The sequence below is a fragment of the Bradyrhizobium sp. BLXBL-03 genome, assembly GCF_051853015.1.
In the GTDB taxonomy this organism is placed as follows: Bacteria; Pseudomonadota; Alphaproteobacteria; order Rhizobiales; family Xanthobacteraceae; genus Bradyrhizobium; species Bradyrhizobium manausense.
In genome coordinates this window covers 4897013-5008383 of sequence record NZ_CP182470.1, presented here as the reverse complement: position 1 = coordinate 5008383, position 111371 = coordinate 4897013, and the positions used below count along the sequence as shown (strand labels likewise).

Sequence of the window (111371 nt, the reverse complement as noted above, 5' to 3'; positions counted from 1 at the left end):
GATGTGCTCGCTGACCGCCTGGAAATTCGCGATCAGGCCGGGAAAGCGGCGGCCGAGATGCGTGTCGGAAATCTGCGTGATGCGAAATTCGGACATGGGAGAACTATCGCGCGGCCAAACGTCGGAACGATGACATCAGCGCAAAATCCGTGATGAAACAAAGTTTAAAGCACGCGATAACGGATCGAGTAGGCATCCTGCTGCGCGATGCCGCTTGCGAGCGTCGAGGCGATGCGGTCGGCGAGATGCCAGGGCCCGAACTGCTCGGTGCGATGCGGCTCGGCGGACAGGCGCAGGCGGAACTCGAACGTGCCCTTGCCCGGCAGGTTCACCACCAGCATGCGGTCGGCGGTGCGATGGGTGAGGACGACCGCGCCGCGCAGCACCGCGCGTCCATCGGTGAGGTCGTTGACGCCGTCGACCAGCGCGAGAGTCTGGTTGCGGTCGGTGTGCAGCTCGATCTGGGTGTCGCCGGATACGGCCGTCAGGATTTCGCGCGGCATCCGGATCTCGAACTCCACCGCCGGCTTGGACGGGTTGAGGCCGAGAAAAGCGAGCGCGGCGTGACGCATGTCGAAGGCAACGAACGCGAGCAGGGCTGCTGCCGCGAGCATCGCCAGTCCGTGCCTGACGACATCGCGCCAGGTGCGGTAGGCGAGGCGGAAATAGACCGTCATCGCCAGCGCGACGGCGAGCGCCGCCGCGACGCCTGAGAGCGCCGACATCCAGATGCCGAGCTGGGCGTCGGCGGAGTCGGTCCAAAGGCTGGACAGGATGTTCATGGCGGCTCGCCTCGAGGGCCCGCAATGGGCAAAATCGCTTTAACAATCGGCGGTTGGTCGCGGAATCGGGAACGCCGGTTCAACTCCCTCATTGTCAGCGCGAGAAGTCGCGGCTAATGACGGTCCGCGGCATGCCGCGATCGACGGGAAAGTTCCGATGTCAGTTCAAATGGTCCTGCTGCCTGTTTTCGTGCAGATCGGGCTCACTTTCGCGCTGCTGATCGGCATGGTGTTAGGGCGCCGGAAGGCGCTGGTCTCGGGCGAGACCAAGATCCGCGACATCGCGCTGGGCGAGCCGAACTGGCCGAAGGGCGCCACCCAGATCGCCAATTGCTACCGCAACCAGTTCGAGCTGCCGGTGCTGTTCTACGCCCTGATCGCACTGGCGCTGCCGCTGCGCCATGCCGATCTCTTCATCGTGCTGATGTCCTGGGTGTTCGTGGTGAGCCGCTTTGCCCATGCCGGCGTGTTCGTCACCTCGAACGATCTCGGCCGCCGCTCCACGGTCTGGCTCGCCGGCGTGCTCGTGCTGCTGGCGATGTGGATCTACTTCGCACTGAAAATCCTGTTGCTGATCTGACCCTTGCTGGTCCGATCTCACCTGAAAGATGCAAATGACTCCCGCTGCCCGGCTGTCCGCAGCCATCGAAGTGATCGACATCATCGAGAAGGACCGCGTGCCCGCGGCCAAGGCTTTGAAAGAGTGGGGCACCGCGCACCGCTTCGCCGGCTCCGGCGACCGCGCCGCCATTGCCGGCCTGGTCTGGGACGTGCTGCGCCGCTACGCGTCGAGCGCGTTCCTGATGGATTCCGACACCGCCCGTGCCCGCCTGATCGGCATGCTTCGCCTGGAGCGCAACATGGACACCGCCACCATGGCCGCGATGTTCGACGGCAGCCGGTTTGCGCCGGCGCCGCTGACGGACGCCGAGCAGGCGGCGCTCAGCCATCGCTCCCTCAAGGATGCGCCCGCGGCGATCGTCGGCGACTATCCCGAATGGCTCGATTCCCATCTGGCAAAAGTGTTCGGCGAGGACCGCGCGGCGGAAGCGGTGGCGTTGGCGAGCCGGGCGCCGCTGGACCTGCGCGTCAACACGCTAAAATCCAATCGCGACAAGGTGCTGAAGGCGCTTGCTCATCTTCATGCGAAACCGACGCCCTGGTCGCCAAACGGCCTGCGCATCGAGCTTTCGGCCGATGCGCGCAACCCCGGCATCCAGGCGGAAGAGGACTTCATCAAGGGCGGCATTGAAGTGCAGGATGAAGGATCGCAGCTTGCGGCGCTGTTCGCCGCGGCAAAGCCGGGCGAGCAGGTGATCGATCTCTGCGCCGGCGCCGGCGGCAAGACGCTGGCGCTCGCCGCGCTGATGCAGGGCAAGGGCCGGCTCATCGCCACGGACCGCGACAAGCGCCAGCTCGCGCCGATCCACGAGCGCCTGTCGCGCGCCGGCGTTCACAATGCCGACGTCCGCACGCCCAAGGGCGAGGCCGATCCGCTTCAAGACATCAGCGCCACCGCCGACCTCGTCGTCATCGACGCGCCCTGCACGGGAACCGGAACCTGGCGCCGCAACCCCGATGCCAAATGGCGCATGCGGCCGGGTGCGCTCGAGATCCGCCTGAAAGATCAGGCCGAGGTGCTCGCGCGGGCAGTTCCGCTCGTGAAGCAGGGTGGCCGCATCGCCTACATCACCTGCTCGGTGCTGACGGAAGAGAACGGCGAGCAGGTGAGGGCCTTCATCGCCGGCCATCCGGAGTTTGCAGTCGTGCCGCCGGAGCAGACCGCAAGCGTGCTCTGGGACAAGGCCGAGGCGTTTGCAGAGGCCGCGCTGCAATCGCCTGAGGGCTGGCTGATGACGCCAAGGCGCACCGGGACGGATGGGTTCTTCGTGTCGGTTCTTAAAAAGGTCTCGTAGGGTGGGCAAAGGCGCTCTTGCGCCGTGCCCACGTTTCTTTCTCCGATGACGAAAAATGCGTGGGCAGCGCTTCGCTTTGCCCACCCTACGGCACCGTGGGTGAGGCCGCGCTCCACCCCCGAACAAAAACCCCGCGAACCGGATCCCGGTCGCGGGGTTTCTTGTCTCAACACTCTGCCGGTACGTCCGTGGTCAGAGCGTCAGCGCGGCCACTAGCCGGCGCGGAGGTTGTCGGCCGAGGACTTGCCGCTGCGGCGGTCCGCGACGATGTCGAACGAAACCTTCTGGCCCTCGTTGAGGGTCGACAGGCCAGCGCGCTCGACGGCGCTGATGTGAACGAAGACGTCCTTTGCGCCGTCATCCGGCTGGATGAAGCCAAAGCCCTTTTGGTTGTTGAACCACTTCACGGTGCCCATTGCCATAGTCATTTCCTTTCAATTGACGATGCACTCAGGGGGACTGATGCGCGAATCTTCGCGCCCTTCGTCCCGATTGGTCGATTTTTGGAGAAATACCTGAAACGTGCTCGCCCATTGGAAATGAGGCGTCGCGGCCCAGTCGTTCGGCCAAGGATCGATGGTTCACAATCTAGCGAAATAATGGGGCCAGAGCAAGGCAGTGCCCGTGGACAGCGAGCCGCCAACGCTTTGCTATTTTGCGCTGCACACGGCGAGGTTCCGTCAATCCACGATGAAGAGCGTCGCGCCCACCGATGTCGACGAGTGGTGCGCGGCATCGCCGAAATCCGAGACCTGGTAGCCCATGTTGCCACGGTCTCCGTCATTGCGAGGAGTTCTTGCGACGAAGCAATCCTGACTGCTGCGGCGGAGGGATTCTGGATTGCTTCGCTGCGCTCGCAATGACGGGCTAATGCGGCAAATGGTTCGCCGATCCCTGCACGATCAGCCCCGCATCATTCACCCGTAAATACTCGCAGATCTTCTTGCCCCGCTCGTTCTGGTAAAACAGCACCACGCTGTCCGGGCTGACGAACAAGTCGATCAGCGAGAAGTGCAGCTCCGGCAGCAGCCCCAGCGCCTTGCTCCAATAGGCGCGCAACGCGTCCTTGCCGCGCACGGTGCCGCTGGCATCGAACCCCATCATGGGGATGCGATCCGAGGTCATCACGGTGGCATCGTCATAGAGCGCGAGCACGCGCTCGAGATCGCGCGCGTTCCAGGCCTCGACCCAGGTGCGGCCGAGCGCGGCGAGCGTTGCTGGTTGATGAAATCTAGACATGGCGTTCTCCCCGATTGGCCCCGCTTCGTGGTGGGGCAAATTAGGTCAATAATACTTACCTATATCCGTTTGTCCATGCCCAAAGAAGCATGTGGGCGCGCGCAGACGCGCGGTTGCGGGCCGGGGGCTCATCGCGTATTGGCTTGCCATGACAGCAGCACAGAACGACCGCTCCGCGTCGACGCCTTCGGTGGCCTCGGCGCACGACAAGATTCTCATCGTCGACTTCGGCAGCCAGGTGACGCAGCTGATCGCGCGTCGCGTGCGCGAGGACGGCGTCTATTGCGAGATCGTCCCGTTCAACAAGGCGGACGCCGCCTTCAAGGAGATGAAGCCGAAAGCGGTGATCCTCTCCGGCGGGCCGGAGTCGGTGCATGAGGCCGGCTCGCCCCGCGCCCCGCAAGCGATCTTCGCCTCCGGCGTGCCCGTGATGGGCATCTGCTATGGCCAGATGACCATGGCGGCCCAGCTCGGCGGCGAGGTGGAGGGCGGCCATCACCGCGAATTCGGCCGCGCCGATGTCGAGGTCAAGGCCGACAGCAAGCTGTTCGAGGACGTCTGGACTTCAGGCAGCAAGAACCAGGTCTGGATGAGCCATGGCGACCGCATCACCAAGATGCCGCCGGGCTTCTCCGTCGCCGGCACCTCGCCGAACGCGCCCTTCGCGATCATCCAGGACGAGACGCGTAAATATTACGGCCTGATGTTCCACCCCGAAGTGGTGCACACGCCCGACGGCGCCAAGCTGATCCGCAATTTCGTCCGCAAGATCGCCGGCCTCACCGGCGACTGGACCATGCGCGCCTTCCGCGAGGAGGAGATCGCAAAAATCCGCCAGCAGGTCGGCAAGGGCAAGGTGATCTGCGGCCTCTCCGGCGGCGTCGATTCCGCCGTTGCGGCCGTGCTGATCCACGAAGCCATCGGCGACCAGCTCACCTGCGTGTTCGTCGATCACGGCCTGCTGCGTCTTGACGAGGCCAAGACGGTGGTCGACCTGTTCCGCCACCACTACAACATTCCGCTCGTGCACGTGGACGCGTCCAAGCAGTTCTTGGGCGAGCTCGAAGGCGTCACCGATCCCGAAACCAAGCGCAAGACCATCGGCCGCCTCTTCATCGAGGTGTTCGAGCAGGAGGCCAAGAAAATCGGCGGCGCCGACTTCCTCGCGCAAGGTACGCTCTATCCCGACGTGATCGAGAGCGTCTCCTTCACCGGCGGACCTTCAGTCACCATCAAGTCGCACCACAATGTCGGCGGTCTGCCCGAGCGCATGAACATGAAGCTCGTCGAGCCGCTGCGCGAGCTGTTCAAGGATGAGGTCCGCAAGTTAGGGCGCGAGCTCGGCCTGCCCGAGATCTTCGTCGGCCGCCACCCGTTCCCCGGGCCAGGCCTTGCCATCCGCTGCCCCGGCGAGATCACGAAGGACAAGCTCGACATCCTGCGCAAGGCCGATGCGGTCTACATCGACCAGATCCGCAAGCACGGCCTCTACGACGAGATCTGGCAGGCCTTCGCCGTGCTGCTCCCCGTCAAGACCGTCGGCGTCATGGGCGACGGCCGCACTTACGATTATGTCGTGGGCCTGCGCGCCGTCACCTCAACCGACGGCATGACCGCGGACTTCTACCCCTTCGACATGAAATTCCTGGGCGAGACCGCCACGCGCATCATCAACGAGGTGAAGGGCGTGAACCGCGTGGTGTACGACGTGACCAGCAAGCCGCCGGGCACGATTGAGTGGGAGTGAAGGGCTTAGCCTTCGTTGCGCTTCGCTGACCCGCCATGACGGCTGCTCGCTTGAGTTGTCGGCCATCCCGGTATATGACTACTGTGGTCATATAGGTACTCCATGCGCGAAATCCAGCTTCGTGATGCCAAGGCCAACCTCTCCGCTGTCGTCGACGAGGCAATCGACGGCAAGCCGGCCGTGATTACGCGCCACGGCAAGAAGCAGGCGGTGGTCTTGAGCTACGAGGAATGGCGCCGGCTGTCGCAGGTCCCGAGCTTCGGACGTCTGTTGATGGCAGCCCCGGTGAGGGCAGGAGATCTGCCGGCGCGCAATCGTTCCAAGATGCGCAAGAACGATTTTTGAGACGTGTATCTCGTCGATACCAACGTCATATCCGCGATCTCGCCGAACCGGCTAGCGCCTGCGGCACTGATTGAATGGATGGACGCGCAATCCGCCTCGTTGTTCTTGTCTGCCGTGACGATTGCGGAAGTCGAGGACGGAATTGCCAAGCTGCGGCGCGAGAAGGCCACGCGCAGGAGCAAGGACTTGGCGCAATGGCTTGATGCCGTGTTGCATCTCTATGGCGACCAAATTTTGCCGTTCGACACGGCGGCCGCGCGACTCGCGGGAGAGTTATCTGACCGGGCTCGCGGGCAGGGGCATGCGCCCGGATTTGCCGATATCATGATTGCCGCCACGGCGCGCCAGCACGCGCTGACGATCCTGTCGCGCAATGTCAGGCACTACGAGCCGCTGGGCGTTCCTGTGCTCGATCCATTCAGTAAAATTCCATTACCCTGATCTGTGCGCAAGTGGGCACTTGCGTCGGATGTGCGCCGCGCGGGCCTCTACGAACCAATCTCCTGCGCGATCTCCCACATATGGCCGGATGGGTCGGCAAAGGCGGCGGTGCGACGACCCCACGGGCGATCGATGGGGCCGTTGACCAGTTCCACGCCGCTTTGCCGGAGTCTCGCGCAGGCCGCATCGACATCGGCGACGCGAATGGTCATGAGCATGCGAGGCCCAGTGCTTGAAGGGGCCGGCACCACCGGCTGCACGAGTTGGGGGGCCTCCGTCGCCTGCAGCAGATTGACCATGACACCGCCGAGCCCGATCACGCTGCAGACGGCATCGGAATAGATCGGCCTCGCGTCGAACACGGCCTCGTAGAATGCCCTCGTGCGGGCGAGGTCGGCGACGAACAGGGTCACGCACTCCAGATTGTCCAAGCTGTTCATTTGAGGGGCCTTGGTTGACTGGTCGGTCTGTTGACGAGAGATGATAACGCATTTGGAGGAAAAGACTGTAGCCCGGATGGAGCGCAGCGTAATCCGGGGCGCAATAACCGCATCGTGCTACTGTCTATCGGGTACGAATCCCGGATTGCGCTGCGCTCCATCCGGGCTACGGAACAACGCCAAACCGCAAGATCGGTCGAGCACATCACTGGCATTCCGGCCTAACTCATGCCGCCACGAAAGGAACGACGATGACGGCGGCGCTGCGAAACTATCGGGACCGGATGCGGCGGGTGCTGGACTATATCGACCGGCATCTCGACGCTGATCTGGACCTGGAAATACTGAGCGGCGTTGCCGCGTTCTCGCGGTTTCATTTCCATCGGCAGTTCACGGCGATCTTCGGATTGTCCGTGCATCGCTATGTCCAGCTGGCCCGCATGAAGCGCGCGTCCTACCTGCTGGCCTATAGTGACGCTGACAGCATCACCGACATCGCGATGGATGCCGGTTACGACGCACCTGACGCCTTCGCCCGCGCCTTTCGGCAACGGTTCGGGCAATCGCCGTCGTCGTTCCGCAACTCTCCCCAATGGGAGCCGTGGCTTGCTTCCCTAGGTCAGCGCGGTTTCATTCCGCGCGTTCGCCTGTCATCCGCGCGGGCGCGTGTTTTCGCGGCCGCGACCGGGCGGCTCTTCACGTGATCGATGAACGCCCTTAGCTTCGGCATCATCTGATGGCGGCTGGGATAATAGAGAAACACGCCCGGCGTCGTTGGCGCGAACGATTTCAGGACCTGCACCAGCTTTCCCGTCTTCACCAGGTTGGCGGCGATCGGCGCGGGGACTTGCGCAAGGCCCATGCCTTCCACGGCTGCGCCAAGCATGGTGGGAAAATCGTGCGCGATCAGTGGTCCCGAGACGATCGCCTCAATGGTCTTGTTGCCATCGACAAAGGACCAGGGCGCGATCGATCCGTTGCTGCGGCGTATGCGCAGGCAGGCGTGCTGGCGCAAATCGTCGATCCGTTCGGGCCGCTTGTGCCGGCGCAGATAGTCCGGACTGCCGACGACCACGAACGGGAAAGGCCGCGTCAGCCGGACCGCGATCATGTCGGCGGCGACGAACTGGCCCATCCGGACGCCGGCATCAAAGCCTTTGGCCGCGAGGTCGACCAATTCCTCGCCTGCGGAGATCTCCACCTCGACCTCGGGATACGCCTCGCAGAAGGATGCGATCAGCGGCTCCAGCAGGATCGGCACCACCGCGCGCGGCACGGTGAGCCGCAACAATCCTGACGGCCGCTGTCCAAGATCGCGCGCAACGTTGCTCGCAGCAAGGAGCTCCTCGAAGGCGGGCTTTGCGCGCGAAAGGAACTGCGCGCCTGCTTCGGTCAGGCCGACGCTGCGGGTCGTGCGTATGAACAAGGCTGCGCCGACACGCGCCTCGAGCGTACGGACCGCCTGGCTGATGGCGGAGGGCGTCACGCCGAGTTCTGCGGCTGCCCGGCGGAAATTGCGGTGCTGGGCGACGCTCAGGAATGCTTCCACGCCGTCGAGCGCGCCTTGCCTGACTGTGAAGTTCTGCTTCATAGCCCGTCAAGATTATCCCGAATAGTCCCTGGCGACAATTGATCGTATCTCTGGCTCGCAGATCAGGAGCATCGCTAATGGCGGTCATTTGCGACGTCAGCGTCATCTCGGAGAAGCCGAGGTGACCATCGTGCTCCGGGAGACGAGACCGATGACGTTGATGCGTAAACTTGTCGTCATGCTCACCCTAACCCTGATGGGAGCGACTTCCATGACCGAACCATCCGTTGCCCAGGCGCAATCCGCCCCGCAAGCCTTCGCGCCCACAATCACCGGAGTGATGGTCATCCTGACCGCGAAAGCGGGCGTCACGCGCGAGCAGGTCATGGCTGTCATGCCGGCTGAAATCCAGGAGACCGTGCAGCTCTATCTCGGCGGGAAAATTCGCGAGTGGTATTCGCGCGGCGACGGACGCGGCGTTGTTTTCGTCGTCGATGTCAGGGATGTCGCCGCGGCGAAGGCGATCATGGAAGACCTCCCATTGGCCAAGCAGGATCTGATGGACCACGAATACATCGCCATCGGTCCGCTCATGCCGCTTCGACTGCTGATGACCAATCCCGAGCGTCGGCAATAAGGGGAAGACCCGGATGGAGGACGGCCGATGACATCAGAAGCTGCTCCAGCTGCGATCGTCGCGCCGCTTCGCCCCTTGAACAGCCTGCTTTGGACCGTCCCGCTCACGGCCCTGTGGACCTCGTTGCTCTACGCGCAACCCGTGCTTCTGCAGAGCGGCCTTCCAGCCCTGGCGGCCCGGCTGGCGGCCTATGGACTCATCGGGCTCGGCGCGTGGCTCGGCCTTGAACGCACCGACCTCGCGCCCGGCCAGCGCCGCACGACCTGGCTCGCGATCATGGTGCCCTTCACGCTATGGGCTGCCGTCGCCTGGTCTGCGGCGATCAACGGGGTCTTCCGCACGGGCTACTCTCAATTGCCGCTGCTGCCGGCGGCGATCTTCCTGCCGGTCATGACAGGCGCTCCGCTGTTGCTGTTGTCGAAGCGGGTGGGGCAGTTGCTCGATGCGATGCCGACGAATTGGCTGGTCGCCCTGCAGCTTTATCGAATCGTCGGCAGCCAATGGCTGGCATACTGGCTGCTTGGGCTGGTCCCCGGCCTGTGGGCGCTGCCGGCAGGAACCGGCGACGTGCTGACCGGCCTGTTCGCCGTGACGGCGGCGACGGCATTGGCAGCAGGGACGGCTGAGGGGCGAAAAGCGGCGATTCTCTGGAACATCTTCGGCCTCGCCGACTTCGCCGTCGCGATCATCTTGGGGATGATCATCACGCCCGGCCCGTTCCAGTTGATCATTCCCCAAGGTCCGAACGTTGGACTGGACATTTATCCAAATGTGCTGACCCCGGCTTTCGTGGTGCCGAGCTCGATCCTGCTGCACGCCCTGTCGTTGCGCCAGCTGCGTCGCCGCAGCCGGGCCCGCGATGTCGCGATCTGATCGGAGACGAAAAATGACGCCAGAAACTCTGTTCCGGACTCATCTCATCCTTGGTTATGTCGCCTGGCTGCTTTGCTTCGGCGCGTATGTCTGGCCCCGGCTCAAGGTGATGGACAGGCTCGAGGCGCACCGTGCCATCGCCACTCTGCACAGCTTCCGCTTCTTCGGGCTCGTCTTCATCCTTCCCGGCGTCGTGAGCCCGGATCTGCCGGCCAGCTTCGCCAATTTCGCCGCCTGGGGCGACTTCGCGACCGGGGTGCTCGCCATGCTGGCGCTTCTCACGGTGAGGATACGCGCGCTGTTCTGGCTGTTCGTCGTCGCCTTCAATCTCGCAGGAGCGGTCGATATCATCGTCGATTACTACGACGCCATCCAGTCCGGCCTTGCCGCACACGCGGAATGGTTTGCCTCGACCTATGCGATCCCGATCATCTACGTTCCGCTGTTGATGATCACGCATATCACCGCATTCTATCTTCTGGCACGCCCTCGGGTCGGCGCCGACGCGGTGGCGCTGGCCGGGGCGACTTGAGCCGAAGCCGGCCGCTCGTGCTTCAACCGTGACAGAGATGCACTAGTCGCTAAGCCGTGCGTGGATCGGTGGATTACGCCGAGCAGATGCGCTTAGCGCATCTGCAGGGCTTCCACCCTACGAACCCCGCGACATCTTCTCATATTTCTTCACCAGCCGTTCCCGCTTCAGCCGCGACAGCCGCTGGATCCAGAAAACGCCGTCGAGCTGATCGATCTCATGCTGGTGGCAGACGGCGCGCAAAGCCTCCGATTCCTCGGTCTGCGGGATGCCGTCGAGATCCCGATAATTGATCCGCACGCGCGCGTGGCGCTGCACCTCGTCATTGATGCCGGGCATCGAGACGCTGCCTTCGAGATGCATGATCATCTCGGGCGAGGCCCAGACGATCTCGGGATTGACGTAGGTCTGCGGCCCCGCCTTGGCGTCGAGCTCAAGCACCACGAGCCGCAGGGGCACGCCGATATGCGGCGCCGTGATGCCGATCCCGGGCGCGGCGCGCATGGTGTCGAGCAAATCCGCTGCAAGCTCGCGCAAGCCGTCGTCGAAAGCGGTGACGGGGCGGGCGGGCATGGCGAGCCGGCGGTCGGGGTAGCGGACGATGGGACGAATGGTCATTCAAGGCTCCTACCACTCACGGATGGTTGAAGCATCCCGTTCTTGACGGTCTACCAACTAGAAGGTAGCTAACTCCCATGACCAACCCTTCCTCTACCGCCGACGAGATTCTGGCCTGCGCCCGCACCCTGATCATCGCGGGCGGTTATAACGGCTTCAGCTATGCCGATGTCGCCGAAGTCGTCGGCATCCGCAAGCCGAGCATCCACCATCACTTTGCCAGCAAGGTCGATCTGGTCCGCACCCTGGTGTCACGCTATCGCGCGGAGGCCGAGGCGGGACTGGCGGCGCTCGAGCGCAATGTTACGGACCCTCGCGACCAGCTCGAAAGCTATGTCGGGTACTGGGCGGCGTGCATCAGCGATGCGACGGCACCCTTCTGCGTCTGTGCGTTGTTGGCCAGTGAGCTCCCGATCCTGCCGGAGGAGGTTGCGCTGGAGGTCCGCGCGCATTTCCGCGCGCTGGCGTCGTGGCTGGCCTCGGTGATGGAGCGCGGCAGGCGGAAGGGGCAGCTGCATCTCGCCAGCGCAGCGAAGATCGAGGCTGAAGGATTCATGGCGACCATCCACGGCGCGATGCTGTCGGCGCGCGCCTATGGCGATCCCAAAATGTTCGGTGTGATCACCGCGCCGCTGCTGGAGCGGCTGTCCACAAAGCGCTGAGAGAGATCGGCGAGGCGACAACGGCGCCCCGCACGCATGCCGGGCGAACGCTCTTTGATGCGCGCTTAGACTACCAACTAGTAGGTAAAGGAGAAGGCAATGGCCCTGGCTAATCAGCTCGCTCTCGACGATCGCGCGCAATGGCTCAAACAATACTATTTCCTCCGCGCGGCGTTCTCCGTCGCCTGGGTCGTTGCGGCCTTCGCCGTTGCATCGTCATCTCCGGTAATCGCCGGCGTCTTGCTCGTGCTTTATCCTGCCGGGGACGCCGCAGCGAATTTGGTGGACGCCTTGCGCAGCGGCGGCCTCTCGCAAAACCGCACGCAGGCGCTGAACGTCCTGGTCAGCCTCGCGACCACTGTTGCGGTCACCGTCGCCTTGCAGATGAGCATGAATGGGGTGCTCGGCGTCTTCGGTGTCTGGGCGATCTTCGCCGGCCTGCTCCAGCTGGGAACAGCGATCCGGCGCTGGACAAGTTTTGGCGCGCAATGGGCCATGGTGCTGAGTGGCGGCCAGTCAGCGCTGGCGGGTGGCTTCTTCATCTTTCAAGCCGCCACGCCGGCAGTTCCGTCGATCGCTGACGTCGCTGGGTATGCCGCGGTCGGCGCGCTCTACTTCCTCGTCTCGGCGGTTTGGCTCACGGTCAGCGACTGGCGGGCCAGGCGGATGCAGCAGGGGTGATGCGATCGAAGTGTCGAGCGCTAGCCTCTCTGGATCAGCTCGCGCCCGATACGCTTCGGCGGTTCGCTCCGCAGCACGATGGCGGTGGTGACAGAACCGTATCGGGCGATCGCATCGACAATGCCCTCGAGCTCCGCGGGCGAAGGCACGATCACCTTGAGGATGTTGAGGCCGACCGAGGCGGGATCGACAACCGCGCGATACGCCCTGATGATCCCGCGCTCCTCGAGCCGCTTCAGCCGCTCCGAGGTGGTCGGCTGCGACAGGCCGATCTTGCGTCCCAATTCCGTCCCACGTGCAGGCGAGGGCCGCGCAATGGGGCAGCGAGCTCGTCAACATCGGTGCCAACGGATGACCGGGTCGTAAGTCACTGATCCCGCTGCGGCCGTCTACTGTGCATGGGGTTGTTTTCGGCATGCGGGACCTTCCTGACAGCTGCCGCCAGCCCAGTATGCCGTGCGGCAGGGCGGGCCAAAGGTGCTTGTTGCGGAACTATACGCGGTCACAGGTCGCGAGAACCCGGGAAATAAATTAGGCTCGCCCTGTCTGCTTTCGCCGTTCCCAATCGTCTTCCACCCAGACAGACCTGACGGGAGACAAAAATGTCTGCTTCCAACTATCGCTGGGTGATCGTCGCCGCCGGCGGCGTGCTCGGATGCGTCGCCATCGGCGGCATGTTTTCGCTGCCGGTGTTCCTGCAGCCGATCGCCAAGGACACCGGCTGGTCGGTGACCGGCATCTCCAGCGCGATGACCATCGGCTTCCTGGCGATGGCATTCAGCAGCATGATCTGGGGCACGCTGACGGACAAATTCGGGCCGCTGCCGGTGGTGCTGACCGGATCGACGGTACTGGCGCTGAGCCTGTTCGCCGCGAGCCACGCCACCTCGCTGATCGCGTTCCAGTTCGTGTTCGGCCTCTTGGTGGGCGCCTCCTGCGCCGCGATCTTCGCGCCGATGATGGCGACCGTCACCGGCTGGTTCGACACCCATCGCGGCCTTGCGGTGTCGCTGGTGTCGGCCGGCATGGGCGTGGCGCCGATGACGATGGCGCCGCTCGCGGCCTGGCTGGTGTCTCATCATGACTGGCGCACCGCGATGCAGATCGTGTCGCTGGTGGTCGGCGCCATCATGATTCCGGTCGCGCTGCTGGTACGCCGTCCGCCCGCGCTTGCAAATCCGCCGATGGCGGCAGCAGGCGGGGGCGGCGCGCAGGCCGAAATGACCAGGAGCGAAGCGCTGCGCTCGCCGCAATTCCTGATCCTGCTCGCCACCAATTTCTTCTGCTGTGCCACCCATTCCGGCCCGATCATCCACACCGTCAGCTATGCCGTGAGCTGCGGCATTCCGCTGATCTCGGCCGTGACGATCTACAGCGTCGAGGGTCTCGCCGGCCTCGGTGGCCGCGTCGCCTTCGGCCTGATGGGCGATCGTTTGGGTGCCAAGCGCGTGCTGGTCTCGGGCCTGCTCGCGCAAGCCTTCGGCGCGCTCGCCTATGTCTTCGCCCATCAGCTCACGACCTTCTACGCGGTCGCGATGGTGTTCGGCTTCATCTATGCCGGCACCATGCCGCTCTATGCGGTGATCGTCCGCGAAAACTTTCCGCTGCGCATGATGGGCACCGTGATCGGCGGCACCGCGATGGCCGGCAGCCTCGGCATGGCAACCGGACCGCTCGCCGGCGGCATGATCTACGACGCGTTCTCCAGCTACGCCTGGCTCTATATCGGCTCCTGGGCGATGGGCCTCGGCGCATTCCTGATGGCGATGACGTTCCGCCCGTTCCCGAAGCCGCAAGCCGCGCCTGAGCCGGCACCGGTCGCGGCGTGACGAACTCTACGACCGGATCTGTTTTTCGAAGAACAGATCCGGATACGGGTCGTCGTTGAAGCGCGGAATCTCGCGCCAGCCGGTGGTGCGGTAGAGTCGGCCGGCTTCCGGCAGTGCGCTGTTGGTGTCGAGCCGCAACAGACTGATGCCGAGCGTGCGCGCGGCATCTTCAGTTGCATCCATCAGGCGTTTGCCGAGCCCCAAGCCGCGCGCGGAAGGGGCGACCCAGAGCCGCTTGATCTCGGCGTAGCCGTGATCGGTGCCCTTCAGGCCGACGCAGCCGATCGGCAGCGTGTCCGACACCGCGACGATGAAGCTGCCGCGCGGCCGGCGCATGTCCTTGGCGTCAGGATCGCGCGAGAGCGAAACGTCAAAACCCTGTTTGAAGCGGCGGCCGAGCTCGGCGTAGTACTCGGCCAGGCAGTAGCGCGCCTCGTCGCTGCGCGGGTCCATTTCGGTGAGCGCGATGCGGTCGCGTGTCAGCGCGGAGGCGATCAGATCCATCGCCGCCAGCAGTGCCTCGCGTTGCGAATTGCGGGCGAGAAACCCTTCGGCCTGACTGTTCGACAAGTCTTCATAGGCTGCGAACTCGCGCTTGCCCGCGCGCGTCAGGCTCGCAACGCGGCGCCGCGCATCATCCTCATGCGCGTGCGTCTCGATCAGGCCTTCGTCTTCCAGGCTGCGCAACAGCCGGCTCATCAACCCGGAATCGAGACCGAGATAATCGCGGATCTCGCCGATTTCGGAGCGCCCATGTCCTATCGCGTTGAGCACACGCGCCGCTCCGAGCGGCCGCCCGCGCCCGAGGAAGGACGTATCGAGCGCGCCAACGGCGGAGGTCACGGCGCGGTTGAAGCGGCGGACGCGGGAAACCGGATCGAGCATTATCTGACTTTAGTCAGATATCGTGTCGCCGTCAACCTGGCTTCGCTTGCAGCCATCGGCACGCTGGTCGAGGTGCTCGCCGATCACCCGCCGTCGCCGACGCCGCTCTCCGCGCCTTATCCGCAAAACCGCCACCTTGCGCTGCGCCTGCGCGTCTTCCTCGACTGGATCTCGGGCATTTTTGCCGAGGCGAAGCTCTGAACTCATTTACTCGGATTCAGACATCCAGCCTTCGGGCCGGATCAGCTTGATATCGGCGCGCGACGAAGGTCCAGCTCCAAGTCAGAGGATAAACACGGACCCGTGATTTGCCTCATTCTTATCGCAAGCTATATCGTAAGATATGTTTTGAGAAGGAGACGTACGATATGTTCAGCAAGCATCGGGACCACAGGGATTTCCACTTCGGGCATTTCGCCCATTTCGCCATGGGCCGCCACGGCGGACGGCATCGCTTCGGCCGCGGCGGGCATGGTTTCTTCGGCCGCGGCGGCGACGAATTTCCGGGGGCGCGGCGGCTGTCCTCGCAGGACCTCCAACTCGTGATCCTGGCGCTGCTCGCCGACAAGCCTGCGCATGGCTACGAGCTGATCAAGATCATCGAGGAGCGGTCGGAGGGATTTTATACGCCGAGCCCCGGCGTCATCTATCCGGCCCTGACCTATCTCGAAGAGGTCGGTCATGCGAGCGTGGCGCAGGATGGCGGCCGCAAGCTCTACAGCATCACGCCGCAAGGCGAGACGTTTCTCGCCGAGCAGCGCGGCACCGCCGATGCAATTCTGCAAGCGCTGTGGCGGATCGGACGCCGCATGGAGGAGGTGCGCGAGGCCTTTGCCGGGATCAGCGATCTCGATGCGGATGCCTCGGAGGAATTGCACCGCGCCCGCCACAACCTCAAGCGCGCGCTACGCAGCAAGCACGGCAGCGATTCCAACGAGGCGCGTCGCATCGCCGGAATTCTGGAACGGGCCGCGGCGGAAATCCTCGGCAAGTGAGGGACGCAAAAGTGGCACGGAGCCGCAGTTGCAGGTGAAGTGATGGCCACTGGTTCGGATCCGTAGCCCGGATGGAGCGAAGCGCAATCCGGGGCTGCTGCGTCCGCGTGGAGAGGTTCCCGGATTGCGCTTCGCTCCATCCGGGCTACCGGGAACGACGCCTTGCGTTGGAAACGAAGGTGCGTCTGCGATGACGATGCGCGCTGGAGAAGCGGCGCCGCTGCATGCTCCGTCATTGCGAGCGTAGCGAAGCAATCCAGACTGTTTACTGCGGAAAGACTCTGGATTGCTTCGCTGCGCTCGCAATGACGCTGTTGATGCAGCTGCGCCACTCATTGTGAGTTGTGCGTTCGCCCCAGACCGCTACCATGCCCTCACTCCCGAAGCACCGGGAGACAGCAGCAAGCGGGAGGGGACATGAGCGCGCCGCAGCGGAAAGTAAAGGGATCGGACCTGTTCGTCGCGGCGCTGGAGAACGAAGGCGTCGACCGCATCTTCGGCGTGCCCGGCGAGGAGAATCTCGACCTCGTCGAATCGCTGCGAACTTCGAAGGTCGAGCTGGTCCTGACCCGGCACGAACAGGCCGCCGCGTTCATGGCCGCGACCCATGGACGGTTGACCGGCAAGCCTGGCGTCTGCCTCTCCACACTGGGCCCCGGCGCGCTGAATCTCTCCACCGGTGCGGCCTATGCCAATCTCGGCGCGATGCCGATGATCCTCATCACCGGGCAGAAGCCGATCATGAGCAGCCGGCAGGCGCGCTTCCAGATCGTGGATGTGGTCGCGACCATGAAGCCGCTGACAAAACTATCGCGGCAGATCGTCAGCGCCTCCAGCATCCCCACCGTGGTGCGCGATGCCTTCCGTGTGGCGATGGAGGAGCGCCCGGGACCGGTGCATCTCGAACTGCCCGAGGACATCGCCGGCGACGAGGTCGAGGCTGTTGCGGTGATCCCGGTCCATCCGATCGAAATCCCCGTGGCGCATCGCGCCGCGCTCGATCGCGCCGCCGAGATGATCTTGGCCGCAAAGCGTCCGCTGGTGATGATGGGCGCCGCGACCAGCCGGCCGCGTTCGACGCACGGCATCGCGAGCTTCGTGCGGAGGACCGGCATTCCGTTCTTCACCACCCAGATGGGCAAGGGCACCGTGCCCGGCGGCACCAATCTCTACATGGGCACCGCGGCGCTGTCCGAGCGCGACTATGTCCACGATGCCATCGATGCCGCCGACCTGATCATCGCGATCGGCCACGACCCGATCGAGAAGCCGCCATTCATCATGGGTCCGTCAGGGCCAAAGGTCATTCACGTCAGCTACACCTCGGCCAGCGTCGAGCTGGTCTATTTTCCCGATGCCGAAGTGGTCGGCGACGTCGGCCCGAGCCTGGAGCTTCTGGCCGACCGGCTCGAAGGCAAGCTGCCGCAGGCGGCCGCGCTGTTGCCGCTGCGCGAAGGGATCCTCAATCACATCGCCGACCGCGCCACCGAGACGCGCTGGCCGCCGACGCCGCAGCGGATCGTGCACGACATCCGTCAGGTCATGCCGGAAAACGGCATCGTCGCGCTCGACAACGGCATGTACAAGATCTGGTTCGCGCGCAACTATCGCACCCGTGTCGCCAACACGCTGCTGCTCGACAATGCACTGGCGACGATGGGCGCCGGTCTGCCGTCGGCGATGATGGCCGCGATGCTTTATCCCGACCGCCGCGTGCTGGCGGTGGCCGGCGACGGCGGCTTCATGATGAACAGCCAGGAGATGGAGACCGCCGTCCGACTCAAGCTCAATCTTGTCGTGCTGGTGCTGGAGGACAACGCCTACGGCATGATCCGCTGGAAGCAGGCGGTCGATCATTTTGCTGATTACGGCATGACCTTCGGCAATCCCGACTTCGCCCTCTACGCCAAGGCCTATGGCGCCAAGGGGCATCGGATCGAAAGCATCGACAGCTTCGGTCCGACGCTCGACGCCGCCTTCAGGGAAGGCGGTGTGCACCTCGTCTCGATCCCGATCGACTATTCGGAGAACGTACGGGTGCTGGTCGACGAGCTGCGCGCGCACGAGAAGGCGAAGGCGTGAATTGATAAGGCGAAGCTATCTCCACATCGTTGCGAGCGGAGCGAAGCAATCCAGAATCTTTTCGGAGAGGCAGACTGGATTGCTTCGCTGCGCTCGCAATGACGGAGGTCACGGCGTGGACGTCCAGGCAACATACGCGCCGCACTTGTATTGCGGACACCGATCGCCGACTTTCGTAACAAATCGCTTCTCCAACCACAGGACTATGAAATGACTCGCGTTCGTTGTGTGACCGAGATGGGCATGGGCGTCGACGTCCACGGCCGGGACGCCACCAAGGCGGCGAAGCGCGCGGTGTCGGATGCCATCAGGCATTCGAGCCTCGGCTTCTTCCGGATGATCGGCAAGACCGCTAACGACATGTTCGTCGACGTCACCATCGGCGTGCCCAACCCCGAGGCCGTCGACAAGGAGGCGGTCGCCAAGGAGCTGCCTTACGGCACAGTGACTGTCACCGCGGTGAAGGGCGGGCTGGAGATTCCCTCGGCCACGGAAGTGGCCAACGATCCCATCCTCATCGCCAATGCTGCCGTCATCGTTAGCTTCGACAAGGACTAGACCCGTGACCGACAACGATGAAGCGCTTTTGGATCGCCCGATCTGGAGCGCGCTGACGACGAGCCAGAAGCATCTGGCCGAAGGTGGCTCGCGGGCGCGGCGCTATCCCGTGGACATGACCCCGTTCGCCGACATGATCGACATGTCGGCGGAGAGTTTTGCAGCGCTTGGCGATCTCATGTCGCCTTCGCAGGTTGTCGCGCTGTTCACGCCTGATGCGGTCGACGTTCCCGCCGGCTTCAAGGTGGTGCTGGCCGAGAACGGTGACCAGATGATCGGCTCGCCCGCCGACAGTCCGCTCCGCGACGCCGAAATCGTCACGCTCGGCAAGGCCGACGTTCCCGCGATGATGGCGCTGACGGCGCTGACCAAGCCAGGGCCGTTCGCCGCGCGCACGCACGAGCTCGGCACCTTCCTCGGCATTCGCTCAGGCGGCGAGCTGGTCGCGATGACAGGCGAGCGGATGAAGCCGGGCAAGTTCGTAGAGATGACCGCGGTCTGCGTTCACCCCGATTATCGCGGGCGCGGCTATGCGCAGGCGCTGCTCGCAGCCGTCGCGCGCCGGATCGAGGAGCGCGGCGAAATTCCGTTCCTGCACGTGTTCTCGAACAACACATCCGCCATTGCGTTGTACGAGCGACAGGGCATGCGCCTCCGTCGCCGCCTGCATGTGACGGCGTTCATGAAGGAGTAGACATCCCGAGGGATGGCCCTTCATTTGCGGCGAAAGCGCGCTATATCCATCTCCACCAAAATAGGGGAGACGCACGGACGCCAGGACACCAGAATTTTCCGCCGTGCGGACGGCGATGCAACGCTACGTCGATCAGGAGATCATCCCTGGCGTGTCCTGGGCCGTGCTGCGCGGGCGCGAAGTGGTCGATCAGCAATGCGTCGGCTTTGCCGATCGCGAGGCCAAGACGGTGCTCCGGCCTGACCATATTTTTCGCGCGTTCTCCAACACCAAGATCTTCGTCACCTCAGCGATCATGCTGCTGGTCGAGGAAGGCCGCATCGGGCTCGACGATCCCATCGAGAAGTACCTGCCGCAGCTCGGCAATCGCAAAGTGCTCAAGCAGGGCGCGTCAAGCCTTGCCGATGTCGAGCCGGCGAAAAGCTCGATCACCATCCGCCACCTGCTGACCCACACCTCCGGTCTCAGCTACGGAATCTTCGATCCCGGCACGGTGCTGTTCAAAGGCTACAACGACGCGCGTGTGCTTAATCCGCTGACGCCGCTGACCGACATGATCGACAAGCTCGCCGATCTGCCGCTGTCTTATCATCCCGGCACCAACTGGGAATATTCGGTGGCGACCGACGTGCTCGGCCGCGTGGTCGAGGTCGTCTCGGGTAGGCCGCTCGATGCCTTCTTCAAGGCGCGTATCTTCGATCCGCTTGGCATGACCGATACCGGTTTCTACGTGCCTGAAGCGCAGCAGGGCAGGCTGGTCGCGCATTACACCGGTGCCGACGTGCTCGATCCGATGAAGCCCGGCCTCACGCGTGCCGACGATCTGCCCTATCCGCAGGCCTATCGACATCCGTTTCCGCGGCTGTCGGGCGGCGGCGGGCTGGTCTCGACTCTGCCTGATATGCTGGCCCTGGTGAAGGCGCTGCTTCCCGGTCCCAATGCGCTGCTGAAGCCGGAGACGCTGCGGCAGATGATGACCAACCAATTGCCTGATGGACAGGTCATCCGCTTCGCCAATCTCGGGCCGATTCCCGGCAAGGGCTTTGGCCTTGGCGGCGCCGTCACCTTCGCCCCGATGCCGTTCGATCCGCCGAATTCCACCGGTGAATTCCAATGGGGCGGGCTCGCCGGTACCCATTGGTGGATCTGCCCGCAGGCCAACACCGCTGGCGTCCTGATGGCCCAGCGTCATCTCGGCTTCTGGAATCCGTTCTTCTTCGAGTTCAAGCGCCTGGCCTACCAGGCCGTCGGAGGCTGACCGTTCCTGTTATTTCAGTGGCCCCGGGCGCGATGATTGCGTCCGGGGCCGTTGTCGTTGGGCATCAGTTCAATGCCGTCTCCGAGGCTGCGATCCACGCGACCACGGCCTCGGAGAAGCCGTTGACGCGGGTCCAGGCGCCGTGACCGACACCGTGCTGATACGAGGCCACGTTCACCATCGTGCCGCGCGCCTTGGGCTCCGGCACAGAATCGTGGCTCTGCTCGTCGGTGAAGACGATGAGGCGATCGCCCTTGCGGTCGATCTCCGCCACTGCCTTGCCGAGATAGGTCGCCCCGTGCGGCTGCGAGTTGATGATCGCGTCCCGAAGCGCGAAGTCGCGGCGGGGCGGGACCTTCACGACCTCATTGCTGAAGGTGAAGATCTCGACATCGTCGCAGATCTCGCGCGCGAGGATGGCAAGACCGCACGCCGCCTCCGCCCGCGTCATTTCCGACTGCGCGGAGAGAGGCGTGAACATCGAGCCCGACACGTCGATCAGGAGCCGCGTCCGGCCGGGAAGCCGCACATGGTCCTTGACCGACTTGAGCATCGCAGTCTCGAGCTCGGGCTCGAAATCGGGCGCATAGCGCGCCGCCGTGATGAAGCGATAGGGAAGGATACGATCCGTCCGCATCGCCTCGATCGCGCCTGCGATGGTCTCGCGCGGAACCTCTGCGTTCTGCATCAGCCGCAGGTTACGCAGCAGCGCCAGGCCACCGAGCTTGCGCTCGGCGATCAGCCGCTCGAAGGTCTCGCGCTTGCTCTTGCCGGCCGAGAGCGAGACCTCCCAGGTATCGGGGGAGGCGAGCTCTCCGTCGACGAGCTGCTTCCACACCTTTTCCTGCGCGGTGTCCTTCGGCTTGGCGTGAACCAGGAACAGCACGTCCCGGATCCGCACCGCGCCGTCGCGGTCGTACTTGGCGAGCTGGTAGGCGTCGAACTTGGTCAACGCGCGGGCAAGGCCCTTCTTGACCTGCGCGGAGACCGGCTGACGCTTGCGCTGCTGCATCGGCCCAAGCGCATCCGCCCAGTAGATCGCAAGCAGCTCCGTCATCTCGTCGGGGCGCTGGATCACCTGGGCAAGCGTGTCCGCAACGAGGGCGCGGTGCTTTTCGCTGCGCGCCATCTCGCGGATGACGAGCAGCGGGGCGTGCCGCAGCTTCATCACCTCGCGCGCCTCGATCGCGAGCTGCGCCACGCGGGCTGCGGCGACCTTCGGCACCAGCGCCTTGATGCGGTCGGCGATGGCGACGCCGTCCTCGTAGAACTGGTCCTCCCACAGGAGGCAGTTCATCAGCGCCCGCTTCAGCTCCATCTCGGGCGTGAAACGGGCGGCGCGCGCGCCCTCACGCGTGAAGGCGCGAACGATCTTGTTGAGCCTGACCATGACGGCCTCCTCTGAGGTTGATGATGGAATGGAAACGGGTGCCGGGGAACAAGCGAGTGCTGAACCGCCCTTGCGGGCTGAACGTGCTCTACCAACTGAGCTACGGACTGACGTCCGGGAGGGCTCGAACCTCCGACAGCGAAGTAACAGCGCTCTTCACCACCGGCGGTGGGGACGAGACAGACACGATCCGGGAACAGGCGATTGCTGTGACCCGACGAGCCGAAGCTCGCCGGAAAGCGCTCTATCCTCTGAGCTACCGGTGCACAATACACCGGGCGGGATTCGAACCCGCGACCTCTCGCGTTGCAGGCGAAGTAACAGGAATCTTCACCACGGACCGTGATGGGGTGGCGGGGAACGGGCGATGCTGTTGCTGCCCCGAAGGGCGGTCGTTTCACAGACGAAGTAACAGTCATCTTCACCACCGCCAGGCCGATGCTCTCGTGGCGGCCGTTGATGGGTACGCTGGGGAACGGGCGACATCGGCTTCAGTGACGACAACGCAGAGCTCTCCTTGCGGAGGGACCCTGCGCCGGGCCGCGTGCTGCCTTTCTCCAGGCCGCATCCCGGTGCGTGTGTCAAAGGCGGGATTCGAACCCGCGTTACCAGTGAGAAGTATCCGACATCTTCACCACCAGCGTCGGTTGAGCCGCAGGCGTTGCGGCAAACCGAGTTCAAGAAATTTCTATCGCGGCGCTGTCGACGCGCCGCCAATTGCGAACCCTCGGGGTCCGCTCTGCCATCGGTATCCGGCTCATCGCCTCGTTCCCTCCGGCAGGCCCCGCGCGCTTGGGCACGCGCATCCTTTGCGCGAGCCCCGAGATCCGGGTCTCTCGTTCCGGCCAAGGCCGGGATGTTCGAACGGGCCGCGCTGTGGGCAACAAAAAACCCTCCGGAGCGGCAGGCTCGGGAGGGTCCGTGAGAAGCGGACTGTCGATCTTGCGGTCAGGCAAGATCGCTCCCATGAGCCGGGCATGCGCAATCGATTGGCCGGAGGCCATTCGACAGTCGCGCCAAACTTTCGTAGCTGTGCTTCATCACTGGGTTCATGCTTTCACGAACGGAAGTGTTCGCGAGGGCGCGGGACATACGCCCGCAACTTGCAGATGTCAAGCGAAGCGAATGTGAAAATTTGCAAGACGTGGACGCGTGACGTGCCAAATTATCTCGGTCTCGATGGATTTCGGTTCGGCTGGGTTGCTGCGTGGATCGATGACCGCGGCCAGCATGGATTTGATTATGCACCTGGCCTGGCGCGTCTGCTCGCGATGCCGCATGCGCGGGCGATGATCGACATGCCGATTGGGCTGATGCCGAGCGGCTATCGGACATGCGATCTGCATGCGCGCGAACTGATCGGCCCCGCCGTGTTTCTAGGAGCCCGCCGCGATCTCTGGACATTTCCCGACATGGCGGCGGCGAACAGGCATTACTGGGAGCGCGAAGGCAAGGGCAGGGGCGTCTCTGCGCAGCTCTGGAATATCAGGGACAAGATCAGGGACGTCGACGAGATCATGACGCCGGCACGGCAGGCGACGATCGGCGAGGCGCATCCGGAATTGATCTTCCGGAATCTTGCCGGGGGAGTCCGGCTTGCGACGAAGACGTCGGCGGAAGGCCGCGAGCAGCGCATTGCACTGCTGGTGCAGCGCGGCTTCACGCGCCTGCCGAAATGGCTGACGCAACGCCATGGCACCGGCATAGGCCGCGACGATCTGATCGATGCCTGCGCTTGCGCGGTCGCGGCGCGCGACAGCACGGAGCGTCTGGGCGGCGATGAGATCGATCCGCGTGGTCTGCGGATGGAGATCAACTACTGAAGCGGCTGGCGGCTCAAGAATCCGGGAAAAACAGGCAAATTATTTGAACCACAAAGGAACTGGCGACAGCCGGTCTGCGTTCCCCGTGCGAACCGAATTGAGAGAAGCTCGTGCGATGAATGATGCCAGTCAGTTCGCGACCGCCATGCTCGCGCTCGTTTTTGTCGGAGCATTGCTCGTCACCGGGCAGCTCTTCATCGAGCAGCGCGCCCAGCGCGACGCGGTCTACGCCACCAGCCATTTGCTGCGGCCATTGTGATCGGGATTCCTCGACAGAGATCGGTGTAACGACGATCCGGCCTTGCGCCATGTCCCGGCCCGCCTAGATTAATCAGAATCTCTCGCAAGCGCCCGGGGCCACGATGTCTGACTTATCCGCCTTTCCGATCACCAGGCGTTGGCCCGCCAAGCATCCCGAATTGCTTCAGCTCTATTCGCTGCCGACGCCCAACGGCGTGAAGGTTTCGATCATGCTGGAGGAGATCGGGTTGCCGTACGAGGTCCATCTCGTCGATTTCGGCAAGGACGACCAGAAGACTCCGGAATTCCTCTCTCTCAATCCGAACGGCAAGATCCCGGCGATCCTCGATCCCAACGGTCCCGGCGGCAAGCCGCTGCCGCTGTTCGAGTCCGGTGCGATCCTGCAATATCTCGCGGAGAAGACCGGCAAGCTGCTGCCGCAAGATGCCACCCGGCGCTACGAGACCATCCAATGGGTGCATTTCCAGATGGGCGGGATCGGGCCGATGTTCGGCCAGGTCGGCTTCTTCCACAAATTCGCCGGCAAGGATTTTGAGGACAAGCGGCCGCTGGAGCGATACGTCAGCGAGTCCAAGCGCCTGCTCAGCGTGATGGAGGCGCATCTTTCCGGCCGGCAATGGTTCATGGATGACGACTACACCATCGCCGACATTTCGATGCTCGGCTGGGTACGTAACCTCATCGGTTTCTACGGCGCCAGCGACCTCGTTGAATTCAGCCGGTTCAAGTCGGTCGGTGCCTGGCTCGAGCGCGGGCTGGCGCGTCCGGCCGTGCAGCGTGGCTTGAACATTCCAAAGCGCCCTTGAAGCTAGCTCAGCGCCTTGTAGGTCATGTAGAGCGCCATCAGGGCGACGAGGGCGATCATGCTCCGGCGCAGCACTGTCTTGCTGACGCCGTTGGCCGCGTGGGCGCCGAGATCGGTGCCGACCCAGAGGCCGGCAACGATGCCGATGATGGCGGGCCAGCCGACCATCAGGCCCTTGCTCCAGTAGATCCAGGCGGCCGGGATATTGGTCGGGATCACCGAGAAGATCAGGCTGACGAGTTGCGCCTGATGCTGCGGCACGCGCAAGCCCGCGGCAAGGCCGACCGTGATCGCGAGGCCGCCGCCGATGCCCATGAAGCCGGAGGAAAAGCCCGCAAGTCCGCCGATGAGGAGCAGGGGAGGCCAGGGCAAACGCTCGCGATCACCGGCGCCAGCGTCCTTGCGGTCGCGACGCAGGATCAGAAGCGCGATCAGCGCGACAAGATAGACGACATAGGTCGATTGCAACACCGCATCGCAGACGGCGGCTGCGGCATGGCCGCCGCCCACAGCGCCGATCAGAAATCCGATGCCGATCCAGACGATCCATGGCAGCGGGCTGCGGTTACCGTTCTGCCAATAGCGGCGCACGCCGGCGAGGCCCGTCGGCGGAATCTGGGTGAGGAGCGACGTGCCCTGCGCGACGTGCTGCTCGGCGCCGAGCAGCAGCACGCTGAAGATGACGAGGCCCCCGCCCGGACTCGTGCCGCTGAAGCCCGAAGCCAGCCCCGCGGCAAGGCCGACACCGCCGCCGGCGAGAAGCTCGTGAACCCAGGACATCGCTCACGCCCTCGTCCGTCGCTTGATGTCGGGCTTGGCCGTGCGAAAGCCGTCGATCACGGTGGCGACGGCCGCCATGCAGGCCGCGATGTCAAAATCCTCGCCCCAGCATTTTTGCAGGACAAAACCCTGGAAGATCGCGATCAGCACGCGCGCGATCGCATCCGCGCCGATATCGCGCTTGATCAGGCCGTCGTGCTGGCCGCGCTCGACCAGCGTCACGATCAGCGCGCGCGGCAGGTCGATGCCTTCGACGACGCTGGCGCGAACGCGGCGGTTGCGCAGCGCCTCGGCCCAGCCGTGGATGCCGACACGGCGCCGTGCTTCGCCCGCGGGATCGGTGAGCCATTGCGCATAGACGCGCACCAGCGCGTGCAGTCCCTCGATCGGATCGCCAGACCCTTGCGCGACCGAGTTGAGGACGGCCTCGCGGCGATGCCGGTCATCGGCGAGCGCCTCGATCAGATCGTCCTTGCTCTGGAAGTAGAGATAGACCGCGCCATGGCTCAGTCCCGATCGCTGCACGATGTCGGCCATGCCGGTCTGGTGAAATCCGTCTTCGGAGAAGCAGGAAAGGGCCGCTTCGAGGATCTGCTGTCGCCGGTCTTCACGCTTCTTGTCGCTGATCTTGGGCATCCGTCCGGTCCATAAATAACTGACAGATTGATCGTTTTAAGAAGGTGGCAGGAGCTAGCAAAATCAAGCCGATCAAAATAAAAAACGATCAGTCAGTCATTTATCTTTGCGAAGAGGGTTTAGGTCAAGCCCCGGCCGCTGGGCCGTGGATGAGGAGGATGAAGCGATAGGCGGCTTGCGAAGGCGTCTCGGCTAGAACAGCCGTCCGCCGTTCGGCACCGGCTTGCTCGGCTGCATCAGCACGACCTTGCCGTCGGCATCGGGGAAGCCGAGCGTCAGCACCTCGGACACCACAGGTCCGATCTGGCGCGGTGGGAAATTGATGACGGCAGCGACCTGCTGCCCGACCAGCGTTTCGAGCGGATGGTTTTCGGTGATCTGCGCTGAGCTCTTGCGCACGCCGATGGCCGCGCCGAAGTCGATCCCCAGCCGCCAGGCCGGCTTGCGCGCCTCAGGAAACGGCTTGGCGTCGACGATGGTGCCGACGCGGATATCGACTGCGAGGAACGTATTGAAGTCGATGGTCGGCGCGGCGGCAGCAGTGGGATCGTGCGTGACGTGCATGGTGTATCCATTGGGAAGAGGTCGAAAGCGTCGTTCGCAACATTGTCGCGCGATCAGGAGTTGCGTACAACGCCACAGCACGTCACGACACATGCGCGAGGACCGTCTTGCCCAACATCATCTACGGCATCAAGAACTGCGACACCATGAAGAAAGCGCGAAGCTGGCTCGACAGCCATGGCGTCGCCTACGAGTTCCACGACTACAAGGCCGCAGGCGTCGAGAAGGACAAGCTCAAGCAATGGAGCGACAAGCTCGGCTGGCAGACGCTGCTCAATCGCGCCGGCACGACCTTCAAGAAGTTGCCGGACGCCGATAAGGAGGGCCTGACGGAAAAGAAGGCGTTGGCGCTGATGCTAGCGCAACCATCGATGATCAAGCGGCCGGTGCTCGAAATCGGCGGCAAGCTCCTGGTCGGGTTCAAGCCTGATATTTACGACAAGGAAGTCGGCGCAAAGGTGCGCAAGAGCTAGTTCACCTCGATGATCTCGCCGGTAACTCCGGGCGCACCGGGCTGATCGGCAAATTCCACGACGTCGGCGGCCGCGATGCGGCCAGGGGCGCGGTGAAACAGGTCGTGGTCGATCACCGTGCGCAGCTTCGGCCGCGGTGGCGCGTCATTTCCGCGCATCAGATTCTTGATCTCGAAGCCGCCGTCCTCGCAGAAGGTCTTGAGCGAGGCGATGACGTGGCTGACCTTGTCCTCGGCCAGGAAAGGCAGCAGCAGCCGCTCATAGGCCACGACGCGGCCGTAGATATCCTCGACATCGGCGATGCTGTAGACCGGAAGTCCGCGCGCGACGCATTCGTGATAGATCGGCATCACGAATGGCGCGAGACGGGGCCCGACATAGTCGTCGAGCAGAACTCCCTTGCCGGTATGGCCATAGGCGCAGGAGATCCGGGTGCCTTCGCTCTGGATGGTCAGGCGCGGCGTCGACGTCGAATGGTCCACCGTGTAGTAGATGAGATCGGACAGTTCTTGCTCGAGCCGCGCGGGCTGATACTCCCAGATCGCAGGGGCAGTCTGATGGCGCGCATAAAGTCGCAGCCACGTGTTGAGCAGGTCACGTTGCTTGATTGACTTGACGACGGAGGGAGCGGAGCTGGCGAAATCCAAAACAATCGTCCGGCGAGTGAACCGGCGCATGATCTCGCTCGCGGGAAAATTTTTGATGAAGGCTGGCGCGCGGAAGCAAAGACCGTTAACGACGACTTGATGACCGGTGTCTTGCGAGCCGGGAAGCCGGCAGGGCGATAACACCAAGCCTCCAACTAAGGGAGCATAAGGCTCCCCGCCAAAGGCCTGATCTGCTCAGCTTTCCGCCTTGCCTAACCCCCGTCAACTCCGGCATATTCCGCGCCCGGAGGCGGCGTTCCGGGACAGGCTCCAAGGCCTCCGGAAAGCCGAAGCAACAAGGATAGCCACGCACATTGTGCGGGCAGGGGGAAATCTGTTTGGCCGATGAGTTCATTCTCGAAACGGAAGGCTTGACCAAGGAGTTCGCGGGCTTCTTCGCCGTCCGCGACGTTGCGCTCAAGGTTCGCCGTGGCAGTATCCACGCGTTGATCGGCCCGAACGGTGCGGGCAAGACGACGTGCTTCAATCTTCTGACCAAGTTCCTCAAACCGTCTGCCGGAAAAATCCTGTACAACGGACAGGACATCACGGCGATGGCGCCCGCTGACGTGGCACGCCTGGGGCTGGTGCGTTCGTTCCAGATCTCGGCGGTGTTTCCGCATCTCACCGCGCTGGAGAATGTTCGTGTCGCGCTCCAGCGCCAGCATGGCTCCTCCTTCGATTTCTGGCGCTCCAAGTCCGTGCTCAACCGCTTCAATGAGCGGGCGCGCGAGCTGTTGAACGACGTCGGCCTCAGCGAGTTTGCCAATACGCCTGCAGTCGAGATGGCCTATGGGCGCAAGCGCGCGCTCGAGATCGCAACCACGCTCGCGCTCGATCCGGAAATGATGCTTCTGGACGAGCCGATGGCCGGCATGGGCCACGAGGACATCGACAAGATCGCGGCGCTGATCAAGCGGATCTCGGCGAAATATACCATCCTGATGGTCGAGCATAATCTGAGCGTCGTCGCCAATCTCTCCGACATCATCACCGTGCTGACGCGCGGGCAGGTGCTCGCGCAGGGGCATTATTCCGAGCTCACCAAGGACGAGCGCGTCAAGGAAGCCTATCTGGGGGCCGGTCATGCCTGAGACTGCAATGGCTGAGGCCCCGATGAAGGGTGCAACCGGCGGCAATATCCTCCAGGTTCGCAACTTGGAGGCCTGGTACGGCGAGTCCCACATCCTGCACGGGATCAATTTCGACGTGAATGCGGGCGAGGTCGTCACGCTGCTCGGGCGCAACGGCGCCGGCAAGACCACCACGCTGAAGTCGATCATGGGTATCATCGGCAAGCGGACCGGCTCGGTCAAATTCAACAATCAGGAGATCATCCGCGCGACCTCCGACAAGATCGCGCGCATGGGAATCGCCTTCTGCCCGGAGGAGCGGGGAATTTTCTCCAGCCTCGACGTGAAGGAGAACCTGCTGCTGCCGCCGGTGGTTCGAGCAGGCGGATTGCCGCTCGAGCAGATCTTTGACCTGTTTCCGAACCTGAAGGAGCGGCTGAGCAGCCAGGGCACCAAGCTGTCCGGCGGTGAGCAGCAGATGCTTGCGATCGCGCGCATCCTGCGCACGGGCGCAAGCTTTCTGATGCTGGATGAGCCGACCGAAGGCCTGGCACCCGTCATTATCCAGCAGATCGGTCACACCATCGCGCGGCTCAAGAAGGAAGGCTTCACGATCCTTCTGGTCGAGCAGAACTTCCGCTTCGCGTCCACCGTCGCCGACCGTTATTATGTGGTCGAGCACGGCAAGATCATTGACGGATTTTCCAATTCGGAGCTTGCCGCCAACATGGACAAGCTCCACGCCTATCTCGGTGTTTAGGGCATGATCAGGAAGTGCGTAGCGTTCTCCGAAGAGACCATGCTGAAGCCGAAGAACTGCCAACGAGAAAATTCAAAAGGAAAGTTGCATGAAGACCAGGTCGATTGCGTCATTGCTGCTGACCACCGCGCTCACCTTCGCCGCAGCAGGCGAAGCGTCCGCGCAGGACAAGGCCGTCAAGATCGGCGCGCTGTCCGATCAGTCCGGCCTGTACGCCGACCTCGGCGGCCCCGGCTCGACGCTCGCCGCGCAGATGGCAGTTGAAGATTCCGGCCTCGCCGCAAAAGGCTGGAAGATCGACGTGATCTCGGGCGATCACCAGAACAAGCCGGACATCGGCACCGCGATCGCGCGGCAGTGGTTCGACGTCGACAAGGTCGACGTCATCGTCGACGTGCCGAATTCGGGCGTGGCGCTCGCCGTCAACAACGTCGTCAAGGAAAAGAACGGCGTCTACATCAATTCCGGTGCGGCGACCTCGGACCTTACCAACGCGCAGTGCTCGCCGAACACCGTGCACTGGACCTACGACACCTACATGCTCGCCCACACCACGGGCCAGGCGCTGGTGAAGGCCGGTGGCGACACCTGGTTCTTCCTGACCGCGGACTACGCCTTCGGTGCGGCGCTGGAGCGCGATACCACTGCGGTCGTCACCGCCAATGGCGGCAAGGTGGTCGGCGGGGTCAAGCATCCGCTCAACACCCCGGACTTCTCCTCGTTCCTGCTCCAGGCGCAGGCCTCCAAGGCCAAGATCATCGGCCTTGCCAATGCCGGCGGTGATACGACCAACACGATCAAGCAGGCTGCCGAGTTCGGTATCGGCAAGGGCGGCCAGAAGCTCGCAGCGCTGCTGCTGTTCCTCACCGACGTCAAGGCGCTTGGTCTGGAGACCGCGCAGGGCCTGAACTTCACCGAGACGTTCTACTGGGACATGGACGACAAGGCCCGCGCCTTCTCCAAGCGCTTTGCCGCAAAGATGAAGAACAGCGCTCCACCGACCATGGTGCAGGCAGGCGTCTATGCCGGCGTACGCCACTATCTCAAGGCGCTGGAAGCGCTTGGCGGCAATCCACATGACGGCGTCAAGGTCGTCGAGAAGATGAAGTCGATGCCGACCGAGGACGATCTGTTTGGCAAGGGCGAGATCCAGCCCAACGGCCGCACCATCCACAACGCCTATCTGTTCGAGGTGAAGAAGCCCTCCGAGTCCAAAGGACCGTGGGACTTCTACAAGCTCGTCGGCACGGTGCCGGGCGATCAGGCTTTCACGCCGCTCTCCGAGAGCAAATGCGCGCTGCTCAAGAAGTAAGACCAACAGCCCGCCGGCCGTAAGCCGGCGGGCGCTACTTTGGGAACGCCGAAGGGACCGGGTGCGAGATCGATGCAGGCTCTTTACGCACAGCTACTGGTGGGACTGATCAACGGCTCGTTCTACGCGCTGCTCAGTCTCGGGCTCGCCGTGATCTTCGGCATGCTCAACATCATCAATTTCGCCCATGGCGCGCTCTACATGATGGGCGCCTTCGTCGCCTATTTCCTGCTGAACATCGGCGGCATCAGTTACTGGTGGGCGCTGCTGCTGGCGCCGGTCATCGTCGGCATCTTCGGCATGATCCTGGAACGGACCATGCTGCAGTGGTTGACCGGGCTCGATCACCTCTACGGCCTGCTGCTGACCTTCGGCATCGCGCTGATCGTGCAGGGCGTGTTCCAGAACTATTTCGGCTCCTCCGGCCTGCCTTACGCCATTCCGGACCAGCTCAAGGGCGGCATGAATCTCGGCTTCATGTTCCTGCCCGTTTATCGCGGCTGGGTCGTCATCTTCTCGCTGGTGGTGTGTCTGGCCACCTGGTTCCTGATCGAGAAGACGCGGCTTGGCGCTTACCTGCGCGCCGCAACCGAAAATCCGACGCTGGTCCGCGCCTTCGGCATCAACGTGCCGCGCATGATCACGCTCACCTACGGGCTCGGCGTCGGCCTTGCCGCGCTCGCCGGCGTGCTGTCGGCGCCGATCAACCAGGTTCGGCCGCTGATGGGCGCCGACCTCATCATCGTGGTGTTTGCGGTGGTGGTGATCGGCGGCATGGGATCGATCATGGGATCGATCATCACCGGTTTTGCCCTCGGTGTGATCGAGGGCCTGACCAAATATTTCTACCCCGAGGCCTCCAACACCGTCGTGTTCGTGCTGATGGTGCTTGTGCTCCTGGTGAAGCCAACGGGATTGACGGGAAGGGCAGCCTGACATGACAGCCTTGACGGACGATACGCTGCGGGTCACGCCGCGCGCCATGCGTGACGAGATGGTCTTGTTCGCGGTGATGGCGCTGCTGCTGGCTGCGGTGCCGTTTACGGGCGTGTATCCGTTCTTCGTGATGCAGGCGCTGTGCTTTGCGCTGCTCGCCTGCGCTTTCAACCTGTTGATCGGCTACGGCGGCTTGCTGTCCTTCGGACACGCGATGTTCCTCGGCACCGCCGGATATTGCAGCGCGCACGCCCTGAAGGTGTGGGCACTGCCGCCGGAACTCGGCATCCTCGTCGGCATTGTCGCGGCCTTCGCGCTCTCGCTCGTCACGGGCTATATCTCGATCCGCCGCCAGGGCATCTACTTCTCGATGATCACGCTGGCGCTGTCGCAACTGCTGTATTTCATCTACCTCCAGGCGCCGTTCACCCATGGCGAGGACGGCATCCAGGGCATCCCGCAGGGGCACATGTTCGGCGTGCTCGATTTGTCCAAGCCGACCGTGCTCTACTATGTCGTGCTGGTCGGCTTCCTCGCCGGCTTCCTGCTGATCTACCGCATCATCAACTCGCCCTTCGGCGAGGTCCTGAAGTCGATCCGCGAGAACGAGCCGCGTGCGATCTCACTGGGCTATCGGACCGACCAGTACAAGTTCCTGGCGTTCGTCCTGTCGGGGACGCTGGCGGGTTTCGCCGGTGCACTGAAAGTGTTCGTGGCGCAGAACGCCTCGCTCACCGACGTGCACTGGTCGATGTCCGGCGAGGTCGTGCTGATGACGCTTGTCGGCGGTCTCGGGACCATTTTCGGTCCCGTGGTCGGCGCCTTCGTCATCATTGCCATGCAGCAATATCTGGCCGGCTTCGGCCAGTGGGTGACGGTGATCCAAGGCTCGATCTTCGTGATCTGCGTGCTCACCTTCCGCCGTGGCGTCATCGGCGAAATCGCGCATTACTTTCGGAGATCTTTCTAAGATACTGATATAACATAAGTTTTTATGGGGAAGTGAATCCGGTGGATGATCCCGCCTGGCGGGCGTGAGATGACACGCGCACGAGGCGAAAATGGTCTATGACGGTTGCGTGACGGTCCGCCCGGACCGGGTCATTTGCACCAGGTAGACTATCCCCATGATGCGTTGGTTTCGCGCTTTCCTGCCCAAGGAAGAACGGTTCTTCGACCTGTTCGACCGCCATGCCCAGACTGTTATCCAGGGCGCCATCGCGCTCCAGGGCGTGCTGAACGGCGGCGAGGAGACGCCGGTCTATTGCCAGCGCGTCAGCCAGTTCGAGAACGACGCCGACAACATCACCCGCGAGGTGCTGACGGCGGTGCGCCGCACCTTCATTACGCCGTTCGACCGGGGCGACATCAAGAACCTCATAACCTCGCTGGACGATGCCATCGACCAGATGCAGCAGACGGCCAAGGCCGTGATGCTGTTCGAGGTCCGCACCTTCGAGCCGCCGATGCGCGAGATCGGCGCGCTGCTGATCGAATGCGCCAATCTGGTCGGCCGCGCGCTGCCACTAATGCAGCAGATCGGCAAGAACGTGGCGATGCTGACCGCGATCACGGAGGAGCTGACCAAGCTCGAGGGCCGCGTCGACGATCTTCATGACATCGGCCTGAAGGAGCTGTTCCTCAAGCATCGCACCGGCAACGCCATGGATTTCATCGTCGGCGTCGAGATTTATGATCACCTTGAAAAAGTGGCCGATCGCTTCGACGATGTCGCGAACGAGATCAACAGCATCGTCATTGAGCAAGTGTAGCGCATGATCCGGAAAAGTGTGCAGCGGTTTTCCTTCGCGACAAACGCGGAATGCGTTTGCGCGGAGATCATCCGCAAAGCTTAGAGCAGGGGCCGCGCCGTGGATGCTGCCGTCTTGGGCCCCCTGGGTCTTCCCGTCCTGGTCGGACTGATCGCCGTCGCGCTGCTGTTCGACTTCCTGAACGGCCTGCACGACGCCGCCAATTCGATCGCGACCATCGTCTCGACCCGGGTGCTGCGGCCGCAATTCGCGGTGTTTTGGGCTGCGTTTTTCAATTTCGTCGCCTTCATGGTGTTCGGCCTGCACGTTGCCCAAACCATCGGTACCGGCATCATCGATCCCGCCATCGTCGATGCCCAGGTGATCTTTGCGGCGCTGGTCGGCGCCATCGTCTGGAATCTCGTGACCTGGGGGCTCGGCATTCCCTCCTCGTCCTCGCATGCGCTGATCGGCGGCCTTGTCGGCGGCGGCATGGCCAAGGCGGGAATCTCGGCGGCGGTGTGGAGCGGTCTGTCCAAGGCCGTGCTTGCGATCGTGCTATCGCCGCTGGTGGGCTTTCTGCTCGCAATGATGCTGGTCGCGGTCGTGTCATGGCTCTCGGTACGCTCGACGCCGTTCGCGGTCGACCGCGCCTTCCGCATTCTGCAATTCGCCTCGGCCTCGCTCTATTCGCTCGGCCACGGCGGCAATGACGCGCAGAAGACGATGGGCATCATCGCCGTGCTGCTGTATTCGCAGGGTCAACTCGGCAGCGAATTCTCGGTGCCGTTCTGGGTGGTGCTGTCCTGCCAGGCCGCGATGGCTCTCGGCACGCTGATGGGCGGCTGGCGTATCGTCCGCACCATGGGCTTGCGCATCACCAAGCTGACGCCGATGCAGGGCTTTTGCGCCGAGACTGGCGGCGCGGCGACGCTGTTCATGGCGACGTTCCTCGGCGTGCCGGTCTCGACCACCCACACCATCACCGGCGCCATCGTCGGCGTGGGTGCAGCGCGCCGCGTCTCGGCGGTGCGCTGGAACGTGGCGAGCTCGATCGTCTATGCCTGGGTCATCACGATCCCGGCGTCAGCCGTCGTCGCGGCACTGAGCTGGTGGGCGGTCCAGCTCTTCAAGTAACGAGCTTCAGCCCGGCGATGCCCGCCACGATCAGCCCGATGCTGCCGAGGCGAAGCGCCGTGGCCGGCTCGCCGAACAGGAAGATGCCAAGCGTCGCCGTGCCGACCGCGCCGATGCCGGTCCAGACCGCATAGGCAGTTCCAACGGGCAGCGACTTCAGGGCGATGCCGAGCAGGATCACGCTGCCGGCCATGGCCGCGAGCGTGATGCCGGAGGGAACCAATCTGGTAAAACCCTCGGTGTATTTCAGGCCGATCGCCCAGGTGATCTCGAGAAGACCGGCGACGAACAGGATGCTCCAGGCCATGACGACCCTCCATTCACGGCAGGGCCGTCCCCGCTAGGCTGATAAGCAGGAAGGCCGTCCTCCCCCAAACCAATTTGGCCAGGGCCGATATGGGGCTGGCCGAAGGGCTGCGCAATCACCACATCAGGCTTGATCCGGCCCATTTTCCCTGCCAAACGCTCCCGCCATGTCCGACATTGCCGCCACCACAGCCGAATCGCCGGCCCGTTCCCCGCTTGCCGCTGAAGTGTCGCGGCGACGCACCTTTGCGATCATCTCGCATCCGGACGCCGGTAAGACCACGCTGACCGAAAAGCTGCTGCTGTTTGGCGGCGCCATTAATCTCGCCGGCCAGGTCAAGGCCAAGGGCGAGCGCCGCAACACCCGCTCGGACTGGATGAAGATCGAGCGCGAGCGCGGCATCTCGGTCGTGACCTCGGTCATGACCTTCGAGTTCGAGGGCTTGGTGTTCAACCTGCTGGACACGCCAGGCCACGAAGACTTTTCGGAAGACACCTACCGTACGCTCACCGCGGTGGATTCCGCCGTCATGGTGATCGACGCCGCCAAGGGCATCGAGGCGCGGACGCGAAAGCTGTTCGAGGTCTGCCGTCTTCGCGATATCCCGATCATCACCTTCATCAACAAGATGGATCGCGAGAGCCGCGACGTGTTCGAGCTGCTCGACGAGATCGAGAAGACGCTGGCGCTCGACACCACGCCGATGACCTGGCCGGTCGGCCGGGGACGCGACTTCCTCGGTACCTATGACGTCATCGACGGCGGTGTGCGCCTGCTCGAAGGCGGGGGCGCCAAGACTGGCGCTGCGCAGCAGATCGAGATTGCCGAGCTCGCCAAGCTCAACGCCAATCTCGATGCGTCTGCCGTGAAGGAGGAGCTTGAGCTCGTCACCGAGGCCTCGAAGCCGTTCGAGCTCGAGGCATTCCGCGAGGGCCATCTGACGCCGGTCTATTTCGGCAGCGCGCTGCGCAATTTCGGCGTCGGCGACCTGCTCGAAGGTCTTGGCAAGTTCGCTCCCGAGCCGCGCGCGCAGGACAGCGACCAGCGCAAGGTCGAGGCGACCGATCCGCGCATGAGCGCCTTCGTGTTCAAGATCCAGGCGAACATGGATCCGAACCACCGCGACCGCATCGCGTTCGCGCGCCTCTGCTCCGGCAAGCTCAGTCGCGGTATGAAGGCAAAGCTGGTACGCACCGGCAAGAGCATGCCGCTGTCGAGCCCGCAATTCTTCTTTGCCCAGGACCGTTCGGTGGCGGACGAGGCCTTTGCCGGCGACGTCGTCGGCATTCCCAATCACGGCACGCTGCGCATCGGCGATACGCTGACCGAAGGCGAGGACTTCAATTTCGTCGGCGTGCCGAGCTTCGCACCCGAAATCGTTCGCCGCGTCCGTCTCACCGATGCGATGAAGGCGAAGAAGCTGAAGGAAGCGCTTCAGCAGATGTCGGAAGAGGGCGTCGTGCAGGTGTTCCGTCCGCGCGACGGCGCACCGGCGCTGGTCGGGGTGGTCGGCGCGCTGCAGCTCGACGTGCTCAAGGCGCGGTTGGAGGCGGAATATTCATTGCCGGTCGAGTTCGAGGTCAGCGAGTTCCAGCTCGCGCGCTGGGTCTCCTCGGAGGATCGCAAGAAACTCGACGCCTTCATCGCCGCCAATACCTCCAGCATCGCCGATGACGTCGACGGCGATCCCGTGTACCTCGCCCGGAACGAGTTCTATCTCGGCTACACCAAGGAGCGCGCCGAGGGCATCGAGTTCACCAACGTCAAGGACGTCAAGAAGAAGGGGTAGGGTGCTCCTGCGCCCACCGCCGCGTGGGGGCACACACTGCGCAGCCACACCCTCCGTTGTCATGCCCCGGCTTGACCGGGGCATCCAGTACGCCGCAGCCCATCGATTCAATCACTGCCGTCTCGGAGCACTGGGTCGCCCGGTCCCGGCTCCGCCAAGGCTACGCCGAGGCCCACACGAGTGCTCGGCACGCCGAAGCTTCAGCGAAGGCGGCGAGCCGGGTGACGACACCGATGTTTGAGCGCGAGCATGTGAACGCCCGCGGGCTTGACGGTCCCACAGACGGTGCCACGTTTCGCTCACATGACCTCGCGGGCCTAAAGCATGTGGCGCGGCATCCTCCTTCTCCTGCTGTTGGCGATATCAACCGTCGCCGCTGACGCGCAGCGTCGCCGGATCAATCCAATCCCGTTTGCGCATGAGCCGTGCAGTGTGCTCGATTTCAGGCCCTGCACGCCGTCCTATTGCAGTCCGCTCGAGCCTGGTCCCTGCATTCCCGAGATCGACTATCCCTACGGCGAGAACCTTCAGCTCACGATCGAGAGCGTGCCGGCGGAGGCTGAGCGGGCCAAGTATCAAAAGCCGGATCACGATCTCGATACGATCGGCGACCTCTTTGCCGAGCTGCGCACGTGCTGGTCGCCGCCGTCCGACAATGTGCGCGCAGGCATGCAGATGGCCGTCCGCTTCAGTTTCAACAAAGCCGGCGGCCTGATCGGCCCGCCGCGGCTGACCTTTGCGACCGCTGGAGTCCCCGCCGATATCAGAACCACCTACCTCAACGCGATCAATTCGTCTCTGAACGCCTGTCTGCCGCTGAAGTTCACCAGCGGCCTCGGTGGTGCTTTGGCCGGACGGCCAATTGCAATCCGCTATGTCGACAATCGAGAGCCCGGAAAGTAGCGCGTCAGTTGCGATCGGCGGCCAATGGATGATACCTCAGAGGCGGGGCGCTGGTTAAGGGGAGGATGTCGTGGGTCTGCTGGTCATGATCCTGGGGCTGGTGCTGTTTTTCGCCGCCCATGTTTTCACAACGAAGCGAGACGCACGCGCGCAGGCGATCGCGCAGCTGGGTGAGGGGACCTACAAGATCCTCTATTCGGTCGTCTCGCTTGCAGGGCTGGCGCTGATCGTCTGGGGCTTTGGCCATTATCGTTCGACCGGCTGGATCGACGTCTGGTATCCGCCCAGGGCGCTAAAGCACATTACGGTCGCGCTGATGCTGCCTGCCGTCATCCTGGTGGTCGCCTCCTATTTGCGCGGGCGCATCTATGCGACGCTGAAGCATCCGATGCTCGCCGGCGTGAAGCTTTGGGCGTTTGCGCATCTGCTCGCCAACGGCGATCTCGGCTCCATCATCCTGTTCGGCTCGTTCCTGGGCTGGGGCGTGTATGACCGTATCTCGCTGAAGCATCGCACCGATAGCGGCGGGCCGCCGATTCCGGTGGGCGGTGTCACCAATGATCTGATTGCAGTGGCCGTCGGCATTGTCGCCTATCTGGCGCTGTCCTTTGCATTCCATCCTGTCGTGATCGGTGTTCCCGTGATGGGATAGCCGGTCAACGCAAGACATCGCCTCCGTGCTCATGCGCGGAAGGAGACAAAAGCAAGAAGATGAGGGTCTGCCGATGGACTGGTCGCAATCTCAGATTCCGCCGATGCACCTCGAGGCGCGCTTTGGCGATCGGGTGGTGCCGGCCTTCGTCGATCGGCCTTCGAGCTTGTGGGCAATGATTGCGGAGACCGCCGCGCGCAACGGCGACAGCGAAGCGCTCGTCTGCGGCAATGTCCGGCTGAGCTGGCGGCAAACGGCGGAGCAGGCGGCGCGGATTGCATCAGGTTTTCGCAAGCTCGGCCTGCAACGCGGTGAGCGCGTTGCGATCCTGCTCGGCAACCGCATCGAATTTCCGTTGTTGCTGTTCGCCGCCGCGCATGAGGGGCTGGTTACGGTGCTGCTCAGCACGCGCCAGCAGAAACCCGAGATCGCTTATGTGCTCGCTGATTGCGGCGCCAGAATCCTCATCCACGAGGCGGCGCTCACCGAACGGCTGCCGGATGCGCGCGATGTCCCTGAAGTGATCCACCGCATCGCGATCGATGATGACACCAAGCTTTCGCGCTTCTCCTTGCTCTCCGACAACGCGCCGGCCCCAACGCCGATCGAGACGAACGAGGAGGACACCGCGATGATCCTCTATACCTCGGGTACGACGGGCAAGCCGAAAGGCGCCATGCTCGCCCATTGCAACATCGTGCATTCCTCGATGGTGTTCGTCTCCTGCCTGGAATTGACGGCGGCCGACCGCTCGATCGCAGCCGTTCCGCTCGGTCACGTCACCGGCGTCGTCGCCAACATCACGACGATGATCTGCTGCGGCGGCGCTCTGATCATCATGCCGGAATTCAAGGCGGCCGATTACCTCAAGCTCGCGGCGCGCGAGCGCGTCACCTACACCGTGATGGTGCCGGCGATGTACAATCTCTGTCTGCTGCAGCCGGATTTCGACAGCTATGATCTCTCGAGCTGGCGCATTGGCGGCTTCGGCGGCGCGCCGATGCCGGTCGCGACCATCGAGAGGCTCAAGGCAACAATTCCTGGCCTGAAGCTCGCAAATTGCTACGGCGCGACCGAGACGACGTCGCCGTCGACCATCATGCCGGGCGAGCTGACGGCGAGCCATATCGACAGCGTCGGCCTGCCGTGTCCGGGTGCGCGGATCATCGCGATGGGGACGGATGGCCGCGAACTTCCAGCCGGCCAGATCGGCGAGCTCTGGATTCAGAGTGCCTCTGTCATCAAGGGCTACTGGAACAATCCGAAGGCCACGGCAGAAAGCTTTACCGCCGGCTTCTGGCATTCGGGCGATCTGGGTTCAGTCGATGCCGATGGGTTCGTCCGCGTGTTCGACCGGCAGAAGGACATGATCAATCGCGGCGGCCTCAAGATCTATTCGGCCGAGGTGGAATCCGTGCTGGCGGGCCATCCCGCCGTGGTCGAGAGCGCGATCATCGCAAAGCCGTGCCCGGTGCTGGGCGAGCGCGTCCACGCGGTCGTGGTCACGCGCGCACAGGTCGGCAGCGACGACTTGCGGGCCTGGTGCGCCGAGCGGCTGTCTGATTACAAGGTGCCGGAGACAATGGTGATCACCGCCGAGCCCCTGCCGCGCAACGCCAACGGCAAGGTCCTGAAGCGACATCTGCGGGAGCTCTGGTAGGGTCTCCCGCAGCTCCGGACCATCCCGGATTGGCCGTTAACGCCTTGATCGGCCTTGCTTTGCCTTGCCACCGCCATATCGATAGGGTATCGCCGCCGCCAAATGGGGACGGGCTTTCGACGCGCGCGATCTGGCGCGTGCTCCCGGCCGGGCATGGGATTATCTTAAGTGTCTGAATTATTTGACGAAGTGGACGAGGAAGTACGTCGCGAACAGCTCAAAAAGCTGTGGGACAAATATTCGCTCTACTTCATCGCCCTGATGGTGCTGATCGTGGCGGCCGTGGGCGGCTGGCGCGGCTACCAGTACCTGGAGGCCAAGAAGGCCGCCGAGGCCGGCGCCACGTTCGAAAAGGCCGTCGAACTGTCGGAGCAGGGCAAGCACGCCGAGGCCGAGACGGCCTTTGCCGATCTCGCTGCCAAGGCCCCGTTTGGCTACCGCACCCTGGCCCGCCTCCGCGCCGCGGCGGAGACATCGGCCCGCGATCCCAAGGCTGCGGCAAAGATGTATGACGACATCGTCGCCGACCGCAGCGTCGGCAGCGAGTGGCAGGATCTGGCGAAGATCCGCGCGGCGAGCCTGCTGGTGGACAGCGCAAGCTACGCTGATATCCAGCAGCGGCTGGAAACGTCCGCCGAGCCCAAGTCGACCTTCCGCCACAGCGCCCGCGAATTGCTGGCGCTGTCGGCCTGGCGCAACAACGACATGACCGCAGCCCGCAAATGGGTCGACGCGATCGCGGAGGACGGCGAAACGCCGCCTAGCCTGCGCTCGCGCGCCGAGGCGCTCCAGGCCCTGCTGCCGCCCGTCGCCAAAAGCTGAACTGAGAGCAGCTGAGCTGACGGTCCTGAGAGCTTAGACGAGATATCGATATGCGCCGCACGCCACGTTTGATTGCAGTCGCCGTCCTGATCGCCTTCACGGGCCTCCTGGGCGGCTGCTCCAGCGGCGGATTCGATCCGAGCGACCTGATGGACTTCCTCGATACGAAGAAGAAGCTGCCGGGCGAGCGCAAGCCTGTTTTCCCCGAGGGCGTGCCTGGCCTCGAGCAGGGCGTGCCGAAGGAGATGTACAAGGGAGCGCAGCAGCAGGACCCGAATGCGCCGGCCGTCGCGGCGCTGCCGGCTGAGCCGGCGCCCGCCGAGCCACCGAAATCCGCGAAGTCCGCCAAGGGCAAGAAGACCAGGCAGTCCGCCCCCAGCGCTGCTGCGCCGGCCGGCGAGGTCGACGGCGAGGTCCAGCCCGATGCTGCGCCGGCGCCCGCTGCTCCGGCACCCAAGCACAAGATCGTCCGCAAGCGCACCACCGCGCCGCCGCCGGACCAGCAATCCGCTCAGCAGCCGGCGCCACCGGCGCAGCAGACCACCCAGCAACAGCAGACGCAGGGAGCGTTCCCGGCTCCGCTGCCCAGCGGCGCTTTCTCGCGCTGATATTTTTTTCCCTGAATTGACAGGCGCAGCCTCCGCGGCGCACGAATGATCGATGTCCTTTACAATCGCCATCATCGGCCGGCCCAACGTCGGCAAATCGACGCTGTTCAACCGCCTGGTCGGACAGAAGCTCGCGCTCGTCGATGATCTGCCCGGCGTCACCCGCGACCGCCGCGAGGGTGAGGCCAGGCTCGGCGATCTCGAATTCACCATCATCGACACCGCCGGTCTCGACGAGGGCGCCAAGGGCTCGCTGACGGCGCGCATGCAGGAGCAGACCGAGACCGCAATCGCGCAGGCCGATGCGCTGTTCTTCGTGATCGATGCCCGCATCGGTCTCACGCCCACTGACCGCGCCTTCGCCGATTTCGCCCGCAAGGCCAACAAGCCGGTGCTGCTAGTCGCCAACAAAAGCGAAGGCAGGCATGGCGATGCCGGTGCGATGGAAGCCTTCGCGCTTGGCCTCGGCGATCCCATCCAGATTTCCGCCGAGCATGGTGAAGGCATGGGCGAGCTCTACGACGCGCTCGCCAAGCTGATGCCGGAGCCTGCCAGCGAGGATGAGGCCGAGGAGGACGAGCCGATCTCGGAGGAAGAGGCTGCGACGCGCCCGATCCGGGTGGCCATCGTCGGCCGCCCCAATGCCGGCAAGTCGACGCTGATCAATCACCTGCTCGGCGAGGAGCGTCTGTTGACGAGCCCGGAGGCCGGCACCACCCGCGATTCCATCGCAGTCGAGATCAACTGGAAGGGCCGCGAGTTCAGGGTGTTCGACACCGCAGGCCTTCGCCGGCGCTCGCGCATCGAGGAGAAGCTGGAGAAGCTCTCGGTCGCCGATGCACTGCGTGCGGTGCGCTTTGCCGAAGTCGTCGTGATGATGATGGATTCGCAGAATCGCTTCGAGGAGCAGGATCTGCGCATCGCCGACCTGATCGAGCGCGAGGGCCGCGCGGTCGTGCTTGCCGTCAACAAATGGGACCTGATGGAGACCAAGGGCGGCGGCGCCATCTCCGGTCTGCGCCGCGATGCCGATCATTGGCTGCCGCAGCTCAAGGGCGTGCCGATCGTGGCCGTCTCCGGCCTGATGGGCGAGGGCATCGACCGCCTGATGCAGGCGATCCAGGATGCATATGCGCTCTGGAACAAACGCGTGCCGACCTCCGCGCTTAATCGCTGGTTCGAGCAGGCGATCCAGGCCAATCCGCCGCCCGCCGTGTCGGGCCGCCGGCTGAAGCTGAACTACATCACCCAGACCAAGGCGCGTCCGCCGAGCTTCGTCCTGTTCTGCTCGCGCGCGGATGTGGTGCCGCAATCTTATCTGCGCTATCTCATCAACTCGATGCGCGAGGCCTTCGACCTGCCGGGCACGCCGGTGCGCATCACCCTGCGCGAGAAGGCCAATCCGTTCGCCCACAAGCGCAAGCGTCCGTCGTGAGTGGCTGGGCAGTTTCCGAAATGAAGTGCCGTAGGGTAGGTTAGCCGCGCGGATGGCGCGAAGCGCAAACCGCGCGGCGTAACCCACCTCTTTCATTTCCGCGGAGACAGAAGAGGTGGGTTAAGCCAGCGGACTGCGCTTTGCGCAGCCGCCTGCTAACCCACCGTGCGAACTTATTTCTTTACCAGCGGGCAGTCGCTGGCTTCGAGCGGTTTGGCCGCATCCTCAGGCGCAATGGTGGCGATCAGCTTGTAATAATCCCACGGTCCTTTCGATTCCTCCGGCTTCTTCACCTCGAACAGATAGGCCGGGATCAGGCGACGGCCGTCGGCGCGCAGCGGGCCCTTGCCGAACAGCGGATCGTCCGTGGGCAGCTCCTTCATCTTGGCGACGACCTTGGCGCCGTCATGCGGATTGCCGCCGAGTGCCTCCATCGCCTTCAGGTAATGCAGGATCTCGGCATAGAGACCTGCGACCGTCATCGAGGGCATCGAGCCTTTCGGCGAAACCTTCTGGAAGCGCTTGGACCATTCGCGGGTCTGGTCGTTGAGATCCCAGTAGAAGGATTCGGTGAAGGTCAGGCCCTGGGCGGTCTTCAGGCCGAGCGAATGCACGTCGTTGATGAACAGCAGCAGCGCAGCGAGCTTCTGGCCGCCGGAGACGATGCCGAACTCGGCGGCTTGCTTGATCGCATTGGTGGTATCGCCGCCTGCATTGGCAAGGCCGATGATCTTTGCCTTCGACGACTGGGCCTGGAGCAGGAAGGAGGAGAAGTCCGCCGTGTTCAGCGGGTGCTTGACGCCACCCAGCACCTTGCCGCCCGTGGCCGTCACGACGGAGCCGGTGTCGCGCTCCAGCGCATGGCCGAACGCGTAGTCCGCGGTCAGGAAGAACCAGCTGTCACCGCCCGCCTTGGTCAGCGCCTTGCCGGTGCCGTTGGCGAGCATGTAGGTGTCGTAGGTGAAGGAGATGGTATTGGGCGTGCAGGCCTTGCCGGTGAGGTCTGCGGTCGCCGCACCCGAATTGAGCAGCACCGAGTTCCTTTCCTTGACGAGGTTGTTCACCGCGAGCGCAACGCCCGAGCTCGGCGTGTCGGCGATGGCGTCGACCTTCTCGGCGTCGATCCATTGCCGCGCGATGTTGACGCCGATATCGGGCTTGTTCTGGTGGTCGCCGGAGAGGACCTCGATGGTCCAGCCCTTGGCCTTCAGGCCGGAATCCTCGACTGCCATTTTCACGGCTGCGACCGAGTTCGGGCCGCCGATGTCGGCGTAGAGGCTCGACATGTCGTTGAGCACGCCGATCTTGATGGTCTTGTCCTGGGCGGACGCCGACGTCGCAAAGCCGAGGCCGGCACAGGTCAACAGCGCGGCGTAGCGCCACGCGCGCAAATTCCTCATTGTATTCCCTCCAAATGGTATGCCGGGACAGCCCTCTTTGATGGGGCTTTTGACCGTCGGCGCGATCGGTAATGATCGTGTTGTTCCCGATAGCGTGTCTCGGTGCTTGCGGCAATGCGCGAATCGTAGCGGTCGGGGCGCTCGGTTAACTCGGGCACCCTGGCACTGGCCTAAATTTCATCAATCCGTCGCGCGGCCGCGGGGTGGACCGACCATGCGTCGGTCAGGCCGGCGCGCGGAAGCTCATCAGGCTGCGCGTCTTGTAGTCATAGAACTTGCCGGTCTCGGTCCAATCAGGCGCGCACATCGGAACGATGAATTCGGCGACCTGCTCGGGCGTGTCGAGCGTTGCGGGATCCTCGCCCGGCATCAGGGTGGCGCGCATGCGGGTGCGGATCGGGCCGGGGTTGAACAGATTGACCCGGATTGCGGTGTTCGCGGTCTCCTGCGCCCAGGCGCGCGCCAGCGTCTCCAGGGCGGCCTTGGAGGCGGCGTAGGGGCTGACATAGGCGGTCGCCTTGTTGGCGGCGCCCGAGGTGATGAACACGGCGCGCCCCGCATTGGACTGCTTCAGCAGCGGCTCCATGCAGCGGATCAGCTGGAAGTTCGCGGAGACGTTGACGGCCATGACGTCGTTGAAGGTCTTCAGCTCGATATGCCCGATCGGCGAGGAGGGGCCGAGCACGCCGGCATTGCCGACCAGGACGTCGAGCTTGCCGTAGCGCTCGTGCAGTCCCGCGCCGAGCCGCGCGATGCCGTCGGAATCGGTCAGGTTGAGCGGCACCAGCGTGGCGCTGCCGCCGATTTTGCGGATCTCGTCATCGAGCTCCTCGAGCCCGCCTTGCGTGCGCGCAGTGGCCACGATATGCGCGCCGGCCTTGGCCAGCGCGAGCGCCGTGGCAAAACCGATGCCGCGCGAGGCGCCGGTGACGAGAGCGATGCGGTCGGCGAGGGGTTTGGTCATGGCGGCGGTATTGCAGAGGTGGGCGGTCGGCACAAGCCCGCGGCGCTGTCATTCCGGGGCGATGCGAAGCATCGAACCCGGATCCAGAGGTTGCCAAACAATGTCGAGATCCTCAGGTGCGCAATTGCGCACCATAGTTCGCGCTATCGCGCGCCCCGGGATGACGGCTTCGCCGTCAGCTCGCCTCCGCCAGCAGCGACAGCTGCCGCGGTTGCGGCTCGGTCTGGGTCTGGTCGGTGAGGTGGGTCGGATAGACGCCGGTGAAGCAGTGATCGGCGAACTTCGGATTGGCGGGGTCGCGGCCCGGCTCGCCCATGGCGCGGTACATGCCGTCGATCGACAGGAAGGCGAGCGAGTCCGCGCCGATCAGCTCGCGCATCTCCTCCAGCGAATGCGTCGCGGCCAGGAGGCCGCCGCGGTCGGGCAGGTCGATGCCGTAATAATCAGGGTAGAGGATCGGGGGCGAGGCGAGGCGGAAGTGCACTTCCTTGGCGCCGGCATCGCGCATCATGCGCACGATCTTCTTCGACGTGGTGCCGCGCACCAGGGAGTCGTCGATCAGGATGATGCGCTTGCCTTCGATCGCGGCGCGGTTGGCCGAGTGCTTCATGCGCACGCCGGATTCGCGGATCGCCTGCGTCGGCTGGATGAAGGTGCGGCCGACATAGTGGTTGCGGATGATGCCGAGCTCGAACGGCACGCCCGAATGCTGGCTGTAGCCGACCGCCGCGGGCACGCCGGAATCCGGCACCGGGACCACGACGTCGACAGGCACATGGCTCTCGCGCGCGAGCTGGGCGCCAAAGGCCTTGCGCACCTCGTAGACCGAGCGGCCGTGGACGACGGAGTCGGGACGCGAGAAGTAGATGTATTCGAAGATGCAGGGACGCGGCGCCATCGGCGGGAACGGCTTGTGGATGTCCTGGCCGTTCTCGTCGAACACGATGACTTCGCCGGGCTCGATGTCGCGCACGAAGCGCGCGCCGATGATGTCGAGCGCGCAGGTCTCGGACGTCAGGATCGGGCAGCCGTCGAGCTCGCCCAGCACCAGCGGGCGGATGCCACGCGGATCGCGCGCGCCGACCAGCTTCTTGTTGGTGAGCGAGACCAGCGCATAGGCGCCTTCGATCTCGCGCAGCGCATCGATATAGCGCTCGATGAAGCGGGCGCGCCTGGAGCGCGCCACCAGATGCAGGATCACCTCGGTGTCGGAGGTCGACTGCATCATGGCGCCGCTTCTGACGAGTTCGCGGCGCAGCGTCAGGCCGTTGGAGAGATTGCCGTTGTGAGCGACCGCGAGCCCGCCCGCATTGAGTTCGGCGAACAGCGGCTGCACGTTGCGCAGGATGGTGGCGCCGGTAGTGGCGTAGCGGACGTGGCCGACCGCCACGGTGCCGGGGAGGCGGTCGATCACCTCGCGGCGGGAGAAGGTGTCGCCGACGAGACCGAGGCGCCGTTCACTGTGGAAACGGCTGCCGTCGTAGGAGACGATGCCGGCTGCTTCCTGGCCGCGGTGCTGGAGGGCGTGGAGGCCGAGCGCCGTGATGGCGGCGGCTTCAGGATGTCCGTAGATGCCGAAGACGCCGCATTCCTCGCGAACCGTGTCTCCGTCCAGGTCGTCCTGAAGCTCTAGCGCGGCCGAGCCGGGATCGCGTTCAGTGTGGGCGTCCTGGTCAGGGTGTCGCATCTCGTCCGCGCCTCTCTGTTAAGGGCAATCAACGCGCCGCAGGTTTCTCGATCAGCTTTTTCAGGCTGTCACGAGCCGGTTTGCTGTAGCCGTCGCCACTGCCCGAAGGCTGCTGCTCGGTATCAGCTTGATCATCATCTGGTTTGTTTTTCTTGAATCTCTTCAAGATGGTGTTCTCGGGGTCGTCAGGCAAGAGGGCCATCAGCCAATCCCCGGTTCCCTGGAGCACCACGCGGGACTTGGCCCCTGAGACCCAGTCCGGGCGCTGCTTGTCCGGCACCAGCCAGGTGAAGAACAGGAAGGCGACCACGACGATCAAAAGCCCGCGAGCCAGGCCAAACAGGAACCCCAGGGTGCGATCCAGCGCGCCGATGCGCGAATCCAGGATCATGTCGGAGATCCGGACCGTGATGACGGAGACCACGACCAAGGTACCGACAAACACGCCGGCGACCACCACCACGCTCGCGACGGTGTCGTTGTTGAAATAGGTCTTGGCGGTCGGCAGCAGCTTGGAAAACGAGTACAGCGTCACGATCGCCGCGGTGCCCCAGGCCGCGATCGAGAGGATTTCGCGCATGAAGCCGCGGACCATGGCGAGCAGGCCCGAGATCAGCATCACGCCGAGCAGGATCAGGTCGAGGAGTGTAACTGGCATCGGCTGGTCTGGTCCGCTCGTACGCTCTAAAGGGTGCTCAGCGAATCGGTGTTTGGCCGCCGCCCCAAACTGAAGGCCAGACGACGTTCCCGGCAAGGCCGCAACCACGCAATCCCATGCTGCTTTTGTGACGGCTGTATAGCGGCGGGGGCGCTTGGCGTCACCTCCAGCTAGCCGTCTCCGCGGCGGAATCTTGCCGGTGTGGCATTTTTCTCCGCAGGCGGGGCCGAGTCGCCGCGGCGGGAGCCCTTGGCGGCGATCTCTGCAACCAGGGTTGTGAGGCTGTTGACCGCGTTCAGGGTCAATCCGGCGTCACCGCTCGCTTCGCCCCCGCGGGCCGATTCGGGCAGCACCGCGCGCTTGAAGCCGAGCTTGGCCGCTTCCTTGAGCCTGGCAGGGGTCTGCGCCACCGGGCGGATCACGCCGGAGAGCGAAATCTCGCCGAAATAAACGGCATCGGTGGGTAGCTGCGCATTAACCAGCGACGACACCAGCGCCGCCGCGGCGGCCATATCGGCTGCCGGCTCGTGAATGCGCAGGCCGCCCGCGACGTTCAGATAGACGTCGTGGCCGGACAGCTTGACCCCGCAATGGGCCTCCAGCACCGCCAGCACCATCGAGAGCCGGCTCTGGTCCCAGCCGACCACGGCACGGCGTGGGGTACCGAGCGAGGTCGGCGCGACCAGTGCCTGCAATTCGACCAGGACGGGCCGCGTGCCCTCGATGCCCGCAAAGACTGCGGTGCCGGGCGTGCCGAGATCGCGCTCGGACAGGAACAGCTCGGAGGGGTTGGTGACCTCGCGCAGGCCAAGGCCCGTCATCTCGAACACGCCGATCTCGTCGGTCGGGCCGAAGCGGTTCTTGACGGCGCGCAGGATGCGGAATTGCTGCGAACCTTCGCCCTCGAACGACATCACGGCATCGACCATGTGCTCGACCACGCGGGGGCCGGCGATCTGGCCGTCCTTGGTGACATGGCCGACCAGGATGATGGCAGCGCCCGTTTTCTTGGCAAAGCGAATGAGCGCCTGCGCCGACGCGCGCACCTGCGTGACCGTGCCGGGGGCGGATTCCACCGTGTCGGTCCACATGGTCTGGATCGAGTCGATCACGATCAGCCGCGGCACCGTGCCTTCGGACAATGTCGAGACGATATCTTCCACCGAGGTCTCGGCCGCAAGCTGCACCGGCGCATCCGACAGACCGAGCCGCTCGGCGCGCAGCCGCACCTGGGCGATGGCTTCCTCGCCGGAGATGTAGACGATGCGGTGGCCGGCGCGCGCCATCATGCTGGTCGCCTGCGTCAGCAGCGTCGATTTGCCGATGCCGGGATCGCCGCCGACCAGCAGCACCGAGCCGCGGACGAAGCCGCCGCCGGTGACGCGGTCGAGTTCTGTCATGCCCGACGACATGCGCGGCGCGTCCGGGCTTTTGCCGGCCAGGCTCTCCAGCGCAAAGGTCCGGCCCTTGCGCTTGGAACGGATCGAGACCGGCACGCTGCCGCTGGTATCTTCCTCGGCCAGCGTATTCCACTCGCCGCAGGACTCGCACTTGCCCTGCCAGCGGTTATAGGCCGCGCCGCAGTTCTGGCAGACGAAGGAAAGCGTGTTCTTGGCCATGGGTATGGTGAGTCGGAGGTTACCAATGCGCTGATAGCACGGAACGGTGGGTAGCGCGGGCGTCCGTGAGCGCTTCCAATAGAGCATGATCCGGAAAAGTGTGAAGCGGTTTTCCCTCGCGACATCAGCGGAAACGCGTTTGCGCGGAGCTCATGCTCAAACAAAGAGCTAAAGCGTGATGACGATTCAACCCAATCCCATCGCGCTTGAGCCGAATTCCGCGCAGCCGATACACCCTTTGTTAGCTCTACACCGACGCGTCACGCCGGACTTTGCCAAATGTTAGCGGACGCGGGTCCAGCGTCGGAACCAAGACGGGGTGGCGGAACGAATGACGATAATCTTGCGTATATGGCTCGCTATGAGCATCGCCTGCGGTGTTCTTGCGCCCGGCGGCTACGCTGTTGCGGCCGATGCCACACCGCTCAACATCGTCTTCGTAAGCCCCGGCAAGATCGGCGAGATCTATTGGGACATGGTCGCGCAGACCATGCAGGCCGCCGGCCGCAAGCTTAACGCCAAGGTCGAGGTGCTGACCAGCGAGCGCAATTACCGCACCATGCAGGAGCTCGGCCTCGGCGTGGTCGCGCGCGCCGATAAGCCCGACTTCCTCATTCTCTCGAACGAAGAGTCTGCCGCCGTTCCGATCCTGGAGGCCGCCGAAGCCGCGGGCATCAAGACGCTGTTGCTGTCGAACTCGTTGATCGGCGAGGATGCGAAACGTCTTGGACCGCCGCGCCAGATTCTCAAGAATTGGCTCGGCGATATCACGACCGATCTGACGACCGCGGGCGCGCGGATGGCCAACGCACTGATCGGCGCGGCCCGCAACGAAAAATGGCAGAGCCCCGACGGCAAGATCCATCTGCTCGCGATCGGCGGCGACGAAATCACGCCGGCGTCGATCGCCCGCAATGCTGGCCTGCAGCTCGCGGTCGCGGCCGCGCCCGACGTGGTGCTGGATCGGATGCTGTTCGCCAACTGGACGCAGTCGGAGGCGGAGCAGGCCGCTGCGAATTATCTCGGCTGGGCGCAGCGCAAGGGCATTCGTCCAGCAGGGATCTGGGCAGGCAACGACCCGATGGCGCTGGGCGCGCTTAAGGCGGTCGCGGCCGCCGGCATTACGCCGGGCGAACAAATTCAGGTGGTCGGCCTCAACTGGTCGGAGGACGCGCTGCGCCAAATCAAGGCTGGCCGCCTGCTGCTGACCGATGGCGGCCACTTCCTGCTTGGCGGCTGGTCGATCGTGCTGCTGCGCGACTTTGCCGACGGTTGCGATTTCGCGGCCAATTCGCCGCATGTCGAGGTCAAGACGTCGGCGATCACGCGCGACAATCTCACCTCCGTCGCGACGCTGATCGCCACGCGCGCCTTCGACCAGATTGACTTTGCGCAGTTCAGGGCCAAGGCAGGACGTTGCGGCCAATACGATTTCTCCGTGGAGGCTCTGATCTCCTCGATATCGCCGCCAGCGGCGCCGGTGAATGATGCGGGACGCTGACCGGATGAACGGTTCGAACAAGCCCGCACCATCGCGCTCGGTCGTTCGCGCGATGATCTGGGCGACCGTGCCCGTGCTGCTGCTGGTGCAGCTGCTCGCTTCGGCCGGCGTCGAGGTCTCGAGCTTCTGGGTGCAGATCAGGCAACTCGATGCCCGCATTGCCCGCGTCGCCGAGAGCCGCGCCGAGCTGATCGCCGAGCCGCTGTGGAAGATGCGCTACGACCAGGTCACGGGCGTGCTCAACGAGATCATGCACGACGAGACCATCGCCGCTGCCGCGGTCTACGATGACACCGGCGTCGTGGTCGCCCGTGTGGTGGCGCGGCCCGTGGTACAGGCGCTCACGGAAGTCTCGCGGCCGATCAACTACAGCAACGGCAACATGGCCGTTCAGGCCGGTCGCATCGCGATCGCCTATTCCTACGCGAGCCTCTATATGGGCGCCGGCAGCAGGCTGGGGCTGCTTCTCGTCGTCGGACTGCTCGGAACGCTTGCGACCGTGATCGCGATGCGGATCTCCGCCAACATCTTCATCGGCAAGCCTCTGGCTGCGATGATGTCGGCGATCCAGCGCAGCAAGCAGGACGGCCGCGCTTATCCGGCCGACGTCAAATCATCCAACGAATTCGGCCAGCTCGCGATTGCCTTCAACGCGATGCAGCACACGACATCCAGCGCGCTCGACCGGCTCGGCCATATGGCCGATCACGATCCGCTCACGGGGCTGCCCAACCGTCGCTCGCTATCCGAGCGTCTGGCGACCTTGAGCAGGGATGCCGGCTCGCCGGACGCGCTGATCGCTTTCAGCTTCATCGATCTCGACGACTTCAAGGGCATCAACGACACCTTTGGTCACGATGCCGGCGACAAGTTCCTGATCCATATCTCCGAGCGGCTTCGTGGCACGGTCGAGCTGGAGGATTGGGTGGCGCGGCTCGGCGGCGACGAGTTCGTGGTCATTCGCCCTGAAGTCAGCAACGAGGCGGCCGCACAGGCTTTCGCGCGGCAATTGCTGGAGGCGATCTCCGCGCCGATCATGCTGCATGACAAGCAGGTCGTGCCGCGCGCCAGCATCGGCTTGGCCGTGCGCCATGCCGGCGATCCCGAATTGTCGCACTTGCCGGCGCTCGCCGACATCGCGCTCTACCACGCCAAGAGCAAGGCGCCCGGCACTGTCGCGGTGCTGGATGAAGCGCTTCAACACGATTATCGCCGCCGCAGGGAGCTGGAGCTTGCCATTCCCTCCGGCTTCTCCGAGGGACAGTTCGAGGTCTGGTATCAGAGCCAGGTCGACCTCGAGACCCAGGACGTCATCGGCCTGGAGGCGCTCATTCGCTGGCGTCACCGGGAGCACGGCGTGATCAACCCCGGTGAATTCCTGCCGCTGATCGAGCGCAGCGGCAACAATGCCCGTCTGACGCGCTACGTGCTGACCGACGCCTGCCGTGCGCTGCAACGCCTTGCGGCTGCCGGCACGCCGCAGATACGGATCGCGATCAATTTGCCGCCGTCCGAGCTTGCCGACCATTCGCTCGCCGCCTGCTTGCGCGAGACTTGCGAGCGGTTCGGTGTCACGCCCTCGTCGCTCGAGCTCGAGATCACCGAGGGGTCGCTGATCAACAACATTGCCAGCGCATCCGACACGTTGCGCCGGCTGCGGCGCCTCGGCGCCACCATCGCACTCGACGATTTCGGCACGGGCTACAGCTCGCTTGCGCATCTCAGGCGCTTTCCGCTCGACAAGGTCAAGATCGACAAGGCGTTCATCCACGGAATCCCTGCAAGCGCCGAGGACAAGGCCATCGTCGGCGTCATCGCCTCGCTCGCGGGCACGCTGGGGCTCACCTTGGTTGCGGAAGGCATCGAGCGGGCCGAGCAGGTGCAGGCCATGCGCGAGATGGGCGTGAGGCTCGGCCAGGGCTTCCTGTTCCACAAGCCGCAGCCGCTCGATGCGGTGCTGCGCCAGCTTGCAGAACGCGGCGTCGAAGGTCGCGTGCTGGTCGACAGCCCGCCGATCGCGCCCGAGTTCGCGGTTTGAGCGCTACGGCCGCGTCGCATTCCAGAGCATCGAAAGCCCGGCTGCGATCATGATCGCATCCATCACCAGGCGAAACATTTCCGGCTTGAGGTGCAGCACGAAGCGCTTGGCGACGAAGGCGCCTGCCATCAGCGAGGAACCTGCGATCAGGCCCTTGATGAAGACCTCCTGCGTCAACGCGCCGAAGCGCTCGAACGTGACCGATTTGGCGAAATAGAGCCCGAGCGAGGCGGCGGCTTCGGTCGCGAGAAATGCGCCTTTGGAGAGACCGTAGAACAGGAACAGGGGCACGCTGAGCGGACCGGTCGAGACCACGATGCCTGTGAGATAGCCGATGATCGCGCCGCCGACGCAGAGGTGCCAGAGATTGGCCTTGAGGTCGTGCCGTGCCAGCCAGTGCCGCACCGGAACCATCGCGATCAGGAAGATGCCGATGGCGAGGTCGACGGCGTGCGAGGGCAGGGCGAGCAGCGTCCGCGCGCCCAGCATCGCGGCCGGAATGCCCGTGACCGAATAGGCCATGCAGGCCCGCCAATCGACCTCGCGCCACCACGCCAGAATCCGCGAAAAGTTCGCCATCACGGAAGCAACCGCCATGATCGGCACGGCCTCCTTCGGCCCGTAGGCATAGACCAGCACCGGCATCAGCATGATCGACGAGCCCGTGCCGACGATGCCGGAAATGGTGCCTGCGATCAGGCCGACACAGAGGACAAAGAGGAAGGCCACGGGGCGGGCTCCGGGAACCGGGACATCGACGGATTCCCGATCGGGGCACGCTGCTCGCAGCGCACGGGAGTTCGTCCATGATGGCATTCTGCCAGTGTTTTGCCCGACAAGTCAAACGTAATTTCGGAATAACAGTAGGGCTTGGATTCAGCCGAGCCGCCTACTGTGCATGGGGTTGTTTTCATGACTTTGTTGGGTGGCGCGCAGCACGCATATCTGCCTGCATGCGCATCCCCTTGAGGCCGGCTGGGAAAGCTGATTTGATTCCGGGCCGATAGTAAAGGGAGGAGTCGATGATGCGCCTTTTTGCGCAAGTGATGGTCGCAATGTGTCTGGCCGTTGCGGCCGGCTTCAATGCGCAAGCGCAGACCAAGCCGAAGGTCACGACGATCGGGCCGAACTTTCCCAAGGCCACGCTGTTCGTCGGCAACAGCTTTTTCTATTACAACAACGGTATGCCGGGGCGCCTCTCCCTCATGGAGCGGGCCATCGATACCGACAAGATGGCCTATCGCAACACCATGGTCACGATCGGCGGCTCCGGCCTCGATTGGCACGACATGGACAATCTGCTGCGGCCGGGAGGCCTCGGCGCCTATTCCTTCGACGACGACAACAATGTCGTCTTCAACAAGCCTGGCAAGCAGTACGACACGGTCGTGATGATGGATTGCAGCCAGTGCCCGATCCATCCGCAGCTGAAGGACGCCTTCACCACCTTCGTCAAGAAGGACAGCGAGATCGTCCGCGCCCATGGCATGCGGCCCGTGCTGTTCATGTCCTGGGCCTATCTCGACAAGCCCGAGATGACGGACGGGCTGGCCGAGGCCTATACCATCGCCGGCAATGCCAATGATGCGCTGGTCATTCCTGCGGGCCTCGCTTTCGCGCGCGTGCGCAAGCTGCAGCCGGAGCTCAACCTCTATGCGCCGGACCGGCGGCATCCGAGCCCGGCCGGCACCTATCTCGCCGCCTGCGTCACGCTCGCCGCGCTGACGGGACGTTCGCCGGTTGGGAATTCCTACACGATGGGGATCGATCCGGAGACTGTGCAGCTGCTGCAGACGGCGGCGTGGGACACGGTGCAGGAGTATTACGGGCGGTGACTTAGTAGGGTGGGTTAGCGTAGCGTAATCCACCGCTGTTCGCGTCACCTCGCTTATTTCAGCACCACCCACGCCGGCGCGTGATCGCTCGCACCTTCTTCGCCGCGAACCTTCTTGTCGACGCCGGCCTTGGCCAGGCGTGGGACGAGGGCAGGGCTCAGCAGCAGATGATCGAGCCGCAGGCCCGCATCGCGCGGCCAGCGGTTCCGCTTGTAGTCCCAGAAGCTGTAGATGCGCTCCTCCCCATACAGCTCGCGGATTGCATCGCACCAGCCCTGTTCGACCAGCGAGGCGAAGGCCGCGCGGCTCTCCGGCTGGACCAGCGCATCCTTGTCCCATGAGCGCGTCGGATAGATGTCGATCTCGGTGGGCGCGACATTGTAGTCGCCGGCGAGCACCACGGGCAGATCCTGCTTGAGGAAGGTCTTGGCGTGGCGCCTCAGCCGCGCGAACCAGTCGAGCTTGTAGTCGAATTTCGGGCCGGGCTGCGGATTGCCGTTCGGCAGGTAGATGCTGGTGACGATGATGCCGCGCACGGCAGCCTCGATGTAGCGCGCCTCGTGATCATCAGGCCGTCCCGGCAGGCGGTCGCGCGTCAGCACGGGCTCGGTGTTGCGGGCGAGGATCGCGACGCCGTTCCAGGTCTTTTGTCCACGCCAAACTGCGCCGTAGCCGGCTTTTTCGATCGCTTCCGCCGGAAATTCGCCATCACTTGCCTTCAATTCCTGAAGCGCGACGACATCGGGCTTTGCCGCGCGCATCCATGCGAGCAGATTGGGCAGGCGGCGATTGATGTTGTTGATGTTGAATGTCGCAATCTTCATGTAGAGCTACCGGCTCCTGAATTCCGTCACCGGAGATACAATGTCCAAGTTGAGCTTTGCCGCCATCGCATTCGTCGTCGCACTCTCCGGCGCCACTTCGGCACAATCGGCCGATACGCGCGGCGCATGCAAGGCGGACTACGACAAATTCTGCGCCGGCATCGCGCCCGGCGGCGGCATCGTGGCCTGCCTCAATGGCAAGCGCGATCAGCTCAGCACGACTTGCAAGGCCGCACTGGACAGCAGGAAGAAGAAGTAAGCGGCTGACGCCTCAGCTCGGCAGTGGCGGCGGGCTTGCCGGCTGCTCAAGCGGCGGTGGGGAGGGCGGCTGCTCGGCCGCCTTCGCGGGCTCCGGCTTCACCAGCGGCTCGACCACATTGCCGCCCTTGTAGACGCGGGCGTAGCGGCGTCCGAGGCTGGTCAGCACCTCATAGCCGATCGTGCCGAAATGATGGGCGAGCTCGTCGACGGTGATGCCCTCTCCGATCAGCGTCACCATATGGCCGCGGCGCGCTGCGTTCGGCGGCAGATCGGTGATGTCGATCGCGATCAGGTCCATCGAGATGCGCCCCGCGACCGGGCAGCGCTTGCCGGCGACGATCACCTCCGCGCCGCGCGTGCCGTCATTGGAGCTGGCGGCGCGGAAATAGCCGTCGGCATAGCCCACCGCGATGATCGCGAGTTTCGTCGGCCGCCGTGCCGACCAGGTGCCGCCATAGCCGACGGTCTCACCGCGCTCGATCGAGCGGGTCTGCACGATGCGCGCCTTGAGGTCGACGACCGGCTGCATCGGATTGTCGGCCTCCGGTGTCGGATTGACGCCGTAGAGCGCGGCGCCCGGCCGCACCAGGTCGAACTGGAACGGCGCGCCGAGGAAGATGCCGGAGGAATTGGCGAGCGCCGCCGGCACGCCGGAGAATTCGCTGGCGATGGCGCGGAAGGCCGCGAGCTGTTTTGCGTTGATCGTATTGTTGAGCTGCTCGGCCGACACCAGATGGCTCATCACCAGCGTGATGCCGTGATCGCCGGCATTGATGCGGGGGATGATGGCCTGCGCCTCCGACAGCGTCAGCCCGAGCCGGTTCATGCCGGTGTCGATATGGATGGCGGCGCCGCCGGACCAGCCGGTGCGGCGGCAGAACACGTCCCATTCGGCGAGCTCGTTGAGGTCGCCGATGACGGGACGGCAGTTGATCTTGGCGTAGTGCTCGCCGGTGTTCTGGAAATAGCCGCCGAGCACGTAGATGGTGGCGTCGGGCACCGCTGCGCGCGCCGTGCGGGCCTCCTCGATGGTGGCGACGAAGAAGGTCTTGCAGCCGGCCTTGTTGAGCGCCTGCGCCACCTGCGCGGTGCCGCAGCCATAGGCGTCGGCCTTGATCACCGCGGAGCACTCGGCCGGTACCGCCGTCTTCTCGAGCTTGCGCCAGTTGGCGATGATGGCGTCGAGGTCGATGGTGAGCACGCCGCCATAGGCAGCGAGCGCGGCAGCCTGATTGGCCTCCGCGGAGAGAAGGCCGGATTGCGGGATCATGTTCGGGTCGGACACCATTGTCATGGCGTCGTTTTACGCGAAGAGGCAGATACTGTTCAAGGAACTCTGCCGGTTCAAGGAACTCAGTAGTCGTCGCCGCCGCGAGCCGGCACCTGACTGTCCGGTGCAAGATCGCCGAACCTCGTGACCGAAGCTTCGAACGCCAAATCGACGGTGCCGGTCGGGCCGTGGCGCTGCTTGCCGATGATGACCTCGGCTTTTCCGTGCGCAAGGCTCATGTCGAGCTGCCACTTCTCGTGTTCCGGCGTGCCCGGGCGGGGCTCCTTCATCGCGAGGTAATATTCCTCGCGGTACACGAACAGGACGACGTCGGCGTCCTGCTCGATCGATCCGGATTCACGCAAGTCCGAGAGCTGCGGCCGTTTGTCGTCGCGGGATTCGACCTGGCGTGAGAGCTGGGACAGCGCGATGACGGGAACATTGAGTTCCTTGGCGAGCGCCTTCAGGCTGGTCGTGATCTCCGTGATTTCCTGCACGCGGCTGTCGCTGGCGCGCTTGCTCGAGCCTGACAGCAGCTGGATGTAGTCGATCACGAGCAGGTCGAGGCCCTTCTGCCGCTTCAGCCGGCGCGCGCGCGCCATCAGCTGCGCGATCGACAGGCCACCGGTCGCGTCGACATAGAACGGCAGCGATTGCAGCTCGATCGAGACCTCCCGGATCTTCTCGAAATCGGCTTCCGAGATGCCGCCGCGGCGGATATGGGAGGAGGGAACGCCGGTGCGCTCGGCCACGATACGCGTGGCGAGCTGGTCGGCCGACATTTCGCAGGAGAAGAATCCGATGACGCCGCCATTGGCGGCCTTGGTGGTGCCGTCGGCCTGGAGCTCCGGAACGTAGGCCTTGGCGACGTTGTAGGCGATGTTGGTCGCCAGCGAGGTCTTGCCCATGCCGGGACGGCCCGCGACGATGATGAGGTCGGACTGCTGCAATCCGCCCATCTTGGTGTCGAGGTCGCGCATGCCCGTCGAGATGCCGGACAGCTTTCCGTCGCGCTGGAACGCCTTGGCCGCGAGGTCGACCGCGACCGCGAGCGCCTGCGAGAATTTCTGGAAGCCGCCGTCGTAGCGGCCGGACTCGGCAAGCTCGTAGAGCTTTCGCTCGGCGTCCTCGATCTGGGCTCGCGGCTGGAAGTCGACCGGGGCGTCATAGGCGACATTGACCATGTCCTCGCCGATGCCGATCAGGTCGCGGCGCAAGGAAAGGTCGTAGACCGTGCGCCCATAATCCTGGGCGTTGATGATCGTGGTCGCTTCGGCCGCAAGCCGCGCCAGATATTGGCCGATGGTCATGCCGCCGACGTCGGTGTCCGCGGGCAGGAACGTCTTCAGCGTGACGGGCGTGGCGATCTTACCCATCCGAATCAGGCTGCCGGCGGTCTCGAAAATGGTCTGGTGCAACGGCTCGAAGAAATGCTTCGCCTCCAGGAAGTCGGAGACCCGGTAGAAGGCGTCGTTGTTGACCAGGATCGCGCCCAGAAGGCTCTGTTCCGCCTCGATATTGTGCGGCGCGCTCCGATAGGCTGGCGTTCCGGGCTCGGGCGCAAGTTTGAGGACGTTCGAATCAGTCAGGGCCATGGTCGAGCGATAGCAAGTTTCTGCGGCGGATGCGGGGCCGGGATAAAGCGCCGCTCCAGGCCAAAGCGGAAGCTAAAACTTCGTCACTATCAACTGATCTTAAAAGCGGTGGATGATTGGCGGCCTCTTCATTCGCCGCGCTTGACGGATTTTCACGGAACTCAAGGCCGGACCGGAAGCGGCCGCCACCACGCCACGGAAAAATCCGGATAGGGTGAACCTAATGAATTGAGGTGCAGACCTATTTGAAAGCGCGCGAAGCGGTGCGCGGGCGCTTTCCGGCGCGGGATCAGACCAGCAGGAGATAAACCAGCGCCACCAGGGCCGCGCCGACGCCGGTCGCGATCAGGGCGTAGTCGGTGCGGAGATCGTGCTGGACGTCGAATGAGGTTTGGGTCTGCTTTCTCATGGTGACGGTCTAGGCCAGCTCCGACCTCGGGAATGTGAAGCAGATCACATCTCTCCGGATTCTTTCGGGGGTAGGCAGGGAACAGGCGGGTGGGCCGGGGATTATCCCGAACCCCTCACGGGAAACGAGGCAAGCGATGCCGCCAGAACGGCAGCACCAGGATTGGCGAAGCGAGACAGGCAGCCGGCTGTGGCTGACCGGGCTGATCGCCGCCATGCAGCACGCCGAGCGGCCGGAGATCCGGCGCCAGCCGGTCGCACCCGAGATCATCGTCGAGCTGAGGGCGCAATTGGCGTTGGCAGCCTCTTACCGCGCCTCCCAGATCTCGACCCTGCGTCACTAGAACCTATTCACCAGCGAGCCTCAACTTCGGCTTGGCGCCGCCCTCGAGGGCGCGCAGCCGGGCTTCCTCGTGGGCGATATAGTCGCGGGTCATCGGCACCACGCCCTGGTGCTTGGTCAGCTGGATCTGGAAGTTCATCATGCCCTGCTTGCGAAAGGTCATCTCGCTGGCTGCGAGATAAAATTCCCACATCAGCGCGAAGCGCTCGTCGTATAGCTGCACGGCTTCCTCGCGCCGCGCCATGAAGCGCTCCCGCCAGGCCTTCAGCGTCTCGGCGTAGTGCAGCCGCAGGATCTCGATGTCGCAGACCAATAGCCCGGCGTTCTCGATCGCGGGCAGCACCTCCGAGAGTGAGGGGATGTAGCCGCCGGGGAAGATGTATTTGGCAATCCAGGGATTGGTCGAATCCGGTCCCTGCGAGCGGCCGATCGAATGCAGCAACATGACGCCGTCATCGCTGAGCAGCTCGGCGCAGCGCTGGAAATAAGTGTCGTAGAACCTCGCCCCGACATGCTCGAACATGCCGACCGACACGATGCGGTCGAATGGTCCCGGGACGTCGCGATAGTCCTGAAGCAGGAAGCGCGCCTGATGCGTCAGACCCTTCTCGGCGGCGCGCGTATTGGCAATCTGCAACTGCTCCGTCGACAGCGTCACGCCCGTCACCTCGGCGCCTGCGATCTCGGCCAGATAGAGGCCGAGCCCGCCCCAGCCCGATCCGATGTCGAGCACGCGCTGGCCGGGCTTGACCAGCAGCTTTGCGCTGACATGCCGCTTCTTGGCGAGCTGCGCGTCGTCGAGCGTGGCGTCCGGTGTCTCGAAATAGGCGCAGCTATATTGCTTGTCGGCGTCGAGGAAGAGCGAATAAAGCCGCGCGTCGAGATCGTAATGATGCGCGACATTGCGGCGCGAGCGCGCCCGCGCATTGAACTGTCTGATATGTCGGACGAGATAGCGCAGGTGCCACCAGGGTTTTGCCCAGTGAGGCAACAGTTCGGGTTGATCGAGCAGGATGGCGAGGACATCGGCGATGTTGCCGCGCTCGACGAGGAATTCCCCGTTCATATAGGCCTCGCCAAGCCCGAGTTCGGGATTGATGAGGATCTTTCGCTCTGCGTCTGATGTCACGAAGCGCACGGCAATCGGATCGCCCGTGCCGTCGCCGACCGTGAATTTCGATCCATTTGCCGTGGTCACCGTCAGCGACCCCCGGCGAATGAATTGCGACAGGAAGCTACGCAACAAGCGGTCCATCCACACCTTCCTCTCGAGCGGACAAGAGATGCGACTAACCCGGCCTTTCAATTCTGACGCTCAGGTCCCGCTCGGGTTCCTATGCGTTTGCATCTAAATCTGGGGAGGGCGTTTGGGTCCCGCCATTGCGTCATGTTCACGGCAGATATTCCTAAGGCGCTTAACCCCAACCTTGCGCCGCAGCCTGCTTCCATTCGCAGCGCAATCGGCTAAAAGGTGACCGCCGCCGCGCCGGGGGCCGGCCGTATCTGTCGGATTTCAATGGAGATGATGGGAATGTCGAGCCGAGCGCTCAGCCTCGCCACGGTGCTGTTTCTGATTGGCTTCGGCGCCTCCGATGCCGTTCTGGCGCAGGCGACGAACCTCGAGGCCGGCAAGGCCCCATCCCAGATCTTCGCGCAGACTTGCAATGCCTGCCACAAGAGCCCGCGGGGGCTGTTGAAGACGGTGGCGCCGGGCTCGCTGCCGGGCTTCCTGCGTCAACACTACACCACCAGCCCCGACATGGCCGGCGTGCTGGCCTCCTACCTCGTCTCCAACGGTGCCACCGACGCCCGCTATCAATCCAAGGACGGCGGCAAGGACAGGAAGGACGCCTCGAAGGAGAAGGACGCCAACACGCCCCCTGGACAGTCGCCTGAGCATCAGGGCCGACGGCAGCGTCAGGAAGCCGCCAAGCCGGAAGGCGAGGGCGCTTCTACCCCGGCGCCTGAGGGCCGCCAGAAGCGCGCGGCGCGGCCGAGCGAGGAAGGTGCCAAGGAAGGCACCAAGGAAGGCGCGAAGCCCGAGGCCGCCGCCGAACAACCGCGGGAGGGCCGCAAGGGCAAGCGCATGAGCAAGCGCGCCAAGCCGGAGACGGAAGACGCCGCCGCGCCGAAGGTCGATGCCAAGACCGAACCCAAAACTGAACCGAAGACCGAGCCAAAGAGCGAGAGCGCCAAGGTCGATACCGAGTCCAAGCCCGACAGCGGCAAGCCCGCCGAGAAGCCGGCAGAGACCAGGCCTGAGAGCGCCAAGGTCGAGCCGAGCGCCAGCGAGACGCCGGCGTTGCGTCCCGATCCGGTGCCGCAGGTGACGCCGGCTCCGCCGGCGGCCGCCAAGCCGGCCGAACCGGCTGCGCCCAAGCCCGCGGAAGCGGCCGCCTCCAAACCGGCCGAACCCGCCCCCAGCGCCGAGCCGGCGGCCAAGCCGGTCGAGCCGGCGCCGGTGGCGCCTGCCGCGGCTCCATCGCCAGCACCGGCCGAGTCGTCCGGCCCGCCGACGCCGCCGATCTCGCGCTAAGCAGGACCGCAACGGCACCCATCTCGATTGCGATGCGCGGCGACAACCTCACTGTAAGAACAAAAAGCCCGGCCGCCTGAGGCGACCGGGCTTTTCATGGTGTTCGTCATTCCGGGGCTCGCGAAGCGAGAACCCGGAATCTCGAGATTCCGGGTCTGGTCCTGCGGACCGCCCCGGAATGACGAGCAGGCTTACTTCTCTTCCGCGGCCGGAGCCGGCGCGACGTCGTCGTGCTGGGCTTCCGGATCGAAGAACTCGCCGGCAGCGGCGATCGCCTCGGCGGCGGCGTCGCGGTCCTCGTTGCGGGTGGAGATGTCCTCGCCGCGGTTGATGCGCTCGGCCTCGTCCTGGCTGCGCGCGACGGTGACCGTGATCTCGACCTCGACCTCGGGGTGGACGGCGACGGTGATCGAGCGCTTGCCGATGGTCTTGATCGGCGCGTCGAGCTGGATCTGCGGGCGGGCCAGCGAGATGCCGTCGGCTTCGAAGGCGACGACGATGTCACGCACGTTGACCGAGCCGAACAGCTGGCCGGCTTCCGAGGCCTGGCGGATCACGATGATGTTCTTGCCCTCGATCTTCTCGGCGACCTTGGCCGCCTCGCCCTTCGAGGCAAGGTTGCGAGCCTCGAGCTCGGCCTTCATGCCGTCGTACTTGGCGCGGTTGTCGGCGGTGGCGCGCAGCGCCTTGCCGCGCTTGAGCAGGAAGTTGCGGGCATAGCCGTCGCGAACCTTCACGACTTCGCCCATCTGGCCGAGCTTGCTCACGCGTTCCAGCAAAATGACTTCCATATTCGTTCTCCTTTGAAGTGCTCTGGTTTTCAGTTTCGGGTTGAACTCAAGATATCGGCAATGGCGGCGGCTGCCGGTTACGCAGAAAGCGCTCGCGGAAGCCGAACACGGCATCCGCAAGCCCAAGGATCACCATCGCGATGACAGGCCAGCCGAACACGACGACAACGGCATAGGTTGAACCGAGCCAGAAGGTGCGGCTCTTCAGCGCGAGTGTCAGCGTATGCAGCACGGCGAAGCCGGTCAGCGCGTAAGCCATCATCAATGCCGCCGTGGTGATCTGCGCGACGATCGCGAGCAGGCCGCCAGTGAAGCAGAAGGCAAGCGCGATGCAGAGCACCGCGAGCGTCATCGCCGGCAATTCGGCCGTCTTCAGATCGGGCCAGGGACGGCGCAGCCGGCCCGATGTCGCCGTCACTTTGGCGCTGAGCCAAAGGTTGAGCGTGAGCGTCATCATCGAGACGATGGCGGCGGCAGCCGGCGCGATCCGGACCAGCGCATCGATGAACTGGTCGGCCTCACCAGTGGCCTGCGGATCGGTGGCGCGGAGGATGCGCATCAAGCCGCGGTGCAGCGTAGCGGTGATGGTATCGGCGTCGGTGCCGAGCGTGAGCAGGGCCGCGAGCGTGGTCAGGACTGCGAAGCCCGCGATCCACAACAGGATGCGGCCGACCGGGTACCATTCGATTTCAGGTTCGGCGGGCGCAGCGACGTCCACGGCAGGTGTCACGCCCGCAACGTGCCGGCCGAGCAGGACAAGATGGCCAAGCCACCAGGCCGGCAGGGCGATGGTGACGGCAAAGGCAATGCAATAGGGCAGGCCGAAGATCGCGCCGAGGCCGACCGCCGCGGCGATACCCCCGAAGCTCGCATAGAGCGGCCCCCAGCCGATCGCGGCGACCATCAGCGGCAACGGTGCGAGATAGAACAGGACAAGCGAAATCAGCGCGCCCGACACGATCGAGGCGAACATCAGGGCCGACGCAGCGCCGGCGATCAGGGCTATCAGTCCAAATACCATCATCAGCTGTCCCGCTCCCTTCGAGCGGTTAGAGGCGCTTTGCCCCAACCATCGGCGACCAGACGACCCGGAAGCCTTATGAAATTCAAGGAGTACGGCCGGCGGTACAATCGCCGCCGGCCGAATTCGTCTTAGCGAATGACGTAGGGCAACAGGCCCAGGAAGCGCGCACGCTTGATGGCGCGGGCGAGCTCACGCTGCTTCTTCGCGGACACTGCGGTGATGCGGCTCGGCACGATCTTGCCGCGCTCGGAGACGTAACGCATCAACAGCTTGGAGTCCTTGTAGTCGATCTTCGGCGCATTGGCTCCCGTGAAAGGGCAGCTCTTGCGGCGACGGAAAAACGGGCGGCGTGCACCAGCTTCAGCCATTGTTCTTACTCCCCATCCGTCGTTTCAGCTTCGTCGCGCGGGCGGCGCGGGCCGCGATCGCCGCGGAAGCCACCGTCGCGATCACCACCGCGGAAACCGCCTTCGCGGTCGCCACGGAAGCCGCCTTCACGCTCGCCGCGGAAGCCGCCGCCACGATCGTCGCGCTCGCGATCCCGGTCGGCCTTGCGCATCATCGCGGACGGGCCTTCCTCGAGCTCCTCGACGCGGACGCTGAGATAGCGGATCACGTCCTCGCTGATGCGCTCCTGGCGCTCGATCTCGGCGATCGCCGCGGAGGGCGCGTCGATGTTGAGCAGCACGAAGTGCGCCTTGCGGTTCTTGTTCATGCGGTAGGTGAGGGAGCGAACGCCCCAATTCTCGGTCTTGGTGACCTTGCCGCCGAGACCTTCGACGATGCCGGTCATCTGCGCAGTCAGCTCTTCGACCTGCTGCGTGCTCGCGTCCTGGCGCGCGAGAAAAACATGCTCATAGAGAGCCATATCAGTCCTTTCCTCGTGTTGGCGCATTGCCCGGCGTCAAGCCCTTAAGAGACCTTCGGAAAGGACTCTGGGATTAAGCTCAGAAGGCGGAAACACGGGACGACGGGCCGACTGGCCCTGCCACACCAAAATCACTGAGGATTTGCTGAGACCGTCCGTTCAGCTCCCGGCCGGGGTCTGCGGATGCGCGCGTTATACGGATTTTGGCCGGCTTTGCAAGGTTTGACGCCATGTTTTTGGGCCCCGGTTGGTCCCGTTGCGGCCCGAACGTGCTCGCCTCACACTCGGTGTCATCGCCCAGCCATTGCGCAGTTGTGCACTTAGGACCGGGCGATCCAGTACTCCGAGGCGGCTGTTGTTGAACCGATGAGGCGCGGCGTACTGGATGCCCCGCCGGCGCGGGGCAAGACAGTGGTGGGCTTGACCTATTTGTTTGTATGTCATACAAATAAATCAGGGAGAGGACCCCAATGGCGGAAAAGCCGGCCCAGGAGCCGCTCGAGGCGGCAGGCGACCCCAAGCATGCGGCGCGGGCGACGCGCTCGGCGGGGCGCAAGATGCGGTCCCTGCTGCTGGATGCGGCGAGCCCGATGTTTCGCGAGCGGGGGCTGTCGGGCACTGCGATCACCGACATCGCGGCCGCCGCGGACGCGTTCCCGAGCCAAATCACTTATTACTTTCGCACCAAGGAGGCGCTGTTCGTCGAATGCGCCTGCCGCGATCTGCTGTATCTGGCCCGCGCGACCGAACAGGCGGCGCTGAAGGCGCGCACGCCGCGGGAGTACACCCACGCATTGGCCGAGACCGTGACGGCGAGCGATTCGATCGCCTTCTTCGCCGAGGCGCTGACGCTGACGCGGCGACGCCAGGATCTGGCGCCGCTGGTCGAGCGCACCATCGAGCGCCTGCATGCTGAAGGCGCGCGCGCCTATGCGGGCCAGGTGGCGCGCCACGGCTGGCGTTCGCTGCGTGCGCCCGATGAAAGCTCGCGGCGGTTCTGGGCCGTCGCCATCGGCGTCATCCTGGAGGGTTACGCGATGGGCCGCTCGCCCGATGCGCTCTGCGCCGAGATGCTGCGTGTGCTCGGCGAGCAGGCGAAATCGACCGGTGATACTGCGCGCCTGCGTCTCGTCGACGAGCGTGACACACCGCGCAATTCGAATGAGGAGGGGTAGGCGATGACCGCGCTTCGCATGCGTGCCCGCGATTTCCTGACCGATGATCAACTCGCCGACGTGCGTCAGCGCGTGACGTGGAAAGGCGTCGCGATGATCGCCCACGCCTGGGCGCTCATCATTGGTGCGATCGCTCTGGTCGCGTGGTGGCCCAATCCGCTCACCTACGTTCTCGCCGTCGCCGTCATCGGCTCGCGACAGCTAGGTCTGGCGATCCTGATGCATGACGGCGCGCATGGTTGTCTGTCTGCGGACGAGACGACCAATCTGGCGCTGAGCCAGTGGCTCTGCGCCTATCCGCTGTTTGCCGAGACGCGCAGCTATCGCCGCTATCATTTACAGCATCACGCGCGCACCCAGCAGAAGGATGATCCTGATCTGGTGCTGTCGGCGCCGTTTCCGATCACGAAACTAAGCTACCGCCGCAAGTTCATCCGCGACATCACCGGACAGACCGGCTATCAGCAGCGCAAGGCGCAATTGCTCAACGCGCTCGGGCCGAAGGATTGGCCGTGGCGCCGGCGCGCCGCGCATTTCCGGGAGAAGCTCGGCCCGCAATGCCTCGTCAACGCCGCCATGTTCGCTGGCCTCGCCGCAGCCGGCGTGTGGTGGGCCTATCCGCTGCTATGGCTGGTGCCGTTGCTCACCTGGATGATGGTCATCACCCGCATCCGCAACATCGCAGAACACGCCGTCGTGCCCGACAGCAGCGATCCCCTGCGCAACACCCGCACCACGCACGCCAATTTTCTCGAGCGTCTGTTCATCGCGCCGTATTACGTGAACTATCACCTCGAGCATCATCTCTTGTTCTACGTCCCTTGTTACAACCTGCCGAAGGTCCATCGCCTTCTCAGCAAGAGCCGGCACGCCGCTCGGATGGAAGTGCAGCCGAACTACGCCGCGGTGCTGCGGCTTGCGACCGCCAAGCCCGATCGTGATGACCGTCCCGGCCAGCTGGTGAACAGCGCACGCCGCGCACGGGCGGGGGCGGCGGTAGATGCCAACCAGACCGACGGTGGGTTCTAGCGGCCGCATCCCCCGTTGAATGCCGGCGGAAGTTCCTATCTTGGCTTGACATTCCGGCCCCGGACAGTGTCTACGGCCCCTTTCGGAGCATGGTCCGGAACCAAGGCTCGGGCCGGACGTCATCGGCTGCCGGGTTCTCGTGGCACACGGGTTGAGCGATCCAGGGAGCGCGCCGATGACGGCAGCATTCACATTTCCGGGGCAGGGTTCCCAGGCGGTTGGCATGGGCAAGGCCCTGGCCGACGCCTATCCGGCGGCGCGCGCCGTGTTCGACGAGGTGGATGCCGCGCTTGGAGAGAAACTGACAGCGACCATCTGGGACGGCCCGGCCGAGACCCTTCAGCTCACCGAGAACGCACAGCCGGCCCTGATGGCGGTGTCGGTGGCGACCCTGCGCGTGCTGGAGACTGAGGCGGGATTTTCCGTGGGACGGGATGCCGCCTTCGTCGCCGGTCACTCGCTCGGCGAATATTCGGCGCTGGCGGCGGCGGGCAGCCTGACAATCTCTGATACCGCGCGGTTGCTTCGCACCCGCGGTCTCGCAATGCAAAAGGCCGTGCCTGTTGGCGCCGGCGCCATGGCGGCGCTGCTCGGCCTCGACTATGACGCCGCCATGGAGGTCGCCAGGGAGGCGGCGCAGGGCCAGGTCTGCCAGGCTGCCAATGACAATGGCGGCGGCCAGGTGGTCGTCTCCGGCGACAAAGCCGCGGTCGACCGCGCCGTCGAGATCGCCAAGACCAAAGGCGCCAAGCGAGCGATGCTGCTGCCGGTGTCCGCACCGTTCCATTGTCAGCTGATGCAGCCCGCCGCCGATGCGATGGCCGAGGCGCTGTCCAAGGTCACGATCAAGGCGCCGGCCGCGCCGCTGGTGTCGAACGTGCTGGCGAGCGCCATCACCGATCCCGACGAGATTCGCCGCCGGCTGGTCGAGCAGGTGACCGGCACGGTGCGCTGGCGCGAGTCGGTCGCCTATATGGCCGGGCAGGGCGTCACCCGCTTCTTCGAGATCGGCGCGGGCAAGGTGCTGACGGGCCTCGTCAAGCGCATTGCGGACGGTGCCGTCGGCGTTGCAGTCGGCGGTCCCAACGATATTGCCGCCGCCAAGGACGCATTGGCCGCTGCGAAGCAGGGCTAGAGGAGTTTCTCAATGTTCGACCTCACTGGCAAAAAAGCGCTCGTCACTGGCGCGACCGGAGGCATCGGCGGCGCGATCGCGCAGGCGCTGCATGCGCAGGGCGCGACCGTCGCGATTTCGGGAACGCGAAAAGAGGTGCTGGATGAGCTTGCGGGCAAGCTCGGCGAGCGCACCCATGTGCTGCCTTGCAATCTCTCCAAGGCCGACGAGGTCGAGGCGCTGGTGCCGGCCGCGGAAGCTGCGATGGGCCAGGTGGACATTCTCATCGCCAACGCCGGCATCACGCGTGACAATCTGTTCGTTCAGCTGCGTGACGAGGATTGGGATGAGGTCATCAACGTCAACCTGACCGCGACCTTCCGCCTGGCGCGTGCCGCGACCAAATTGATGATGCGCAAGCGCTTCGGCCGCATCATTGCGATCACGTCGATCGTCGGCGTCACCGGTAACCCGGGGCAGGGCAACTACACTGCGTCGAAGGCCGGCCTGATCGGCATGATCAAGACGCTGGGCGCCGAATACGCCAAGCGCGGTGTCACCGCCAATTGCATCGCGCCCGGCTTCATCAAGACGCCGATGACCGATGCGCTCAACGACAAGCAGCGCGAGACCATTCTGGCCAAGGTTCCGGCTGCCCGCCTGGGTACGCCCGAGGACATTGCAGCCGCCGCCGTTTACCTGAGTTCGAACGAAGCAGCCTACGTCACCGGCCAGACCATCCACGTCAACGGCGGCATGGCCATGATCTGACTCGTCGTTCCGCACTGCCCACATGGCTGGTGCAGATGCGGCAAACGGCCGTTTCCGGAGCGAATTGAGGCGTGTAGTCAAGGCAGTTGAAGTATGATAACCGGACCTTCAACGGATGGGCAAAGAACGCCATTGCAGGTTTTTGAAACCCTGTATATTGGCGATGCGGAGCCTTGGCCGTCGTTCGCCGGGCCTCCATCGGTTAAGATGGGGCCAAATCAAAGTTCGTAAGCGAAGGCAGTCAACGACCACGACGGCTCGTATCGTCCCGGGGGGTCGGGTCTACAGGGAACAACACGAGGTTATGCAATGAGTGACATTGGCGAGCGGGTTAAGAAGATCGTGGTCGAACACCTTGGTGTTGAACCCGAGAAGGTTGTCGACGCAGCGAGCTTCATCGATGACCTCGGCGCCGACAGTCTGGACACCGTCGAACTGGTGATGGCGTTCGAAGAAGAATTCGGTTGCGAGATTCCGGACGACGCCGCTGAGACGATTCTCACCGTCGGCGACGCCACGAAGTTTCTCGAGAAGAACGCGAAGAGCTAAGGCTCTTCATTTTCGCGGGGACAACATTGAAACCGGACGGGCCGCTTCGCAGCGGCCAGCCGGTTTCTTGTTATTGGCCGTGAATCTTTCGATGCGGAGTTTTCGGATATGAGGCGGGTTGTCGTCACTGGTCTCGGCATGGTGTCGCCACTCGGCTGCGGCGTCGAGCCGACCTGGAAACGCATCCTCAACGGCGAAAGCGGTGCGCGCAGGATCGAGAGCTTCGATGTCTCCGATCTGCAGACCAAGATCGCCTGTACCGTCGTGCGCGGCGACGGCAGCAACGACAGCTTCAATCCCGACAAATGGATGGAGCCGAAGGACCAGCGCAAGGTCGACGACTTCATCATCTTCGGCATGGCTGCGGCCGGCCAGGCGCTCGACGATGCCAACTGGCATCCCGAGAGCGAAGAGGATAAGTGCGCCACCGGCACCATGATCGGTTCGGGCATCGGCGGCCTCAACGGCATTGCCGACACCGCGATCCTCCTGAAGGAGCGCGGCCCGCGCCGGGTGTCGCCGTTCTTCATTCCTGGCCGCCTGATCAATCTCGCTTCCGGCTACGTCTCGATCGCCCATGGGCTGAAGGGCCCGAACCATTCGGTGGTCACGGCCTGCTCGACCGGTGCCCATGCGGTTGGCGATGCCGCCCGCCTGATCGCGCTCGGCGATGCCGACGTGATGGTTGCGGGCGGCGCGGAGTCGCCGATCAGCCGCATCGGCATTGCCGGCTTCAATGCCGCGCGTGCGCTCTCGACCGGCTTCAACGAGACGCCCGAGAAGGCTTCGCGCCCCTACGACAAGGACCGCGACGGTTTCGTGATGGGCGAGGGCGCCGGCGTCCTCGTCCTGGAGGAGCTCGAGCATGCCCGTCGCCGCGGCGCGAGGATCTATGCCGAGGTGATCGGCTACGGCCTGTCGGGCGACGCCTATCACATCACGTCGCCGTCGCCCGATGGCGATGGCGGTTTCCGCAGCATGTCGGCGGCGCTGAAGCGCGCCGGCCTGACCGCGTCCGATCTCGACTACATCAACGCGCATGGCACCTCGACGCCGCTCGGCGACGAGATCGAGCTCGGTGCGGTGGAGCGGCTGCTCGGCAATGCCGCCTCCAAGGTGGCGATGTCCTCGACCAAATCGTCGACCGGCCACCTGCTCGGCGCGGCCGGCGCGATCGAGGCGATCTTCGCGATCCTCGCGATTCGCGATAATGTCGTGCCGCCGACCATTAACCTGGACAACCCGTCGGTTGAGACCGCGATCGATCTCGTGCCGCACAAGGCGAAGCAGCGCGAGGTGAACGTCGCGTTGTCGAACTCTTTCGGTTTCGGCGGTACCAATGCGTCGGTGATCGTCCGGCGTCTGGTCCAATAGTTTGCGTTCGAGACGAATCCACCGTTTTGCCGTATTCGGCGATAGTCATATCAGTGGGCGCGTGCATTGGGCTCGGCAAGCGATTGTCTGGCTGCGATTGAACCGGCAGGATTCAGGTTGCTTCGATGAGTGAAAGGCCGCCCATTTCGCCCCGGAGTCCGCGGGCAGCGCTCGAGCCCGAGCAAGTCCCGCCGCCGCCGAAGCGTTCGGAGCGGGCGCGCAATCCGTTCGTCGTGGTCGGTAACGCCATCATCACCTTGCTCCTGATCGGTATGATCGGCGCCGGCGCGGCGTATTATTACGGCCGTCAGGTGCTGGAATCGCCGGGGCGCTGAAGGAAGACAAGGTCGTCAACATCCCGCAGCGTGCGGGCAAGCGCGACATCGCCGAGACCCTGAACAAGGAAGGCGTCACCGACGTCAACCCATGGGTGTTCATCGGCGCCGTGGCTGCGCTGAAGGCGAGCTCGGACCTGAAGCCCGGTGAATATTCGTTCCAGAAGAACGCGAGCTTGCGCGACGTCATTGCCACCATCGTTGAGGGCAAGGTGGTCCAGCACGCGGTCACGATTCCCGAAGGCCTGACCTCGGAGCAGATCGTGGCGCGGCTCAGCGACAACGACATCTTCACCGGCAGCGTGCATGAATTGCCGCGCGAAGGCACGCTGCTGCCCGAGACCTACAAGTTCCCGCGCGGGACCCCGCGTGACCAGGTGATCCAGCGCATGCAGCAGGCGCACAAGCGCGTGCTGGCCGAGATCTGGGAGCGCCGCAGCCAGGACCTGCCGGTCAAGACTCCGGAGCAGCTGGTGACGCTGGCCTCGATCGTCGAGAAGGAGACCGGCAAGCCGGACGAGCGCAGCCGTGTTGCGGCCGTGTTCGTCAATCGCCTCAAGCAGAAGATCAAGCTGCAGTCCGACCCGACCATCATCTACGGCCTCGTCGGCGGCAAGGGCACGCTGGGACGCCCGATCAAGCGCAGCGAGATCACGCAGCCCTCGCCCTACAACACCTATGTGATCGAGGGCTTGCCGCCGGGCCCGATCTCCAATCCCGGCCGTGCCTCGCTGGAGGCCGCAGCCAACCCGGCCCGCACCCGCGACCTTTATTTCGTCGCCGACGGCTCGGGTGGCCACGCCTTCACCGAAACCTACGACGCCCACCAGAAGAACGTCGCCAAACTCCGCGCGATGGAGAAGCAGATCCAGAACGACACGGTCGAGCCCGCCGATGACGCGCCGCCGGCAGCCGCGGCGCCCGCGGCCACCGATACGGCGCCGACCGCGGCCACGCCGCCCAGGCCGAGCCAGCAGAAGAAGCCGCCGGCGCGGCCCGCAAGCCCGGCGCCCGCCCGCCAAGGTGCGGTGCAGCCGTCGCCGCCGGTGGTCCAGCGCTAGGCCCGCACCCATCGAGGTCCCTGTAGACTTGCCCTGCCGACTTTGCTGATTCCACTTTCCTGCAAAATAGTCTTAAGATTCGCGTGGCCTGATGGCCTCGCGAATCCCAGTTTTCCGGAGAATTTGACCTGATGGCGCTGTCGTCCATGACCGGCTTTGCGAGATGCCACGGCGCAAGCGGGCCGTATACGTTCGAATGGGAGTTGAAGTCGGTCAACGCCAAGGGCTTTGACCTCAGGGTGCGCCTGCCGCAGGGATTCGACGAGCTCGAGGCTTACGCCAAGAAGCGCGCCGGCGAGCTTTTGTCGCGCGGCACGGTCTACGCCAATCTCAACGTCAAGCGCGCCAATGCCGCCGCCGCGGTCCGCGTCAATGAGGACGTGCTCAACGCTGTGCTGAAGGCCGCCGCAATGATCTCCGGCAAGGTCGACGCGGTCGCGCCGAGCATCGACGGGCTGCTCGCCATCAAGGGTGTCGTCGAGGTCGCCGAGCCCGAGGGCGACGAGGAGGAGGACAAGGCCGCGCGCGCTGCTGCCGCTGACGCCTTCGACAAGGCACTCGACGAACTCGTGGCGATGCGCAAGCGCGAGGGCATCTCGCTCGGCGAGATCCTGACCCAGCGGGTCGACGAGATCGAGCAGCTCGCGAAGAGGGCGGAAAGCTCGCCCGGCCGCAAGCCGGAGGCGATCAAGGCGAAGCTCGCCGAGCAGATCGCAGCTCTGCTTGATACCTCAGACCGTTTCGATTCCGATCGCCTGATGCAGGAGGCGATCCTGATCGCGACCAAGGCCGACATCCGCGAGGAGCTCGACCGTATCGCGTCCCACATCGCGCAGGCGCGCGAGCTGATCGGCAAGGGCGGCCCGATCGGCCGCAAGCTCGATTTTCTGGCGCAGGAGTTTCACCGCGAGGTCAACACCTGCTGCTCGAAGTCGAACGACATCGAGCTGACCAACACCGGTCTTGCCATGAAGAACGTGGTCGAGCAGTTCCGCGAACAGGTCCAGAATCTGGAGTGATCGATGACATCGGGCGGTCACGGAACTGACGGGGTCGAGCGGCGCGGATTGATGTTCGTGCTGTCCTCGCCATCGGGCGCGGGCAAGACGACGCTGTCGCGGATGCTGATCGACCGCATGCCGGGCCTGAAAATGTCGGTCTCGGCGACCACGCGGTCGATGCGCCCGGGTGAGGTCAACGGCAAGGATTACACGTTTGTCGACAAGGCGACCTTCGATGCGATGGTCAAGGCCGACGAACTCCTGGAGTGGGCGACGGTGTTCGACAACAGCTACGGCACGCCGCGCGGACCGGTCGAGGCGGCGCTGTCGGCAGGCCAGGATGTGCTGTTCGACATCGACTGGCAAGGCACTCAGCAATTGAAGCAGAAGGCGCGCGCCGACGTCGTCAGCGTCTTCATCCTGCCGCCCTCGGCGGCCGATCTCGAGAAGCGGCTGCATTCGCGCGCGCAGGATTCCGACGAGGTGATCCGCAAGCGCATGAGCCGCGCCAGCGACGAGATGAGTCACTGGGCCGAGTACGATTACATCGTCATCAACCACAATGTCGATGACGCCTTCGCCGAGGTGCAGTCGATCCTGAAGGCCGAGCGCCTCAAGCGCGAGCGGCAGACGGGGCTCGTGAGCTTCGTGCGAGGGCTGCAAGGTCAGCTTCAAGGCTAGGCTCAAAGCCCGGCTTGGTCAGCCGCGGTCCTTGGCTCGCCAGCCGTTCCAGCATCGCCGTGATGATATCGATGTCGACGGCATTGTCGTCGGGCGCATGGTTGGCGTGCACGTCTGCGTCGCGGAGGTGCTCCTGATCCGCGTTCACATCGTGATCGGCCGTTTTTTCGTCCTGACCGTCATCTTGGCCGTCGGCCGCCAGAGGCGCCTCCGCCTCGATCTCGAACTCACCGTCGAAATAGTCGATCTCGGTCTCCTCTCGCTCTTCGGCCGCGACCTCGAGGAGACGGTTTTGCGCTGCGATCCGGCGGATCCCGTCGGTGAATGTGGCGATCTGCGGTGCCTCTGGACGCACGGGTGTCTCCGGACGCACGGGTGTCTCCGGACGCACGGCGTCGAAGTCGACCGGGAGCGGTCGCTCCAGGCGCGGTGCAGGGACTGGCGTCGCGTTGAGCCACGGCGCGCGGCTGTCGTCGTGATCCTGCCTGTGATCCCAGTTGACGCGGCGATCGGCCGTCTGGGTGCGCGCGCGACCGCCGGCGAAGCGGTAGATCACACTGGCGATGAGGCCGGCGAGCGCGAGCGCTCCGATGATGACGAGCAGCAATGTCGGGAGCGAGCCGGTCGGCTTGTCAGCACTGTCGGCCGAGGCGAACGTCGCAGGGGCAGGGGATGCCGGCGGCTGCGCGCTCGGCTGGTCGATTGCCGGTGCAGGTGCCGCTGCCGACTGCGGCGCGGCTGGGGTGTCCGGCCAGCGCGTGGCGGCGGCCGGCTGCTGCGTATCGCTGCCGGTAGCGGACGCCGGTGGAGTTGCCTGCGGCGCAGTCGCAGGCGCAGGTGCAGCTTGCGCGATGCTCTGCGGCGCGATGTATTCGGCGCGCGCATTCTGCACCGATTGCTGCGGCGGTGAATCCGGTTGCGGCGAGCCATTCTCGGTTTGCGCAGTGGTCATGGCCTTGGCGCCCTCGGCGCGCAGATACCAGCATTGCCGCTTGGTCCCGCGTTCCACGCGATAGTGCCAATGCTGTCCCTGCGGCGCTGTGCCCTTCGGCGAGGCGAGACAGTCGCTCGCGGCAGCCGCCGTGCTTGCAGCGGCAGCGGCGCTCGGCGCGTTCTGTGAGACAGCGGCCAAGGGTGCGCCGGCAATAATGCTGCCGATTAGCGCGGATAAAAACTTTGCGGTGCGGTTGCCCATCCTGGTCTCCCGGTTACGCATGACGCAACTCGTTACGTTCCCCTTCTCAACAAAGAGTTAGGTGGCAATGAGCCGCAAATCCGGAGAGGATGTGGCTTGAATCGGGCCTGCGCGGCGTTCGTTCCACCGCGAATTCAGGCTTTTTGTCGGCGCTATTGCTTGCTTGCGGTCCAGGTTCCCGAGCAGCCGTCGGAGCGGCGGAAAGTGCCGGAACCGCTGCGCCCGGACAGGCGGCCGGCGCCGGTATAAGTGATGCCGTTTCCGGCCTGGCCGAATGTGTGCACCGCGCCGTTCGCGCTGACCGTCCCGCTGACGCCTTCGCCGATGACGCGGCCCGAGGTCACGACGGTCGCGCCGCTCGACGAGCCGCCGCAGCCGACACTGACGACCGCCCAGGCGCCGTCGAAGCTGCCGCCACCTCCACCCCCGCCGCCGCGCCGCGACGAGCGTTGTTCGTCAGCGGCCGGCTTGCTCCGGCGCGCCAACGGTGCGGGTTCGGCGGAGCGGCCTGCAGAACTATCCTGGCGCGAGCCGGACAGGGATTTTTCGTCATTGCCGATCGAGCCGCCGGCGCTGCCGGATTGCGCGAAAGCCGATGAGGCCTGCAGAAGGGCGAGGAGAAGCGCGGTGAGGATAACAGGGCGGCTTGCATTGTTCGACATGAGCCAGAAATCCATCATCATCAAATATCGGCGGCAAGATCAACGACCGGAGCCGTCGGCACAGACGGCGCCAATAATGCGGCAAGCTTTGCCAGCCTTGCCGCAATCGTCAAGCGCGGCGTCTTTCGCGCGCTGGATGCTGTCGCGCTGGACCAGCGACCAGGATTTGTCCGAGATCGCGAATGCGCCACAGCTCTTGCCGTAGAAGGAGAGCTCGATCGCGCATTTGGCGCCGGCGCAATTGCCGCGCGCATCCGCCACCGCCGCGCGGCGCGAGGCGTGATTCCACGAGATGCCCCATTTGTTGCTGTCGGGCCCGTAGACGATCGAGCCCCAGGGCTTGAGATCCTCCATCTTGCGCATCCGCAGCAGCAGGCCCTCGGTGGCTTCGCCTGTTGGCGCCATGGCAATGCGCTGTTGAAGTTTCGTGATGGCGCGCGTCAGCCCGTCGGGCGTATCAGGATCGAAATTGAGCTCGTAGAGCCGCTCATTCAACTCGCTCAGCAGCGCGGCGTCGCGCAACGGAATACGGTCGGGATCGGCGCGGAGACGCTCCGACTGCAATGGATCTGGCTGCATCGCCGCGACCTGGGGCGGCGCGGTTTGCGTCGGTGGCACGAAATAGAACGTGCCGTCGATCGGCGAGGACGACACCCAGGGTTGCTGCGCGCCTCCGGTGGCGCGCTTCACGGCGAGGCCCACCTGGTTGAAGGTCTGGAACACGTCGAGGCCTGCGGTGCGGACGGTCGCGGCGAGCGCCTTGGTGTAGGGGCTGTGACCGTCGCTGCCGTCCTGAGCGACATTGCCGGGCTGGGTCGCATAGGAGATCAGCGTGCCCTCCGGCGCGCGCATCTGCGCAAGGCCCCCTTCGGAGGCACGCAGGCCGCGCGAGCCAAAGGGGTTGTTGCGGCAGGCGTCGAGGATGACGAGGTTGAGCCGCGTACCGGAGCCCTGCATCTGCCGCAGCACCAGGTTCACGTCGGTCATCTGGAAGTCGACGTCGGCCTCGCGGGTCGGATTGGCGCCGACGGGCACGAGATAGTTGGAGCCGGCGACCTGGACGCCGTGGCCGGCATAGTAGAACAGCGCAACATCGGCGCCCTGCACTTGGCGACCAAAGCTCTGCACGGCGATGTCCATCGCGGCCTTGTCGAGATCGAGCTGGGCATGGCCGCCGACAAGCGCGAAGCCGAGCGAGCCGAGCGTGTCGGCCATCAGCGTCGCGTCCTTGGAAGGATTATCGAGCGGCGTGATGTTCTTGTAGGCGGAGTTGCCGACCACAAGCGCGACGCGCTTCTCGGCGAGAACCGGCTGGCTCGCGACGGCGAGCGCGGCCGCGATCAGCGCCGCCAGCATCAGGACGCGATTGAAAATCCTCGCGTGCATGAAAGCCCCCAAATCAATGGCGCAATCTACCAGCTCGGCGCGCTCGCGAAAAGCGTATGGACATTACGTACCGCTGCGGGCCTTCCGTGCCTCGTGGCCGGAAAGGAGTAGGACGCATCCTGCCCCGCGGCAGCTTTTGCCCGAGGCTTGCTTCGTGAGATCGCCCGATGGTGGTCAACGGGCGCAGGGAAGGCCGGGCGCCGACGGCCCCGCGCCGATCCGGGCGCCACTTGACATACATCAACAGCCGCGGTGGGCAGCCTTGCGAGGTTTGGGCGTCGCCGGGTGGTGGGGGCTGGGGCCATGAACCTGCTGTTCAAGGAAGTCCGATCGAATCCTTTGCTCTGGATGCTCGTTTTCGTGCCCATTGTGCTGGTCGTCGAGCACGCAGCACCATCCTCTCACACGACGTTGTTCGTGCTGTCGGTTCTCGCCATCGTGCCTCTTGCCGCGCTGCTGAGTCAGGCGACCGAAAGTGTTGCGGAAAGGACGGGCGATGCGATTGGCGGCTTGCTCAATGCAACATTGGGAAACCTCACCGAATTGATCATCGCCATCGCCGCGCTCCAGGCGGGAGAATACATGCTGGTGAAGGCGTCGATTGCCGGCGCGATCGTAACAAACTCGCTCTTCATGCTTGGCGCCTCGTTTCTGCTCGGCGGCCTTCGGACTCATGTCCAGGAGTACAATCGCGCTGGCGGACGGCTGTATGCGTCGCTTCTGTTGATGGCGACGATTGCGCTTCTCGCGCCAGCTGCCGTTGCCGACCTCGATCTGGCGCGAGGCGACGTGATGGCGCAGAAGCTCAGTGCGGGTCTCGCCGTGCTGCTGATATCTGCTTATGGACTAGGTCTGTTGTTCTCGCTTCGCACCCACAAGGAGCTCTTTGCCAGCCAAGACCATGGCGAGGCTGGCGGCGGCTGGCCGATCGGACTGGCCGTCGGCACGCTCCTCGTGGTGACGGTGCTGGTTGCCCTGGTGAGCGAGATCTTCGTGAGTTCGGTACAGAAGGCGGGCGAGACGTTGGGATTGAGCCCGGCTTTTGTCGGCTTCATCATCGTCGCGCTGGTCGGCGCCGCCGCTGAAATGGCGGTGGCGTTTTCTGCGGCACGCAAGAACCGGCTCGACATGAGCGTGAGCATCGCGCTCGGAAGCGCGTCCCAAATCGCCCTTTTTGTTGCGCCGGTGCTGGTGCTGCTCAGCTATGTCGTCGGCCCAAAGCCGATGGACTTGCAGTTCTGGCCGGGCGCCGTAACCATGGTCATGATCGCGACCGTGACCGCCTGTTTCATCACCAACGGCGGCCGGTCAGCATGGTTCATCGGAGCCTTGCTTTTGTTCATCTACGCGATCTTCGCCATGACCCTGTATATGGTGCCGCCCGGGGCCCACGGTCAGATCTGACGTCCGCGCTGTCAGTCGATCTCGGAGCGACAAGGCTCACCTCCACGCGCGCCCCAGCGTCAGCGCCAGCAGGCCGAGCACGCCGCTGATCAGCCCGACTGTCGCATAAGACTGCGCAAACACGCCGGTCTGCACAAAGACCTGTGCCGCGATGGCAAAGCAATGGCGGCGAGAAGCAGGCGGGCGCAGCCGACGATCAGCGCAAGAACGCGTATCACGCCTGCGACAGGCCGGCACGAGATGCGGAATGGTTCATGCGGGAATCATGACCAGGCGCTGACGGAGTTCTCGACCGGCAGGCACGGGATGAAGTGTCACTTGCGTGCGCAACAATCGACCAGTAGGCGCCAGATGCGCTGGATTTCCACGGACCTCTGCATCTCGAGCACGTGGTTCTCGCTGGCACGGGGGCAGGGAGCTACGGGGTGGAGTTCGCGCGGCGCGATCCAACGTTCGGAGATCGGATCGTACCATTTGCCGGGAGTCACCAAGTTCGTATCTCCTCTTCATGCCCCCTTCGTTTCTGCGCCTATCCCATGCGCCGGTTGCTGGTGTTCTGGGTGAGATTGCCGTGGGCGGCCTGCTCACGGATGTTCTGTTTCTCGTCGTCGCGATGGCCCTTGGTCGTGTCGACGGAAACGGTGGGCGCGCTGCCGGCGCCCATATGGCTCTGGTTCTCGTCGGGAACAGGCCGCACGGACTTTGTCAGCGGCTTCGTCATGCGGTTCAGACTCCGTCGTTGCCTTGGCGAGAGGTCAACGCGCTGGACGCAGACGGCGTTCCAAGCTCAATTGGATCGTGGGCGAGATGGACGCTTCGTGCCAGGCGGTCTCGGCATCAGTAAGCGCTTCGCCCGCTGTGTTGCCTGTCCGCCACGCTTCGAACTCTGTTCTTCACCGGAGAACACCGGATGGTTCGAAAACGGAACATACGCTCGGTTCAATAGTAAACAGAGCGTATGCGCAGATGGCCTGCTGCCCTACCCGAGGCGGGCCTCGCGCGCCGCCGACTCCCGGTTCGCGTGCCGGTACGCATCGATCGCTCGGTTGGCGAGCATCAGCGGTCGGCGCTCGCCGGTTCTGAGCTGCGCTTCGATTGCGTCGAGAATGATGTCCGCAGACGCATCGGGCGGCCCGAGTTCGCCGGTCTTCTCGAGGAAGCTCCAGGCGATGAAGAATGCGCTCTCGACCGTACAGCGAATGGACATGCGCTGCCAACGCGGTGCGGCCGAAGCCGTTCCGCTCGTGGCGGCGAGACGTTAGTTCTTCAGCACGATGCGGCCGACCACCTTGCCGGCGCGCAATTCATCGATCCACTTCTGGACGTCGCCCATCGGCTCTTCGCGCATCGGCGTCGGCTTGATCTTGCCGGCGCGCGCGAGCGCCATCAGCTCATGCGCCTCGGCAAGCGTGCCGACCATGAAACCCTCGACAGTGAGGCGTTTGTAGACCCATTGCACCATCGGCAGCGTGAACTGGCCGCCCATCAGGCCCGACACCACGACCTTGCCGCCGCGCGCGGCGACCGCGACCGCAAACGCCATCGACTTTTCGTTGCCGGCGAAATCGACCACCTCGTCGAAGCCGCCGTCGGTCTCCTTCAGGATACGCTTGATCATTTCGGGCTCGGACGGATCATAGGCGACGGCTGCGCCGTTCTTCAGCGCGGTCTCGCGCGCGGCCGGCGACAGATCGGCAACCGTGATCGGCTGCTTGAACATCGCCTGCGCGAACGACAGGCCCATCATGCCGACGCCGCCAAGACCGATCAGCAGCAGATTGCGCTGGCGCGGACGATCGACCAGGCGCTTGAGCGCGCCGTAGGCGGTAACGCCCGAGCACATCAAGGTCGCGGCCTGGTTGACGGGCAGGGGATCATAGTCGAGCAGATATTTGGCGTCGGGCACCAGCACGTGGCTGGCGAAGCCGCCGTCGATGGAGACGCCGAGGAAGCGCTGCTTGGCGCAGAGATTCTCGTCGCCGTTCTTGCAGTCGCGGCACTGGCCGCAGCCGATCCAGGGAAACACCGCTTTCTTCGAGCCGACGAGGCCTGCCGGTACGTCAGGGCCGACTTCATCGACGACGCCGGCGATCTCATGGCCGAGCGTGAAGGGCAGCGTCATGCCGCGTGTGGTGTCGAGCTTCTTGCCGCCGCCGAGATCGGCATAGCCATCCTGGATGTGCAGGTCGGAATGGCAGAGGCCGCAGCGCTCGATGCGCACCAGCACCTCGGCAGCCCTGGGCTTGGGCGTATCGACGATGGTCTCGCACAGAGGCGCATCGAACTTGACCAGCGACTGCCGACGCATCAACGCCATTTTTCTTCCTCCGGAATTCTCATTGTCTGGTTTCGCTGCGTATATCCGCCAATTCACGCGCCATGGCAACAAAACCGGAGATGGGAATCGTCTCGGCGCGCCGCGTCGGATCGACGCCGGCGGCGGCGGCGAGCCGCGCCGGATCAGCTTGAAGCGATTTCAGGCTCTGCCGCAGCATTTTCCGGCGCTGGCCGAAGGCCGCGGCTGCGACCTGCTCGAGCAGTTTGCGATCGCACGGCAGAGGCTCGTGGCGCGGCACCAGGCGCACGACGGAGGAGGTGACTTTCGGCGGCGGCACAAAGGCGGACGGCGCAATGTCGAACAGGATCTTCGTCTCGCAGCGCCAGTTGGCGAGCACGCCGAGCCGGCCATAGGCCTCCTCATCCTCTCGCGCGACGATGCGCTCGCCGACCTCGCGCTGAAACATCAGCACCATCATGTCGTACCAGGGCGGCCAGGGCTCGGTGGTGAGCCAGTTGATCAGAAGCGGGGTCGCGATGTTGTAGGGCAGGTTGGCGACGATCTTGGCGCGCTCGCCGTTGAGCAGCGGGCGCGGGTCGAAAGTCATGGCATCGCCATGCACGATCTCGAGCCTGTCAGGGTAGCGGGCGGAGATATCCTGCAAGGCGGGAATGGCCCGCTCGTCATGCTCGATGGCGATGACGCGCCTGGCGCCGAGCGCGAGCAGCGCCCGGGTCAGTCCGCCGGGGCCGGGGCCGATCTCGACGATGACGCTCTGTTCGAGCGGCGCGGCCGCGCGGGCGATGCGCGCGGTAAGGTTGAGATCGAGCAGAAAGTTCTGACCGAGCGATTTGCGCGCCGACAGAGCGTGCCGGCGAATGACCTCGCGCAGCGGCGGGAGGTCGTCGATCGCGCTCATCAGCTGTTCGCAGCCGCCATGCGGCTGGCAAGCTTCAGCGCGGCGATCAGGCTCGCGGGATTCGCCTTGCCGGTGCCGGCGATGTCGAACGCGGTGCCGTGATCCGGCGAGGTGCGGATGAAGGGCAGGCCGAGCGTGACGTTGACGGCGTCGTCGAACGCAACGGTCTTGATCGGGATCAGCGCCTGGTCGTGATACATGCAGACGGCGCAGTCATAGAGGCTGCGCGCGGCTTCATGGAACATGGTGTCGGCGGGCAGCGGCCCCCTGGCGTCGATACCGTCGTTGCGCAGAACCTTGAGCGCCGGCGCGATCACGGTCTGCTCCTCATGGCCGAGCGAGCCGTCCTCGCCGGCATGCGGATTCAGTCCTGATACCGCGATGCGCGGTTGCGCAATGCCGAAACGGGATCTCAGCTCGGTCGCAACGATGCGTACGGTCGAGACGATGAGATCAATCGTGAGCTGGGTGAGGGCATCACGTAACGACACGTGGATCGTCACCGGCACCACGGCGAGCCGCGGCGACCACAGCATCATCACCGGCTGCGGCACGCGGCCGTCCGCTTCCGCGAGTTCAGCAAGGAATTCGGTGTGGCCGGGATGGCGGAAGCCGGCGCGGTAGAGCACGCTCTTGGCAATGGGATTGGTGACGATGGCGCTGGCCTGGCCCGCCCGCACGTCGGCGACCGCCTCCCGGATCGAGGCGAGGGCGGCCGGTGCGCTCGATGCGTCGGGTTTGCCCGGCTCTGCGGTCACGTGCTTGCCGGTCGCAACGACGGGCAGGGCGTCGGCAAAGGCAGTCTCGGTCTCGCCCGGGCTCACCGAGGCGATCTCGATATCGGCGCCGAGCGCTTTGGCGCGCCGGGCGATGAGGGCCTCGTCGCCGCGCAGGTAGAAGGCGGGCAGGTCGAGCTCGCGGCGCCTCAGCCAGGCGGCGATGGTGATGTCGGGGCCGATGCCGGCGGGCTCTCCGAGCGTGACCGCGAGAGGCTTTGCGGGAGCGGCCATCAGCGGTTGCGATATTCGATCATCGCCGCCTTGCGGAGCTCGTCGAGATAGGCCTTCTGGGTCTTCTCGTATTTCTCCACATACATCTTGTCGCGGATCTCGCGCTTCTTCGGCGTATCGATGGTGGTCGGCTTGCGATCGCACAGCACCACCATCTCGATACCTGCCTTGGTCACCTCGGGCGCGGTCAGATGACCGATTGGAGTGTCGTCGAGCACCTTGCGCAGCGCCTCCGGCAGGTCGGCGGTGGTCTTGGTGACGCTCTCGCGGATGGTGGCGTTCGGCGTCGAGCGGAACAGCGAATTGGCTTCCTCGCAGCTCCCGATGCGGGCGCGATAGGTCTCGGCTTCCTTCATCCGCGACTCCTGCAAGCCCGCAGACGAACCGCGCGGCACGATCAGCACGATCGGCTGCATCTTGTATTCGGTGCCCTCGATCTGGAGCTTCTCGGTGCCGCCTTCGCGCACCTTGTCGGCGACATCCTTTTCGCCGACGATCAGCTTCTCCTTGAACCGGCCGCGCACGAGGCTGGTCCAGACCATCTCGGACTTCATGCGGTTCTTCAGGACGTCAGGACGCACGCCCTTGACCTCGAGCGACTTGGCGAGCTGGTCGGGCGTGATGCGCATGCGCTGCGCCATGCCCTCGAAGGACTGGTTGACGTCGGCGGCGGTGGGATCGACGCCGTATTTCTTGCCTTCCTTGATCTTGAGCTTGTCGTCGATCAGCTCGTTGATGACGTCCTGCCGGCTCGGCGTCTTCTGCGTCGTCAGCGCGTCGAGCTTGGAGCGCTGCTCGATGTCGAAATCGGTGATGGGATCGCCGTTGACCATCACTACGATGTTCTGCGCCCGTGCCGGCGCACCGGCGAGCGCGAGCACGGCGATCAACAAGGCGCCGAGTACAGGAGGGAGGAGGCGGAACACAGGCAAGGAGGTCGTCATGGTTGTCGCTCGCATGTCAGCCGAAATGATCCTGCGATAGGGATCGCGCGGCCGGCATTTGGACGGGTTCACTGAATGCCGGCGGAACTGCTGGACCCCGTGGAGGTGGCCAGAGTGCGCAAGCCGATCTGGAACATGAACGCGTGGCTCAGCACGGGCGGCGCGGTGCCCGCGGAGTAGCTATACGAAGTTACATAGTTCGCCGCCAGCACGAAGCAATCGTCGACATAGCCGGCGCCGAGCACATATTGGTTGATCTTGTTGGCTTCGAGGTCCCAGCGCGCCGAACCTGTCACCACCCAGTTGGCGGCGACCTTGAGCGAACCCGAGGTCAGGATGCCCTCGCGGCGCGTCAGATAGCCGAGCTCCGGCTGCGGCGCGTAATTGCCGTACATCATGCTGACCGACCAGCGATTGAAGTTGGCGCGGCCTTCGGCCTCGAAGCGCTCCACGTTCCAGGTCTGCTCGTCCATGCGGGAGCGGACGCTGAACGTGTAGGTGCTGTTCGGCGAATAGCTGGCGCTGGCGACGTAATCCGAGCGCGGCTTGTCGAGGCCGGAATTGATGCCGGTATTGATGGAGTCCTGGACCGCGAAGGAGTTCATGCCGAACAGCTGGTAGGACTGGCCGAACAGGACCTTGACCGCGCCGCCCCGGTCGAACTGCGTGGTCGACTGCACGCCGACATTGGCGCGGCCGCCGCCCTCGACGCGGTCATAGCCGGAGAACTTGTCGACATTGAACAGGTTCGAGGCGTCGAACACCATGCTCTGCGCATCCTCGTTCGGAAGCCTGCCGGCATAGGTCTCGTTCGGACGGATGATGACCTGCGCGATCGGCTCGATGGTGGTCGAGCCCCAGGGCTGAACGTTGATGAAGGGATAACGGTATTCGAGGCCGACGGTGGGCATCAGGCGGAACGCCTGGGTGTCGCCGACGGGCAGGTAGTTCGACACGCCCGGCTGGTTCGAGACCTCCGAGTTGATCGCGTCGGCGCGCAGGATCGCGAACGGCGTCCAGATCTCGCCGAACGGATCGGTGTAGGACTTGCGCCATCGCGCTTCCGCCGACAGGCGGGTGTAGGTGCCGGGGAAGCCGCGCAGCAGGCACTGCGTCGGCGTGCGCGCGAGCGGATCGGCCGAGGTCATCGTGCACAGGCCGTTGGTGTTGGCCGTCGTCGTGATCGGATCGAACGCCGCATCGTTACGCGTCAGATTGACGAAATTGGTCTTGTAGGAGACCTCGCCGCCGAAGATCGGATAGTTGAGCACGTTCGAGTAGTCGATCACGGGATAGACGACCGGGACCTGCTGCTGGTTGCCCGAGAAGCTCAGGAAGTACATCGTGCGGGCATCGAAGAAGCTGCGATTGCCGACGCCGGTCAGATAGAGCTGCGAGATCGCTTCGGTCGGCAGATACAGGAACGAGGCTTGTGGGTCGCGATAGGCCGACAGGCGGTAGTCCGAGAAGAAATAGTAGTCGGACATCAGGACGCCGTCCCAACCCCAGACCCACTTGTCGTTCAGTGCGAACTGGCCCTTGGTCTCGACGGCGCCGCGGAACTGACGATCACCGGGCTGACCGGCGAGCGCGCTGCGGTCGAGCTGGTCGATGCCGTAGACGCGCACCTGGTAGGCGCCGTCCAGCAGGCGCTGGCGGAATTCGGTCTGGAACAGCACGCCCTGCCTGGAGGTGATGCGCGGATTGAAGGTCGCGTCCATATCGGGCGCGATCGCCCAATAGAACGGGACTTCGACGCCGTAGCCGAACGGCGTGTTCGAGGTGAAGCCCGGCATCAGGAAGCCGGTCTTGCGCTTCACGGTCGGATCGGGCGTCGAGAAATAGGGCATGTAGGCGAGCGGCACGCCGAAGAATTCGAGCTGCGCCGTCTCGAAATACAGCATCTTCTCCTGCTGGTCGTGGATGATGCGGGCACCCTTGACCTGCCAGAGCGGCGGCTTCTTCGGATCGTCCCGGCACGGCGCGCAGGCCGTGTAGACGCCGTTCTCGAACACGGTGTAGTTGCCCGAGGAGCGGTCCGCGCGGGTCGCGGCCATGCGGGTCTGGTCCTCGGTGTCCACGCGCAGCGAATCGACGAAACCGTCGCGGTAGTCGTCGGACAGGTCCAGCATCTCGGCATAGGTGATCTTGCCGTCGGCATCCGTCATGCGGATGTTGCCCTCGGCATGCAGCCGCTTGGTCTTCTGGTCGTAGATGACCCTGTCGGCCTCGACGCTGGTGCCGTTGTAGAACAGCTGAACGTTGCCGACCGCCGAGACGCGCGAATTGTTGTAGTCGTAGTCGACCTCGGTCGCCTGCACGAGCATCTGGCCGTCATTGGCGGCCTTCGGCGGTCTCGGACGCGGCGGCAGCGGATTGTAGGTGAAGCTCTGGGCGGCGGCAGGCGCCACGACGGTGAAATCCATCATCCCGGCGAGCGACACGGTCGCGACCAGCGCGAGCAGGATCCGACGGACAGACAAGCCGTATCCGTTCGCGCGCATCCGGGTGCGCGACGTCGATCCAGACACAGGTCCTCGTTGGACGGCAGTCACTAACCGTCCTCCTGGTACAGCAAGGCCAAAAAGCCGGTGAGGCCGCCCACCACTACGGGCAACCACGCCGCAGCGATCGGATGCATCAACTCAGCCTTGCTCAAGTCTTCAGTCACTTTCGACAGAACGTAGAGCAGAAAGCCTGCGCCCACGCCACTCAAAACCATCCTCTGTACGCCGCCCATCCGGAAGAAGCGCAACGACACGGAGGCCGCGAGCATCACCATGGCTGCGAGCAAAAACGGCTGTGCCAGAAGCTTGTGATACTGGAGTCGATAGCCGGCTGTCGCGAAGCCCGAGCTCTCGGACGAACTGATGTAGCTCGGTAGTTGCCAAAAGGACACAGTCTCGGGTGTGGAAAAGCTGTTGCGGACCTGCGCCTCGGTCAGCGTCGTCGGAATCTCGAGGCTGGCCTGGTCGACCGGCGGGGAGTCGAGCGTGAAACGGCGCACGCCCCTGAACAGCCAATGGCCGGATTCGAGCGTTGCCTCGCGCGCCTCGATCCGCTCCTTGAAGTGCTGATCTGTGTCAAACCGGAACAGCGTGAGGCCCGTGAGCCGGATGCCCTGCTGCTCGCTGCGCGCGGCGTTGATGATGGTCTGGCCGTCGCTGGTCACCTGGTTGAGCCAGAAGCCCGAGGCGTCCTGGATGCCGCCGCCGGGCGCCGAGCCGAACAGCTCGGCTTCCATGCGCTTGGACAGCTCGCGCAAATTGGCCGACATCGGATTGTAGGCGACCGTGGCGAGCACGCCGATCACGAGCGCGCTGCCGAGCGCCGGCGAGATGAACTGCCAGGCCGAGATGCCGGCGGCGCGCGCCACCACGAGCTCGAGCCGGCGGGAGAGGGCGAGATAGCAGGTCATCGCGCCGATCAGCATGCAGAATGGCGTCAGCTTCTCCAGCAGTTGCGGCACCCGGAACAACGAGGTCTCGGCCACCATGACAGCGGAGGCGGACGCCAGCCCTGAGGTCTTGCGCACCATCTCGATGTAATCGACCAGCACCAGCAGCAGGAAAATGCCCGCGAACACGCCAAGCGCGTTGACCACGAAGCGGCCGGCGAAATAGCGCCCGAGCGTGTTGGTGAGCATGCTCATGCGGCGGCCGGCCGTCCGAACAGCCGCGCGATCCGCGCGTTCGACCTGTTGATGGCCTCCAGCAGGCCGGGCGGCGGCTCGACCACGATGCCGCCGATGATCATCCACAGCCCGACGCCGATGGCCCCGAGAACCATCGCGTATTGGACCAGCACCGGAGCTTCTGATTTCACCGCCATCACGGAGCAGGCGAAGCCCGCCATGCGCAGTCCGAACACGGCGAGGATCGAGGTGCCGATCGAAAAATTGCGGCTCTGGCGCGTGGTGCGGGGCGCGCCAAGGAAGGCGAAGGTCAGCACCGCAAAGGCGAACGGATAGATCGGCGCCAACAGGCTGTCATGCAGGGCCGAACGGAACTGCCCAGGGATCTGCTTGTAAACGGGATCGTCCTCGGACGGGGCGAACAGCTCCCAGAGATAGCGCTCGCGAATGCCGAGGGTGACGTCGTGGCCCTGGTTGCCGAACTTCGACATGTCGAAGCCGTAGCGGCCGAAGGCCACCAGCGCAGGGTCGCGCTTGCCGGCCTCGAAGCGCTGGAGATTGCCGGTCTTCAGCACCAGAAACGAGCCGTTCTCGTTCTTCACGACCTCGCCCTCTTCGGCGACGATCGAGACGCGCTCGTTCGGGTCGCGGCGGTCGTCGATGAAGATGCCCTCGAGAATGCCACCGGGCTTGCGCTCGCGGATGCGGATCGTCAGGTTCTTGTCGAGCTGGGCGAAGCGGCCGGGCTGCAGGATGTTGGTGAGCACGTCGGCGGTGATCTCGGCGTCCCATTGCTTGATCCGCCGCATGCCGTCGGGGGCGAGGTAGGCCGCGATGAAGGCGACCAGCAGCGCCACCACGCAGGTGGCGTAGAAGAATGGATAGAACAGCCGGAACGGCGAGAAGCCGGCGGCATTCATCACGATGATTTCCGAATCGGTCGCGAGCTTGTTCAGCGTGTGCGAGATCGCGATCATCAGCGCGATCGGCGAGATGATCAGGACCAGCGCCGGGATGACGAGGCTGGTGATGCCGAGGAAGGTCATGATGGTCTGACCCTGGCTCGTCATCAGGTCGATGCCGCGCAGCGCCTGCGTAATCCAGATCACGCCGGTGAGGCTGACCAGGACCAGCGCAAACGACGCCAGCGTCGTGCGGAAAATATACCTATCGATCGACCCCATGCGCTACCGCACGAATCCCACCAAAGCCCCAACGCGCGCACCGAAAATTCCAGTCGTTCGACCAATCCCCTGACAGGGATCCCCCAGGTCGCCCAACCACCTCTTCCGGCAGCTTACTTTCTCACTACCATCCCTTTGATCCGTCAACAAAATGGCTGACCCGTGGCACCGTCAATATATGGTTAATATTTCGCTCGATGTGACCTCCACGCCACGGGCGGTGCTTGGCATCGACCGCTGATCTCGCCCATAGTGTCCAACGCAGAGTGAATCGCCGTTCAGGTCCGGCTCTCGGCCGTATCGATCGATCGGCAAAAAGCCCATGTTTTCGAGGAGTTACCTATGTCCGATGCCATCAAGGTCGGCTTCGTCCCGCTCGCTTCCGCCGCCCGTGGCATTCTGGTCGTGTTCTGTGACGACGCCCTGAAGATCGGCCCGGCAAGCGCCAAGGCGCTCGGCGGCGCCAGCGAAGTTGTGAAGCGGGCGGCGGCGGCCGGCTCGTTCAAGGGCAAAAGCGGCGCCGCCCTGGACATCCTCGCCCCCGAAGGCCTCAAGGCCGAACGGCTGATCGTGATCGGGACCGGGAAGGCCTCCGCCCTGAAGGGCAACGACTTCCTCAAATTCGGCGGCATGGCGGCCAGCAAGCTCAAGGCGGGTTCCGCGTCCATGACGATCATGGCGGAACTGCCTGATGGCGCCATGACCACCGAGCAGGCGGTTGCGATCGCCTCGGGCCTGCGCTTACGCGCCTACAAGTTCGACCGCTACAAGACCAGGAAGAAGGAGGGCGAGGAGGGCGCCTTGCGCGCCGACGTCTCGCTGGCGGTCGGCGATCCGACCGCGGCGAAGAAGGCCTTTGCCTCGGCCGGCGCGGTCGTCGACGGCGTCATCATCGCGCGCGATCTCGTCAACGAGCCGCCGAACGTGCTGTATCCCGAAGAGTTCGCGCGCCGCGCCGGCCAGCTCAGGAAGCTCGGCGTCAGGATCGAGGTGCTCGACGTCAAGGCGATGCAGAAGCTCGGCATGGGCGCGCTGCTCGGCGTTGGCCAGGGTTCGGCCCGGCCGAGCCGCACCGTGATCATGCGCTGGGACGGGGCTAAGAAGGGCGAGGCGCCGGTCGCCTTCGTCGGCAAGGGCGTCTGCTTCGACACCGGCGGCATCTCGATCAAGCCGGCCGGCAGCATGGAGGACATGAAGGGCGACATGGGCGGGGCGGCCTGCGTCGTCGGCCTGATGCATGCGCTCGCCGCGCGCAAAGCCAGGGTCAATGTGGTCGGCGCCATCGGCCTCGTCGAGAACATGCCCGACGGCAACGCGCAGCGGCCCGGCGACATCGTCACCTCGATGTCGGGCCAGACCATCGAGATCATCAACACCGACGCCGAAGGCCGCCTCGTGCTGGCCGACGTGCTCTGGTACGTCGCCAAGAAGGCCAAGCCGAAATTCATGGTGGATCTGGCGACGCTGACCGGCGCGATCGTGGTTGCGCTCGGCACCGATCATGCCGGCATGTTCTCCAACAATGACGAGCTCGCCGAGCGCCTGCTCGCGGCCGGCATCGAGAGCGGCGAGAAGGTCTGGCGCCTGCCGCTCGGCCCCGAATACGACAAGCTGATCGACTCCCAGTTCGCCGACATGAAGAACACCGGCGGCCGTCACGGCGGCTCGATCACCGCGGCGCAGTTCCTGCAACGTTTCGTCGACGGTGTGCCCTGGGCACATCTCGACATCGCCGGAACCGCGATGGGCGCGCCCAAGACCGACATCAACCAGAGCTGGGGAAGCGGCTATGGCGTCCGCCTGCTCGATCGCCTGGTGGCCGATCATTACGAGCGCAAATGACGGAAGTTCTGTTCTACCATCTGCAAAACATGACGGTTGAGAACGTCTTGCCGCCGCTTCTCGAGAAATCGCTCGAGCGCGGCTGGCGCGTCGTGGTGCAGTCGACCTCGCCCGAGCGCGCCGATGCGCTCGATGCGCATCTATGGACCTATCGCGACGATTCCTTCCTGCCGCATGCGACATGGCGGGTGAACGATGTTGCCGAGCAGCCGATCGTGCTGGCGATCGAGGCCGACAATCCGAACGGCGCCAATGTCCGCTTCCTGGTCGACAGCGCCGCGCTGCCCGAGGATGCGGGAGGCTATGAACGCATGGTGCTGCTATTCAACGGCGATGATCCGGACGCGCTTGCGATGGCCCGCAGCACCTGGACGGATTGCAAGGCGCGCGGATTTGAGGTCACCTATTGGCAGGCCGACGAACGGGGCCGGTGGCAGCGGCGGAATTAGCTGCCACTTGCAATTAATGATAATTTGGACTTTCAAGGGCAGATTGGTTTCGGCCACCTTCGTGCCGCAAAGTGATGTTGGGACAATCGCTTAGGGCTGCTCCTTCATGCCGGGAATTCAGGATATCGTGCGACATCAAAAGCTTCCAAAGTCGCTCATCGTCGTGTTGGTCGCCGTCGCGCCGCTGATGGCGGGATGCGCGGGCGCATCCGATATGCTGACGTCCGCCAAGGACGCTGAGTGGTTCAACAAGCCGAGCCGTCTGTTCATCAAGAACATCTCGATCGAGTCGCCGCCGCTGACCCCCGACAAGCCTGTTGGAGCTGAGGATCTCGTCAGCGCCGACGGTGCCTGTCCCGGCATGGCGCCGTCCGGTCCCGCCGACGCCAATGCATCGACCTCGCCGCCGGCGCCCACGGGCGGGACGGTCGCGCTCGGTCACACCGAATGCGACGTGGTGCGCGGCATCGGCGCGCCGTCGACGGTCAATCTCTCCAGCGATGCCGCCGGCCGTCGCGTCGCGGTGGTCACCTGGACGACGGGTCCGCGTGCGGGAATCTACACCTTCACCTCGGGGCGCCTCTCCGCGATCGAAGGCACGCCGGAGCCGCCGGTCGTCGCCAAGCCGGTGAAGCCGAAGGCGAAGAAGAAGGCGGCGACCTGACGCATCGTCGGGCCTCCGCCGCCGAGATCATCAAGCGGCTTTGCGTCCCTTGATCGCAGTCGCGGAAGCATGAACCGTGATCTTCCCGGACGCACTCGCCGGCAGTCGCGCCTCTAACCGGCGCCTGAGCTCCGCGCTCTCCGCGTCCGACAGCTTGCCCACGATGCCGCTCGGGCTGCTGACGACCATCGAAAGCCAATAATCCTCGAAGTCGGCGAATGTCCGCTCGACGACCAACTCGCGGGTTTCGATCTCGCGCAGACCGAGCTCCGCCCACAGCGCCTTCAGCGCTTCGAAGCGCGAGATGTCGGCGCTCGGCGGACGGGCTGCGGGGATGCCGAGGGCATCCAGCTCCTCCCACAGCGGCTGCGTCGGTGTGCCGCCCCGCACGATGTCCCAGGTATAGGATGCGACCATGCCGCCGGGCTTGGTGACGCGGACCATTTCCGAGGCGCCCTTGCGCGGGTCGGGGACGAAGAACAGCACCAAGGCCATCACAGCGGCATCGAAGCGGTCGGCGTCATAGGGCAGGGCCATCGCATCGCCGATCGAGAGCTCGACCGGCTTTGCCGAGAACTTCTGGCGCGCCGTTGCGATCTGTGCGTCCGAGGGATCGATCGCGGAAACGGACGACGGGGCGGATTTCGCCAGAAGAAGCTCGGTGAATGCACCGTTGCCGGCGCCCACGTCCACCCAGCTTAATCCGGGGCGGAGCGCCAGCCAGTCGAGGAAGAGCGTTCCGGCCGATCGGCTCCAGGGTGACATGAAGCGCTCGTAAGCCGCGCCGTCGGTGAATTTGATCGGTTCGGGTGCAGACACCTGGCATCTCCCTGCGCGCGCATTTTATGCAGTCTTTTGCACGTTCAATTGCAATTCATCGATCATTCGCTGGCGCATCACGAATTTCTGGATCTTGCCGGTCACGGTCGTCGGGAATTCATCGACGAAGCGGATGTAGCGCGGGATCTTGAAGTGGGCGATGCGGTCCTTGCAGAACGACCTGACGTCCAGCTCTGTCATGGTGCCGCCCTGCTTGAGCCTGATCCAGGCGCAAAGCTCTTCGCCGAAGCGTTCGTCGGGGATACCGAACACTTGCGCGTCGGCAACGGCCGGATGCTGGTAGAGCACGTTCTCGATCTCGACGGGGTAGACGTTCTCGCCGCCGCGGATCGCCATGTCCTTGCTGCGGCCGACGACATTGCCGTAGCCCTCCGCGTCGAAGGTGCCGAGATCGCCGGTGTGCATCCAGCCCTCGGCATCGATCGCCTCGCGGGTCTTCTCCGGATCGTTCCAGTAGCCCAGCATCACGGAATAACCGCGGGTGCAGAACTCGCCTGGTGCGCCGACAGGTACGGTGTTGCCATCTGTGTCGACGATCTTGACCTCGACATGCGGATGGATGCGGCCGACGCTGCCGACCTTGCGTTCGATCGCATCATCGGTCGAGGTCTGCAGGCAGACCGGGCTGGTCTCGGTCATGCCGAAGATGATGGTAAGATCGCGCAAGTGCATGTCGGACAGGCAGCGCTTCATCATCTCGATCGGGCAGGGGGCGCCGCCGGCCCAGCCGGTGCGCAGCGAGCGCAAGTCGAAGCGCGAGAACTCGGGGTGGTTGAGCATTCCCAGAAACATCGTGGGAACGCCGCCGACGCCGGTGCAGCGTTCGGCCTCCATCGTTTCGAGCGAAGCGAGCGGATCGAACCATTCGGACGGCAACACCATCGTGGCGCCATGGGCGATGCACATCAGCGTACCCACCACCATGCCGCCGCAGTGATAGAGCGGCACCTGGATGCAATATCTGTCGTTGCCGGTCAGGCCCATGGTCCGGCCGACGAAGAAGGCGTTGTTGAGGATGTTGCGATGGCTCAGCGTCGCGCCCTTGGGCGAGCCCGTGGTGCCGCTGGTGAATTGGATGTTCACCGCGTCGGTGTTCTTCAGCTCCGTGCTCAATTCTCTCAGCTGCGCGCGAGAGCGATCCGTCGCCATCTTCTGAACCGCATCGAAGCGGATGAACCCCGGGGCATCCGTGCCGATGCAGATCAGAAGTTTCAGGGACGGCAGTTTCGCCGCATTCAGGTGACCGGGCGATGAGGTCGCAATCTCCGGTGCAAGCGTGTTCAACATGCTGATGTAGTCACTGGTCTTGAAAGACGCAGCGGTGACCAGCGCGGCGCATCCGACCTTGTTGAGCGCGTATTCCAGCTCACCCACGCGATAGGCCGGGTTGATGTTCACCAGGATCAGGCCGGCCTTGGCGGTGGCGAACTGCGTGAGGATCCATTCCGCATTGTTGGGCGACCAGATCCCGACGCGTTCGCCGCGTTTCAAACCGAGCGCCAGGAAGCCGGCGGCCAGGTCATCGACCTGTCGGCGCAACTGCTTGAAGCTCCAGCGGATGCCTTGATGCCGGACGACCAGAGCTTCGCGTTCCGACAGCCGCTCGCAGGCCTGGTCGAAGAAAGCTCCAATGGTGTCCTCGATGAGGGGCGTATCGGTTGATCCGCGGACATGGCTCTCGGTGATCGGCATGACACCTCCTTCGCCAATTGCGTTCAAATCGAAATCAATTCGGCCCGACGGTCTGCGATCGCGGGCCACAAAACAGCAAAACTAAAAATTGGCGCAAGCCTAAGAGGCGCCGGGCCAACGCGCAAGCGAGTTGTGAACGGGTGTCGAGAAAGTTTGCAATGAAATCTCGGCTGGAGGCTTGTCGCGCTCGGACGGCCCGATCGCGTGATTGAATACAGAGCCTTAAGCTCGCCGCCTGGTCGAACTGCGCGTCGCCTCTAACCATTGCTCTTCCGCGCGCGCCTCTCCGTCGTGGGGCCGGATCATTCGCGATGCGCTGACACGCCCTTGCAGACACATCGCACGGGATCGACCGCGCTTGATCTGGATCATGGAGCTCGTGCGGCCGCCAGTGCAGGCTGGGACGGCTACCCCGAGAGAAGGGGCTGCCGTCATGGCAAGACATTTCAGAGGATCATCCAGGGGTCATTGACGTGAGCAACCTCGCAAAGATTGAACGCGATCCGAATTACCAGGAGCTCGTACGCCGGCGCTCGTCGCTGGGCTGGCTGCTGTCGGCGGTCATGCTTGTCATCTATTTCGGCTTCATCCTGCTGGTGGCCTACGCTCCGAAGTTTCTGGGAATACCGCTGGGCAACGGCGTGACGACGATCGGTATTCCGATCGGACTGTCCGTCATCGTGCTCGCCTTCGTGCTGACGGGAATCTACGTCCGTCAGGCCAATTCCAGCTACGACGTACTCATCCGCAAGATCGTCGAGGAGAACCGCTCGTGAAGAGATTCGCCTTTCTATCGGTCATTTTGCTCGCAAGCATGCCCACCATCGCGCTCGCGGCCGGCGCCATCGAGGGCGGCTCGAAGCAGGCGACCAACTGGTCGGCGATCGGCATGTTCGTCGGATTCGTCGGACTGACGCTCGCCATCACTTATTGGGCCGCCAAACGGACCGCCTCGGCTGCAGATTTCTACTCGGCCGGCGGCGGCATCACGGGATTCCAGAACGGACTTGCGATCGCGGGCGACTACATGTCGGCGGCCTCGTTCCTCGGCATATCCGGTCTCGTCTACACCTCGGGCTACGACGGCCTGATCTACTCGGTCGGCTGGCTGGTGGGATGGCCGATCGTCACCTTTCTGATCGCCGAGCAGTTGCGCAATCTCGGAAAGTTCACCTTTGCCGACGTCACGTCGTTTCGGCTCGGGCAGACCGAGATCCGGATCCTGGCGGCGTGCGGCTCGCTGGTGACCGTTGCATTCTACCTCATCGCGCAGATGGTCGGGGCCGGCAAGCTGATCCAGCTGTTGTTCGGTCTCGACTATTGGATCGCGGTCGTTCTGGTCGGCGGCCTGATGATGATCTACGTGACGTTCGGTGGAATGAAAGCGACGACGTGGGTGCAGATCATCAAGGCGGTGCTGTTGCTCTCGGGGGCGACGTTCATGGCCGGGGCCGTCCTCTACAAGTTCGGGTTCAGCCCGGAAGCCCTGTTCACCAAGGCAACCGAGGTGCATCCCAAGAAGCTCGCGATCATGGAGCCGGGTACCCTCATCTCCAACCCGCTCTCGGCTATTTCGCTCGGCCTGGCGCTGATGTTCGGAACGGCGGGCCTGCCGCACATCCTGATGCGCTTCTTCACCGTGAAGGACGCCCAGGCTGCCCGCAAGTCGGTGTTCTACGCCACCGGTTTCATCGGCTACTTCTATATCCTGACCTTCATCATCGGCTTTGGCGCGATCACGCTGGTTTCGACCGACGCGATGTTCCTGGACGGCAGCATCCTCGAGAAGACCAGGAGCGGAATCGCGGCGATCAAGGGCGGCTCCAACATGGCGGCGATCCACCTCGCGAACGCCGTGGGCGGCAACCTGTTCCTTGGCTTCATCTCGGCAGTTGCCTTCGCCACCATCCTTGCCGTCGTATCGGGGCTGGCGCTGGCGGGGGCATCGTCCATCAGCCACGATCTCTACGGCATGGTGATCAAGGGCGGGAACGCGAATGAGCAGGACGAGATCCGCGTGTCGAAGATCGCGACACTGGTGCTCGGCGTGCTTGCGATCTTCCTCGGCATCGTGTTCGAGAACCAGAACGTCGCCTTCATGGTCGGCCTTGCCTTCGCCATCGCGGCCTCCTGCAATTTCCCTGTGCTGGTGATGTCGATCTTCTGGAAGGGCCTGACGACGCGGGGAGCGGTGATCGGCGGCTTCCTCGGTCTGGTCAGCGCGGTCGTCGGCGTGGTGCTCTCGCCGGCGGTCTGGGAGGTGACGCTTGGCTTCGCCAAGGGTTCGGCTCCGATCAGGCTGGACAATCCGGCGCTGTTCTCGATGGCCATCGCCTTTGTGGGGATCTGGCTGGTCTCGGTGCTGGATCGCAGCAAGCGTGCCGCGGTGGACCGCGATGGCTTCGATGCGCAATATGTCCGGTCCCAGACCGGTATCGGAGCGGCTTCAGCGACGGCTCACTGAACGAGGGTTCAAGGACATTGCTTCGGCACCAGCCGGGTCAGTTGCGCCTGCCGGTGCGACTGGATGGTCAATCGCCGGGTCCTCAGGTCGTCCGCATCTTCGAAAGGTCGAAATGCCCAAGGCATTCGATATCGGCAACCCGCCGTTCGATCGTCTGACGCCGAACGAGGCCGAGACGTTGCGGTCCGCGCTCGACATCGCCTACTTCAGCCCGGGAGAAGCGATCATCAGGCGCGACGCTCCGGCGGAGGCACTCTATGTCGTGATCAAGGGCATCGTCGAGGAGCGGAGCGAGGTCGACCTGCTCGCATTGCTCGGCCCCAAGGACACGTTCGACAGTCGCGCGCTCGTTCACGATCATAGCGGCCACCAGTTTTTCGCCCGCGACGAGACGCTCTGTTATGTCATCCCCCGGAAGGTCGCTCTCGATCTGATCAGGGCCAATCCACGCTTTGCCGCGTTCTTCTACCGCGAGATATCCCGGAAGCTGGACGAACTCGCCAACGACGAGGAGGCGCGACGTTACGGCTCGTTGATGCACGCCAAGGTCGGCGACTTGTTCCTGCATCCGCCGGTGTTTCTGGCGGCCGGCGACACGATCGAGACCGCCGGACACCTGATGCGCGAGATCAACAGCAATGCGCTGTTCGTCCGGGACGGCGAGCGGGTCGGCATCATCACCGGCATGAATCTGTCCAAGGCGGTGGTGCTGGGGCGCCAGTCCATCCAGACGGCGGTGGGCACGCTCGCGAATTACGACATCGTGTCCCTGCGACGCGACGATTTCGTATCCTCGGCTCTCTTGCTGATGACCAAGCACAACAAGCGGCGGCTTGCCGTGCGCGAGGATGAGGAGTTCGTCGGGATTCTGGAGGAGATCGACCTTTTGGGATTTCTGGCAGGAAGCGCCCAGGTCACGGCCGGCCGCATCGATCGTGCCTCGAGCCGGCAGGACCTTGCCACCGCGGCGCGCGAGATCGAGACGCAAACGCGCGTGCTGCGGCGGCAAGGGGTCAAGGTGGAGGTCATTGCGGAGATCGTCTCCGATCTCAACCGCCGCCTGCTGTCGCGGGTGTTTGACATGGTCGCGCCGGCGAAGCTGCGCACCGGCAGCTGTCTGATCGTGATGGGAAGCGAGGGGCGGGGGGAGCAGACCGTACGGACCGATCAGGACAACGGCCTCATCCTGGCCGGTCCGGTGCAGGGTGAAATCCTGGACGCGTTCCGTCACGACTTCTTCGACGCTCTTCAGAGCTTCGGCTTTCCACCGTGTCCTGGCGACATCATGGTGCGCAATCCGGCCTGGTCCAGGCCGCTCTCCGACTATCTCGCAGATCTGCGCCGCTGGATCGTGCTTCCCGACCAGGCCGGGCACATGAATGTGGCCATCATCTACGATGCGCAGGCGATCGCGGGCGATGAACAACTCCTGGACGACGCCAAGACGGCGCTGATCGACATGACCCGGGGCGAGCAGGCGTTCATGGCCCACTTTGCGCGCGCGGTCGACGCGTTCGAGACGCCGATCGGCCTCTTCAACAATTTGATCACGTCCGAGGGCACGGGAGACGCGCTCGACCTCAAGAAAGGTGGCATCTTTCCGATCGTGCACGGCATTCGCAGCCTGGCGCTCGGACAGGGGCTGCGCGAGACCTCCACCGACAAGCGCATCTCCCGGCTCTGTGACCTCGGGGTGCTGCAAGCGGACTTTGGACGCGACCTGAAGCAGGCCTTCCGGTTCCTGCTGATGCTTCGGCTCGACGGCCAACTGGCCGCCTCCGCCGGCGCATCGGGGACGCTGGTGCGACCGTCGCACCTGTCCAGCATGGAACGCCATCTCCTGCGTGACGCACTCCAGGTGGTGAAGAAGTTTCGCGAGATCGTCGGTCATCACTTCAAGCTCGGCATGTTCTAGAATGCTGCCTCGCGCGATCAAGCGACTGTTGCACCAGGCCACCCTGAGCGACCAATCCTACCGCTTCATGTTCGGCCGTGCCCCTGACGACGAGTTCGTCGTCATCGATTGCGAGACCACGGGTCTCAACGTACGAACGGACGACGTTGTCGCGATCGCCGCGATCAAGATCCGCGGCGCCAGGATTTTGACCAGCGCGCGTTTCGAAGCCATCATCCATCCCGACAGGGAGCTCGGAGCAGAGGCGATCAGGATTCACCATCTGCGCCGGTCCGACGTCGAGGCTGCGCCGATCGTCTGGAAGGTGCTGCCGAGCCTTCTGCATTTCATCGGGCCGCGCCCGCTGATCGGCTACTATGTCGACTTCGATATCGCCATGCTGGACAAGTACATCCTGCCGCTGGTGGGAATTGAGCTGCCCAACGAACGCATCGAAGTGTCGCGGCTTTATTACGACCGCAAATACGGCGACGCGCCGCCCAACACCTCGGTCGATCTGTCATTCGCCGCGATGCTGGGCGACCTCAGCATTCCGCCGCTCGGACAGCATGATGCGTTCAACGACGCATTGATGACGGCGATGATGTTCGTGCAGTTGCGCGACCTGACCCGGCGCGGCGTGCGCATCCCGCGCCAACGTACCAGCCCGGTCTTCAATCCGACAGGGGCGTGATCGAGGCCCGGTACGGGAGCAGATTGCCCAACAATTACAGATGGGATCGTTGGGGTATCGTGACACCTGTACTGTGCATGGGGTTGTTTTGCAGGCTTGGTCTAGCTCGCCGCCTCGTCGAACTGCGCGCTTGCCTCGAGCCATTGCTCTTCCGCGCGCGCCAGCGCGTCGGCTGCATTGGCGCGTGCCTTCGAGAGCTGCGCCGCCTGTTTGGGATCGCGCGTGAAAATATCGGGAAGGGCGAGTGCGGTGTCGATCTTGGCGATGATCTCGGTGACGCGGGCGATCTCGGCCTCGGCCTCCGCGATGCGTTTCTTCAGCGAGCCGCGATTGTCCGATTTCGGGCGCTGCGGCTTTTCGATTTGAGCGGTGCGCTCGCGCGCGGGGGCTTCCGCATTGCGCGCGGACAGCACCAGGCGGCGATATTCGTCGAGGTCGCCGTCGTAAGTGGTCACGGTGCGGTCGGCGACGATCCAGAGCTGGTCGGCGCAGGCCTCGATCAGGTAGCGGTCGTGCGAGACCATGATGATCGCGCCGGGAAACTCGTTGATGGCTTCGGCAAGAGCAGCGCGGCTGTCGATGTCGAGATGGTTGGTCGGCTCGTCCAGGATGATCATGTTGGGGCCGAAGAAGGTGGCGAGCCCCAGCAGCAGCCGCGCCTTCTCGCCGCCCGAGAGCTTTCCCGCCTTGGTGTCGGCGGCCTTGCCGGAGAAGCCGATCGCACCGGCGCGGGCGCGCACCTTGGCCTCGGGTGCATCGGTCCCCATCAGCTTGCGGACGTGATCGTAAGTCGAGGCGTCCTCGTTCAGCTCGTCGAGCTGATGCTGCGCGAAATAGGCGATCGACAGCTTGTCGGCGCGCGTCACCTTGCCGGAGAAGGGGGCAAGCCGCGCCGCGAGCAGCTTGACCAGCGTCGACTTGCCGTTGCCGTTGGCGCCGAGAAGCGCGATGCGATCGTCATTGTCGATGCGCAGCGTCACGCGTGAGAGCACCGGCATGGCGGGATCGTAACCGACGGACACGTTGTCGACGGCGATGATCGGCGGCGACAGCAATTTCTCAGGAGCCGGAAAGGTGATCTCGCGCACGTCCTCGGTCACCAGCGCCGTGATCGGCTTCAGCCGCTCCAGCATTTTCACGCGAGACTGCGCTTGACGCGCCTTCGACGCCTTGGCCTTGAAACGGTCGACGAAGGCCTGCAGGCGGGCGCGTTCGGCCTCCTGCCGCTTGACGGCCTTGGCATCGAGCAGCTCGCGCGCGGCGCGCTGCTCCTCGAAAGAGGAGTAGCCGCCCTTGTAGAGCGTGAGCTTGCCGCGCTCCAGATGCAGGATCTGGTCGACCGAACTTTCCAGGAGGTCGCGGTCATGGCTGATCACGATCACCGTGCGCGGATAATGCGCGAGATGGTCCTCCAGCCACAGCGTGCCTTCGAGGTCGAGATAGTTGGTGGGCTCGTCGAGCAGCAACAGGTCGGGAGCCGCGAACAGCGTCGCGGCGAGCGCGACGCGCATGCGCCATCCGCCGGAGAATTCGGCGCAGGGACGCAGCTGGTCCGCGGCGGAAAAGCCGAGGCCCGAGAGAATCGCGGCGGCGCGACTCGGCGCCGAATGGGAGTCGATGTCGACGAGCCGGGTCTGGATCTCGGCAATCCGGTGCGGATCGGTGGCGGTGTCGGCCTCTGCGAGCAGCGCTTCGCGCTCGATGTCGGCCTTGAGCACGACCGAGATCAGGCTTTCCGGTCCGTTCGGGGCTTCCTGCGCCAGGCTGCCGACGCGCCAGCGCGGCGGCAGGGTCACCGAGCCGTGCTCGGCCGAAAGCTCGCCGCGGATCACCTTGAACAGCGTCGATTTGCCGGTGCCGTTGCGCCCGACCAGGCCGACGCGCGCACCAGGCGTGAGCTGCACGGAGCTGCTGTCAATCAGAAGGCGTCCGGCGAGACGGACGGAGAGGTCGGTGATGGTGAGCATGCGGCCTTGTCACCGCAGGCGGGATCAAACGCAACCCGATTTTTTCGTCAATGCGTATCGAGGTCGCGCTTCCTCAGCTCGTTCAAAAGCTGCTCGAGATGGGTCGGGAGCCGCGACTCGGGTCGGAGGCTCTGCTGAAGCCGCTCGCCCACGGCATCGCAGATCGAGCGGCTGGTGCGCCGGTCGATCTGTTCGCAGTCATTGGCAAGGAGGCCAGCCATCTCAGGGTTCCCAGTTTTTGAAGTAACGACGCCCTACCAAGTCATTGGCCCCCCAAATGGTTTCGCCAAGCCTTGGGATGACTGGCCTTCTAGTAAAAATTGTATGAATTTGACGTAGCCGCCCAAAAGATAAGGCCCCGGCGGGGGGACACCGGGGCCTCTCTTGGAAGGTACTGCAGGGGGGGAACAGTACCTCACGCATTCAGGGAATGTGCTGTCGGGCTCAGTAGCAGCGGTTGATCAGCCGCCAGCGGGGTCCCCAGGGGGTCGGGACCAGCCGGCGCACATAGCAGCCGCCATAGCCGTAGGAGACAGGGGCGTAGGCATAAAAGCGCGGTCCGCCCCAGCCCCAGCCGTGATGCCAGCCGCCGCCATGCCAGCCCCAGCCGCCATGCCAGTGAGCGGAGGCGGAGGTGGGAGCTAGCGCGGCACCCAGGGCGACCGCGGCGACTGCAGCGAGCGAAAGTTTCCTCAACATGATGATCTCCTCAAAACTGCCGGCGCGGGGCTATCGCGTCGATGGAAAGGCCGCCGAAACGATCCGCCTCGGCAAGGAGGCTTTGGTTTCGATGGCGCCGACGATACGCCAGCGAGGCTGAACCAAACCCTGACAGCGCCTTCAGATTGGGTTCATCTGGGTGAAATCGTTGTAATCCATGCTGGAATCCGGCCCGGTTCAGGGCTTCGTCTGCGGCGAAGCGCTCGTGAGGCGGATCCGCCACTCGCTTGCCGGATCGCGAAGGCGCCGATATAAGCCCCGCAACTCCGAACCACCCTTTTTCTCTTCAAGGACAAGATCATGGCCATCGAACGCACTTTCTCGATCATCAAGCCCGACGCCACCGCGCGTAACCTGACCGGCGCCGTGAACGCCGTGATCGAGAAGGCGGGCCTGCGCATCGTCGCTCAGAAGCGCATCCGGATGACCAAGGAACAGGCCGAGACCTTCTACGCCGTCCACAAGTCCCGCCCGTTCTTCGGCGAGCTCGTCGAGTTCATGACCTCGGGCCCGGTCGTCGTTCAGGTGCTGGAAGGCGAGAACGCCGTCGCCAAGTACCGCGACGTCATGGGCGCTACCGATCCGTCCAAGGCGGCCGACGGCACCATCCGCAAGCTCTACGCCAAGTCGATCGGCGAGAACTCGGCTCACGGCTCGGATGCTCCGGAGACCGCCGCGATCGAGATCGCGCAGTTCTTCTCGGGCAACGAGATCGTCGGCTAACCAGCCGCGGCTAAAGCGCGATGGATGCCATCGCGCTTTAGGTTACTGTTTGAGCATGATCTTTCCGGAAAACCGCTTCACACTTTTCCGGATCATGCTTTAGGTCGACAGGGGACTCATTGTGAACTGGCTCGGGCAGATCTTCGATCCCGCCACGATCGGGGCATTCTTCACCCAGTTCCGCAATGAGATGGCCGAGCCGACCTTCTGGATCGCGGTCGGCAAGATCATCTGGATCAACGTCCTGCTCTCCGGCGACAATGCGCTGGTGATCGCGCTTGCCTGCCGCGGCCTCAAGCCGCGGCACCGGCTGTGGGGCATGGTGCTCGGCGCGGGCGCCGCGGTGCTGCTGCGGATCATCTTCACCGGCATCGTCGCCAGCCTGATGGCGCTGCCGTATCTGAAGCTGGTCGGCGGCCTCGCACTGATCGTGATCGCGGCCAAGCTGGTGGTGCCTGAGAACGAGGAGGAGGACGTCGAATCCGCCTCGCATCTGTGGCAGGCGGTGCAGATCGTCGTCGTCGCCGACATCATCATGAGTCTGGACAATGTCATCGCGGTCGCCGCCGCCGCCAATGGCAGCGTGCCGCTGCTGGTGCTCGGTCTCGCCATCTCGGTGCCGCTGATTGTCGCGGGCGCTGCGCTGATCATGGCACTGCTCGCAAAACTGCCGATCCTGGTGTGGGCCGGCGCGGCGCTGCTCGGCTGGATCGCCGGCGAGGTGATCGCGACCGATCCCGGGGTAGAGCCGAAGCTGCATTCGCTCTCCGAAGGTCCGTTCGGCGCCTCGCTGGACCGGATGCTCGGCACTCTGCATATCCCGCCGCAATTCGCCCACGGCGGAGATGGCGCTGAATATCTCTGCGCCGCCCTCGGCGTCGTCGTCGTGCTGCTGGTCGGCGCGATCTGGCGCCGGCGCAGCCTGCATGCGGCTGCGCTCGAAGCCTCCGAGGCGCATGCCAAGGCGTCTGCTGAGTAAGAAAGGCGTCTGCCGAGTGAAATCTACCGTCGCACGATCGACCCCGATCGTCCGATCAGGCGGGCGAGCTGCTTGAAGCGGCTGCCGACGCGGTCGGCGACGAGATCACCTAACCTGTGCTCGAACACCAGCATCAGCTTGCGCCCATGGCTGCGGAAATGCGTGGCGGGCAGTACGCCCGGGCGCGCCGCCGAGATCAGATGCGCGACGCGGAAGGCCGCGCCAAGCAGGCGGGCGCGCTCGAGCTGGGCCGGCGTCAGCAATTCCTGCACGGTCAGCGGCGGCTGGTTCTCTTCGCTGAGGCCGGCATAGCGATAGAATACCGACAGGCCGATGAAGGCGCGCTCGCGATGGTCGATCGCTCCGAAATTGGCGTTGACCACGAGGCTCAGCGTCTGCTCGCCGCGATGATCGGGATGGACGCGCCAGCCGATGTCGGACAGAAGGCAGGCAGTATGGCGCAGGCGACGGTCTTCCTCGGTCTCGCGCAGCTTCACCACGCGCGCGAGGCGATCGGTCCAGGCGATCAGCTCACGGGCGTGCTTGGCCGAGCGTGACAGCAGCTGGTTGAGCTCCTCCGCCGCGCAGATCAGCCCGTCCTTGTTGCGCTCGGAATTCGGCAGCTTCTCATGCAGCAGGCCTTCGCGCACGCCGAAGGTCGAGAACACGATGGTCTTCGGCTTTGCAACGCGGATGATGTGCTCGAGCACGAGCGCTGCGTAGGTGAGGAGCGGGCGCCGCGCATCCGCGACGACCTCGATGTCGGCGAGCATGTCGGCGGCGGCGAGGCGCCGCAGTCGGCGGGCAAAATCGAGCGCCTCGGCCGCTTGTATGGAATAGCCGTGCATCACCTGCAGCGGATAGCCGCTCTGGATGATGTGGATGCGCGCAAGCGCGCGCCAGGTGCCGCCGACGGCGTAGAAGGTGCGGCCGCGACCGGTGGCGAGCTGGTCGACCTCGTCAATCGCCTCGCGCACGATGCGATCGGCGCGCTTCAGCGATTTGTGCGCGAGGTCCTGGAGCGCGAGGCCGCCGAGCGGCAGCGTCACGCCGCTGCGGACGCTGTTGCCGCGTACGTCGATCAGTTCGAGCGAGCCGCCGCCGAGATCGCCCACGATGCCGTCGGGACGGTGAATACCGGAGATCACACCGAGCGCCGACAGCTTTGCTTCGCGCGGTCCCGAGAGGATCTCGATCTTCACGGCGCAGATGCGCTCGGCTTTTGCGATGAAGTCGGCGCCGTTGGAAGCATCGCGGCAGGCGGCGGTCGCGATCGCGAACACGCGGCCGACCTGCATCACGCGGCACAGCGCGCGAAAGCGCTTCAGCGACGTCAGCGCCTTGTCGACGGCGTCAGGCGCAAGCAGGCCCGTGCTCTGCACCTCGCGCCCGAGGCCGCACAGCGTCTTTTCATTGAAGATCGGAATCAGGCTCCGCGCCAGCGCCTCGTAGACGACGAGACGAACCGAGTTGGAGCCGATGTCGATGACCGCGACGCTAGCGCCACGCTTGCGCGGCCGTTTCAAGGCGAGGATCTCCGGTCAGGACTGATGGCGTTCGTTCCGGCGCGTGAGACGGCGCGGCGAGGATTCCTTGAGCGACTTTCCACGGCCAGACAGACTCGGATTTGTCATGAAGTAATTGTGCACGTTGAAAGGCTCTTCGCCCTTCGCGGCCTTCATACGCGTTGAGGACCCGTCCGGCAACAATTGCCAGCTCTGCTCGTTGTCCTTGAGATTGGCGACCATGATCTGTTCGAGAACCTGCTGATGCACCGTCGGATTTTGCAGCGGACACAGCACCTCGACACGGCGGTCGAGGTTGCGCGGCATCATATCCGCCGACGAGATATACACAGCCGCTTTCGCGCTCGGCAGGCCCTGGCCCATGCCGAAGCAATAGATTCGGCCGTGTTCCAGGAATCGTCCGATGATGGACTTGACGCGGATATTCTCCGACAGGCCGGGAATGCCGGGGCGCAGGCAGCAGATACCGCGGACCACGAGCTCGACCTGCACGCCGGCCTGTGAGGCTTCATAAAGCGCATCGATGATATCAGGATCGACGAGCGCATTCATCTTCATCCAGACCGCGCCGGGCTTGCCGTGACGGGCGTGCTCGGTCTCGCCCTGGATGTGCTCGATGATGCGCTTGCGCAAGGTCAGCGGCGACACCGCCATCTTTTCCAGATCACTCGGCGCGGCGTAGCCGGTGATGAAGTTGAACACGCGCGCGGCGTCGCGGCCGATGGTTGGTTCCGAGGTGAAGTAGGACAGGTCGGTATAAATACGCGCGGTGACCGGATGATAGTTGCCGGTGCCGGTATGGACGTAAGTGGTGAGGCTGCCGCCCTCGCGGCGCACCACCATCGAGAGCTTGGCGTGCGTCTTCAATTCGAGGAAGCCGTAGACGACTTGCACGCCGGCGCGTTCGAGGTCGCGCGCCCAGCGGATGTTGGCTTCTTCGTCGAAGCGCGCCTTCAACTCGATCAGCGCGGTGACGGACTTGCCGGCTTCGGCAGCTTCGGCGAGCGCGCGCACGATCGGCGAGTTGTTGGAGGTGCGGTAGAGCGTCTGCTTGATCGCGACGACGTCGGGATCGCGCGCGGCCTGTTGCAGAAACTGCACCACCACGTCGAAGGATTCGTAAGGATGATGGACGATCAGGTCCTTTTGTCTGATAGCCGCGAAGATATCGCCGCCATGCTCGCGCACGCGCTCGGGATGGCGCGGCACGTAAGGGGTGAATTCGAGATCAGGCCGGTCGAGCCGGGTGAGTTGCGACAGCTCGTTCATGGCAAGCACGCCGTCGACCAGGAATACCTCGTCGTCGGCCGCCGACAGTGCGTGCTGCACGAAGTTGCGCAGTTCTTCCGGCATCTTGGCGTCGATCTCAAGCCGGATCACCGATCCGCGGCGACGCCGCTTCAGCGCGGTCTCGAATAGGCGGACGAGGTCTTCGGCTTCTTCCTCGATTTCGAGCTCGGAGTCGCGGATGATGCGGAAGGCGCCCTGGCCGTGGAGACTGTAGCCGGGGAATAGGCGGTTGATGAACAGGCTGGTGGCCTGCTCCAGCGAGATCAGGCGGACCTTGCTCTCGGCCGGCAGGCGGATGAAGCGGTCGATCTTGCCGGGCATGCGGATCAGCGCGTTCATCGGCTTGCCATCAGCCTCGCGCGTCAGCTGGAGTGCGATGGTGAAGCCGAGGCTCGGGATGAACGGGAAGGGGTGGGCCGGATCGATCGCCAGCGGCGTCAGCAGCGGGAACACGTTGTTGAGGAAATACTCCTCGAGCCAGGTTCGCTCCGCCTTGGTGACGTCCTTACCGTCGACCAGCGCGATGCCGACGTCGGCCAGCGTGCCGCGCAACTCACGCCAGATCGCCTGCTGATCACTGGCAAGTTGCGAAACCGTGCGGTTGATCAGCGCCAGCTGCTCGGACGGGGTCAGCCCGTCAGGGGCACGCTCGGCAATGCCCTCGCGGACCTGCGCCTTGATGCCGGCGACGCGGACCATGAAGAACTCGTCGAGGTTATTGGCTGAGATCGACAGGAATCGCACCCGCTCCAGCATGGGGTGGCTGGGGTTGACCGATTCCTCCAGGACGCGACGGTTGAAATGCAGCCAGGACAACTCGCGATTGATGAATCGCTCGGGGCTTGAGGCGATCGCCGGCAAGCCCCCGGTTTCCGTGGCTTTCTCCTTTGTTTCAACAGCTTGCGCGGAATCCATGAGAAGTCGGTCCATCCGTTTCGCCCCAATTTGCGACTTATGCGCAAAACCGGCCGGAGCATGTGTTAATGCGATGACGTTTCGATGACATTGATGTTCCGCCGCCGCGCCGCGCCGCGTCAAGCGGGCCCGGCGGTCAGGCGTCCCGAAGCAGCTCGGCGGCCAGCGCCCTTGTGACGGGACGGCCGAGCCGCAGCGCCTCGCTGTCGAGCTGTTCCACCGCGCGCCGTGCGGCGGCCGAGGAGCGCTCCAGCCGGGTCGCAAGGTAGCTCACGACAGCCTCGTCGACGGTGAGCTGGCGATCGGCGCAGAACTTGACGATCAGGCCGCGGAACAGCTGGTCATCCGGTGGCGCGAGCGAAATCACGGGTATCGTCCGCAGCCGGGAGCGCAGGTCGCGGAGCTCGACCTCCACCGCCGCGGGCGCCTCGCGACCGGTGAACAGCACATAGGCGCCGTCCTCGCGGGCCAGGTTCATCAGATGGAAGAGAGCACGCTCGTCAAAATCACCAGCCTTGAGATCCTCAACGACCAGCGCGCCGGTCGCAAGCGCGCCGGGGACGGCGGCGGCACTCAGGGCGCCGGCTGTGGTCGAGCGGGCGCCTGATTCCTCGGCCCAGATCGCGGCGAGATGGCTTTTGCCCGAGCCTTCCGGGCCGGCGAGCCACATGATCCGGTTGGGCCATTCCGGCCAGCTGTCAATCAGGGCAAGACCGGCGGCATTGGCAGGGCCCTCGAGGAAATTGTCCCGGCTGAGGCTCTCCGCATGTGGAAGGGAAAACGCCAATTGTCGGGGATGAACGCGGCCTGCCACGCTTGCTTTGCTCCTTACCGGCGCGCCGGCATTGTCTGACGAGAATGGACTTATTCGATCGGGAGTTGGCCTTTTGCTGGGCCGCATCCCCTCTCATTTGGCCTCGATCGTGCTCATGTGCCGCAGCCACTCCACGAGATAGAGCGACACCGAGGACAGGGTGAACACCGTGACGAGGCCCATCAGGATTATATCATACGGCGACGACCTGAAGCCGAAGGCGAGGGCGGCCAGCACCAGCGCCGCATACGCGACCTGGGCCGCTGTGTTTAGCTTGGATACTTTCGACGGCCTCATCTCGACCGGCTTGTCGAATAGCCAGGACACGATCACCGCAGTGACGATCATGATGTCGCGGGATACCACCAGGATGACGATCCAGCGCGGGATGTCGCCCCAGATGCCGAGCGACAGGTAGATCGACACCAGCAGCGCCTTGTCGGCCAGCGGATCGAGCAGGGCGCCGAGCTCGCTGGTCATGTTGAAGCGCTTGGCCAAAAAGCCGTCGACGGCGTCGCTGATGCCTGCGATCAGGAAGACGGCGAACGCCACCTCCATTTGGCTCGACACGATGGCCCAAACGATGATCGGGACCAGCATGATGCGGCCCAGGGTAATAATGTTCGGAATACTCACACGGCGCTTCCCGGCACCCGACCTGACCTTGAATCCGACCTCTTAGAGGCTGAACCGGTTGATATCTCTACATAGTATAGGGCGGGGCGCCACGCTTGCCATTGCGCGTCCCCGGAATTCGACGTAACCAGCCGCAAACCCACTGGAAATCGGGCATGACCGACCGCAAAAACGGCCTCACTTACGCCGATTCAGGCGTCGATATCGACGCGGGCAACCGCCTGGTCGACCTGATCAAGCCGATGGTGCGCGCCACCGCCCGGCCGGGCGCGGATGCCGAGATCGGCGGATTCGGCGGCCTGTTCGACCTCAAGGCGGCCGGCTTCAAGGACCCCGTCCTGGTTGCGGCCACCGACGGTGTCGGCACCAAGGTCAAGATCGCGATCGAGACTGGCCTGCATGGCGGGATCGGCATCGATCTTGTCGCCATGAGCGTCAACGACCTCGTGGTGCAGGGCGCCGAGCCGCTGTTCTTCCTCGACTATTTCGCTTGTGGCAAGCTCGACCCGGAGGCCACCGCCGCCATCGTGGCAGGCGTCGCCGAGGGCTGCCGCGAGTCCGGCTGCGCCCTGATCGGCGGCGAGACCGCGGAGATGCCCGGCCTCTACAAGGACGGCGACTACGACCTCGGCGGATTTACCGTCGGCGCGGCCGAGCGCGGCACACTATTGCCGCGCAAGGACATCGCCGCGGGCGATGCCGTGATCGGTCTTGCCTCGTCGGGCGTGCATTCCAACGGCTTCTCGCTGGTGCGCAAGATCGTGGAACAGTCCGGCCTCGGCTTCGAGGCGCAGGCGCCATTTGCCCCTGTTATGACGCTCGGCGGCGCGCTGCTGACGCCGACGAGGCTCTACGTCAAATCCTGCCTGAGGGCGATCCGCGAGACCGCTGCAGTGAAGGGCCTTGCCCATATCACCGGCGGCGGTTTCACCGACAACATTCCGCGCGTGCTGCCTGCAAATCTTGGCGTCGGCATTGATCTGGCACGCCTGCCGGTGCTGCCGGTGTTCAAATGGCTGGCCGCCCAAGCCGGCATCGCGGAGCTCGAAATGCTCCGGACCTTCAACTGCGGCATCGGCATGGTCGCGATCGTCGAGCCCGAGAGGGTCGATGAGGTGGTGCGGGTCTTCACCGATGCCGGCGAGACCGTGGCGCAGCTCGGCACCGTGATCCCGGCCGAGGGCGAGCACCGCGTCGTCTATAACGGCCACCTCGACCTGGCATTGTGATGACTGCCGCTGCGATGAAACGGCGCGTCGCCATCCTGATCTCAGGCCGCGGCTCCAACATGTCGGCGCTGATCAAGGCTGCCAGCGCCGCGGATTTCCCGGCGGAGATCTCACTCGTCGTCTCGAACAAGGCTGACGCGCTCGGGCTCGAACGGGCCAGGGCGGCCGGCGTGACAACGTTGGTGATCGAAAGCAAGCCGTTCGGCAAGGACCGCGCCGGATTCGAAAAAGCGCTGCAGGCCGCGCTCGATCAGCACGGCATCGAGCTGATCTGCCTCGGCGGCTTCATGCGCTTGTTCACGGCCGAGTTCGCCAGGGCGTGGTACGGGCGGATGCTCAACATCCATCCGTCGCTGTTGCCGTCATTCCCCGGCCTCGACCCGCACGGCCAAGCCTTGCGCGCCGGCGTCAAACTGTCTGGCGCGACAGTGCATTTCGTGATCCCCGAGACCGACGCCGGCCCGATCGTGATGCAGGGCGCGGTGCCCGTCAGCGATCACGACACGGCCGAGATCCTGTCCGAGCGCATCCTCGAAGTCGAGCACCGCATCTATCCCGCGGCGCTGAGCCTGCTTGCGACCGGCAAGGTCAGGATCGAGGGCGACGTCTGCAAGACCGCGGGGAGTGGGGCGTCAGAGAATTTTCTGATTGCGCCGGTTGTGGGCTAGTGCAACTGCTCAGCTATTCGCCAGCCATTTTGTACCCAATGGTGATACCATTCGCCGTCCGGGGCACCGAGGAGGCCGCGCTCTAGGTCCTGCAACGAAACTTGGGTCGATCAGAGTGATCCAGATAAACATTGCCCTTTGCGGTTCTCAGCATTGGTTTCATTCGCTACCGAGAAGTACTCCGATCGTTGGATCATCGATCGATCGCTCACGACGCTGCAAACGGGTCAAGCAGTGATACGCCGGTCGCTGCAATATCGGTAATATTGCGTGTCACTAGGGTCAGGCCGTGAACTTTGGCTGTGGCGGCGAGAAGACTGTCAATCAGAGGCAGTGGGTTGGGAATTCCAAGAATTGCCCAGGTCTCGGCGGTGGTCTCGTCAATGGGAATAACCCGATCGGCAAGTCGGGCCCTCATCTGCGAAAACCATCGGTCGAGAGATTTCGCCTGGAGAAGATCATTCCTCCTTTTCGATTCGATGCCTCGGCGAATTTCGGCGAGGACCAAGACGCTGGTTCCGATTTCCTCCGCGGGAGTCTGACTAACCCAACGAATGACATTTGGGTCGGCGCGCTCGCGCTTGCGTATTTCGGATATGACGTTGGTATCGACCAAAAACCTCACAAGTCGAACTCTCGCCAGGTGTCCCGCCGCGGCTGATCGAGCACACCGTCGAAGGCTTCATCGGGAAGCTCCGAGCCAAAGACGTCGAAGGCTGTCTTGACGTCGGAATTGAGGAGGGCGTTGGCAATCGTTGACCGAAGTAC

112 protein-coding genes and 4 pseudogenes (2 of these 116 running past the window's edge) are annotated in these 111371 nt (G+C 64.3%); 63 read left to right on the top strand and 53 right to left on the bottom strand.

Annotated elements, in window-relative coordinates; translation table 11 throughout:
• Nucleotides 1–96, bottom strand: partial view of a metallophosphoesterase family protein gene (locus tag ACNJX9_RS24180; protein WP_057758103.1) — the beginning only. The gene continues 753 nt to the left of window position 1, outside the view; the window shows 96 of its 849 coding nt (coding positions 1–96); the start codon lies at nt 94–96; its stop codon lies off the left edge, out of view.
• A gap of 68 nt (nt 97–164) precedes the next feature.
• Nucleotides 165–782, bottom strand: coding sequence for an acriflavin resistance protein (locus ACNJX9_RS24175; RefSeq protein WP_439404521.1), 618 nt, complete (start codon nt 780–782; stop codon nt 165–167).
• 157 nt (nt 783–939) lie between these two features.
• Here ACNJX9_RS24175 and ACNJX9_RS24170 point away from each other — a divergent pair, with 157 nt between their 5' ends.
• On the top strand, nt 940–1362 hold the full coding sequence (locus ACNJX9_RS24170) for an MAPEG family protein (protein WP_439404519.1): 423 nt from the start codon (nt 940–942) through the stop codon (nt 1360–1362).
• Nucleotides 1363–1396: 34 nt separating this feature from the next.
• Nucleotides 1397–2698 carry an RsmB/NOP family class I SAM-dependent RNA methyltransferase gene (locus tag ACNJX9_RS24165; RefSeq protein ID WP_439404518.1) on the top strand — a complete coding sequence of 434 codons (1302 nt, stop codon included), beginning with the start codon at nt 1397–1399 and terminating at the stop codon, nt 2696–2698.
• A gap of 212 nt (nt 2699–2910) precedes the next feature.
• Here the strand turns inward: ACNJX9_RS24165 and ACNJX9_RS24160 are convergent, their stop codons facing one another.
• The 3 genes and pseudogenes from ACNJX9_RS24160 to ACNJX9_RS24150 form a co-directional block, all read right to left on the bottom strand.
• Nucleotides 2911–3120: a cold-shock protein gene (locus tag ACNJX9_RS24160; RefSeq protein ID WP_027532363.1), complete on the bottom strand. Its 210-nt coding sequence runs from the start codon at nt 3118–3120 to the stop codon at nt 2911–2913.
• A gap of 258 nt (nt 3121–3378) precedes the next feature.
• Nucleotides 3379–3462, bottom strand: a pseudogene (locus tag ACNJX9_RS24155) (DHCW motif cupin fold protein); the annotation flags it as partial.
• 103 nt (nt 3463–3565) lie between these two features.
• Nucleotides 3566–3937 (bottom strand): nuclear transport factor 2 family protein, encoded by a 372-nt coding sequence (locus ACNJX9_RS24150; protein ID WP_439404516.1) that lies wholly within the window; start codon nt 3935–3937, stop codon nt 3566–3568.
• A gap of 148 nt (nt 3938–4085) precedes the next feature.
• Here ACNJX9_RS24150 and guaA point away from each other — a divergent pair, with 148 nt between their 5' ends.
• From guaA to ACNJX9_RS24135, 3 genes are all read left to right on the top strand, one after another.
• Complete coding sequence (gene guaA / locus ACNJX9_RS24145; protein WP_057759030.1) at nt 4086–5684, top strand: glutamine-hydrolyzing GMP synthase; 1599 nt, start codon at nt 4086–4088, stop codon at nt 5682–5684.
• A 102-nt stretch (nt 5685–5786) separates the two neighbouring features.
• Entirely contained in the window at nt 5787–6029 is a 243-nt protein-coding gene (locus tag ACNJX9_RS24140; RefSeq protein ID WP_271603086.1) for a type II toxin-antitoxin system Phd/YefM family antitoxin, read from the top strand.
• A 3-nt stretch (nt 6030–6032) separates the two neighbouring features.
• Nucleotides 6033–6470 (top strand): type II toxin-antitoxin system VapC family toxin, encoded by a 438-nt coding sequence (locus tag ACNJX9_RS24135; RefSeq protein ID WP_439404514.1) that lies wholly within the window; start codon nt 6033–6035, stop codon nt 6468–6470.
• Between the two features lie 47 nt (nt 6471–6517).
• Here ACNJX9_RS24135 and ACNJX9_RS24130 read toward each other — a convergent pair whose 3' ends face one another.
• Nucleotides 6518–6910 (bottom strand): VOC family protein, encoded by a 393-nt coding sequence (locus tag ACNJX9_RS24130; RefSeq protein ID WP_057758091.1) that lies wholly within the window; start codon nt 6908–6910, stop codon nt 6518–6520.
• 251 nt (nt 6911–7161) lie between these two features.
• On the opposite strand from ACNJX9_RS24130, the pseudogene ACNJX9_RS24125 reads away from it, so the two are divergent.
• Nucleotides 7162–7530: pseudogene (locus ACNJX9_RS24125) on the top strand (helix-turn-helix transcriptional regulator); the annotation flags it as partial.
• Here the strand turns inward: ACNJX9_RS24125 and ACNJX9_RS24120 are convergent.
• A complete protein-coding gene (locus tag ACNJX9_RS24120) occupies nt 7530–8501 on the bottom strand; it encodes a LysR substrate-binding domain-containing protein (RefSeq protein ID WP_439404513.1) in 972 nt (323 codons plus the stop codon). The pseudogene ACNJX9_RS24125 and the gene ACNJX9_RS24120 overlap by 1 nt on opposite strands.
• 121 nt (nt 8502–8622) lie before the next feature.
• Between ACNJX9_RS24120 and ACNJX9_RS24115 the strand changes: the two genes are divergently transcribed.
• From ACNJX9_RS24115 to ACNJX9_RS24105, 3 genes are all read left to right on the top strand, one after another.
• On the top strand, nt 8623–9078 hold the full coding sequence (locus tag ACNJX9_RS24115; RefSeq protein ID WP_439404512.1) for a hypothetical protein: 456 nt from the start codon (nt 8623–8625) through the stop codon (nt 9076–9078).
• A 75-nt stretch (nt 9079–9153) separates the two neighbouring features.
• Complete coding sequence (locus tag ACNJX9_RS24110; protein ID WP_439404511.1) at nt 9154–9951, top strand: MFS transporter; 798 nt, start codon at nt 9154–9156, stop codon at nt 9949–9951.
• Between the two features lie 13 nt (nt 9952–9964).
• On the top strand, nt 9965–10483 hold the full coding sequence (locus tag ACNJX9_RS24105) for a hypothetical protein (protein ID WP_439404510.1): 519 nt from the start codon (nt 9965–9967) through the stop codon (nt 10481–10483).
• A 117-nt stretch (nt 10484–10600) separates the two neighbouring features.
• Here ACNJX9_RS24105 and ACNJX9_RS24100 read toward each other — a convergent pair whose 3' ends face one another.
• Complete coding sequence (locus tag ACNJX9_RS24100) at nt 10601–11101, bottom strand: peptide deformylase (RefSeq protein ID WP_439404508.1); 501 nt, start codon at nt 11099–11101, stop codon at nt 10601–10603.
• 77 nt (nt 11102–11178) lie between these two features.
• On the opposite strand from ACNJX9_RS24100, the gene ACNJX9_RS24095 reads away from it, so the two are divergent.
• Together ACNJX9_RS24095 and ACNJX9_RS24090 are read left to right on the top strand one after the other, a co-directional pair.
• Entirely contained in the window at nt 11179–11763 is a 585-nt protein-coding gene (locus tag ACNJX9_RS24095; protein ID WP_439404506.1) for a TetR/AcrR family transcriptional regulator, read from the top strand.
• A gap of 99 nt (nt 11764–11862) precedes the next feature.
• On the top strand, nt 11863–12444 hold the full coding sequence (locus ACNJX9_RS24090) for a DUF308 domain-containing protein (protein ID WP_439404505.1): 582 nt from the start codon (nt 11863–11865) through the stop codon (nt 12442–12444).
• 20 nt (nt 12445–12464) lie between these two features.
• On the opposite strand, the gene ACNJX9_RS24085 is transcribed toward ACNJX9_RS24090, so the two are convergent.
• On the bottom strand, nt 12465–12761 hold the full coding sequence (locus tag ACNJX9_RS24085) for an Lrp/AsnC family transcriptional regulator (RefSeq protein ID WP_439410117.1): 297 nt from the start codon (nt 12759–12761) through the stop codon (nt 12465–12467).
• Nucleotides 12762–13046: 285 nt separating this feature from the next.
• Here ACNJX9_RS24085 and ACNJX9_RS24080 point away from each other — a divergent pair, with 285 nt between their 5' ends.
• Nucleotides 13047–14273, top strand: coding sequence for an MFS transporter (locus tag ACNJX9_RS24080; protein WP_057758075.1), 1227 nt, complete (start codon nt 13047–13049; stop codon nt 14271–14273).
• A 6-nt stretch (nt 14274–14279) separates the two neighbouring features.
• On the opposite strand, the gene ACNJX9_RS24075 is transcribed toward ACNJX9_RS24080, so the two are convergent.
• Nucleotides 14280–15158, bottom strand: coding sequence for a bifunctional helix-turn-helix transcriptional regulator/GNAT family N-acetyltransferase (locus tag ACNJX9_RS24075; RefSeq protein ID WP_439404503.1), 879 nt, complete (start codon nt 15156–15158; stop codon nt 14280–14282).
• A 15-nt stretch (nt 15159–15173) separates the two neighbouring features.
• On the opposite strand from ACNJX9_RS24075, the pseudogene ACNJX9_RS24070 reads away from it, so the two are divergent.
• The 6 genes and pseudogenes from ACNJX9_RS24070 to ACNJX9_RS24045 form a co-directional block, all read left to right on the top strand.
• Nucleotides 15174–15359: pseudogene (locus ACNJX9_RS24070) on the top strand (LysR family transcriptional regulator); the annotation flags it as partial.
• Nucleotides 15360–15526: 167 nt separating this feature from the next.
• Nucleotides 15527–16153, top strand: a complete 627-nt coding sequence (locus tag ACNJX9_RS24065) for a PadR family transcriptional regulator (protein WP_439404501.1) — start codon at nt 15527–15529, stop codon at nt 16151–16153.
• 417 nt (nt 16154–16570) lie between these two features.
• Complete coding sequence (locus ACNJX9_RS24060) at nt 16571–18235, top strand: acetolactate synthase large subunit (RefSeq protein ID WP_439404499.1); 1665 nt, start codon at nt 16571–16573, stop codon at nt 18233–18235.
• Nucleotides 18236–18445: 210 nt separating this feature from the next.
• Entirely contained in the window at nt 18446–18793 is a 348-nt protein-coding gene (locus ACNJX9_RS24055; protein ID WP_018646107.1) for a Lin0512 family protein, read from the top strand.
• Nucleotides 18759–19487: a GNAT family N-acetyltransferase gene (locus ACNJX9_RS24050; protein WP_439404497.1), complete on the top strand. Its 729-nt coding sequence runs from the start codon at nt 18759–18761 to the stop codon at nt 19485–19487. Before ACNJX9_RS24055 ends, ACNJX9_RS24050 begins: the two co-directional genes overlap by 35 nt.
• 115 nt (nt 19488–19602) lie before the next feature.
• The gene (locus ACNJX9_RS24045; protein ID WP_439404495.1) at nt 19603–20745 is read left to right on the top strand and encodes a serine hydrolase domain-containing protein; all 1143 of its coding nucleotides are present in this window, start codon (nt 19603–19605) and stop codon (nt 20743–20745) included.
• Nucleotides 20746–20809: 64 nt separating this feature from the next.
• Here the strand turns inward: ACNJX9_RS24045 and ACNJX9_RS24040 are convergent, their stop codons facing one another.
• Nucleotides 20810–22135 (bottom strand): TROVE domain-containing protein, encoded by a 1326-nt coding sequence (locus ACNJX9_RS24040; protein WP_439404493.1) that lies wholly within the window; start codon nt 22133–22135, stop codon nt 20810–20812.
• 1157 nt (nt 22136–23292) lie between these two features.
• Between ACNJX9_RS24040 and ACNJX9_RS24035 the strand changes: the two genes are divergently transcribed.
• The 3 genes from ACNJX9_RS24035 (at nt 23293) to ACNJX9_RS24025 (ending at nt 25025) form a co-directional block, all read left to right on the top strand.
• Nucleotides 23293–23958: a DUF429 domain-containing protein gene (locus ACNJX9_RS24035; protein ID WP_057759026.1), complete on the top strand. Its 666-nt coding sequence runs from the start codon at nt 23293–23295 to the stop codon at nt 23956–23958.
• A gap of 115 nt (nt 23959–24073) precedes the next feature.
• A complete protein-coding gene (locus tag ACNJX9_RS24030) occupies nt 24074–24217 on the top strand; it encodes a hypothetical protein (protein WP_164934179.1) in 144 nt (47 codons plus the stop codon).
• 103 nt (nt 24218–24320) lie between these two features.
• Nucleotides 24321–25025, top strand: coding sequence for a glutathione S-transferase family protein (locus ACNJX9_RS24025; RefSeq protein WP_439404492.1), 705 nt, complete (start codon nt 24321–24323; stop codon nt 25023–25025).
• A gap of 2 nt (nt 25026–25027) precedes the next feature.
• Here ACNJX9_RS24025 and ACNJX9_RS24020 read toward each other — a convergent pair whose 3' ends face one another.
• From ACNJX9_RS24020 to ACNJX9_RS24010, 3 genes are all read right to left on the bottom strand, one after another.
• On the bottom strand, nt 25028–25804 hold the full coding sequence (locus tag ACNJX9_RS24020) for a sulfite exporter TauE/SafE family protein (protein ID WP_439404491.1): 777 nt from the start codon (nt 25802–25804) through the stop codon (nt 25028–25030).
• A gap of 3 nt (nt 25805–25807) precedes the next feature.
• Nucleotides 25808–26440: a TetR/AcrR family transcriptional regulator gene (locus ACNJX9_RS24015; protein WP_439404489.1), complete on the bottom strand. Its 633-nt coding sequence runs from the start codon at nt 26438–26440 to the stop codon at nt 25808–25810.
• A 192-nt stretch (nt 26441–26632) separates the two neighbouring features.
• Nucleotides 26633–27004: a tRNA-binding protein gene (locus ACNJX9_RS24010; protein WP_439404487.1), complete on the bottom strand. Its 372-nt coding sequence runs from the start codon at nt 27002–27004 to the stop codon at nt 26633–26635.
• A 107-nt stretch (nt 27005–27111) separates the two neighbouring features.
• On the opposite strand from ACNJX9_RS24010, the gene ACNJX9_RS24005 reads away from it, so the two are divergent.
• Nucleotides 27112–27477 carry an ArsC family reductase gene (locus ACNJX9_RS24005; protein ID WP_439404486.1) on the top strand — a complete coding sequence of 122 codons (366 nt, stop codon included), beginning with the start codon at nt 27112–27114 and terminating at the stop codon, nt 27475–27477.
• On the opposite strand, the gene ACNJX9_RS24000 is transcribed toward ACNJX9_RS24005, so the two are convergent.
• Entirely contained in the window at nt 27474–28154 is a 681-nt protein-coding gene (locus ACNJX9_RS24000; RefSeq protein ID WP_439404485.1) for a hypothetical protein, read from the bottom strand. The two genes, ACNJX9_RS24005 and ACNJX9_RS24000, sit on opposite strands and share 4 nt — an antisense overlap.
• Before the next feature lie 308 nt (nt 28155–28462).
• Between ACNJX9_RS24000 and ACNJX9_RS23995 the strand changes: the two genes are divergently transcribed.
• The 7 genes from ACNJX9_RS23995 (at nt 28463) to ACNJX9_RS23965 (ending at nt 35093) form a co-directional block, all read left to right on the top strand.
• A complete protein-coding gene (locus ACNJX9_RS23995) occupies nt 28463–29218 on the top strand; it encodes an ABC transporter ATP-binding protein (protein WP_439404484.1) in 756 nt (251 codons plus the stop codon).
• On the top strand, nt 29211–29957 hold the full coding sequence (locus tag ACNJX9_RS23990) for an ABC transporter ATP-binding protein (protein WP_057758045.1): 747 nt from the start codon (nt 29211–29213) through the stop codon (nt 29955–29957). The genes ACNJX9_RS23995 and ACNJX9_RS23990 overlap by 8 nt, the downstream gene beginning before the upstream one ends.
• Nucleotides 29958–30045: 88 nt before the next feature.
• Nucleotides 30046–31269, top strand: a complete 1224-nt coding sequence (locus tag ACNJX9_RS23985; RefSeq protein WP_057758043.1) for an ABC transporter substrate-binding protein — start codon at nt 30046–30048, stop codon at nt 31267–31269.
• Nucleotides 31270–31341: 72 nt separating this feature from the next.
• The gene (locus ACNJX9_RS23980) at nt 31342–32205 is read left to right on the top strand and encodes a branched-chain amino acid ABC transporter permease (RefSeq protein ID WP_057758041.1); all 864 of its coding nucleotides are present in this window, start codon (nt 31342–31344) and stop codon (nt 32203–32205) included.
• A 1-nt stretch (nt 32206) separates the two neighbouring features.
• On the top strand, nt 32207–33175 hold the full coding sequence (locus tag ACNJX9_RS23975; protein WP_439404482.1) for a branched-chain amino acid ABC transporter permease: 969 nt from the start codon (nt 32207–32209) through the stop codon (nt 33173–33175).
• 157 nt (nt 33176–33332) lie between these two features.
• Nucleotides 33333–33977 (top strand): DUF47 domain-containing protein, encoded by a 645-nt coding sequence (locus tag ACNJX9_RS23970; RefSeq protein ID WP_057758037.1) that lies wholly within the window; start codon nt 33333–33335, stop codon nt 33975–33977.
• 99 nt (nt 33978–34076) lie between these two features.
• On the top strand, nt 34077–35093 hold the full coding sequence (locus ACNJX9_RS23965) for an inorganic phosphate transporter (RefSeq protein WP_271603051.1): 1017 nt from the start codon (nt 34077–34079) through the stop codon (nt 35091–35093).
• On the opposite strand, the gene sugE is transcribed toward ACNJX9_RS23965, so the two are convergent.
• Entirely contained in the window at nt 35086–35400 is a 315-nt protein-coding gene (sugE, locus tag ACNJX9_RS23960; protein ID WP_439404481.1) for a quaternary ammonium compound efflux SMR transporter SugE, read from the bottom strand. The two genes, ACNJX9_RS23965 and sugE, sit on opposite strands and share 8 nt — an antisense overlap.
• A 166-nt stretch (nt 35401–35566) precedes the next feature.
• On the opposite strand from sugE, the gene ACNJX9_RS23955 reads away from it, so the two are divergent.
• From ACNJX9_RS23955 to der, 7 genes are all read left to right on the top strand, one after another.
• A complete protein-coding gene (locus ACNJX9_RS23955) occupies nt 35567–37189 on the top strand; it encodes a peptide chain release factor 3 (protein WP_057758030.1) in 1623 nt (540 codons plus the stop codon).
• A gap of 324 nt (nt 37190–37513) precedes the next feature.
• Entirely contained in the window at nt 37514–38092 is a 579-nt protein-coding gene (locus tag ACNJX9_RS23950) for a hypothetical protein (RefSeq protein WP_439404480.1), read from the top strand.
• 70 nt (nt 38093–38162) lie between these two features.
• A complete protein-coding gene (locus ACNJX9_RS23945) occupies nt 38163–38744 on the top strand; it encodes an NnrU family protein (RefSeq protein WP_057758026.1) in 582 nt (193 codons plus the stop codon).
• A 73-nt stretch (nt 38745–38817) separates the two neighbouring features.
• The gene (locus ACNJX9_RS23940; RefSeq protein WP_439404478.1) at nt 38818–40404 is read left to right on the top strand and encodes a class I adenylate-forming enzyme family protein; all 1587 of its coding nucleotides are present in this window, start codon (nt 38818–38820) and stop codon (nt 40402–40404) included.
• Between the two features lie 168 nt (nt 40405–40572).
• Complete coding sequence (locus ACNJX9_RS23935) at nt 40573–41226, top strand: tetratricopeptide repeat protein (RefSeq protein WP_057758023.1); 654 nt, start codon at nt 40573–40575, stop codon at nt 41224–41226.
• A gap of 50 nt (nt 41227–41276) precedes the next feature.
• Nucleotides 41277–41834, top strand: a complete 558-nt coding sequence (locus ACNJX9_RS23930) for a hypothetical protein (protein ID WP_057758021.1) — start codon at nt 41277–41279, stop codon at nt 41832–41834.
• A 52-nt stretch (nt 41835–41886) separates the two neighbouring features.
• Complete coding sequence (gene der, locus ACNJX9_RS23925; protein ID WP_439404477.1) at nt 41887–43269, top strand: ribosome biogenesis GTPase Der; 1383 nt, start codon at nt 41887–41889, stop codon at nt 43267–43269.
• A 173-nt stretch (nt 43270–43442) separates the two neighbouring features.
• On the opposite strand, the gene ACNJX9_RS23920 is transcribed toward der, so the two are convergent.
• The 5 genes from ACNJX9_RS23920 to radA form a co-directional block, all read right to left on the bottom strand.
• Complete coding sequence (locus tag ACNJX9_RS23920) at nt 43443–44669, bottom strand: ABC transporter substrate-binding protein (RefSeq protein WP_057758017.1); 1227 nt, start codon at nt 44667–44669, stop codon at nt 43443–43445.
• A gap of 223 nt (nt 44670–44892) precedes the next feature.
• The gene (locus ACNJX9_RS23915) at nt 44893–45633 is read right to left on the bottom strand and encodes an SDR family NAD(P)-dependent oxidoreductase (RefSeq protein ID WP_057759022.1); all 741 of its coding nucleotides are present in this window, start codon (nt 45631–45633) and stop codon (nt 44893–44895) included.
• Nucleotides 45634–45808: 175 nt separating this feature from the next.
• Complete coding sequence (purF, locus tag ACNJX9_RS23910; protein ID WP_057758015.1) at nt 45809–47320, bottom strand: amidophosphoribosyltransferase; 1512 nt, start codon at nt 47318–47320, stop codon at nt 45809–45811.
• A gap of 28 nt (nt 47321–47348) precedes the next feature.
• A complete protein-coding gene (locus ACNJX9_RS23905) occupies nt 47349–47978 on the bottom strand; it encodes a CvpA family protein (protein ID WP_057758013.1) in 630 nt (209 codons plus the stop codon).
• Between the two features lie 170 nt (nt 47979–48148).
• On the bottom strand, nt 48149–49597 hold the full coding sequence (gene radA, locus ACNJX9_RS23900) for a DNA repair protein RadA (protein ID WP_057758010.1): 1449 nt from the start codon (nt 49595–49597) through the stop codon (nt 48149–48151).
• 331 nt (nt 49598–49928) lie between these two features.
• On the opposite strand from radA, the gene ACNJX9_RS23895 reads away from it, so the two are divergent.
• Nucleotides 49929–51098 carry an ABC transporter substrate-binding protein gene (locus tag ACNJX9_RS23895; protein ID WP_439404476.1) on the top strand — a complete coding sequence of 390 codons (1170 nt, stop codon included), beginning with the start codon at nt 49929–49931 and terminating at the stop codon, nt 51096–51098.
• Between the two features lie 4 nt (nt 51099–51102).
• On the top strand, nt 51103–53136 hold the full coding sequence (locus ACNJX9_RS23890; RefSeq protein WP_439404474.1) for a putative bifunctional diguanylate cyclase/phosphodiesterase: 2034 nt from the start codon (nt 51103–51105) through the stop codon (nt 53134–53136).
• A gap of 3 nt (nt 53137–53139) precedes the next feature.
• Here the strand turns inward: ACNJX9_RS23890 and ACNJX9_RS23885 are convergent, their stop codons facing one another.
• Complete coding sequence (locus ACNJX9_RS23885; protein WP_057758007.1) at nt 53140–53865, bottom strand: sulfite exporter TauE/SafE family protein; 726 nt, start codon at nt 53863–53865, stop codon at nt 53140–53142.
• A 293-nt stretch (nt 53866–54158) separates the two neighbouring features.
• Between ACNJX9_RS23885 and ACNJX9_RS23880 the strand changes: the two genes are divergently transcribed.
• Nucleotides 54159–54971, top strand: coding sequence for a DUF4886 domain-containing protein (locus ACNJX9_RS23880; RefSeq protein ID WP_439404472.1), 813 nt, complete (start codon nt 54159–54161; stop codon nt 54969–54971).
• Between the two features lie 53 nt (nt 54972–55024).
• Here ACNJX9_RS23880 and ACNJX9_RS23875 read toward each other — a convergent pair whose 3' ends face one another.
• On the bottom strand, nt 55025–55795 hold the full coding sequence (locus ACNJX9_RS23875; RefSeq protein WP_439404470.1) for an exodeoxyribonuclease III: 771 nt from the start codon (nt 55793–55795) through the stop codon (nt 55025–55027).
• A gap of 40 nt (nt 55796–55835) precedes the next feature.
• Here ACNJX9_RS23875 and ACNJX9_RS23870 point away from each other — a divergent pair, with 40 nt between their 5' ends.
• Nucleotides 55836–56054: a cysteine rich repeat-containing protein gene (locus ACNJX9_RS23870; RefSeq protein ID WP_057758000.1), complete on the top strand. Its 219-nt coding sequence runs from the start codon at nt 55836–55838 to the stop codon at nt 56052–56054.
• 12 nt (nt 56055–56066) lie between these two features.
• Here ACNJX9_RS23870 and alr read toward each other — a convergent pair whose 3' ends face one another.
• Both alr and ACNJX9_RS23860 read right to left on the bottom strand, forming a co-directional pair.
• Complete coding sequence (gene alr / locus ACNJX9_RS23865; protein ID WP_439410116.1) at nt 56067–57344, bottom strand: alanine racemase; 1278 nt, start codon at nt 57342–57344, stop codon at nt 56067–56069.
• A gap of 65 nt (nt 57345–57409) precedes the next feature.
• Nucleotides 57410–58921, bottom strand: coding sequence for a replicative DNA helicase (locus tag ACNJX9_RS23860; protein ID WP_057757996.1), 1512 nt, complete (start codon nt 58919–58921; stop codon nt 57410–57412).
• A gap of 545 nt (nt 58922–59466) precedes the next feature.
• Here ACNJX9_RS23860 and ACNJX9_RS23855 point away from each other — a divergent pair.
• A complete protein-coding gene (locus ACNJX9_RS23855; RefSeq protein ID WP_057757994.1) occupies nt 59467–59673 on the top strand; it encodes a hypothetical protein in 207 nt (68 codons plus the stop codon).
• 3 nt (nt 59674–59676) lie between these two features.
• Here the strand turns inward: ACNJX9_RS23855 and ACNJX9_RS23850 are convergent, their stop codons facing one another.
• Entirely contained in the window at nt 59677–60927 is a 1251-nt protein-coding gene (locus ACNJX9_RS23850) for a class I SAM-dependent methyltransferase (RefSeq protein ID WP_439404468.1), read from the bottom strand.
• A 276-nt stretch (nt 60928–61203) separates the two neighbouring features.
• Here ACNJX9_RS23850 and ACNJX9_RS23845 point away from each other — a divergent pair, with 276 nt between their 5' ends.
• Nucleotides 61204–62208: a hypothetical protein gene (locus ACNJX9_RS23845; RefSeq protein ID WP_439404467.1), complete on the top strand. Its 1005-nt coding sequence runs from the start codon at nt 61204–61206 to the stop codon at nt 62206–62208.
• Nucleotides 62209–62399: 191 nt separating this feature from the next.
• Here ACNJX9_RS23845 and rplI read toward each other — a convergent pair whose 3' ends face one another.
• From rplI to rpsF, 4 genes are all read right to left on the bottom strand, one after another.
• The gene (rplI, locus tag ACNJX9_RS23840; protein WP_057757990.1) at nt 62400–62999 is read right to left on the bottom strand and encodes a 50S ribosomal protein L9; all 600 of its coding nucleotides are present in this window, start codon (nt 62997–62999) and stop codon (nt 62400–62402) included.
• Nucleotides 63000–63045: 46 nt separating this feature from the next.
• Entirely contained in the window at nt 63046–64023 is a 978-nt protein-coding gene (locus ACNJX9_RS23835; protein ID WP_057757989.1) for a DUF2232 domain-containing protein, read from the bottom strand.
• Nucleotides 64024–64151: 128 nt separating this feature from the next.
• Nucleotides 64152–64391: a 30S ribosomal protein S18 gene (gene rpsR / locus ACNJX9_RS23830; protein WP_007592020.1), complete on the bottom strand. Its 240-nt coding sequence runs from the start codon at nt 64389–64391 to the stop codon at nt 64152–64154.
• Nucleotides 64392–64396: 5 nt separating this feature from the next.
• Nucleotides 64397–64891 (bottom strand): 30S ribosomal protein S6, encoded by a 495-nt coding sequence (gene rpsF, locus ACNJX9_RS23825; protein WP_057757987.1) that lies wholly within the window; start codon nt 64889–64891, stop codon nt 64397–64399.
• A gap of 470 nt (nt 64892–65361) precedes the next feature.
• Between rpsF and ACNJX9_RS23820 the strand changes: the two genes are divergently transcribed.
• From ACNJX9_RS23820 to gmk, 9 genes and pseudogenes are all read left to right on the top strand, one after another.
• Nucleotides 65362–66066, top strand: a complete 705-nt coding sequence (locus ACNJX9_RS23820) for a TetR/AcrR family transcriptional regulator C-terminal domain-containing protein (RefSeq protein WP_439404465.1) — start codon at nt 65362–65364, stop codon at nt 66064–66066.
• Between the two features lie 3 nt (nt 66067–66069).
• A complete protein-coding gene (locus tag ACNJX9_RS23815; RefSeq protein ID WP_439404464.1) occupies nt 66070–67095 on the top strand; it encodes a fatty acid desaturase family protein in 1026 nt (341 codons plus the stop codon).
• A gap of 175 nt (nt 67096–67270) precedes the next feature.
• Nucleotides 67271–68230 (top strand): ACP S-malonyltransferase, encoded by a 960-nt coding sequence (fabD, locus tag ACNJX9_RS23810; protein ID WP_057757981.1) that lies wholly within the window; start codon nt 67271–67273, stop codon nt 68228–68230.
• A gap of 12 nt (nt 68231–68242) precedes the next feature.
• Nucleotides 68243–68980 (top strand): 3-oxoacyl-[acyl-carrier-protein] reductase, encoded by a 738-nt coding sequence (gene fabG, locus ACNJX9_RS23805; protein ID WP_057757979.1) that lies wholly within the window; start codon nt 68243–68245, stop codon nt 68978–68980.
• 309 nt (nt 68981–69289) lie between these two features.
• On the top strand, nt 69290–69529 hold the full coding sequence (locus tag ACNJX9_RS23800; RefSeq protein ID WP_008130699.1) for an acyl carrier protein: 240 nt from the start codon (nt 69290–69292) through the stop codon (nt 69527–69529).
• 108 nt (nt 69530–69637) lie between these two features.
• Nucleotides 69638–70903 carry a beta-ketoacyl-ACP synthase II gene (gene fabF / locus ACNJX9_RS23795; RefSeq protein WP_220003535.1) on the top strand — a complete coding sequence of 422 codons (1266 nt, stop codon included), beginning with the start codon at nt 69638–69640 and terminating at the stop codon, nt 70901–70903.
• 125 nt (nt 70904–71028) lie between these two features.
• Nucleotides 71029–72299: pseudogene (gene mltG, locus ACNJX9_RS23790) on the top strand (endolytic transglycosylase MltG).
• Nucleotides 72300–72430: 131 nt separating this feature from the next.
• A complete protein-coding gene (locus ACNJX9_RS23785) occupies nt 72431–73318 on the top strand; it encodes a YicC/YloC family endoribonuclease (protein WP_057757973.1) in 888 nt (295 codons plus the stop codon).
• 3 nt (nt 73319–73321) lie between these two features.
• Nucleotides 73322–73981, top strand: a complete 660-nt coding sequence (gene gmk, locus ACNJX9_RS23780) for a guanylate kinase (RefSeq protein ID WP_439404462.1) — start codon at nt 73322–73324, stop codon at nt 73979–73981.
• Here the strand turns inward: gmk and ACNJX9_RS23775 are convergent.
• From ACNJX9_RS23775 to ACNJX9_RS23765, 3 genes are all read right to left on the bottom strand, one after another.
• Nucleotides 73914–75113, bottom strand: coding sequence for a hypothetical protein (locus tag ACNJX9_RS23775; RefSeq protein WP_439404460.1), 1200 nt, complete (start codon nt 75111–75113; stop codon nt 73914–73916). The genes gmk and ACNJX9_RS23775 overlap by 68 nt on opposite strands.
• A 215-nt stretch (nt 75114–75328) precedes the next feature.
• The gene (locus tag ACNJX9_RS23770) at nt 75329–75838 is read right to left on the bottom strand and encodes a hypothetical protein (protein WP_439404458.1); all 510 of its coding nucleotides are present in this window, start codon (nt 75836–75838) and stop codon (nt 75329–75331) included.
• Between the two features lie 39 nt (nt 75839–75877).
• Nucleotides 75878–77224, bottom strand: coding sequence for a caspase family protein (locus tag ACNJX9_RS23765; RefSeq protein ID WP_057757964.1), 1347 nt, complete (start codon nt 77222–77224; stop codon nt 75878–75880).
• Between the two features lie 303 nt (nt 77225–77527).
• Between ACNJX9_RS23765 and cax the strand changes: the two genes are divergently transcribed.
• Nucleotides 77528–78628 (top strand): calcium/proton exchanger, encoded by a 1101-nt coding sequence (gene cax / locus ACNJX9_RS23760; protein WP_439404456.1) that lies wholly within the window; start codon nt 77528–77530, stop codon nt 78626–78628.
• 529 nt (nt 78629–79157) lie between these two features.
• Here the strand turns inward: cax and ACNJX9_RS23755 are convergent.
• From ACNJX9_RS23755 to lptF, 9 genes are all read right to left on the bottom strand, one after another.
• Nucleotides 79158–79349, bottom strand: a complete 192-nt coding sequence (locus ACNJX9_RS23755; RefSeq protein WP_439404454.1) for a hypothetical protein — start codon at nt 79347–79349, stop codon at nt 79158–79160.
• Nucleotides 79350–79607: 258 nt separating this feature from the next.
• Nucleotides 79608–79835 carry a hypothetical protein gene (locus ACNJX9_RS23750; protein ID WP_057757952.1) on the bottom strand — a complete coding sequence of 76 codons (228 nt, stop codon included), beginning with the start codon at nt 79833–79835 and terminating at the stop codon, nt 79608–79610.
• 51 nt (nt 79836–79886) lie between these two features.
• Nucleotides 79887–80945, bottom strand: a complete 1059-nt coding sequence (locus ACNJX9_RS23745; protein WP_057757949.1) for an alcohol dehydrogenase — start codon at nt 80943–80945, stop codon at nt 79887–79889.
• Between the two features lie 19 nt (nt 80946–80964).
• Nucleotides 80965–81825 (bottom strand): 16S rRNA (adenine(1518)-N(6)/adenine(1519)-N(6))-dimethyltransferase RsmA, encoded by an 861-nt coding sequence (gene rsmA, locus ACNJX9_RS23740; protein ID WP_057757946.1) that lies wholly within the window; start codon nt 81823–81825, stop codon nt 80965–80967.
• The gene (pdxA, locus tag ACNJX9_RS23735) at nt 81825–82835 is read right to left on the bottom strand and encodes a 4-hydroxythreonine-4-phosphate dehydrogenase PdxA (RefSeq protein WP_439404451.1); all 1011 of its coding nucleotides are present in this window, start codon (nt 82833–82835) and stop codon (nt 81825–81827) included. Before pdxA ends, rsmA begins: the two co-directional genes overlap by 1 nt.
• Nucleotides 82835–83779 carry a peptidylprolyl isomerase gene (locus ACNJX9_RS23730; RefSeq protein WP_057757939.1) on the bottom strand — a complete coding sequence of 315 codons (945 nt, stop codon included), beginning with the start codon at nt 83777–83779 and terminating at the stop codon, nt 82835–82837. Before ACNJX9_RS23730 ends, pdxA begins: the two co-directional genes overlap by 1 nt.
• A 68-nt stretch (nt 83780–83847) precedes the next feature.
• Nucleotides 83848–86334 (bottom strand): LPS-assembly protein LptD, encoded by a 2487-nt coding sequence (locus tag ACNJX9_RS23725; protein ID WP_439404449.1) that lies wholly within the window; start codon nt 86332–86334, stop codon nt 83848–83850.
• Nucleotides 86334–87431, bottom strand: a complete 1098-nt coding sequence (gene lptG / locus ACNJX9_RS23720; protein WP_439404447.1) for an LPS export ABC transporter permease LptG — start codon at nt 87429–87431, stop codon at nt 86334–86336. The genes ACNJX9_RS23725 and lptG overlap by 1 nt, the downstream gene beginning before the upstream one ends.
• Nucleotides 87428–88597 (bottom strand): LPS export ABC transporter permease LptF, encoded by a 1170-nt coding sequence (lptF, locus tag ACNJX9_RS23715; protein ID WP_057757929.1) that lies wholly within the window; start codon nt 88595–88597, stop codon nt 87428–87430. Before lptF ends, lptG begins: the two co-directional genes overlap by 4 nt.
• Before the next feature lie 342 nt (nt 88598–88939).
• Here lptF and ACNJX9_RS23710 point away from each other — a divergent pair, with 342 nt between their 5' ends.
• The 3 genes from ACNJX9_RS23710 to ACNJX9_RS23700 all read left to right on the top strand — a co-directional run bounded on the left by ACNJX9_RS23710 (nt 88940) and on the right by ACNJX9_RS23700 (nt 91552).
• Nucleotides 88940–90439, top strand: coding sequence for a leucyl aminopeptidase (locus ACNJX9_RS23710; RefSeq protein WP_057757927.1), 1500 nt, complete (start codon nt 88940–88942; stop codon nt 90437–90439).
• Entirely contained in the window at nt 90436–90888 is a 453-nt protein-coding gene (locus tag ACNJX9_RS23705; protein WP_057757924.1) for a DNA polymerase III subunit chi, read from the top strand. The genes ACNJX9_RS23710 and ACNJX9_RS23705 overlap by 4 nt, the downstream gene beginning before the upstream one ends.
• Nucleotides 90889–91054: 166 nt before the next feature.
• Nucleotides 91055–91552, top strand: a complete 498-nt coding sequence (locus ACNJX9_RS23700) for a hypothetical protein (RefSeq protein WP_439410115.1) — start codon at nt 91055–91057, stop codon at nt 91550–91552.
• 30 nt (nt 91553–91582) lie between these two features.
• On the opposite strand, the gene ACNJX9_RS23695 is transcribed toward ACNJX9_RS23700, so the two are convergent.
• Both ACNJX9_RS23695 and ACNJX9_RS23690 read right to left on the bottom strand, forming a co-directional pair.
• A complete protein-coding gene (locus ACNJX9_RS23695; RefSeq protein WP_439404444.1) occupies nt 91583–92371 on the bottom strand; it encodes a class I SAM-dependent methyltransferase in 789 nt (262 codons plus the stop codon).
• Nucleotides 92372–92395: 24 nt separating this feature from the next.
• Nucleotides 92396–94084, bottom strand: coding sequence for an AMP-binding protein (locus ACNJX9_RS23690; RefSeq protein ID WP_057757918.1), 1689 nt, complete (start codon nt 94082–94084; stop codon nt 92396–92398).
• Nucleotides 94085–94557: 473 nt separating this feature from the next.
• Between ACNJX9_RS23690 and ACNJX9_RS23685 the strand changes: the two genes are divergently transcribed.
• The 4 genes from ACNJX9_RS23685 to ACNJX9_RS23670 all read left to right on the top strand — a co-directional run bounded on the left by ACNJX9_RS23685 (nt 94558) and on the right by ACNJX9_RS23670 (nt 99136).
• Complete coding sequence (locus ACNJX9_RS23685; protein ID WP_439404442.1) at nt 94558–94860, top strand: DUF485 domain-containing protein; 303 nt, start codon at nt 94558–94560, stop codon at nt 94858–94860.
• Between the two features lie 38 nt (nt 94861–94898).
• Nucleotides 94899–96548 carry a cation acetate symporter gene (locus ACNJX9_RS23680; protein WP_439410114.1) on the top strand — a complete coding sequence of 550 codons (1650 nt, stop codon included), beginning with the start codon at nt 94899–94901 and terminating at the stop codon, nt 96546–96548.
• Between the two features lie 112 nt (nt 96549–96660).
• Nucleotides 96661–98463 carry a putative nucleotidyltransferase substrate binding domain-containing protein gene (locus tag ACNJX9_RS23675; protein ID WP_439404440.1) on the top strand — a complete coding sequence of 601 codons (1803 nt, stop codon included), beginning with the start codon at nt 96661–96663 and terminating at the stop codon, nt 98461–98463.
• 1 nt (nt 98464) lies between these two features.
• Nucleotides 98465–99136: a 3'-5' exonuclease gene (locus tag ACNJX9_RS23670; protein ID WP_439404438.1), complete on the top strand. Its 672-nt coding sequence runs from the start codon at nt 98465–98467 to the stop codon at nt 99134–99136.
• A gap of 101 nt (nt 99137–99237) precedes the next feature.
• Here ACNJX9_RS23670 and ACNJX9_RS23665 read toward each other — a convergent pair whose 3' ends face one another.
• From ACNJX9_RS23665 to ACNJX9_RS23655, 3 genes are all read right to left on the bottom strand, one after another.
• The gene (locus ACNJX9_RS23665; RefSeq protein ID WP_439404437.1) at nt 99238–101103 is read right to left on the bottom strand and encodes an ABC-F family ATP-binding cassette domain-containing protein; all 1866 of its coding nucleotides are present in this window, start codon (nt 101101–101103) and stop codon (nt 99238–99240) included.
• 47 nt (nt 101104–101150) lie between these two features.
• Complete coding sequence (locus ACNJX9_RS23660) at nt 101151–101324, bottom strand: hypothetical protein (RefSeq protein ID WP_167354018.1); 174 nt, start codon at nt 101322–101324, stop codon at nt 101151–101153.
• Nucleotides 101325–101547: 223 nt separating this feature from the next.
• Complete coding sequence (locus ACNJX9_RS23655) at nt 101548–101802, bottom strand: sulfur globule protein precursor (protein ID WP_220003506.1); 255 nt, start codon at nt 101800–101802, stop codon at nt 101548–101550.
• Between the two features lie 321 nt (nt 101803–102123).
• Between ACNJX9_RS23655 and ndk the strand changes: the two genes are divergently transcribed.
• Together ndk and ACNJX9_RS23645 are read left to right on the top strand one after the other, a co-directional pair.
• A complete protein-coding gene (ndk, locus tag ACNJX9_RS23650; protein ID WP_057757894.1) occupies nt 102124–102546 on the top strand; it encodes a nucleoside-diphosphate kinase in 423 nt (140 codons plus the stop codon).
• A 121-nt stretch (nt 102547–102667) separates the two neighbouring features.
• On the top strand, nt 102668–103525 hold the full coding sequence (locus tag ACNJX9_RS23645) for a TerC family protein (RefSeq protein WP_271603004.1): 858 nt from the start codon (nt 102668–102670) through the stop codon (nt 103523–103525).
• A 23-nt stretch (nt 103526–103548) separates the two neighbouring features.
• Here the strand turns inward: ACNJX9_RS23645 and ppx are convergent, their stop codons facing one another.
• The 4 genes from ppx to ACNJX9_RS23625 all read right to left on the bottom strand — a co-directional run bounded on the left by ppx (nt 103549) and on the right by ACNJX9_RS23625 (nt 108706).
• A complete protein-coding gene (ppx, locus tag ACNJX9_RS23640) occupies nt 103549–105051 on the bottom strand; it encodes an exopolyphosphatase (RefSeq protein WP_439404434.1) in 1503 nt (500 codons plus the stop codon).
• Between the two features lie 15 nt (nt 105052–105066).
• Nucleotides 105067–107256, bottom strand: a complete 2190-nt coding sequence (locus ACNJX9_RS23635; RefSeq protein WP_057757885.1) for an RNA degradosome polyphosphate kinase — start codon at nt 107254–107256, stop codon at nt 105067–105069.
• A 136-nt stretch (nt 107257–107392) separates the two neighbouring features.
• A complete protein-coding gene (locus ACNJX9_RS23630; RefSeq protein WP_057757882.1) occupies nt 107393–108070 on the bottom strand; it encodes a DnaA ATPase domain-containing protein in 678 nt (225 codons plus the stop codon).
• Nucleotides 108071–108163: 93 nt separating this feature from the next.
• On the bottom strand, nt 108164–108706 hold the full coding sequence (locus ACNJX9_RS23625) for a CDP-alcohol phosphatidyltransferase family protein (RefSeq protein WP_057757879.1): 543 nt from the start codon (nt 108704–108706) through the stop codon (nt 108164–108166).
• A 155-nt stretch (nt 108707–108861) separates the two neighbouring features.
• Here ACNJX9_RS23625 and purM point away from each other — a divergent pair, with 155 nt between their 5' ends.
• On the top strand, nt 108862–109935 hold the full coding sequence (purM, locus tag ACNJX9_RS23620) for a phosphoribosylformylglycinamidine cyclo-ligase (RefSeq protein WP_439404431.1): 1074 nt from the start codon (nt 108862–108864) through the stop codon (nt 109933–109935).
• Nucleotides 109936–109949: 14 nt separating this feature from the next.
• Nucleotides 109950–110603 carry a phosphoribosylglycinamide formyltransferase gene (gene purN, locus ACNJX9_RS23615; protein ID WP_439404429.1) on the top strand — a complete coding sequence of 218 codons (654 nt, stop codon included), beginning with the start codon at nt 109950–109952 and terminating at the stop codon, nt 110601–110603.
• Nucleotides 110604–110811: 208 nt separating this feature from the next.
• Here purN and ACNJX9_RS23610 read toward each other — a convergent pair whose 3' ends face one another.
• Nucleotides 110812–111228: a type II toxin-antitoxin system VapC family toxin gene (locus ACNJX9_RS23610; RefSeq protein WP_439404427.1), complete on the bottom strand. Its 417-nt coding sequence runs from the start codon at nt 111226–111228 to the stop codon at nt 110812–110814.
• Nucleotides 111225–111371 carry the 3' portion of a hypothetical protein gene (locus ACNJX9_RS23605; RefSeq protein WP_439404425.1) on the bottom strand. 39 nt of this gene lie beyond the right edge of the window, so only the last 147 of its 186 coding nucleotides appear in the window; the start codon falls outside the window, past its right edge; it ends in the stop codon at nt 111225–111227. The genes ACNJX9_RS23610 and ACNJX9_RS23605 overlap by 4 nt, the downstream gene beginning before the upstream one ends.

Excerpts from the sequence above, each read along its gene's own strand:
- ACNJX9_RS23920 (WP_057758017.1), bottom strand. The coding sequence starts at position 44,669 with ATGAGGAATTTGCGCGCGTGGCGCTACGCCGCGCTGTTGACCTGTGCC.
- ACNJX9_RS23845 (WP_439404467.1), top strand. The coding sequence starts at position 61,204 with ATGTCGAGCCGAGCGCTCAGCCTCGCCACGGTGCTGTTTCTGATTGGC.
- ndk (WP_057757894.1), top strand. The coding sequence starts at position 102,124 with ATGGCCATCGAACGCACTTTCTCGATCATCAAGCCCGACGCCACCGCG.
- ACNJX9_RS23915 (WP_057759022.1), bottom strand. The coding sequence starts at position 45,633 with ATGACCAAACCCCTCGCCGACCGCATCGCTCTCGTCACCGGCGCCTCG.
- ACNJX9_RS23905 (WP_057758013.1), bottom strand. The coding sequence starts at position 47,978 with ATGCCAGTTACACTCCTCGACCTGATCCTGCTCGGCGTGATGCTGATC.
- ACNJX9_RS23990 (WP_057758045.1), top strand. The coding sequence starts at position 29,211 with ATGCCTGAGACTGCAATGGCTGAGGCCCCGATGAAGGGTGCAACCGGC.
- ACNJX9_RS23680 (WP_439410114.1), top strand. The coding sequence starts at position 94,899 with ATGCCCACCATCGCGCTCGCGGCCGGCGCCATCGAGGGCGGCTCGAAG.
- ACNJX9_RS23850 (WP_439404468.1), bottom strand. The coding sequence starts at position 60,927 with ATGGACCGCTTGTTGCGTAGCTTCCTGTCGCAATTCATTCGCCGGGGG.
- ACNJX9_RS23660 (WP_167354018.1), bottom strand. The coding sequence starts at position 101,324 with ATGGCTGGCCTCCTTGCCAATGACTGCGAACAGATCGACCGGCGCACC.
- rpsF (WP_057757987.1), bottom strand. The coding sequence starts at position 64,891 with ATGGCTCTCTATGAGCATGTTTTTCTCGCGCGCCAGGACGCGAGCACG.
- ACNJX9_RS24030 (WP_164934179.1), top strand. The coding sequence starts at position 24,074 with ATGAATGATGCCAGTCAGTTCGCGACCGCCATGCTCGCGCTCGTTTTT.
- ACNJX9_RS24105 (WP_439404510.1), top strand. The coding sequence starts at position 9,965 with ATGACGCCAGAAACTCTGTTCCGGACTCATCTCATCCTTGGTTATGTC.
- purN (WP_439404429.1), top strand. The coding sequence starts at position 109,950 with ATGAAACGGCGCGTCGCCATCCTGATCTCAGGCCGCGGCTCCAACATG.
- ACNJX9_RS23880 (WP_439404472.1), top strand. The coding sequence starts at position 54,159 with ATGATGCGCCTTTTTGCGCAAGTGATGGTCGCAATGTGTCTGGCCGTT.
- ACNJX9_RS24140 (WP_271603086.1), top strand. The coding sequence starts at position 5,787 with ATGCGCGAAATCCAGCTTCGTGATGCCAAGGCCAACCTCTCCGCTGTC.
- ACNJX9_RS23785 (WP_057757973.1), top strand. The coding sequence starts at position 72,431 with ATGGCGCTGTCGTCCATGACCGGCTTTGCGAGATGCCACGGCGCAAGC.
- ACNJX9_RS23800 (WP_008130699.1), top strand. The coding sequence starts at position 69,290 with ATGAGTGACATTGGCGAGCGGGTTAAGAAGATCGTGGTCGAACACCTT.
- ACNJX9_RS24170 (WP_439404519.1), top strand. The coding sequence starts at position 940 with ATGTCAGTTCAAATGGTCCTGCTGCCTGTTTTCGTGCAGATCGGGCTC.
- ACNJX9_RS24040 (WP_439404493.1), bottom strand. The coding sequence starts at position 22,135 with ATGGTCAGGCTCAACAAGATCGTTCGCGCCTTCACGCGTGAGGGCGCG.
- gmk (WP_439404462.1), top strand. The coding sequence starts at position 73,322 with ATGACATCGGGCGGTCACGGAACTGACGGGGTCGAGCGGCGCGGATTG.
- ACNJX9_RS23855 (WP_057757994.1), top strand. The coding sequence starts at position 59,467 with ATGCCGCCAGAACGGCAGCACCAGGATTGGCGAAGCGAGACAGGCAGC.
- ACNJX9_RS24015 (WP_439404489.1), bottom strand. The coding sequence starts at position 26,440 with ATGCCCAAGATCAGCGACAAGAAGCGTGAAGACCGGCGACAGCAGATC.
- ACNJX9_RS23665 (WP_439404437.1), bottom strand. The coding sequence starts at position 101,103 with ATGCTCACCATCACCGACCTCTCCGTCCGTCTCGCCGGACGCCTTCTG.
- ACNJX9_RS24165 (WP_439404518.1), top strand. The coding sequence starts at position 1,397 with ATGACTCCCGCTGCCCGGCTGTCCGCAGCCATCGAAGTGATCGACATC.
- rpsR (WP_007592020.1), bottom strand. The coding sequence starts at position 64,391 with ATGGCTGAAGCTGGTGCACGCCGCCCGTTTTTCCGTCGCCGCAAGAGC.
- ACNJX9_RS24060 (WP_439404499.1), top strand. The coding sequence starts at position 16,571 with ATGAGCGCGCCGCAGCGGAAAGTAAAGGGATCGGACCTGTTCGTCGCG.
- radA (WP_057758010.1), bottom strand. The coding sequence starts at position 49,597 with ATGGCCAAGAACACGCTTTCCTTCGTCTGCCAGAACTGCGGCGCGGCC.
- ACNJX9_RS24075 (WP_439404503.1), bottom strand. The coding sequence starts at position 15,158 with ATGCTCGATCCGGTTTCCCGCGTCCGCCGCTTCAACCGCGCCGTGACC.
- ACNJX9_RS23755 (WP_439404454.1), bottom strand. The coding sequence starts at position 79,349 with ATGACGAAGCCGCTGACAAAGTCCGTGCGGCCTGTTCCCGACGAGAAC.
- ACNJX9_RS23835 (WP_057757989.1), bottom strand. The coding sequence starts at position 64,023 with ATGATGGTATTTGGACTGATAGCCCTGATCGCCGGCGCTGCGTCGGCC.
- ACNJX9_RS24000 (WP_439404485.1), bottom strand. The coding sequence starts at position 28,154 with ATGCGCCGGTTCACTCGCCGGACGATTGTTTTGGATTTCGCCAGCTCC.
- ACNJX9_RS23980 (WP_057758041.1), top strand. The coding sequence starts at position 31,342 with ATGCAGGCTCTTTACGCACAGCTACTGGTGGGACTGATCAACGGCTCG.
- ACNJX9_RS24045 (WP_439404495.1), top strand. The coding sequence starts at position 19,603 with ATGCAACGCTACGTCGATCAGGAGATCATCCCTGGCGTGTCCTGGGCC.
- ACNJX9_RS23730 (WP_057757939.1), bottom strand. The coding sequence starts at position 83,779 with ATGACGACCTCCTTGCCTGTGTTCCGCCTCCTCCCTCCTGTACTCGGC.
- ACNJX9_RS24025 (WP_439404492.1), top strand. The coding sequence starts at position 24,321 with ATGTCTGACTTATCCGCCTTTCCGATCACCAGGCGTTGGCCCGCCAAG.
- fabD (WP_057757981.1), top strand. The coding sequence starts at position 67,271 with ATGACGGCAGCATTCACATTTCCGGGGCAGGGTTCCCAGGCGGTTGGC.
- cax (WP_439404456.1), top strand. The coding sequence starts at position 77,528 with ATGAACCTGCTGTTCAAGGAAGTCCGATCGAATCCTTTGCTCTGGATG.
- ACNJX9_RS24120 (WP_439404513.1), bottom strand. The coding sequence starts at position 8,501 with ATGAAGCAGAACTTCACAGTCAGGCAAGGCGCGCTCGACGGCGTGGAA.
- ACNJX9_RS23950 (WP_439404480.1), top strand. The coding sequence starts at position 37,514 with ATGTGGCGCGGCATCCTCCTTCTCCTGCTGTTGGCGATATCAACCGTC.
- ACNJX9_RS23670 (WP_439404438.1), top strand. The coding sequence starts at position 98,465 with ATGCTGCCTCGCGCGATCAAGCGACTGTTGCACCAGGCCACCCTGAGC.
- guaA (WP_057759030.1), top strand. The coding sequence starts at position 4,086 with ATGACAGCAGCACAGAACGACCGCTCCGCGTCGACGCCTTCGGTGGCC.
- alr (WP_439410116.1), bottom strand. The coding sequence starts at position 57,344 with ATGGTGTCCGACCCGAACATGATCCCGCAATCCGGCCTTCTCTCCGCG.
- pdxA (WP_439404451.1), bottom strand. The coding sequence starts at position 82,835 with ATGGCCGCTCCCGCAAAGCCTCTCGCGGTCACGCTCGGAGAGCCCGCC.
- ACNJX9_RS23955 (WP_057758030.1), top strand. The coding sequence starts at position 35,567 with ATGTCCGACATTGCCGCCACCACAGCCGAATCGCCGGCCCGTTCCCCG.
- ACNJX9_RS23710 (WP_057757927.1), top strand. The coding sequence starts at position 88,940 with ATGTCCGATGCCATCAAGGTCGGCTTCGTCCCGCTCGCTTCCGCCGCC.
- ACNJX9_RS23970 (WP_057758037.1), top strand. The coding sequence starts at position 33,333 with ATGATGCGTTGGTTTCGCGCTTTCCTGCCCAAGGAAGAACGGTTCTTC.
- ACNJX9_RS23765 (WP_057757964.1), bottom strand. The coding sequence starts at position 77,224 with ATGCACGCGAGGATTTTCAATCGCGTCCTGATGCTGGCGGCGCTGATC.
- ACNJX9_RS23655 (WP_220003506.1), bottom strand. The coding sequence starts at position 101,802 with ATGTTGAGGAAACTTTCGCTCGCTGCAGTCGCCGCGGTCGCCCTGGGT.
- ACNJX9_RS23815 (WP_439404464.1), top strand. The coding sequence starts at position 66,070 with ATGACCGCGCTTCGCATGCGTGCCCGCGATTTCCTGACCGATGATCAA.
- ACNJX9_RS23895 (WP_439404476.1), top strand. The coding sequence starts at position 49,929 with ATGACGATAATCTTGCGTATATGGCTCGCTATGAGCATCGCCTGCGGT.
- der (WP_439404477.1), top strand. The coding sequence starts at position 41,887 with ATGTCCTTTACAATCGCCATCATCGGCCGGCCCAACGTCGGCAAATCG.
- ACNJX9_RS23870 (WP_057758000.1), top strand. The coding sequence starts at position 55,836 with ATGTCCAAGTTGAGCTTTGCCGCCATCGCATTCGTCGTCGCACTCTCC.
- ACNJX9_RS23820 (WP_439404465.1), top strand. The coding sequence starts at position 65,362 with ATGGCGGAAAAGCCGGCCCAGGAGCCGCTCGAGGCGGCAGGCGACCCC.
- ACNJX9_RS24020 (WP_439404491.1), bottom strand. The coding sequence starts at position 25,804 with ATGTCCTGGGTTCACGAGCTTCTCGCCGGCGGCGGTGTCGGCCTTGCC.
- ACNJX9_RS24010 (WP_439404487.1), bottom strand. The coding sequence starts at position 27,004 with ATGCACGTCACGCACGATCCCACTGCTGCCGCCGCGCCGACCATCGAC.
- ACNJX9_RS24080 (WP_057758075.1), top strand. The coding sequence starts at position 13,047 with ATGTCTGCTTCCAACTATCGCTGGGTGATCGTCGCCGCCGGCGGCGTG.
- ACNJX9_RS23675 (WP_439404440.1), top strand. The coding sequence starts at position 96,661 with ATGCCCAAGGCATTCGATATCGGCAACCCGCCGTTCGATCGTCTGACG.
- ACNJX9_RS24150 (WP_439404516.1), bottom strand. The coding sequence starts at position 3,937 with ATGTCTAGATTTCATCAACCAGCAACGCTCGCCGCGCTCGGCCGCACC.
- ACNJX9_RS23930 (WP_057758021.1), top strand. The coding sequence starts at position 41,277 with ATGCGCCGCACGCCACGTTTGATTGCAGTCGCCGTCCTGATCGCCTTC.
- ACNJX9_RS24100 (WP_439404508.1), bottom strand. The coding sequence starts at position 11,101 with ATGACCATTCGTCCCATCGTCCGCTACCCCGACCGCCGGCTCGCCATG.
- ACNJX9_RS23705 (WP_057757924.1), top strand. The coding sequence starts at position 90,436 with ATGACGGAAGTTCTGTTCTACCATCTGCAAAACATGACGGTTGAGAAC.
- sugE (WP_439404481.1), bottom strand. The coding sequence starts at position 35,400 with ATGGCCTGGAGCATCCTGTTCGTCGCCGGTCTTCTCGAGATCACCTGG.
- ACNJX9_RS23875 (WP_439404470.1), bottom strand. The coding sequence starts at position 55,795 with ATGAAGATTGCGACATTCAACATCAACAACATCAATCGCCGCCTGCCC.
- ACNJX9_RS23940 (WP_439404478.1), top strand. The coding sequence starts at position 38,818 with ATGGACTGGTCGCAATCTCAGATTCCGCCGATGCACCTCGAGGCGCGC.
- lptF (WP_057757929.1), bottom strand. The coding sequence starts at position 88,597 with ATGGGGTCGATCGATAGGTATATTTTCCGCACGACGCTGGCGTCGTTT.
- ACNJX9_RS23750 (WP_057757952.1), bottom strand. The coding sequence starts at position 79,835 with ATGTCCATTCGCTGTACGGTCGAGAGCGCATTCTTCATCGCCTGGAGC.
- ACNJX9_RS24130 (WP_057758091.1), bottom strand. The coding sequence starts at position 6,910 with ATGAACAGCTTGGACAATCTGGAGTGCGTGACCCTGTTCGTCGCCGAC.
- fabF (WP_220003535.1), top strand. The coding sequence starts at position 69,638 with ATGAGGCGGGTTGTCGTCACTGGTCTCGGCATGGTGTCGCCACTCGGC.
- purM (WP_439404431.1), top strand. The coding sequence starts at position 108,862 with ATGACCGACCGCAAAAACGGCCTCACTTACGCCGATTCAGGCGTCGAT.
- ACNJX9_RS24095 (WP_439404506.1), top strand. The coding sequence starts at position 11,179 with ATGACCAACCCTTCCTCTACCGCCGACGAGATTCTGGCCTGCGCCCGC.
- ACNJX9_RS24160 (WP_027532363.1), bottom strand. The coding sequence starts at position 3,120 with ATGGCAATGGGCACCGTGAAGTGGTTCAACAACCAAAAGGGCTTTGGC.
- ACNJX9_RS23860 (WP_057757996.1), bottom strand. The coding sequence starts at position 58,921 with ATGGCCCTGACTGATTCGAACGTCCTCAAACTTGCGCCCGAGCCCGGA.
- ACNJX9_RS23770 (WP_439404458.1), bottom strand. The coding sequence starts at position 75,838 with ATGTCGAACAATGCAAGCCGCCCTGTTATCCTCACCGCGCTTCTCCTC.
- rsmA (WP_057757946.1), bottom strand. The coding sequence starts at position 81,825 with ATGAGCGCGATCGACGACCTCCCGCCGCTGCGCGAGGTCATTCGCCGG.
- ACNJX9_RS23690 (WP_057757918.1), bottom strand. The coding sequence starts at position 94,084 with ATGCCGATCACCGAGAGCCATGTCCGCGGATCAACCGATACGCCCCTC.
- ACNJX9_RS24090 (WP_439404505.1), top strand. The coding sequence starts at position 11,863 with ATGGCCCTGGCTAATCAGCTCGCTCTCGACGATCGCGCGCAATGGCTC.
- rplI (WP_057757990.1), bottom strand. The coding sequence starts at position 62,999 with ATGGAAGTCATTTTGCTGGAACGCGTGAGCAAGCTCGGCCAGATGGGC.
- ACNJX9_RS24050 (WP_439404497.1), top strand. The coding sequence starts at position 18,759 with ATGCTGCCGTCATCGTTAGCTTCGACAAGGACTAGACCCGTGACCGAC.
- fabG (WP_057757979.1), top strand. The coding sequence starts at position 68,243 with ATGTTCGACCTCACTGGCAAAAAAGCGCTCGTCACTGGCGCGACCGGA.
- ACNJX9_RS23745 (WP_057757949.1), bottom strand. The coding sequence starts at position 80,945 with ATGGCGTTGATGCGTCGGCAGTCGCTGGTCAAGTTCGATGCGCCTCTG.
- ACNJX9_RS23890 (WP_439404474.1), top strand. The coding sequence starts at position 51,103 with ATGAACGGTTCGAACAAGCCCGCACCATCGCGCTCGGTCGTTCGCGCG.
- lptG (WP_439404447.1), bottom strand. The coding sequence starts at position 87,431 with ATGAGCATGCTCACCAACACGCTCGGGCGCTATTTCGCCGGCCGCTTC.
- ACNJX9_RS24065 (WP_439404501.1), top strand. The coding sequence starts at position 15,527 with ATGTTCAGCAAGCATCGGGACCACAGGGATTTCCACTTCGGGCATTTC.
- purF (WP_057758015.1), bottom strand. The coding sequence starts at position 47,320 with ATGCGACACCCTGACCAGGACGCCCACACTGAACGCGATCCCGGCTCG.
- ACNJX9_RS24175 (WP_439404521.1), bottom strand. The coding sequence starts at position 782 with ATGAACATCCTGTCCAGCCTTTGGACCGACTCCGCCGACGCCCAGCTC.
- ACNJX9_RS23985 (WP_057758043.1), top strand. The coding sequence starts at position 30,046 with ATGAAGACCAGGTCGATTGCGTCATTGCTGCTGACCACCGCGCTCACC.
- ACNJX9_RS23635 (WP_057757885.1), bottom strand. The coding sequence starts at position 107,256 with ATGGATTCCGCGCAAGCTGTTGAAACAAAGGAGAAAGCCACGGAAACC.
- ACNJX9_RS24055 (WP_018646107.1), top strand. The coding sequence starts at position 18,446 with ATGACTCGCGTTCGTTGTGTGACCGAGATGGGCATGGGCGTCGACGTC.
- ACNJX9_RS23975 (WP_439404482.1), top strand. The coding sequence starts at position 32,207 with ATGACAGCCTTGACGGACGATACGCTGCGGGTCACGCCGCGCGCCATG.